At 37.1% G+C, this 115,343-nt stretch carries 118 protein-coding genes, 8 tRNA genes, 3 rRNA genes and 2 riboswitches (2 of these 131 only partly in view); of the genes, 99 read left to right on the top strand and 30 right to left on the bottom strand.

Annotated features, from left to right (window positions below; genetic code table 11):
- From NX902_RS00915 to NX902_RS00935, 5 genes are all read left to right on the top strand, one after another.
- Positions 1-83, top strand: partial view of a glycoside hydrolase family 1 protein gene (locus NX902_RS00915; protein ID WP_095333660.1) — the 3' portion only. It extends 1,327 nt beyond the left edge of the window; the window shows 83 of its 1,410 coding nt (coding positions 1,328-1,410); its start codon lies beyond the left edge, outside the window; the stop codon is at positions 81-83.
- A gap of 372 nt (positions 84-455) precedes the next feature.
- Entirely contained in the window at positions 456-1,874 is a 1,419-nt protein-coding gene (locus tag NX902_RS00920) for a PTS transporter subunit EIIC (RefSeq protein ID WP_171509187.1), read from the top strand.
- A gap of 86 nt (positions 1,875-1,960) precedes the next feature.
- The gene (locus tag NX902_RS00925; RefSeq protein ID WP_095333664.1) at positions 1,961-3,415 is read left to right on the top strand and encodes a M81 family metallopeptidase; all 1,455 of its coding nucleotides are present in this window, start codon (positions 1,961-1,963) and stop codon (positions 3,413-3,415) included.
- A 39-nt stretch (positions 3,416-3,454) separates the two neighbouring features.
- A complete protein-coding gene (locus tag NX902_RS00930; RefSeq protein WP_341123518.1) occupies positions 3,455-3,940 on the top strand; it encodes a PTS sugar transporter subunit IIA in 486 nt (161 codons plus the stop codon).
- A 120-nt stretch (positions 3,941-4,060) separates the two neighbouring features.
- Positions 4,061-5,467 carry a M24 family metallopeptidase gene (locus NX902_RS00935; RefSeq protein WP_123260141.1) on the top strand — a complete coding sequence of 469 codons (1,407 nt, stop codon included), beginning with the start codon at positions 4,061-4,063 and terminating at the stop codon, positions 5,465-5,467.
- A 132-nt stretch (positions 5,468-5,599) separates the two neighbouring features.
- Here the strand turns inward: NX902_RS00935 and NX902_RS00940 are convergent, their stop codons facing one another.
- Together NX902_RS00940 and NX902_RS00945 are read right to left on the bottom strand one after the other, a co-directional pair.
- Positions 5,600-6,385, bottom strand: a complete 786-nt coding sequence (locus tag NX902_RS00940; protein WP_095333669.1) for a MurR/RpiR family transcriptional regulator — start codon at positions 6,383-6,385, stop codon at positions 5,600-5,602.
- A 75-nt stretch (positions 6,386-6,460) separates the two neighbouring features.
- On the bottom strand, positions 6,461-6,616 hold the full coding sequence (locus NX902_RS00945) for a hypothetical protein (protein WP_341160492.1): 156 nt from the start codon (positions 6,614-6,616) through the stop codon (positions 6,461-6,463).
- A 399-nt stretch (positions 6,617-7,015) separates the two neighbouring features.
- Between NX902_RS00945 and NX902_RS00950 the strand changes: the two genes are divergently transcribed.
- Positions 7,016-7,939: a BtrH N-terminal domain-containing protein gene (locus tag NX902_RS00950; RefSeq protein WP_095333670.1), complete on the top strand. Its 924-nt coding sequence runs from the start codon at positions 7,016-7,018 to the stop codon at positions 7,937-7,939.
- A gap of 424 nt (positions 7,940-8,363) precedes the next feature.
- Here NX902_RS00950 and NX902_RS00955 read toward each other — a convergent pair whose 3' ends face one another.
- The gene (locus NX902_RS00955) at positions 8,364-8,699 is read right to left on the bottom strand and encodes a hypothetical protein (RefSeq protein ID WP_095333673.1); all 336 of its coding nucleotides are present in this window, start codon (positions 8,697-8,699) and stop codon (positions 8,364-8,366) included.
- A 370-nt stretch (positions 8,700-9,069) separates the two neighbouring features.
- Here NX902_RS00955 and NX902_RS00960 point away from each other — a divergent pair, with 370 nt between their 5' ends.
- From NX902_RS00960 to NX902_RS00980, 5 genes are all read left to right on the top strand, one after another.
- Entirely contained in the window at positions 9,070-9,564 is a 495-nt protein-coding gene (locus NX902_RS00960) for a PH domain-containing protein (protein ID WP_095333675.1), read from the top strand.
- Positions 9,564-11,066, top strand: coding sequence for a PH domain-containing protein (locus NX902_RS00965; RefSeq protein ID WP_095333677.1), 1,503 nt, complete (start codon positions 9,564-9,566; stop codon positions 11,064-11,066). Before NX902_RS00960 ends, NX902_RS00965 begins: the two co-directional genes overlap by 1 nt.
- 92 nt (positions 11,067-11,158) lie before the next feature.
- Entirely contained in the window at positions 11,159-11,599 is a 441-nt protein-coding gene (locus tag NX902_RS00970) for a DUF2521 family protein (protein WP_095333679.1), read from the top strand.
- A 121-nt stretch (positions 11,600-11,720) separates the two neighbouring features.
- Entirely contained in the window at positions 11,721-12,440 is a 720-nt protein-coding gene (gene cwlD / locus NX902_RS00975; RefSeq protein ID WP_095333686.1) for an N-acetylmuramoyl-L-alanine amidase CwlD, read from the top strand.
- Positions 12,441-12,587: 147 nt separating this feature from the next.
- The gene (locus tag NX902_RS00980; protein ID WP_095333681.1) at positions 12,588-13,643 is read left to right on the top strand and encodes an Mrp/NBP35 family ATP-binding protein; all 1,056 of its coding nucleotides are present in this window, start codon (positions 12,588-12,590) and stop codon (positions 13,641-13,643) included.
- 45 nt (positions 13,644-13,688) lie between these two features.
- Here NX902_RS00980 and gerD read toward each other — a convergent pair whose 3' ends face one another.
- Both gerD and pdaB read right to left on the bottom strand, forming a co-directional pair.
- Entirely contained in the window at positions 13,689-14,276 is a 588-nt protein-coding gene (gerD, locus tag NX902_RS00985; protein ID WP_341160493.1) for a spore germination lipoprotein GerD, read from the bottom strand.
- Positions 14,277-14,432: 156 nt separating this feature from the next.
- Positions 14,433-15,182 carry a polysaccharide deacetylase family sporulation protein PdaB gene (pdaB, locus tag NX902_RS00990; protein WP_095333683.1) on the bottom strand — a complete coding sequence of 250 codons (750 nt, stop codon included), beginning with the start codon at positions 15,180-15,182 and terminating at the stop codon, positions 14,433-14,435.
- Positions 15,183-15,323: 141 nt separating this feature from the next.
- Between pdaB and NX902_RS00995 the strand changes: the two genes are divergently transcribed.
- The 13 genes from NX902_RS00995 to rocF all read left to right on the top strand — a co-directional run bounded on the left by NX902_RS00995 (position 15,324) and on the right by rocF (position 22,901).
- Positions 15,324-15,557, top strand: coding sequence for a hypothetical protein (locus NX902_RS00995; RefSeq protein WP_095333685.1), 234 nt, complete (start codon positions 15,324-15,326; stop codon positions 15,555-15,557).
- Between the two features lie 268 nt (positions 15,558-15,825).
- Positions 15,826-17,373, top strand: a 16S ribosomal RNA gene (locus tag NX902_RS01000).
- 469 nt (positions 17,374-17,842) lie between these two features.
- A 23S ribosomal RNA gene (locus tag NX902_RS01005) occupies positions 17,843-20,778 on the top strand.
- 160 nt (positions 20,779-20,938) lie between these two features.
- Positions 20,939-21,055: ribosomal RNA gene (gene rrf, locus NX902_RS01010) — 5S ribosomal RNA — on the top strand.
- The 16S, 23S and 5S rRNA genes sit together here with 8 tRNA genes alongside, the layout of an rRNA operon.
- A gap of 10 nt (positions 21,056-21,065) precedes the next feature.
- Positions 21,066-21,140 (top strand) — tRNA-Asn (locus NX902_RS01015).
- Positions 21,141-21,168: 28 nt separating this feature from the next.
- A tRNA-Thr gene (locus NX902_RS01020) sits at positions 21,169-21,241 on the top strand.
- Positions 21,242-21,256: 15 nt separating this feature from the next.
- A tRNA-Glu gene (locus NX902_RS01025) sits at positions 21,257-21,331 on the top strand.
- Positions 21,332-21,334: 3 nt separating this feature from the next.
- A tRNA-Val gene (locus tag NX902_RS01030) sits at positions 21,335-21,410 on the top strand.
- A 28-nt stretch (positions 21,411-21,438) separates the two neighbouring features.
- Positions 21,439-21,514: transfer RNA gene (locus tag NX902_RS01035), tRNA-Thr, on the top strand.
- A gap of 29 nt (positions 21,515-21,543) precedes the next feature.
- Positions 21,544-21,627 (top strand) — tRNA-Tyr (locus NX902_RS01040).
- 43 nt (positions 21,628-21,670) lie between these two features.
- Positions 21,671-21,745, top strand: a tRNA-Gln gene (locus tag NX902_RS01045).
- Between the two features lie 2 nt (positions 21,746-21,747).
- Positions 21,748-21,820: transfer RNA gene (locus NX902_RS01050), tRNA-Lys, on the top strand.
- A gap of 184 nt (positions 21,821-22,004) precedes the next feature.
- Positions 22,005-22,901, top strand: coding sequence for an arginase (gene rocF / locus NX902_RS01055; protein ID WP_163185870.1), 897 nt, complete (start codon positions 22,005-22,007; stop codon positions 22,899-22,901).
- A gap of 94 nt (positions 22,902-22,995) precedes the next feature.
- On the opposite strand, the gene NX902_RS01060 is transcribed toward rocF, so the two are convergent.
- Positions 22,996-23,163: an aspartyl-phosphate phosphatase Spo0E family protein gene (locus NX902_RS01060; protein WP_095331404.1), complete on the bottom strand. Its 168-nt coding sequence runs from the start codon at positions 23,161-23,163 to the stop codon at positions 22,996-22,998.
- A 324-nt stretch (positions 23,164-23,487) separates the two neighbouring features.
- On the opposite strand from NX902_RS01060, the gene sigW reads away from it, so the two are divergent.
- The 6 genes from sigW (at position 23,488) to glmS (ending at position 30,937) form a co-directional block, all read left to right on the top strand.
- The gene (gene sigW, locus NX902_RS01065; RefSeq protein ID WP_047943945.1) at positions 23,488-24,051 is read left to right on the top strand and encodes an RNA polymerase sigma factor SigW; all 564 of its coding nucleotides are present in this window, start codon (positions 23,488-23,490) and stop codon (positions 24,049-24,051) included.
- Positions 24,044-24,721, top strand: a complete 678-nt coding sequence (locus NX902_RS01070; RefSeq protein ID WP_445668884.1) for a zf-HC2 domain-containing protein — start codon at positions 24,044-24,046, stop codon at positions 24,719-24,721. Before sigW ends, NX902_RS01070 begins: the two co-directional genes overlap by 8 nt.
- A 258-nt stretch (positions 24,722-24,979) precedes the next feature.
- On the top strand, positions 24,980-25,804 hold the full coding sequence (gene cdaA / locus NX902_RS01075; protein WP_095331402.1) for a diadenylate cyclase CdaA: 825 nt from the start codon (positions 24,980-24,982) through the stop codon (positions 25,802-25,804).
- Entirely contained in the window at positions 25,797-27,122 is a 1,326-nt protein-coding gene (locus NX902_RS01080; RefSeq protein WP_171509189.1) for a CdaR family protein, read from the top strand. Before cdaA ends, NX902_RS01080 begins: the two co-directional genes overlap by 8 nt.
- A 42-nt stretch (positions 27,123-27,164) precedes the next feature.
- A complete protein-coding gene (gene glmM / locus NX902_RS01085; RefSeq protein WP_171509190.1) occupies positions 27,165-28,517 on the top strand; it encodes a phosphoglucosamine mutase in 1,353 nt (450 codons plus the stop codon).
- A 617-nt stretch (positions 28,518-29,134) separates the two neighbouring features.
- On the top strand, positions 29,135-30,937 hold the full coding sequence (glmS, locus tag NX902_RS01090) for a glutamine--fructose-6-phosphate transaminase (isomerizing) (RefSeq protein ID WP_341160494.1): 1,803 nt from the start codon (positions 29,135-29,137) through the stop codon (positions 30,935-30,937).
- Positions 30,938-31,079: 142 nt separating this feature from the next.
- Here glmS and NX902_RS01095 read toward each other — a convergent pair whose 3' ends face one another.
- The 3 genes from NX902_RS01095 to NX902_RS25780 all read right to left on the bottom strand — a co-directional run bounded on the left by NX902_RS01095 (position 31,080) and on the right by NX902_RS25780 (position 32,672).
- Positions 31,080-31,208, bottom strand: coding sequence for a hypothetical protein (locus NX902_RS01095; protein WP_341160495.1), 129 nt, complete (start codon positions 31,206-31,208; stop codon positions 31,080-31,082).
- A gap of 613 nt (positions 31,209-31,821) precedes the next feature.
- Positions 31,822-32,334, bottom strand: coding sequence for an MmyB family transcriptional regulator (locus tag NX902_RS01100; RefSeq protein WP_204259845.1), 513 nt, complete (start codon positions 32,332-32,334; stop codon positions 31,822-31,824).
- Positions 32,274-32,672, bottom strand: coding sequence for a helix-turn-helix domain-containing protein (locus NX902_RS25780; protein ID WP_204259844.1), 399 nt, complete (start codon positions 32,670-32,672; stop codon positions 32,274-32,276). The genes NX902_RS01100 and NX902_RS25780 overlap by 61 nt, the downstream gene beginning before the upstream one ends.
- Before the next feature lie 146 nt (positions 32,673-32,818).
- Here NX902_RS25780 and NX902_RS01105 point away from each other — a divergent pair, with 146 nt between their 5' ends.
- Complete coding sequence (locus NX902_RS01105; RefSeq protein WP_341160496.1) at positions 32,819-33,613, top strand: SDR family NAD(P)-dependent oxidoreductase; 795 nt, start codon at positions 32,819-32,821, stop codon at positions 33,611-33,613.
- A gap of 405 nt (positions 33,614-34,018) precedes the next feature.
- Here NX902_RS01105 and NX902_RS01110 read toward each other — a convergent pair whose 3' ends face one another.
- Entirely contained in the window at positions 34,019-35,272 is a 1,254-nt protein-coding gene (locus tag NX902_RS01110) for a DUF5068 domain-containing protein (protein WP_163185840.1), read from the bottom strand.
- 273 nt (positions 35,273-35,545) lie between these two features.
- Here NX902_RS01110 and NX902_RS01115 point away from each other — a divergent pair, with 273 nt between their 5' ends.
- From NX902_RS01115 to NX902_RS01175, 13 genes are all read left to right on the top strand, one after another.
- The gene (locus tag NX902_RS01115; protein WP_164464002.1) at positions 35,546-35,695 is read left to right on the top strand and encodes a hypothetical protein; all 150 of its coding nucleotides are present in this window, start codon (positions 35,546-35,548) and stop codon (positions 35,693-35,695) included.
- Positions 35,682-36,374 carry a DUF1963 domain-containing protein gene (locus NX902_RS01120; RefSeq protein WP_123258707.1) on the top strand — a complete coding sequence of 231 codons (693 nt, stop codon included), beginning with the start codon at positions 35,682-35,684 and terminating at the stop codon, positions 36,372-36,374. Before NX902_RS01115 ends, NX902_RS01120 begins: the two co-directional genes overlap by 14 nt.
- 652 nt (positions 36,375-37,026) lie before the next feature.
- Positions 37,027-37,455: a MarR family winged helix-turn-helix transcriptional regulator gene (locus NX902_RS01125; protein ID WP_095331356.1), complete on the top strand. Its 429-nt coding sequence runs from the start codon at positions 37,027-37,029 to the stop codon at positions 37,453-37,455.
- A gap of 111 nt (positions 37,456-37,566) precedes the next feature.
- Entirely contained in the window at positions 37,567-37,863 is a 297-nt protein-coding gene (locus NX902_RS01130) for a putative quinol monooxygenase (protein WP_123258709.1), read from the top strand.
- A 214-nt stretch (positions 37,864-38,077) separates the two neighbouring features.
- Positions 38,078-38,266, top strand: a complete 189-nt coding sequence (locus NX902_RS01135) for a hypothetical protein (RefSeq protein ID WP_164464000.1) — start codon at positions 38,078-38,080, stop codon at positions 38,264-38,266.
- 75 nt (positions 38,267-38,341) lie between these two features.
- Positions 38,342-38,980: a nitroreductase family protein gene (locus NX902_RS01140; protein WP_095331352.1), complete on the top strand. Its 639-nt coding sequence runs from the start codon at positions 38,342-38,344 to the stop codon at positions 38,978-38,980.
- A gap of 41 nt (positions 38,981-39,021) precedes the next feature.
- Entirely contained in the window at positions 39,022-39,393 is a 372-nt protein-coding gene (locus tag NX902_RS01145) for a DUF1304 domain-containing protein (protein WP_172859494.1), read from the top strand.
- A 344-nt stretch (positions 39,394-39,737) separates the two neighbouring features.
- A complete protein-coding gene (locus NX902_RS01150) occupies positions 39,738-40,544 on the top strand; it encodes a hypothetical protein (RefSeq protein ID WP_341160497.1) in 807 nt (268 codons plus the stop codon).
- Positions 40,545-40,765: 221 nt separating this feature from the next.
- Positions 40,766-41,461, top strand: a complete 696-nt coding sequence (locus tag NX902_RS01155; protein ID WP_061800718.1) for a response regulator transcription factor — start codon at positions 40,766-40,768, stop codon at positions 41,459-41,461.
- Positions 41,462-41,472: 11 nt separating this feature from the next.
- A complete protein-coding gene (locus NX902_RS01160; protein WP_095257904.1) occupies positions 41,473-42,546 on the top strand; it encodes a sensor histidine kinase in 1,074 nt (357 codons plus the stop codon).
- Between the two features lie 226 nt (positions 42,547-42,772).
- Positions 42,773-43,429, top strand: coding sequence for an ABC transporter ATP-binding protein (locus NX902_RS01165; RefSeq protein WP_095257905.1), 657 nt, complete (start codon positions 42,773-42,775; stop codon positions 43,427-43,429).
- Between the two features lie 20 nt (positions 43,430-43,449).
- On the top strand, positions 43,450-43,809 hold the full coding sequence (locus NX902_RS01170) for a hypothetical protein (RefSeq protein WP_061800708.1): 360 nt from the start codon (positions 43,450-43,452) through the stop codon (positions 43,807-43,809).
- A gap of 190 nt (positions 43,810-43,999) precedes the next feature.
- Entirely contained in the window at positions 44,000-45,982 is a 1,983-nt protein-coding gene (locus NX902_RS01175) for a hypothetical protein (RefSeq protein ID WP_341160498.1), read from the top strand.
- 590 nt (positions 45,983-46,572) lie between these two features.
- Here NX902_RS01175 and NX902_RS01180 read toward each other — a convergent pair.
- Positions 46,573-47,535, bottom strand: a complete 963-nt coding sequence (locus tag NX902_RS01180) for a serine hydrolase (protein ID WP_163185824.1) — start codon at positions 47,533-47,535, stop codon at positions 46,573-46,575.
- A 615-nt stretch (positions 47,536-48,150) separates the two neighbouring features.
- On the opposite strand from NX902_RS01180, the gene NX902_RS01185 reads away from it, so the two are divergent.
- The 5 genes from NX902_RS01185 to NX902_RS01205 all read left to right on the top strand — a co-directional run bounded on the left by NX902_RS01185 (position 48,151) and on the right by NX902_RS01205 (position 52,667).
- Entirely contained in the window at positions 48,151-48,819 is a 669-nt protein-coding gene (locus tag NX902_RS01185; protein WP_341160499.1) for a response regulator transcription factor, read from the top strand.
- A complete protein-coding gene (locus tag NX902_RS01190) occupies positions 48,816-50,216 on the top strand; it encodes a HAMP domain-containing sensor histidine kinase (RefSeq protein ID WP_341160500.1) in 1,401 nt (466 codons plus the stop codon). The genes NX902_RS01185 and NX902_RS01190 overlap by 4 nt, the downstream gene beginning before the upstream one ends.
- Positions 50,217-50,313: 97 nt before the next feature.
- On the top strand, positions 50,314-51,225 hold the full coding sequence (locus NX902_RS01195; protein WP_095331346.1) for an ABC transporter ATP-binding protein: 912 nt from the start codon (positions 50,314-50,316) through the stop codon (positions 51,223-51,225).
- Positions 51,222-51,932 (top strand): ABC transporter permease, encoded by a 711-nt coding sequence (locus NX902_RS01200; protein ID WP_095331344.1) that lies wholly within the window; start codon positions 51,222-51,224, stop codon positions 51,930-51,932. Before NX902_RS01195 ends, NX902_RS01200 begins: the two co-directional genes overlap by 4 nt.
- Positions 51,933-51,935: 3 nt before the next feature.
- Complete coding sequence (locus NX902_RS01205; protein ID WP_123258712.1) at positions 51,936-52,667, top strand: ABC transporter permease; 732 nt, start codon at positions 51,936-51,938, stop codon at positions 52,665-52,667.
- A 181-nt stretch (positions 52,668-52,848) separates the two neighbouring features.
- On the opposite strand, the gene NX902_RS01210 is transcribed toward NX902_RS01205, so the two are convergent.
- Positions 52,849-53,208 carry a winged helix-turn-helix transcriptional regulator gene (locus tag NX902_RS01210; protein WP_047943959.1) on the bottom strand — a complete coding sequence of 120 codons (360 nt, stop codon included), beginning with the start codon at positions 53,206-53,208 and terminating at the stop codon, positions 52,849-52,851.
- 209 nt (positions 53,209-53,417) lie between these two features.
- Here NX902_RS01210 and NX902_RS01215 point away from each other — a divergent pair, with 209 nt between their 5' ends.
- Complete coding sequence (locus tag NX902_RS01215) at positions 53,418-54,437, top strand: zinc-binding alcohol dehydrogenase family protein (RefSeq protein WP_163185821.1); 1,020 nt, start codon at positions 53,418-53,420, stop codon at positions 54,435-54,437.
- 176 nt (positions 54,438-54,613) lie between these two features.
- On the opposite strand, the gene NX902_RS01220 is transcribed toward NX902_RS01215, so the two are convergent.
- A complete protein-coding gene (locus NX902_RS01220) occupies positions 54,614-55,459 on the bottom strand; it encodes an SDR family NAD(P)-dependent oxidoreductase (RefSeq protein WP_341160501.1) in 846 nt (281 codons plus the stop codon).
- A gap of 161 nt (positions 55,460-55,620) precedes the next feature.
- Between NX902_RS01220 and NX902_RS01225 the strand changes: the two genes are divergently transcribed.
- The 11 genes from NX902_RS01225 (at position 55,621) to NX902_RS01275 (ending at position 65,852) form a co-directional block, all read left to right on the top strand.
- A complete protein-coding gene (locus tag NX902_RS01225; RefSeq protein ID WP_095331338.1) occupies positions 55,621-56,166 on the top strand; it encodes a TetR/AcrR family transcriptional regulator in 546 nt (181 codons plus the stop codon).
- 64 nt (positions 56,167-56,230) lie between these two features.
- Positions 56,231-56,800, top strand: coding sequence for a helix-turn-helix domain-containing protein (locus tag NX902_RS01230; RefSeq protein ID WP_341160502.1), 570 nt, complete (start codon positions 56,231-56,233; stop codon positions 56,798-56,800).
- A 201-nt stretch (positions 56,801-57,001) separates the two neighbouring features.
- Positions 57,002-58,219: a CynX/NimT family MFS transporter gene (locus tag NX902_RS01235; RefSeq protein WP_123258714.1), complete on the top strand. Its 1,218-nt coding sequence runs from the start codon at positions 57,002-57,004 to the stop codon at positions 58,217-58,219.
- Between the two features lie 183 nt (positions 58,220-58,402).
- Entirely contained in the window at positions 58,403-58,714 is a 312-nt protein-coding gene (locus NX902_RS01240; RefSeq protein WP_171510277.1) for a DUF3243 domain-containing protein, read from the top strand.
- 302 nt (positions 58,715-59,016) lie between these two features.
- On the top strand, positions 59,017-60,066 hold the full coding sequence (locus NX902_RS01245) for an iron-siderophore ABC transporter substrate-binding protein (RefSeq protein ID WP_095331332.1): 1,050 nt from the start codon (positions 59,017-59,019) through the stop codon (positions 60,064-60,066).
- Positions 60,067-61,101, top strand: coding sequence for a FecCD family ABC transporter permease (locus NX902_RS01250; protein WP_171509206.1), 1,035 nt, complete (start codon positions 60,067-60,069; stop codon positions 61,099-61,101). It abuts the gene before it with no gap.
- A complete protein-coding gene (locus NX902_RS01255; RefSeq protein ID WP_095331330.1) occupies positions 61,098-62,129 on the top strand; it encodes a FecCD family ABC transporter permease in 1,032 nt (343 codons plus the stop codon). The genes NX902_RS01250 and NX902_RS01255 overlap by 4 nt, the downstream gene beginning before the upstream one ends.
- Entirely contained in the window at positions 62,129-62,932 is an 804-nt protein-coding gene (locus tag NX902_RS01260) for an ABC transporter ATP-binding protein (RefSeq protein ID WP_095331328.1), read from the top strand. The genes NX902_RS01255 and NX902_RS01260 overlap by 1 nt, the downstream gene beginning before the upstream one ends.
- 166 nt (positions 62,933-63,098) lie before the next feature.
- Positions 63,099-63,572, top strand: coding sequence for a hypothetical protein (locus NX902_RS01265; protein ID WP_095331326.1), 474 nt, complete (start codon positions 63,099-63,101; stop codon positions 63,570-63,572).
- Complete coding sequence (locus NX902_RS01270; RefSeq protein ID WP_095331324.1) at positions 63,569-64,072, top strand: hypothetical protein; 504 nt, start codon at positions 63,569-63,571, stop codon at positions 64,070-64,072. Before NX902_RS01265 ends, NX902_RS01270 begins: the two co-directional genes overlap by 4 nt.
- A 175-nt stretch (positions 64,073-64,247) precedes the next feature.
- Positions 64,248-64,396, top strand: a riboswitch (cyclic di-AMP (ydaO/yuaA leader).
- Between the two features lie 121 nt (positions 64,397-64,517).
- Positions 64,518-65,852 (top strand): TrkH family potassium uptake protein, encoded by a 1,335-nt coding sequence (locus NX902_RS01275; protein WP_095331322.1) that lies wholly within the window; start codon positions 64,518-64,520, stop codon positions 65,850-65,852.
- A 43-nt stretch (positions 65,853-65,895) separates the two neighbouring features.
- Here NX902_RS01275 and NX902_RS01280 read toward each other — a convergent pair whose 3' ends face one another.
- Together NX902_RS01280 and NX902_RS01285 are read right to left on the bottom strand one after the other, a co-directional pair.
- The gene (locus tag NX902_RS01280; RefSeq protein ID WP_095331320.1) at positions 65,896-66,276 is read right to left on the bottom strand and encodes a DUF1634 domain-containing protein; all 381 of its coding nucleotides are present in this window, start codon (positions 66,274-66,276) and stop codon (positions 65,896-65,898) included.
- Positions 66,276-67,118: a sulfite exporter TauE/SafE family protein gene (locus NX902_RS01285; RefSeq protein ID WP_249879447.1), complete on the bottom strand. Its 843-nt coding sequence runs from the start codon at positions 67,116-67,118 to the stop codon at positions 66,276-66,278. The genes NX902_RS01280 and NX902_RS01285 overlap by 1 nt, the downstream gene beginning before the upstream one ends.
- Positions 67,119-67,546: 428 nt before the next feature.
- Between NX902_RS01285 and NX902_RS01290 the strand changes: the two genes are divergently transcribed.
- Positions 67,547-68,182 (top strand): helix-turn-helix domain-containing protein, encoded by a 636-nt coding sequence (locus NX902_RS01290; RefSeq protein ID WP_249879446.1) that lies wholly within the window; start codon positions 67,547-67,549, stop codon positions 68,180-68,182.
- Positions 68,183-68,200: 18 nt separating this feature from the next.
- Positions 68,201-69,160: an LCP family protein gene (locus NX902_RS01295; RefSeq protein WP_341160503.1), complete on the top strand. Its 960-nt coding sequence runs from the start codon at positions 68,201-68,203 to the stop codon at positions 69,158-69,160.
- 174 nt (positions 69,161-69,334) lie between these two features.
- Here NX902_RS01295 and NX902_RS01300 read toward each other — a convergent pair whose 3' ends face one another.
- Positions 69,335-70,495 carry an IS110 family transposase gene (locus NX902_RS01300; RefSeq protein ID WP_341160504.1) on the bottom strand — a complete coding sequence of 387 codons (1,161 nt, stop codon included), beginning with the start codon at positions 70,493-70,495 and terminating at the stop codon, positions 69,335-69,337.
- Between the two features lie 874 nt (positions 70,496-71,369).
- Between NX902_RS01300 and NX902_RS01305 the strand changes: the two genes are divergently transcribed.
- Both NX902_RS01305 and NX902_RS01310 read left to right on the top strand, forming a co-directional pair.
- The gene (locus NX902_RS01305; RefSeq protein WP_341160505.1) at positions 71,370-72,944 is read left to right on the top strand and encodes a hypothetical protein; all 1,575 of its coding nucleotides are present in this window, start codon (positions 71,370-71,372) and stop codon (positions 72,942-72,944) included.
- Positions 72,945-73,069: 125 nt separating this feature from the next.
- Positions 73,070-73,939: an aminoglycoside 6-adenylyltransferase gene (locus NX902_RS01310; RefSeq protein WP_171509209.1), complete on the top strand. Its 870-nt coding sequence runs from the start codon at positions 73,070-73,072 to the stop codon at positions 73,937-73,939.
- Between the two features lie 55 nt (positions 73,940-73,994).
- Here the strand turns inward: NX902_RS01310 and NX902_RS01315 are convergent, their stop codons facing one another.
- Entirely contained in the window at positions 73,995-74,471 is a 477-nt protein-coding gene (locus tag NX902_RS01315; RefSeq protein WP_171509210.1) for a DsrE/DsrF/DrsH-like family protein, read from the bottom strand.
- 135 nt (positions 74,472-74,606) lie between these two features.
- Between NX902_RS01315 and NX902_RS01320 the strand changes: the two genes are divergently transcribed.
- The gene (locus tag NX902_RS01320) at positions 74,607-75,083 is read left to right on the top strand and encodes a GNAT family N-acetyltransferase (protein WP_095331311.1); all 477 of its coding nucleotides are present in this window, start codon (positions 74,607-74,609) and stop codon (positions 75,081-75,083) included.
- 106 nt (positions 75,084-75,189) lie between these two features.
- Positions 75,190-76,518 carry a branched-chain amino acid transport system II carrier protein gene (gene brnQ, locus NX902_RS01325; RefSeq protein WP_171509211.1) on the top strand — a complete coding sequence of 443 codons (1,329 nt, stop codon included), beginning with the start codon at positions 75,190-75,192 and terminating at the stop codon, positions 76,516-76,518.
- A gap of 95 nt (positions 76,519-76,613) precedes the next feature.
- Here the strand turns inward: brnQ and NX902_RS01330 are convergent, their stop codons facing one another.
- The 3 genes from NX902_RS01330 to NX902_RS01340 are packed head-to-tail and all read right to left on the bottom strand — an operon-like array spanning position 76,614 to position 78,507.
- Positions 76,614-76,874 carry a WYL domain-containing protein gene (locus tag NX902_RS01330; RefSeq protein WP_341160506.1) on the bottom strand — a complete coding sequence of 87 codons (261 nt, stop codon included), beginning with the start codon at positions 76,872-76,874 and terminating at the stop codon, positions 76,614-76,616.
- Between the two features lie 14 nt (positions 76,875-76,888).
- Positions 76,889-77,521, bottom strand: a complete 633-nt coding sequence (locus tag NX902_RS01335) for a helix-turn-helix transcriptional regulator (RefSeq protein WP_341160507.1) — start codon at positions 77,519-77,521, stop codon at positions 76,889-76,891.
- 53 nt (positions 77,522-77,574) lie between these two features.
- Complete coding sequence (locus NX902_RS01340; protein WP_016201423.1) at positions 77,575-78,507, bottom strand: RNA polymerase sigma factor; 933 nt, start codon at positions 78,505-78,507, stop codon at positions 77,575-77,577.
- A 198-nt stretch (positions 78,508-78,705) separates the two neighbouring features.
- Between NX902_RS01340 and NX902_RS01345 the strand changes: the two genes are divergently transcribed.
- Together NX902_RS01345 and hflX are read left to right on the top strand one after the other, a co-directional pair.
- Positions 78,706-79,263 carry a DNA-3-methyladenine glycosylase I gene (locus NX902_RS01345; RefSeq protein WP_095331368.1) on the top strand — a complete coding sequence of 186 codons (558 nt, stop codon included), beginning with the start codon at positions 78,706-78,708 and terminating at the stop codon, positions 79,261-79,263.
- Positions 79,264-79,791: 528 nt separating this feature from the next.
- Complete coding sequence (hflX, locus tag NX902_RS01350; RefSeq protein WP_095331366.1) at positions 79,792-81,048, top strand: GTPase HflX; 1,257 nt, start codon at positions 79,792-79,794, stop codon at positions 81,046-81,048.
- A gap of 64 nt (positions 81,049-81,112) precedes the next feature.
- Here the strand turns inward: hflX and NX902_RS01355 are convergent, their stop codons facing one another.
- Both NX902_RS01355 and NX902_RS01360 read right to left on the bottom strand, forming a co-directional pair.
- Positions 81,113-82,237, bottom strand: coding sequence for a hypothetical protein (locus NX902_RS01355; protein ID WP_171509213.1), 1,125 nt, complete (start codon positions 82,235-82,237; stop codon positions 81,113-81,115).
- Positions 82,221-82,754, bottom strand: coding sequence for a sigma-70 family RNA polymerase sigma factor (locus tag NX902_RS01360; protein ID WP_341160508.1), 534 nt, complete (start codon positions 82,752-82,754; stop codon positions 82,221-82,223). Before NX902_RS01360 ends, NX902_RS01355 begins: the two co-directional genes overlap by 17 nt.
- A gap of 140 nt (positions 82,755-82,894) precedes the next feature.
- On the opposite strand from NX902_RS01360, the gene NX902_RS01365 reads away from it, so the two are divergent.
- On the top strand, positions 82,895-83,800 hold the full coding sequence (locus NX902_RS01365; RefSeq protein WP_095331364.1) for an NAD(P)/FAD-dependent oxidoreductase: 906 nt from the start codon (positions 82,895-82,897) through the stop codon (positions 83,798-83,800).
- 73 nt (positions 83,801-83,873) lie between these two features.
- Here NX902_RS01365 and NX902_RS01370 read toward each other — a convergent pair whose 3' ends face one another.
- Positions 83,874-85,031 (bottom strand): SAM-dependent methyltransferase, encoded by a 1,158-nt coding sequence (locus NX902_RS01370; RefSeq protein ID WP_123260106.1) that lies wholly within the window; start codon positions 85,029-85,031, stop codon positions 83,874-83,876.
- A gap of 174 nt (positions 85,032-85,205) precedes the next feature.
- Between NX902_RS01370 and NX902_RS01375 the strand changes: the two genes are divergently transcribed.
- The 12 genes from NX902_RS01375 to NX902_RS01430 all read left to right on the top strand — a co-directional run bounded on the left by NX902_RS01375 (position 85,206) and on the right by NX902_RS01430 (position 91,999).
- Entirely contained in the window at positions 85,206-85,712 is a 507-nt protein-coding gene (locus NX902_RS01375; RefSeq protein ID WP_164463744.1) for a GNAT family N-acetyltransferase, read from the top strand.
- Positions 85,709-86,197, top strand: a complete 489-nt coding sequence (locus tag NX902_RS01380; RefSeq protein ID WP_123260104.1) for a GNAT family N-acetyltransferase — start codon at positions 85,709-85,711, stop codon at positions 86,195-86,197. Before NX902_RS01375 ends, NX902_RS01380 begins: the two co-directional genes overlap by 4 nt.
- A 16-nt stretch (positions 86,198-86,213) precedes the next feature.
- Complete coding sequence (locus tag NX902_RS01385) at positions 86,214-86,687, top strand: GNAT family N-acetyltransferase (protein WP_171509214.1); 474 nt, start codon at positions 86,214-86,216, stop codon at positions 86,685-86,687.
- A gap of 97 nt (positions 86,688-86,784) precedes the next feature.
- The gene (locus NX902_RS01390; protein ID WP_016201414.1) at positions 86,785-87,231 is read left to right on the top strand and encodes a MarR family winged helix-turn-helix transcriptional regulator; all 447 of its coding nucleotides are present in this window, start codon (positions 86,785-86,787) and stop codon (positions 87,229-87,231) included.
- An 83-nt stretch (positions 87,232-87,314) separates the two neighbouring features.
- Positions 87,315-88,181 (top strand): permease, encoded by an 867-nt coding sequence (locus NX902_RS01395; protein ID WP_095331294.1) that lies wholly within the window; start codon positions 87,315-87,317, stop codon positions 88,179-88,181.
- Positions 88,182-88,214: 33 nt separating this feature from the next.
- A complete protein-coding gene (locus NX902_RS01400) occupies positions 88,215-88,349 on the top strand; it encodes a hypothetical protein (protein ID WP_268877124.1) in 135 nt (44 codons plus the stop codon).
- Entirely contained in the window at positions 88,333-88,827 is a 495-nt protein-coding gene (locus NX902_RS01405) for a GNAT family N-acetyltransferase (RefSeq protein ID WP_123258730.1), read from the top strand. The genes NX902_RS01400 and NX902_RS01405 overlap by 17 nt, the downstream gene beginning before the upstream one ends.
- Before the next feature lie 173 nt (positions 88,828-89,000).
- Complete coding sequence (locus NX902_RS01410; protein WP_095331290.1) at positions 89,001-89,573, top strand: sigma-70 family RNA polymerase sigma factor; 573 nt, start codon at positions 89,001-89,003, stop codon at positions 89,571-89,573.
- Positions 89,566-90,390: a hypothetical protein gene (locus tag NX902_RS01415; protein WP_171509215.1), complete on the top strand. Its 825-nt coding sequence runs from the start codon at positions 89,566-89,568 to the stop codon at positions 90,388-90,390. The genes NX902_RS01410 and NX902_RS01415 overlap by 8 nt, the downstream gene beginning before the upstream one ends.
- A 32-nt stretch (positions 90,391-90,422) precedes the next feature.
- Entirely contained in the window at positions 90,423-91,343 is a 921-nt protein-coding gene (locus NX902_RS01420; protein WP_095331284.1) for an LCP family glycopolymer transferase, read from the top strand.
- Between the two features lies 1 nt (position 91,344).
- Positions 91,345-91,482: a hypothetical protein gene (locus NX902_RS01425; RefSeq protein WP_341160509.1), complete on the top strand. Its 138-nt coding sequence runs from the start codon at positions 91,345-91,347 to the stop codon at positions 91,480-91,482.
- Positions 91,483-91,633: 151 nt separating this feature from the next.
- Positions 91,634-91,999, top strand: coding sequence for a YybH family protein (locus NX902_RS01430; protein WP_171509216.1), 366 nt, complete (start codon positions 91,634-91,636; stop codon positions 91,997-91,999).
- A gap of 104 nt (positions 92,000-92,103) precedes the next feature.
- Here the strand turns inward: NX902_RS01430 and NX902_RS01435 are convergent, their stop codons facing one another.
- On the bottom strand, positions 92,104-92,565 hold the full coding sequence (locus tag NX902_RS01435) for a GNAT family N-acetyltransferase (protein ID WP_061800667.1): 462 nt from the start codon (positions 92,563-92,565) through the stop codon (positions 92,104-92,106).
- A 193-nt stretch (positions 92,566-92,758) separates the two neighbouring features.
- Between NX902_RS01435 and NX902_RS01440 the strand changes: the two genes are divergently transcribed.
- The 5 genes from NX902_RS01440 to NX902_RS01460 all read left to right on the top strand — a co-directional run bounded on the left by NX902_RS01440 (position 92,759) and on the right by NX902_RS01460 (position 95,984).
- On the top strand, positions 92,759-93,400 hold the full coding sequence (locus NX902_RS01440) for an FMN-dependent NADH-azoreductase (protein WP_061800665.1): 642 nt from the start codon (positions 92,759-92,761) through the stop codon (positions 93,398-93,400).
- Positions 93,401-93,576: 176 nt separating this feature from the next.
- Entirely contained in the window at positions 93,577-94,002 is a 426-nt protein-coding gene (locus NX902_RS01445; RefSeq protein ID WP_047943997.1) for a DMT family transporter, read from the top strand.
- A 12-nt stretch (positions 94,003-94,014) separates the two neighbouring features.
- Positions 94,015-94,728, top strand: coding sequence for a Crp/Fnr family transcriptional regulator (locus NX902_RS01450; RefSeq protein ID WP_095331280.1), 714 nt, complete (start codon positions 94,015-94,017; stop codon positions 94,726-94,728).
- Positions 94,729-94,733: 5 nt separating this feature from the next.
- Positions 94,734-95,207, top strand: coding sequence for a DMT family transporter (locus tag NX902_RS01455; protein ID WP_341160510.1), 474 nt, complete (start codon positions 94,734-94,736; stop codon positions 95,205-95,207).
- 15 nt (positions 95,208-95,222) lie between these two features.
- Positions 95,223-95,984, top strand: a complete 762-nt coding sequence (locus NX902_RS01460) for a YjjG family noncanonical pyrimidine nucleotidase (RefSeq protein ID WP_095331276.1) — start codon at positions 95,223-95,225, stop codon at positions 95,982-95,984.
- Here the strand turns inward: NX902_RS01460 and NX902_RS01465 are convergent.
- On the bottom strand, positions 95,981-96,466 hold the full coding sequence (locus NX902_RS01465; protein WP_341160511.1) for a CBO0543 family protein: 486 nt from the start codon (positions 96,464-96,466) through the stop codon (positions 95,981-95,983). The genes NX902_RS01460 and NX902_RS01465 overlap by 4 nt on opposite strands.
- 147 nt (positions 96,467-96,613) lie before the next feature.
- Positions 96,614-97,603, bottom strand: coding sequence for a LacI family DNA-binding transcriptional regulator (locus NX902_RS01470; protein WP_095331272.1), 990 nt, complete (start codon positions 97,601-97,603; stop codon positions 96,614-96,616).
- A 273-nt stretch (positions 97,604-97,876) separates the two neighbouring features.
- Here NX902_RS01470 and NX902_RS01475 point away from each other — a divergent pair, with 273 nt between their 5' ends.
- The 4 genes from NX902_RS01475 (at position 97,877) to NX902_RS01490 (ending at position 103,432) form a co-directional block, all read left to right on the top strand.
- Positions 97,877-99,145 (top strand): sugar ABC transporter substrate-binding protein, encoded by a 1,269-nt coding sequence (locus NX902_RS01475; RefSeq protein ID WP_163185768.1) that lies wholly within the window; start codon positions 97,877-97,879, stop codon positions 99,143-99,145.
- Between the two features lie 71 nt (positions 99,146-99,216).
- Positions 99,217-100,506 (top strand): sugar ABC transporter permease, encoded by a 1,290-nt coding sequence (locus tag NX902_RS01480; RefSeq protein ID WP_095331268.1) that lies wholly within the window; start codon positions 99,217-99,219, stop codon positions 100,504-100,506.
- Position 100,507: 1 nt separating this feature from the next.
- The gene (locus tag NX902_RS01485; RefSeq protein WP_047944009.1) at positions 100,508-101,368 is read left to right on the top strand and encodes a sugar ABC transporter permease; all 861 of its coding nucleotides are present in this window, start codon (positions 100,508-100,510) and stop codon (positions 101,366-101,368) included.
- 18 nt (positions 101,369-101,386) lie between these two features.
- On the top strand, positions 101,387-103,432 hold the full coding sequence (locus tag NX902_RS01490; RefSeq protein ID WP_341160512.1) for a beta-galactosidase: 2,046 nt from the start codon (positions 101,387-101,389) through the stop codon (positions 103,430-103,432).
- 48 nt (positions 103,433-103,480) lie between these two features.
- On the opposite strand, the gene NX902_RS01495 is transcribed toward NX902_RS01490, so the two are convergent.
- Both NX902_RS01495 and NX902_RS01500 read right to left on the bottom strand, forming a co-directional pair.
- On the bottom strand, positions 103,481-104,377 hold the full coding sequence (locus NX902_RS01495) for an SDR family oxidoreductase (protein ID WP_249928244.1): 897 nt from the start codon (positions 104,375-104,377) through the stop codon (positions 103,481-103,483).
- A gap of 34 nt (positions 104,378-104,411) precedes the next feature.
- A complete protein-coding gene (locus NX902_RS01500; RefSeq protein WP_095331262.1) occupies positions 104,412-105,032 on the bottom strand; it encodes a cupin domain-containing protein in 621 nt (206 codons plus the stop codon).
- A 423-nt stretch (positions 105,033-105,455) separates the two neighbouring features.
- On the opposite strand from NX902_RS01500, the gene NX902_RS01505 reads away from it, so the two are divergent.
- On the top strand, positions 105,456-105,638 hold the full coding sequence (locus NX902_RS01505; protein ID WP_341160513.1) for a hypothetical protein: 183 nt from the start codon (positions 105,456-105,458) through the stop codon (positions 105,636-105,638).
- 8 nt (positions 105,639-105,646) lie between these two features.
- Here NX902_RS01505 and cysI read toward each other — a convergent pair whose 3' ends face one another.
- Together cysI and NX902_RS01515 are read right to left on the bottom strand one after the other, a co-directional pair.
- Positions 105,647-107,371, bottom strand: a complete 1,725-nt coding sequence (cysI, locus tag NX902_RS01510) for an assimilatory sulfite reductase (NADPH) hemoprotein subunit (protein ID WP_095331258.1) — start codon at positions 107,369-107,371, stop codon at positions 105,647-105,649.
- Positions 107,372-107,400: 29 nt separating this feature from the next.
- Positions 107,401-109,218 (bottom strand): assimilatory sulfite reductase (NADPH) flavoprotein subunit, encoded by a 1,818-nt coding sequence (locus NX902_RS01515; protein ID WP_163185762.1) that lies wholly within the window; start codon positions 109,216-109,218, stop codon positions 107,401-107,403.
- A gap of 414 nt (positions 109,219-109,632) precedes the next feature.
- Here NX902_RS01515 and NX902_RS01520 point away from each other — a divergent pair, with 414 nt between their 5' ends.
- The 7 genes from NX902_RS01520 to cysC all read left to right on the top strand — a co-directional run.
- Positions 109,633-110,526, top strand: a complete 894-nt coding sequence (locus NX902_RS01520) for a LysR family transcriptional regulator (protein ID WP_163185759.1) — start codon at positions 109,633-109,635, stop codon at positions 110,524-110,526.
- 173 nt (positions 110,527-110,699) lie between these two features.
- Entirely contained in the window at positions 110,700-111,287 is a 588-nt protein-coding gene (locus NX902_RS01525; protein ID WP_095331253.1) for an ECF transporter S component, read from the top strand.
- A 208-nt stretch (positions 111,288-111,495) separates the two neighbouring features.
- Positions 111,496-111,602, top strand: a riboswitch (SAM riboswitch).
- A gap of 194 nt (positions 111,603-111,796) precedes the next feature.
- Positions 111,797-111,925, top strand: coding sequence for a YezD family protein (locus NX902_RS01530; protein ID WP_235973290.1), 129 nt, complete (start codon positions 111,797-111,799; stop codon positions 111,923-111,925).
- Between the two features lie 152 nt (positions 111,926-112,077).
- Entirely contained in the window at positions 112,078-112,794 is a 717-nt protein-coding gene (locus NX902_RS01535) for a phosphoadenylyl-sulfate reductase (protein ID WP_095331251.1), read from the top strand.
- 19 nt (positions 112,795-112,813) lie between these two features.
- Entirely contained in the window at positions 112,814-113,890 is a 1,077-nt protein-coding gene (locus tag NX902_RS01540) for an inorganic phosphate transporter (protein WP_095331249.1), read from the top strand.
- Positions 113,891-113,940: 50 nt separating this feature from the next.
- Positions 113,941-115,089, top strand: coding sequence for a sulfate adenylyltransferase (sat, locus tag NX902_RS01545; RefSeq protein WP_163185756.1), 1,149 nt, complete (start codon positions 113,941-113,943; stop codon positions 115,087-115,089).
- 14 nt (positions 115,090-115,103) lie between these two features.
- A protein-coding gene (gene cysC / locus NX902_RS01550; RefSeq protein WP_095331245.1) for an adenylyl-sulfate kinase crosses the window boundary here: on the top strand, positions 115,104-115,343 show its start. Its footprint extends 366 nt past the window's final position; the window shows 240 of its 606 coding nt (coding positions 1-240); the start codon lies at positions 115,104-115,106; its stop codon lies beyond the right edge, outside the window.

Raw genomic sequence — 115,343 nt, forward strand, 5'->3', positions numbered from 1 at the left:
ATTTTGAAAATAATCATAAGCGGATTCCAAAGGAAAGTTACTACTGGTTTAAAGACTTAATAGCAGCAAAAAGAAATATTTAAAATAATGTTTGTTCTAAGTAAAAGAATATAAAAAAAATTAATGTTTTACTATTTATAATCCAAACTGAACCTACAAGGTTTTATAAAGATTCATAAATACTTTTGATATCTTGTAGGTGGATTGTATTTTACAAAATTCCACTTAAAGTTCGGAAAGTAGTATAAGTTATTCGTTTCAATATATTTTGTTTTTGGAAATTAAAGCGATTTCTAATCCGATGATGTTCAATACTCTAAAATCGATTTACCTATGTAATTAGAAGTATTTCTTATTGAAGTATTTTTTTGCTAAAGAATCGATTTTATGATGTACATCCGTTAAGTAAAACAGCAAACACTTAATACAAAAAGAATTGAAATGGAGGGAAAATAATGAAATATGTTAACATGTCGAAACAAGTACTTGAACACATTGGTGGTGTCGATAACTTGAATCATGTTGAACACTGTGCAACTAGGCTTCGCTTACATTACAATAGTAAAAAGCTTGTAAATGAAGAAGCGTTAAAAGGAATTGAAAATGTTGTAGGCATTGTAAGCAAAGCTGGACAGGTTCAAGTCATTATTGGTCCGAATGTTAATGAAGCATATAATGATTTCTTAGAAGTATCAGGATGGAAAGAGGAACAGCACAGTGGTTCAGATTCAGCAGCAGAAGAACCTGAGGACAAGAAAGCAATGTATTATGTGAATAAATTTGGTAGTTTTATGGCAACGATCTTCATGCCGATTGTTCCGGCATTGATTACAGGAGGTATCATTCTAGCACTTAGGAATTTAATGATTAATTACTTTGGTGTTGATATGGAATCTGGAACGGCAGTAATTTTGAATGCCATATTTAGTGCTGCGTTTACTTTCCTGCCGGTTTACATTGGTTTCACAATGGCAAAACGATTAAAAATGGAACCAATTATGGGGGCATTCTTAGGAGCCCTTTTGGTTAGTTCCAATATTAGCGGTGTCGAGGGACTAGATTTCTTAGGAATCTCCATACCAGTGGTTGATTATGCAAGCAGTGTTTTACCCATTATGCTTGGTGTAGGACTTATGTATTTTGTTGATAAATTCTTCCAAAAATATATACCTGAAACAGTAAAATACTTCTTGAAACCTTTATTTACCATGATAGTTGTTGTTCCTATAACATTGATTGCTTTAGGTCCTATAGGAACAGTACTAAGTGATTATGTAGGGGTTGGAGTTACAAATATGATGGATACCATTGGTGGGATAGCCATGCCAATTCTTGCGGCATTTTACCCTTACATGGTTATGTTAGGGTTAGATAAAGCTATAATGCCAATAGGGTTTAACAGTGTTGCATCAATTGGATATGACCCAGTTGTTATGGTTATGGGATTCATCTCTAACTTGTGTATTGGTGGAACTGCCTTAGCCGTAGCTACTACAATTAAAAATGATAAAAGCAAGAAAGGCATGATTACTTCCTTTGGTGTGACGGCACTTTGTGGTGTTACAGAACCAGCATTTTATGGAGCGCTAATCATGAGACCGAAAGTATTGATCGGAACGGCAATTGGAGCTGTGAGCGCAGGATTAGTTGCTGGTATTTTCGGATTAGTAAGCTATGTTATGGGAGGGTGTCCAGGCTTACTGACTGCTTTGTTTTTTATGGATAATGATGGTGGATTTGGAAATCTATTTTTAGCTGCCATTGTGGCAATTGTGGCAATTGTTGTATCTTTTGTAGCAAGCAAGATCATTTTGTCTAAAACAGAAGCAAATAAGAATGCTAAGTTTGAACCAGAATTAGATAAAGTGCTTTGACTTTATAAAGGCCGATATAAATAGATACCTATGGAAATAAGCAGATAGGAAGAGTTTTCAGTTATTAAAAGTTAGAGGTGTAAAAAATGAAAATTATGATTGCACAATTTATTATTGAATCAAATGCTAACATCCCATATAAAAGCAACTTGGAAGATTTTAATCTTTTATTTGGAGAAGATTGTATTCAGGAGATGAAATGCAAAGATGTGTTTATAAGAGAGGGAATAGAAATTATCCCTTCCATTTATGCAAACGCAAATGCTGGTGGTGTTTTAGAGAAACCAGCATTTGACTACATTGAAAGGAGAATATTGGAAGATGTGAAAAAACATCTTCACGAAATTGATGGAATTTTTCTTCATCTCCATGGAGCAAGCGAAGTAGCAGAATTAGATGGAGGCTCAGGTGATCACCACATATTGAAGATGATTCGCCAATTAGTTGGACCTTATTTACCAATAGCGGTTGTTTGTGATCCACATGGCAACTTATCCAAAGAATATGTAGAAAGCACCACAATGATCCGCAGCTATCGACATTCCCCGCATACAGACATACAAGAAACAATAGAGTTTGTATGTGAAATGCTAGTTACATTCTTAAGAAATCGGCAAAATATTACACCGGTATATCGTAAACTGCCAATGATCTTGGGAGGCGAACAGAGTGTTTCAGCTGATGAACCTGTAAAATCCATCAATAAATATATGGATAAATTGGAGGAAGATCCGAATATCCTTAGCTGTTCGTGGCATGTAGGCTACCTGCGTCATGATACCGACGTTGCAGGGTGTGGTATTGTGGTCATCCCGGCAACAGGTGATGATCAGGAATATGCAAATGAAGTTGCAGATAAACTAGCAAAATATGTATGGGATAAACGTTATGAATTTCATTATACTGGATTAACTGCACAGCCTGAAGAGGCGATGAAAATGGCAATAGAGTATGAAGATAAACCTGTGTTTATTACTGATTCTGGTGATAATGTAACATCTGGCTCTGTGGGATGTAATACATTCATATTACGCCAAGTGTTAGAACTAAATCATACCAAATCTAAAGCAAAGAGGTTTTTGTTTGCTGGTATTAATGATTCAAAAACATTAAATGAGTTGATTAAATGTGAAGTAGGAGAGACACTATCTATTTCTTTAGGAATGAATTTGGATGAGTTATCTGCCAAAGTTGATTTAGATGTTATAGTCAGTGCTAAAGGATATCTGGCCGGTTATGCTTACACAAGTGAAGGAGATTTTGGAAATTGTATCACTGTTACTGTTAAAGGCAAACCAATTGATATCATCGTTTCAGGAAATAATCATCCTTTTGTGGAATTACATCAGTTTCATGCTGCTGGTATTGATTATAAAGACTATGACATTATTATTGTAAAACAAGGATATATTTTTCCTGAATTAAAAGCTGCGGGGAAATTAAATGTTATGTCATTAACAGGAGGAGCAACACTTCAGGATACAGCAAGGCTGCCATTTAAACGCATTATGCGTCCTATGTTTCCCATTGATAATATATAAAATAAGGAACTGATGATAATTATGTTTAAAAATATGTTTATGAAAAAAGTTGAATTTTCAAAAGCGATCGAATTAAAGGCATATGCAACAGGTAGTATAATGAAGCTAGAAGATATTCCTGATCCTGTTTTTGCAGAAAAAATGATGGGTGATGGCATTGCCATTGTGCCAGCTGAAGGAAATATAAGTTCTCCAGTAAATGGGGTTATCATGCATGTTTTTCCCACAAAACATGCCATTAGCATTAAAACTGCAAATGGTGCTGAAATCTTACTCCATATTGGATTGGAAACCGTTTCTATGAACGGGGAGGGATTTACTGTGCATGTTACAGAAGGAAAAAAGGTTAAAGTCGGAGATGCGCTTGTAACTGTTGATCTAGATATGGTGAAAAAACGAGCAAAAAATACTGTTATTCCAATAATTATTGTGAATACAAAGGAAATGCTGAAAATTGATAAGCTATTACTATCGGGAAATGTTACTATAGCCAAAGAGACAATCTTAGCAGTTACAGCAAAATAGTCATTATTAATAGTAAAAAATAAATGGTAGGTCAATGGCATGCAGCAGGGCATATGTAAAATGTATTATAGTAGAAACGTGCTGTTACTAATAACGTAGATGGAGAAAGGATATATATATATGAAGTATAATTCAAAAAATGTACAGTTGAGAGAAATGGAAGCACCAATGCCTGATTGTAGTAGAAAACCGTTATTAATTGATGATGAAACGATAAAGACTAGATATGAAAATGTACTACAAGAGATGAGAATGGATGGGCTTGATGCGTTATTGGTATATGCAGATCTTGAGCATGGCGGAAACTTTGAATATTTAGTGGGATTTGTTCCAAGATTTGAAGAAGCTATATTGGTTCTTCACTCTAAAGGCGATGCCTTTCTAATCTTAGGAAATGAAAACCTTAATAAGGCACAATACTCTAGAATACCAGCACAAGGAATACATTGTCCGCACTTTTCCTTACCCAATCAGCCTATGGAACCCGATACTCCATTTTCAAGCGTCTTTCTTAAAGCAGGAATCCGAGAATCGATGAAAATTGGTTTAGTGGGATGGAAGCACTTCACAAGTAAAGTTGAGAATAATCGAAATTTCTTTGATACTCCTTCTTTTATTGTGGATACGATCAGAGATATTGTTGGGAAGGAGGGTTCCCTAACCAATAGAACAGATATTTTCATTGCTGGAAACCGTGGAGTACGGAGAGTGAATAATGCAAATGAAATAGCACACTATGAGTTTGGAGCATCTCTTGCGTCGGATTGCATCTTGCGTACTATAAATAAATTAGATGTTGGTGTCTCTGAAATGGAACTAGGTAAAGAACTGAATGATTTAGGTCAAAGAAATAGTGTAGTTACGATAGCGTCCACAGGTAAAAGATTTGAAAAGGGAAATTTATACCCTATGTCTAAAAAGGTGACGAAAGGGGATGCCATTTCTTTAACTGTGGGATATAAAGGAGGATTATCCAGTAGAGCAGGATATGCTGTTATGGAACGCTCTGAGTTACCAGAAAGTAAAAAAAATTATGTAGAAGACTTAGCAGCTCCTTATTACACTGCTATTGTAGCATGGCTTGAGAATATTCGAATTGGGATGTCTGGTGGGGACATGTATAGCTTTATTAATTCTGTTCTTCCTAAAGAAGTGTTTCATTGGGAGCTATGCCCAGGACACTTGACGGCTGATGAAGAGTGGCTGGCATCTCCGATTTATGAGAATTCGGATGAAATTATTAAAAGTGGAATGATTTTTCAAACTGATATAATACCACGTGTCGCTGGATATGATGGAGTATCAGCTGAAAGTACAATTGCACTAGCTGACGATGCATTAAAAGAGGAGATAAGAAAAAATTATCCCGAACTTTGGATGAGGATCCAAAAAAGAAAAGAATATATCAATGATTTCCTTGGAATTAAATTGAGTAAGGATGTTTTACCATTATGCAGTACGGTTGCTTATTTACGACCATATCTATTAAATAAAAAGCTTGCATTTTGTTACAATCATAATGGCTGAGTTTTGGATTCCACGCATAGTAGTTTAAAAAGTTATGTAATGTAATCGAATATAGGATACTTATCACCTCCTTGTAGCCAATTTTCTTGTCAGAAAACTTATTACAAGGAGGTTTTACTATTTATAAATCAATTAAGCATATAAAAATAAATATTGCATAGAAATTAAATCTAAAATATAGGTAATACCATATTTTCCATAAATACTAAGATAGTCATTTGAAATACTATTTTTGCTTATATAAAAAATATTTTCATAAGCCAGTTTTATACTCTTGTCCTGATTCCCCGTTATTAAGAATTTATGTCCTCGTAAATTTTTAACAAAATCAAGTGATAATTCTGCAAATTTACCGGATGCTGACACAGTTATAATAATGTCTTCATCATTTAAATCATTTAAAACCTTATTATTAGTAAACGAGGTGGAAATAACATGAATAACCTTAGATGCAAACAGTAATTCTTGTTGAAATTTTATTATCGTTCCACTAGTATTATTTGCACATAAAAGTACAACCTTTACGTCCTTATGAATTAACTGACATAAATAATTGATGTTCTCAAAGTTTAATTGCTCATCAATATCTAATATCATGTCATCAATAAGATTTTTTATATGTGTTTGATAGCTAGAGTACTCTTTAATATCTCTAAATCTTAAATTGCTTGGAAATACCAATTTATTCACAGAACTTTTTAATTCGCTAAAATTAGCATATCCTAGTTGTTCACAGAATCTTCTGATTGCGGATCGTGAAGTGAAGCATTCGTCTGTTATCTCTAAAATACTAATACTTGATATTCTATATAGATTTTTTAAAATATATTCTGCTAATATATATTCGATATTAGCAGATTTCCCAGAGTTTATAATTGAAGATAACGAATTTAAGAGCCCTAGATTGTTAATTTTCATGCGCTGTTCCTCCCCTAGTAATTTATTTTATAACTAATAATATAATTCTTTTTTTATTTCTAATCATATTCCTTATTATAACTCAGCCATCGCTCCCATAGGGTGCTTGGAATTTGTAGGTGCATCTTGCAGGAAGTTAAAATGGTTTGTAATATAATGTGGTTTTTGATCATGTAATTCAATTGGTTTAATTCTTTGAACTTTATAAATAACTTTACAGATGGAAAGCATCAGCAGATTGCTGGTGCTTTTTTTTTGCATTAACCAGATAATAATTTTGTATGGTTTGAATATTTTTGTGTCCTAAACGTTTCGATACATATGTAATATCTATATCATGGGCAAATAGAAACATCACGTTTTGTATTTTGTGTTTTTAACGAAGTGTTATCAAAAGTAGAACTAATTAAATGGCTAACTATGGATGTATTGCTAGCAGTTCTCCATGTTGCATCCCGTTTCTCATACTGAAGTTTCCTTATTTTTATCGGAAAGTGATACAAGATTTGTATAAGTATGCAGCTCGAAGAAGTTTGACGAGAAGGCAAAATATATAGAAGAAATATTATAAAGTTTGATGTTGTTTTTCAATTTTCAAAATTGTAAGATCAACTTATCTACTCGGAGGTGATGTTAATGTATATAGGAAATGGCCATTACTGTTATTCAAATTCAACTGCAATGTTTCTTTCATCAATAGGAGAAAATGTATCTCCTCAACTTGTAGAAGTATTAACTGGTGTTGGATTAGGTGCCATGATAGAAAATGAAAAAAACCTTTTTTTTAGTATGAGAGATCCCGATGATGGTATCAATTATGCTCTAAACATCCTTGGATTTACTGCAGAAGAGCATCAGCAAGCTAGTGACTTAGATGACCCATTTACGTTGTTAAAAAAGCAAATCAAACAAAACCCTGTCATTCTAGGCCCTTTAGATATGGGGGAGCTAACATACCATCCGAATCATAAAAATTTACATGGTTCAGACCATTATGTGCTAGGTTATCAAATGGATGATGAAAATATTTATGTACAAGATCCAGCTGGCTTTCCATTTGTTCCATTATCACTGGACCAATTTAAGAAGGCTTGGATGGCGGAAGGGATTCCATATAGGAAAGGAATTAATAAATATTGGTCTACAGCAAAAAAGGTCGTCACATTAAACAATAACGAAATATATGAGAGAGCAATTGATTACTTTAAGAGAACTTATCGGGAATTCGAAAAAGCGGATATAGGGTTAATTGGAAGGGAAGCAATTTGTTTTTATGCGGATCAGTTATTAAATGCTCCTATTACAGCTGATACTATAGGGCATACAACATTCTTCCTTTTCCAATTAAGTGCAAGAAGAGCCAACGATTATGCAGTGTATTTTAAAGATAGGCATTCACGTCTATCAGAGTTGAAGATTGAACAGGCTAAGGTTCTTGGGATGTGTCATTCTATGTCTGTAAATAAAGATTGGAAAGGTATATCGGAGAAGTTAATGAGGCTAGCCGATTTAGAGGAGGAATTTAGATTAGAACTTTTAAAAGTCGGCAACTAATTATAATTATAGAGATTTCCACTTTAAAGGGTGCGTTGATATAAGAAGGGTTAACCTCCCTTTAAAGGGCAGCATTATTGCAAATTTATTAAATTAAAGTTAGTTTTAATACTTTCGGAATGCTAAATGCTAACACGCAACTTGCCAATTCGTATCTACTTTAATTACCGGGAAACAAGTAGACAGAACAGGGTTGCGTGTATGGGAATAGTGTATTCTATTATCAGTGGATTCTTTTAGAATTCAGTTTTAATTATTTTAATCAATTTTTCGACTTCTTCGTCATTACCAGGTTGAATAGAGATTTCCTTTGGATACTCAATAATGTTTTTCGTATATTCCTGCATAGGTTCTTTTATTTGTTCTGCACTCGGCCAATGGGAAGGAATATCATATTTATTGATGGTGCCATCCCCATTCCCTCTTATGTGATGGCACCATCAGCCATTGTTTTCCCTGATAACGATATAACGTCTTGCAGATATTGGACACTATCCGCATCATAAGGATTTACTGGTTTCTCCAGCTGAGATATGCTGAACGCGTAGTTCTGCAATATCCTGATTATTAACAATTTGTAACCAAACGCGAGCATACTCAATCTCTTTAGAAGAATAAGCAGATAATATACTATCCTTTTTTTCTTCTGCCTGAGTATTAGAACTATTATTTGAAGCTTTATCGTTAAACTTATTACTGTCGGCTTTATTCTCTTCTGATTCAGCTGTCGTATCATCTGGTTCACTTGCTTGGTTGTCATCCTCCTCTGAGTTATTCTGTTTTTCTTCTATAGAGCTATTTTCCTAGTTGCTCTTGATTTTACTTTTATCATTATCATTACTGCAGGCTATGAGAATAAATGACATTGTCGCAAGTATAGCTATAAGTTTTAAGTACTTTTTCATTTTCTTCTCTCCCTTTGAAAAAAAATACGAGGATGTTACGATAAGAAATTATGTGGCGGTAAGAAGATGAGACTCCTTCTCTTACAGAGGTATAAGCTTGGATGCGTGGTCATAGGTCAATATGATACAGAAATCTCCTTGAAAAAGGAGATTTTTTTGTCATTGGAGGAAACCTTTTTCATTAATGCAACGTAGATAAGTAGAATATTTAAGGAGCGTGTTTACATGTATTTTTCTATCCCTGAACCAACAAAAAAGGTATCTAAAGAGGCTGTGAAAGTATGGCGGATATCGGAGACGATATCTAATAGTACGATTCTTGTGGTATTGGGTGTTTGCTACTTCCTCTATTTTTATTTTTCATGGAAGGCGTGGATAGGTCCAATCATTGTAGGTCTTGGCGTATTAACAATCTTGGCGGCATTATGGGGAATTTTTATTGCACCGCCATTAAAACAGCGCTATTGGCGTTATGACGTCAGTGAAGAGTTTATTCAACTGAAATGGGGAGTAATGGTTGAGAATCATCAATTAATCCCGATGACAAAAGTACAGTCGGTTGAATTAACACAAGGACCACTGCAAAGGAAATATCAATTATATTCTATAACGGTCGGGACGATGGGGACCTCGCATGAGATTCCTGCCATTCCAAAGGAAGAGGCTTATCGTTTACGTGATCAAATTGCTCATTTTGCAAAGATTAAGGAAGTGGAGTAATGGAAGGTATCAGGAAGCGGCAGCATCCGATTAAAATAGTCTTTGATATAGCTGGATTTGTAAAAAGTAATTTTTTCTTATTTATTATTTTATTTGTGTCACATTTTGGATCCGAAAAAATGTATATGAAGATATTTCAAGTTCTCTTTCTTCTTTATGCTATTGTGCAGCTTCTTAGCATCGTACTGGATTGGTTTACACATACTTATTCAGTAGAAGAGGAAGCGCTACATATAAGGTCTGGGGTTTTTACAAAGTCGCATCGAGTAATCCCCTTTTATAAAATTCAAAATATTCACCGACACACCTCTGTTTTTCATAAAGGACTTCACCTAACTTCCTTAACATTGGAAACAGGAGAGACCGGAGATTCGAGTTCTATACCGTTAACAGTTATTCGCAAGAAAGAGGCAGATTGGTTAGAGTCTTATATCCATCAACCGGAAAATGTCTCAGCAGGCGACGGAGAAGAAGCTAAAACAGTTGCTGGAAGCGAAAGAACGGTTCATTTTCAGGTAACAAGAAGAGACTTAGTGAGGGCTTCTTTTTCTTCTTTGAGCTTTTTAGCGTTAATTCCATTATTAATATCTTTTTTCTCCAATATAGATTCAATCTTTCAAATGGAAGTGGAGACAAGTAAGGTTCTTACTTATCTATTGGATCATATCTGGATGATAGTCGGCGTATGCATTGCTCTTCTGATTATAGGGGTGCTATTTGGTCTTGGTGTGACTTTCTGGAAATATGGCCGTTTTCAAATAACCTCTGATAAGGATAAGATTTATATAAAAAAAGGATTAGTCTCAGAAACGTCCTTTTCCATTCAAAAGGAGAAAGTGCAGGCAGTGAAAGTGATCCAACTTCCAATGCAAAGACTTTTGAAAATAGCTGAGGTGAAATTAGTGAGTGCCGGGGATATCGGGGATGAAGATTTGGAGGTAAACTCCTTGTTCCCATATATGCCAGTGGACCAAGCATATGAAATTATAGAAAAGATTCTGCCGGCGTATCGGTTGAAAAAGCAAATGAAGAAGCTGCCTAAGAAAGCTCTATATGCCAGACTGCTTAGACCTAGTTATTTTGGGATAATCGTAGCAATTGGTCTTGTCTATTGGAAGCCAGAGATATGGTATATGGCGATATTATTGTTTATTTTGATTTATTTGTTGAGAGTATGGGATTACTTTAATAGCAGGTACATCCAACATGAAGAATTTATTCAAGTGAAGAAGGGGAGCCTGCAATCAACATTAATTTTGACAAAAAGAGCAAAGGTTATGGAAGTTAATGTGAAGAGATCCCGGTTACAGAGGAATTTGGGTCTTGCCACTATTGAATTCATTAATCGATCACAGCCGATTGAGCAAACGGATTTAACCGATGTTCCAGCGTCAGATGCTAGTGAATTTTATCATTGGTATAATAAGCGAATGAGTGACATACATGTAGAAGATTATGTAGAGAGCAACGAAGGTGAAAATGGTAAGAAAGCACTGAAATAGCAACTATTCTTTTAATTGGATGCTAAAAGGTTTGTTAGACTAGTATGGTCTCATCTTGTTGGTTGAAAAATAACAGCAAGAGGTGAAATCAATTGGCAGTCATTACAAGCTTTGATATAAGAAAACGCGAGAAACAAATAAAATATGAAAGAGCGGTTCTTAGGGAAATATCCCTTAAAGAATTAAAAGAAAAGGTAGCTCACTATTTTGGCTCTTCTAACCTAACTTCTAGTATCTTAATGAACAATGGAATCGAAGAGGCTTGTTATGATGTAGCAATAGAGGCCTTTCTTTTAGGAGCGAATTACAGTAAATTTAGTGAATATGGCGAAGAAGTTCAAGCTATAAAAAATAGATGCAAGGAAGAAGATGTTCATTTAAAAGAAACACTTTACCATTTTCTTCTTTATTGGGGCAGTGAGGAAAGCAATAAAAATGAATCCCTATACTATTTATGCGAACAATTTGTTGATGAATGGTGGCTGGAAGGTTATACGAAAGCGAATAAGAGAAGAAAGCTTCGCTTACATTGAAAGATGGCATGAAGATGCCATCTTTTTGTTATGGCCTGAAAGGAGGACTTGCTGTTCTAAAACCTCATATTCCTCCATATAGTATGAATAAGGACGGGCACAGGGGGGAATGAGGTTAACTGTGAATAAAAAGTGGAAAATAAGCATATATATCCTAGGACTAGCACTCCTTTTCTTTATTTTGCAATTTGATTTCTCAAATGATGATTCATGGGATGCCTGGAATTTGCCATTAACCGGAAAAGTAATCATTATTGATCCTGGACACGGCGGGCCTGATGGTGGTGCAGGGGATAAGGAGGTATTGGAAAAGGATATCGCCTTAAGCGTTTCCTTAAAGCTTCGAGATTATCTGCAAGAGCAAGGAGCGTTAGTCATCATGACAAGAGAAATAGATAAGGATTTGGCTAGTGAAAGTACGAAAGGCTATCGCAATCGAAAAGTTGAGGATTTAAAAGAAAGAATAAGCATTATCAATAAATCGGATGCGGATTTATTCTTGAGTATTCATTTAAATGCTATCCCTTCATCGAAATGGAGTGGAGCACAAACCTTCTATTCTTCTAAGCAAGAAGGAAATGATAGAGCTGCTAAGTTTATTCAAGACGAATTAATTGATAACTTAGAGAATACTACCCGGAAGGCAAAAACGCTGGAGAGTGTATACATACTTAAATATGCCGAGAGACCAGGAGTGCTAGTGGAGGTAGGTTTCTTATCGAATCCACAAGAAAAGGCAAATCTTATGAAGGAAGATTATCAGGAGAAAATTGCAGCATCTATTTATAAAGGGGTTAATCGCTTTTTTACAAATGAAGAGGAACTTGAAATTCAAGAATAGAGACTTATGATGTCTCTATTCTTATTTTTATCGATTTTATCTATTCCCGGGAAATAAATGCTAGTAATAACGTTTGAATCTTCAGAATGTAAACGATAACTATTTTTGTGCTATACTGATAGTAAAAATAGGAAAGGGGATTGCGTCATGATAACAAAAGAAGAAATCGAGAAGATAGTGGAGAATATGATCGATCCTTTTTTACATAAATCATTGCTTGAACTGAGCGCAGTGAAAGATGTCAAATGGAATGAAGAAAAAGGGCATGCCAGTTTAAAGGTGGCTGTAGCAAAGTTAGGCTCAGCCTATCAAATCGAGTTGCAAAATCAAATTGTCAGCGCGCTTAAAGAAAGAGGGGTAGAGAGTGTTGGGTTACGCTTTACCGAATTATCTAGTGCGCTTGTAGAGGAAATAATAAAGGAAACAGAATCTGAAGATAAGAAGCCAATTTATATTGCCATTGCTAGTGGGAAAGGTGGAGTAGGAAAATCAACGGTTTCCGTGAACTTAGCTGTCTCTTTAGCAAGGATGGGAAAAAAAGTTGGGTTATTAGATGCTGATATATATGGTTTTAGTGTCCCAGATATGATGGGAATCACGAATAGACCAGAAGTAATAAAGGAGCGTATTATTCCGGTTGAGCGTTTTGGGGTTAAAGTTATTTCGATGGGATTCTTTGTTGAAGATAATACCCCTATTATCTGGAGAGGTCCAATGCTTGGTAAAATGCTGACAAGCTTTATGGATGAAGTAGAATGGGGAGAACTTGATTATCTCCTATTAGATTTACCACCAGGAACAGGTGATGTGGCTTTAGATGTCCACTCTATGCTGCCAACAAGTAAAGAAATTATTGTAACAACACCTCATCCAACTGCTGCGTTTGTTGCAGCGCGTGCTGGGGCGATGGCATTAAGAACAGAACATGAGATATTAGGTGTCATAGAAAATATGTCTTATTTTGAAAGTCGTTTAACAGGGGAAAAGGAATATGTGTTTGGCAAGGGTGGAGGAACGAAATTAGCAAAGGATTTAGAGGTACCCTTACTCGGAGAACTGCCATTGGGGCAGCCAGATTGGAATGAAGAAGATTTTGCTCCATCCGTCTATAAAGAAACACATCCTATTGGTGAAAGATATAAGGAGATTGCTGAACAAATAGTAGAAGTCTTAGAGATGGCAGCGGATAGAGTAGAAAACTAACTTCTGATAGTAAAAAGAGGTACCTTCCTTTGAAGGCACCTCTTTTTATATTTTATTTTCTTCTGATAATAAAGAGGAAGAGGCTTCTTTCGCAGCTTTATCTAGTAATTCTTTAAATTTAGATTTGAATTCAGGTGTTTCCATTGTTTCTTGGAGGATTTGTTCCACATGCTCTCTATATTCTGTACTTTTTAAAATGTTCTTCATTTCTGATTCTAGTGAAGGATCTTGCAGCAACTCGACCATCATCTTCCGATATCCCGGGTCCTTCATCAGGTCTTTGATCAATTTTTCATTTTCGGATTTCATGCTTTTTGCCATTGTTTCAGCAAATTCAGGATCCTTGAATTTTTTTTGCCAGAATTCAGCTGCCTTGTCAGAAACGAGTGTTTTTTCTATTGTATTTGTTACTGCCTTTTCATTCATAACCAGGTTTTGCTTTATTTCTTCATCGTTCATTACTTCACGAATAGCTTTTTTCCCTTCGTCTGTTTTTAATATATCCACAACCATTTTCTTCGTTTGATCATAGTCCATTTGTTGAGAATTTTCACTTTCTGAGCATCCACTTAATAAAGAAATGACTAGCAGGAGGGTAATCCCTTTTTTTAGCATGATAATTACCTCTTTCATTAAAGATATCTATTAAGTAGAATGGATTCTTTTTGAATTTTTATTCCTGATGGTAAGCAAAAGATAATGGAATAAGAAAGAAAAAACTGGCCCTAAAAGAGTTTTTTCGATCTTTATTCAATCGATTACCTCTAATTAGGACACAGCTTTTTTGCTTTAATGTACTTCCTTCGATTTGGAATCAGCGTTGGAAATCATTTCTGAAACAGTAACAAACTTTAAGTTCTTTTTTTGTAATTTCCCTATAATTTCTGGTAGGGCTTTTGCAGTTTGTTTAGCAGAATCAGAAGCATGTAATAAAACGATGTCCCCCTTTTTAGCTGAAGTAGCTTTTTTGATGATTTGTTGTGATCCGGGATTGGTCCAATCCTTAGAGTCAATACTCCAGTGTACTAATGTGTAATCATATTGGTCTGCAATAGTCAAAGTAGATTGGCTGAAATGACCGGTTGGGGCTCTAGCTAATAAAATATTTTCTACTTTTAATTTTTGAAATGCCGTTTTTGCTTTAGATATATCTTGGCGAATTTTTTCTTCTTTTACTTCAGAATAGTCAACATAGTCATAACCTAGTATTCCAATTTCGTGACCTTCCTTTACCATTCTACTGACTAATTCAGGATGCCTTTCTGCCCAAGAACCAGCAAGAAAAAATGTTGCGTTCACTTTCTTTTCTTTCAAAATATCAAGAATTGGTTCTGCTCTTTTGTCGCCCCATCCAATATTAAAGGTGAGCGCAACTCCTTTCTCCCCTTTATAAACAGCCTTTGGTCCATCCTTAGAAGAAAATACAGGGATTTGAACAATGTTTTCCACATACAAAAACCAGGCTGTGAAGAAGGATACTACAACTATCAATGCCATTTGTTTTAAGGATTTACTGTTAAGAACATAGAAAAAATTCATCTGTTTGTCACCTCGTCCACTTTACTGCTCGTCTCATACTTATGTAGAAAAGAAAAAAATCATGACAAAAACTTTTATAAAAAAAGAAAAATTAGTACATAATACAGAGACCAAAATATGGATGCAGCAGGAGGATTAGTGATGATTGGATTATTATTAAATAAAAAGGAAATAAAAGAGATTGAATATCTAATTAAAAGGGAATTGGATGAAATATTATTGGATTTAGGAGATAAAAGAATTGATCTTGCTGTGAAGAAAGCGATGATTAAAAGGTATAAGAATTTATTTGTATTGCTTAAAAGAGTGGCTTCCCCTAAGGAATGTCTAGCATATATCCTGCCAGAAAGTAAGCTATTAGATGAAAAAATATAAAATGTGAAAAAACTGTTGACGAATAATAGTTATCTTGGTATATTAATAAACGTCACTTCGACAAAAGAAATCAACGAATAAGAAAATAAAAAAAGTAGTTGACTCTTAAGTTTGGATGTGTTAAATTAATAAAGTCGCTTATTGAGCGGCCAACCAATTGCTCTTTGAAAACTGAACAAACAAACGTCAACAATAATCGTTTTATAACTAGCGTTATAGAACAAAAAGTAACAAAAAGCTAGAGTTTAGCAATGAGCTAATCAACTCTTTATTGGAGAGTTTGATCCTGGCTCAGGACGAACGCTGGCGGCGTGCCTAATACATGCAAGTCGAGCGGACTTTAAAAGCTTGCTTTTAAAGTTAGCGGCGGACGGGTGAGTAACACGTGGGCAACCTGCCTGTAAGACTGGGATAACTTCGGGAAACCGGAGCTAATACCGGATAATCCTTTTCCTCTCATGAGGAAAAGCTGAAAGACGGTTTACGCTGTCACTTACAGATGGGCCCGCGGCGCATTAGCTAGTTGGTGAGGTAACGGCTCACCAAGGCGACGATGCGTAGCCGACCTGAGAGGGTGATCGGCCACACTGGGACTGAGACACGGCCCAGACTCCTACGGGAGGCAGCAGTAGGGAATCTTCCGCAATGGACGAAAGTCTGACGGAGCAACGCCGCGTGAGTGATGAAGGTTTTCGGATCGTAAAACTCTGTTGTTAGGGAAGAACAAGTACAAGAGTAACTGCTTGTACCTTGACGGTACCTAACCAGAAAGCCACGGCTAACTACGTGCCAGCAGCCGCGGTAATACGTAGGTGGCAAGCGTTGTCCGGAATTATTGGGCGTAAAGCGCGCGCAGGCGGTCCTTTAAGTCTGATGTGAAAGCCCACGGCTCAACCGTGGAGGGTCATTGGAAACTGGGGGACTTGAGTGCAGAAGAGAAGAGTGGAATTCCACGTGTAGCGGTGAAATGCGTAGAGATGTGGAGGAACACCAGTGGCGAAGGCGACTCTTTGGTCTGTAACTGACGCTGAGGCGCGAAAGCGTGGGGAGCAAACAGGATTAGATACCCTGGTAGTCCACGCCGTAAACGATGAGTGCTAAGTGTTAGAGGGTTTCCGCCCTTTAGTGCTGCAGCAAACGCATTAAGCACTCCGCCTGGGGAGTACGGCCGCAAGGCTGAAACTCAAAGGAATTGACGGGGGCCCGCACAAGCGGTGGAGCATGTGGTTTAATTCGAAGCAACGCGAAGAACCTTACCAGGTCTTGACATCCTCTGACACTCCTAGAGATAGGACGTTCCCCTTCGGGGGACAGAGTGACAGGTGGTGCATGGTTGTCGTCAGCTCGTGTCGTGAGATGTTGGGTTAAGTCCCGCAACGAGCGCAACCCTTGATCTTAGTTGCCAGCATTCAGTTGGGCACTCTAAGGTGACTGCCGGTGACAAACCGGAGGAAGGTGGGGATGACGTCAAATCATCATGCCCCTTATGACCTGGGCTACACACGTGCTACAATGGATGGTACAAAGGGCAGCAAAACCGCGAGGTCGAGCAAATCCCATAAAACCATTCTCAGTTCGGATTGTAGGCTGCAACTCGCCTACATGAAGCTGGAATCGCTAGTAATCGCGGATCAGCATGCCGCGGTGAATACGTTCCCGGGCCTTGTACACACCGCCCGTCACACCACGAGAGTTTGTAACACCCGAAGTCGGTGGGGTAACCTTTTGGAGCCAGCCGCCTAAGGTGGGATAGATGATTGGGGTGAAGTCGTAACAAGGTAGCCGTATCGGAAGGTGCGGCTGGATCACCTCCTTTCTAAGGAAAATGGAATTTATATTCCATCAAAGATTGTTGACGATTTGTTGTTCAGTTTTGAGGGAGCAATTCCTCAAAACAGTAATAAGTTTGAGGGTAAAGAGAAACAAGTAGATCAAGGAAGCGAATGCGCGAGCACCGGAGCGTACGACAGTACGTGAGGAGCAGAGCGGAGAAGCTGACGAAGAGATGCGAAGTTTATCTTTAGCCGAAATTGTTCCTTGAAAACTAGATTATGTAAGAACCAAGAAAGAAACCGAGTAATCGCCATCTTAGATTCTCTATTTTAGAGAATTACTTCTTTGGAAAGTAGTCGTATTAAACGAATACTCCTTCAAAGATTGGAGAGCAAAGAGAAGCAAGTAGGTCAAGGAAGCGACCGAACGAGCACCAGAGCGTACGACAGTACGTGAGGAGCAGAGTGAAGAAGCTGACGAAGAGATACGCCGCTTATCTTTGGTCGAAACTAAGTTAAGTTAGAAAGGGCGCACGGTGGATGCCTTGGCACTAGGAGCCGATGAAGGACGGGATTAACACCGATATGCTTTGGGGAGCTGTAAGTAAGCTTTGATCCAGAGATTTCCGAATGGGGAAACCCTCTATCCGTAATGGGATAGAATCTTTACCTGAATACATAGGGTACTGAAGGCAGACCCGGGGAACTGAAACATCTAAGTACCCGGAGGAAGAGAAAGCAAACGCGATTCCCTGAGTAGCGGCGAGCGAAACGGGATTAGCCCAAACCAAGAGGCTTGCCTCTTGGGGTTGTAGGACACTCTATATGGAGTTACAAAGGAACGGGGTAGACGAATCGATCTGGAAAGGTCAGTCGTAGAAGGTAAAAACCCTGTAGTCGAAACTTCGTTCCCTCTTGAGTGTATCCTGAGTACGGCGGGACACGAGAAATCCCGTCGGAAGCAGGGAGGACCATCTCCCAAGGCTAAATACTCCCTAGTGACCGATAGTGAACCAGTACCGTGAGGGAAAGGTGAAAAGCACCCCGGAAGGGGAGTGAAATAGATCCTGAAACCGTGTGCCTACAAGTAGTTAGAGCCCTTTTATGGGTGATAGCGTGCCTTTTGTAGAATGAACCGGCGAGTTACGATTACATGCGAGGTTAAGTTGAAGAGACGGAGCCGCAGCGAAAGCGAGTCTGAATAGGGCGAAATAGTATGTGGTTGTAGACCCGAAACCAGGTGATCTACCCATGTCCAGGGTGAAGTCCAGGTAACACTGGATGGAGGCCCGAACCCACGCACGTTGAAAAGTGCGGGGATGAGGTGTGGGTAGCGGAGAAATTCCAATCGAACTTGGAGATAGCTGGTTCTCTCCGAAATAGCTTTAGGGCTAGCCTCAAGATTTAGAGTATTGGAGGTAGAGCACTGTTTGGACTAGGGGCCCCCATCGGGTTACCGAATTCAGACAAACTCCGAATGCCAAATACTTATTCTTGGGAGTCAGACTACGAGTGATAAGATCCGTGGTCAAGAGGGAAACAGCCCAGACCACCAGCTAAGGTCCCAAAGTATACGTTAAGTGGAAAAGGATGTGGAGTTGCTTAGACAACCAGGATGTTGGCTTAGAAGCAGCCACCATTTAAAGAGTGCGTAATAGCTCACTGGTCGAGTGACTCTGCGCCGAAAATGTACCGGGGCTAAACGTATCACCGAAGCTGTGGATTGACATCTTTGATGTCAGTGGTAGGAGAGCGTTCTAAGGGCGTTGAAGCTAGACCGTAAGGACTGGTGGAGCGCTTAGAAGTGAGAATGCCGGTATGAGTAGCGAAAGATGAGTGAGAATCTCATCCACCGAATGCCTAAGGTTTCCTGAGGAAGGCTCGTCCGCTCAGGGTTAGTCGGGACCTAAGCCGAGGCTGAAAAGCGTAGGCGATGGACAACAGGTTGATATTCCTGTACCACCTTTAAATCGTTTGAGCAATGGGGGGACGCAGGAGGATAGGGTAAGCGTGCTGTTGGATTAGCACGTCCAAGCAGTTAGGCTGGTAATGAGGCAAATCCCATTACCACATAAGCGGAGCTGTGACGGCGAGGGAAATATAGTACCGAAGTTCCTGATTCCACACTGCCAAGAAAAGCCTCTAGCGAGATTTAGGGTGCCCGTACCGCAAACCGACACAGGTAGGCGAGGAGAGAATCCTAAGGTGAGCGAGAGAACTCTCGTTAAGGAACTCGGCAAAATGACCCCGTAACTTCGGGAGAAGGGGTGCTCTTGCGGGTGCAAGCCTGCGAGAGCCGCAGTGAATAGGCCCAGGCGACTGTTTAGCAAAAACACAGGTCTCTGCGAAGCCGCAAGGCGAAGTATAGGGGCTGACACCTGCCCGGTGCTGGAAGGTTAAGAGGAGGGGTTAGCACGTTAGTGCGAAGCTCTGAATTGAAGCCCCAGTAAACGGCGGCCGTAACTATAACGGTCCTAAGGTAGCGAAATTCCTTGTCGGGTAAGTTCCGACCCGCACGAAAGGTGTAACGATCTGGGCACTGTCTCAACGAGAGACTCGGTGAAATTATAGTACCTGTGAAGATGCAGGTTACCCGCGACAGGACGGAAAGACCCCGTGGAGCTTTACTGCAGCCTGATATTGAATTTTGGTACAGCTTGTACAGGATAGGTAGGAGCCTTGGAAGCCGGAGCGCTAGCTTCGGTGGAGGCATTGGTGGGATACTACCCTGGCTGTATTGACATTCTAACCCGCACCCCTGATCGGGGTGGGAGACAGTGTCAGGTGGGCAGTTTGACTGGGGCGGTCGCCTCCTAAAAAGTAACGGAGGCGCCCAAAGGTTCCCTCAGAATGGTTGGAAATCATTCGTAGAGTGTAAAGGCACAAGGGAGCTTGACTGCGAGACCTACAAGTCGAGCAGGGACGAAAGTCGGGCTTAGTGATCCGGTGGTTCCGCATGGAAGGGCCATCGCTCAACGGATAAAAGCTACCCCGGGGATAACAGGCTTATCTCCCCCAAGAGTCCACATCGACGGGGAGGTTTGGCACCTCGATGTCGGCTCATCGCATCCTGGGGCTGTAGTCGGTCCCAAGGGTTGGGCTGTTCGCCCATTAAAGCGGTACGCGAGCTGGGTTCAGAACGTCGTGAGACAGTTCGGTCCCTATCCGTCGTGGGCGTAGGAAATTTGAGAGGAGCTGTCCTTAGTACGAGAGGACCGGGATGGACGCACCGCTGGTGTACCAGTTGTCTTGCCAAAGGCATCGCTGGGTAGCTATGTGCGGAAGGGATAAGTGCTGAAAGCATCTAAGCATGAAGCCCCCCTCAAGATGAGATTTCCCATAGCGTAAGCTAGTAAGATCCCTGAAAGATGATCAGGTTGATAGGTCAGAGGTGGAAGCGTGGCGACATGTGGAGCTGACTGATACTAATAGATCGAGGACTTAACTAAAATGAAAAGCGGAAATGCCTGTTTATGGCGTTGGAGCTGGACAATATGATTACTCATTCTTTCTTTACTTCATAATCTAGTTTTCAGGGAATAATTTTTCGAAATTACACTTGAAAAAATATCTAAAACATGTATAATAATACATGTCTGATAAAATAAGTCTGGTGGCGATAGCGAGAAGGTCACACCCGTTCCCATGCCGAACACGGAAGTTAAGCTTCTCAGCGCCGATGGTAGTTGGGGGTTCTCCCCCTGTGAGAGTAGGACGTCGCCAGGCATACCATTATTCCGCAGTAGCTCAGTGGTAGAGCATTCGGCTGTTAACCGAACGGTCGTAGGTTCGAGTCCTACCTGCGGAGCCATTATTTTTAATTATATGTTAGCCAAAGTGCTTCCATAGCTCAGCAGGTAGAGCACTTCCATGGTAAGGAAGAGGTCACCGGTTCGAGCCCGGTTGGAAGCTTACGAAAATAAATACGGCCCATTGGTCAAGCGGTTAAGACACCGCCCTTTCACGGCGGTAACACGGGTTCGAATCCCGTATGGGTCACCATTTGGAGGATTAGCTCAGCTGGGAGAGCATCTGCCTTACAAGCAGAGGGTCGGCGGTTCGATCCCGTCATCCTCCACCATTAATTTTTAAAAGTTTATAAATTTATTGCCGGTTTAGCTCAATTGGTAGAGCAACTGACTTGTAATCAGTAGGTTGGGGGTTCAAGTCCTCTAGCCGGCACCACTTTTTTAATTGTCATTAGTTTGAATATCGGAGGGGTAGCGAAGTGGCTAAACGCGGCGGACTGTAAATCCGCTCCTTCGGGTTCGGCGGTTCGAATCCGTCCCCCTCCACCATTTATCATTGGACAATATTAATTATATGTCCTTTTTATATTTTTGGGCTATAGCCAAGCGGTAAGGCAACGGACTTTGACTCCGTCATTCGTTGGTTCGAATCCAGCTAGCCCAGCCAACGAGCCATTAGCTCAGTCGGTAGAGCATCTGACTTTTAATCAGAGGGTCGGAGGTTCGAATCCTCCATGGCTCATCTTTAAACCAAACACGATTGTGTTTGGTTTTTTTGTGCTTTTAAACATGGCATTCTTGTTATTTCCCCTTGAGGATTTATAGCATATTCGCATATATATACATAAAGATGTTGAGTTGAGTCATTGTTTCGGGAGAAGGTACAATAAAAGCAAAATATAGCTGGAGAGATGGGGAGGATTTTCATGAGAAAGCTGACTATTATTGGAATGCCGATGGATCTTGGACAAATGCGCAGAGGGGTAGATATGGGGCCAAGTGCAATCCGCTATGCAGGTGTTTTTGAAAGATTATCAAAGCTATTTTCTTCTATTGAAGATTGGGGAGATATATCAGTAGGAAGACCAGAAACCATAATAGATGTTCAAAGCAATCTTAGAAATCTTCACTTAATAGCAGAAAAAAGTCTAATGCTTGCAGAAATGGTTGATAAGATCATTCAATCAAAGTCATTTCCTCTTATATTAGGCGGAGACCATAGTATAGCAATTGGGACACTTGCTGGAGTATCTAAGCATTACACAAATTTAGGGGTCATTTGGTATGATGCACATGGAGATTTAAATACGGCAGAAACCTCTCCATCAGGGAATATTCATGGCATGCCACTGGCTGTAAGTTTAGGATATGGGCATGAGCTATTGACCAATATATTAGGAGCCTCTCCTAAAATAAAACCAGAGCATGTAGTTATAATAGGGGCTAGATCTTTGGATGAAGGTGAGCGCAGGCTTATAAAAGAATTAGGAATCAAGGTTTTTACTATGCATGAAATTGATCGACTAGGAATGACGAAGGTGATGGAGAGTACGATTGATTACTTAAAGGAAAAAACAGATGGGGTACACTTGTCTCTGGACTTAGATGGATTAGATCCAAATGATGCACCAGGAGTTGGAACACCAGTTCCTGGGGGAATAAGTTATAGGGAGAGTCATTTAGCTATGGAAATGTTAGCGGAATCAGGACTTATTACTTCCGCTGAATTTGTAGAAGTTAACCCGATATTAGATGAAAGAAACAAGACTGCCTCATTAGCTGTAGCATTAATGGGTTCCCTATTTGGAGAAAAATTACTATAAAATTAAAAAAGGTAACAAAGCTAAAAAGCAGGCATGGATGTGCACTGCTTTTCATATGATAATTGGATTGGAAGTCAGGACAAAACAATCCTTATTATTTTACAGATAGCTGACTACATATTTTTTCATATTTATTTAATAACAAATCTAATTTTGTACTTATGTCAACAACTTTTGGGTGCGAAAAAGAAGTGTTGTTTGCCAAATAGATCATCATTTCACGATGTTCTTCAATGTCTTTTAATAATTTTCTATCACTCATTTGCTTCACCCTCTATATGTTTTTATAATTTCTTCCTAATCTATATAGCCGTAGTAAATTCAAATGTTGCTTGTCTTGATTTTAGCATATTATTACTTTTTTTATAACCAATTCTAAAAATTTTAAACATTATGTGGCATTATTTGTTAAAATAAGAATGAGTATCCTAAAAAAGATAGATGTGCATAATAGGGAGATTTTTCACTACATATAAGTGAGAATATTATTTTTTTATACATAATAAAAAATTTTTAAAGAAAAAATGAAACCTTTCCTGCTGTCGATTCGTAAATCGATTAGCCGCACTAGAGCGGAGGTAAATAGATGGAAGCATTAGTAAAAAAAAGGATTCAACAAGTTTTAAAAGGGGATAAAAATGCATTTGGTGACATAATCGAACTATATAAAGATAAAGTGTTTCAAATTTGTTATCGGATGTTGGGGAATAGGCATGAAGCAGAGGATATAGCACAAGAGGCTTTTATTCGTGCATATGTGAATGTTCATCGCTATAATATGGAATATAAGTTTTCAACATGGCTATATCGTATTGCGACAAACCTATGCATTGACCGTATAAGAAAGAGGAAACCAGATTATTATCTTGATGCAGAGGTTCCAGGAACAGACGGCTTAAATATGTACTCACAAATTTCCTCGGATGGAAAATTGCCTGAGGAGGATGTAGAGAGTATGGAGCTACAAGCAATGATACAAAGGGAAATTTCGAAACTTCCTGAAAAGTATCGAGCAGTCATCGTTTTAAAATATATCGAAGAACTTTCTTTGAATGAGATAAGTGAAATTCTGGAGCTTCCTTTAGGAACAGTTAAAACGCGTATTCACAGGGGAAGAGAAGCGTTGAGAAAACAATTACGGTATGTCTGATAAAGAAGGTGAAAATAATATGACTTGTTCAACAAAGATTATTACCTATATGCATCAATATCTTGATGAAGAAATAGAAGAAGAGAATTTAAAAGAATTAAAAAAGCATTTAGATCAGTGTGAAGAATGTGCAACTCATTTTCATGAATTGAAAAAAACTATTGCGCTGGTCCAAAGTACGTCTCACATCCAAGCACCAATGAACTTTACAGAAAATATACTAGCTAAATTGCCGGAAGAAAAGAAGCAAGTAAGAGTGAAACGATGGCTTCGTCACCATCCTATGCTTGCTGCTGCTTCCCTTTTCCTTATATTAATGATATCGAGTCTAATGTCGTCATGGAATGAGGACCATCAGTTTTCTGTTTCGAAACAGCCTAATATAATAGTAGAAAATAATACCGCTATTGTGCCAGAGGGAGAGACAGTAAAAGGTGATGTGATCGTTCGTAATGGAGATATTAAAATAGAGGGACAAGTTGAAGGGAATGTAACAGTAATCAATGGTAAGAAGTATATGGCTTCTGCTAACCAAGTAACCGGTGATATTAAAGAGGTAAACGAAATATTTGATTGGTTATGGTACCATATAAAGAAAACTGTAACGGATATTACAGGGGTATTTAGTGATGAGGATAACACCCAAAAAAATAGCCTTCCTGCAATTTAATTTTAAATTGCAGGTTTTTTTATTTAGTTTTATATGTATTTTTCTTTCGAGTAAAAATAGGGCTTAAATACAATGGAGACACATATACTAGTGATATGGACAATCTAATTGTTTTCAAGATAGTTGGTTATGCTTTTCTTTGTATTAATTGGAATTGTGTTATAATATGATAATTGTAGGATTTCTCCTGACATATTTGAGTTAGGGAAAAATCTTCTAAAGCGTCACTTTTGAAATATATACTTTGGAGGAAGGAAAATGTCGTTTGCAGATTTCCCTTTTTTAAAATATTTAGCGAATACAGTAGACATTATCCTTGTTTGGTATGTCATTTATAAGATTATTACAATTATCCGCGGGACAAAAGCGGTACAATTGTTGAATGGAATATTTGTTATTTTAATTATTAAAATGTTAAGTGAATATTTCCAACTACAAACATTAAGCTGGATGATGCAGCAGGTAATACAGTGGGGTGCTTTAGCCCTTATTATTATTTTCCAGGGAGAATTAAGAAGAGCTCTCGAACAATTGGGGCGAGGGAAGTTTTTTTCACGATCCGTTGTTCAGGAACATGAACTCCAAGCCCAGTTAGTGGAATCGATTGTAAAAGCAGTAGACTATATGGCTAAACGAAGAATTGGTGCGTTAATCACAATTGAAAGAGAAACAGGAATGAGTGATTACATAGAAACAGGTATTGCGCTTGATTCAAAGATATCTGCAGAGCTATTAATTAATATTTTTATTCCGAATACTCCACTGCATGATGGAGCCGTTATTATACAAAAAACAAATATTGCCGCAGCCGCATGTTACCTTCCTCTATCGGAAAGTCCCTTTATTTCAAAAGAGCTGGGAACTAGACATAGAGCGGCACTGGGCATTAGTGAAGTAACAGACAGCTTAACCGTCGTTGTTTCAGAGGAAACGGGTGCAATCTCGATAACGAAAAACGGTGATTTGCACAGAGAATTAAAATTAGATGCATTTAGAGAAATGTTATCTAGTGCCTTGATAACACCTTCTACCAAACAAACCACGTCTAGTAAGTGGAGCTGGAAGGGGAAGAAAAATGAGTAAATTGTTTAATAATGTAATAGGTAAAAATTGGTTTACAAAAGTTTTATCCTTAGCTTTTGCTCTTTTACTTTTTTCCTATGCATATGATCCCAATGAAAGTTCAACAGATGTAAATGTTCCAGGTGATTCAGAAACTGTTATTTTAGAGGATATCCCGGTAACAGCCTATTATGATACTGAAAATGTAGTTGTTACAGGGATACCGAAAACTGTTACCGTTACTTTAAGAGGTCCAACGGTTCATATACAGCAGGCTAAATTGAAAAAGGATTTTGAGGTATATGTGAATTTAGCAAATGCTAATTTAGGAAGTAAGACCGTTCCCCTTCAAATAAAGGACTTATCTGATAAAATTAGGGCAACGATTGATCCCGAAACGATAAAAGTCACGGTAAAAGAAAAGGTTACTCAAGAATTTAATGTAGAAGCAGAATTTAGCAGTAACGCTCTTGCGAAAGGATACGCTGCTGGAACACCGAAAATTGAGCCGAAAACAGTTAAGGTTACAGGAGCAAAAGATGAGATTGAAAAAATTGCCTATGTAAAGGCAAATGTAAATCTTGATGGAAATACAAATGAGGCTGTAAGCCAACAGGCGAAGGTTTCTGTATTGGATGGTAGTTTAAATAAATTAAATGTGCAAGTGGAACCAGAAATAGTAGAAGTGAATATTCCTGTAAAAAGAACGAGTAAAACAGTACCTATAAAAATAGTGGAACAAGGTAAGCCAAAGGATGGTATAACCATTGATTCGATAACTTTGGATAAAAAGGAAGCAACTATCACTGGTCCAGAAGATGTTTTAAAAGATGTGGAAAGCACAAGAGTTGAAGTTGACCTAAGTAAAATAGAAAAAGATGAAGAATTAACATTACCTGTCATTATATCCAATGGGGTAACATCTGTTGATCCAGAGCTTGTAAAAGTTACAGTAAAGGTAACAGCCGCCCAGCAAGAGCAAGAACAAGAACAGAAAGAGGATGATGAGCAGGCGAATCAGGATTCAGAGGAAGCTGTGACGACAGAAAAAACAGAAACAAGAACATTAAGCAATGTACCTATTACTATTAAAGGTTTAAATAGCGATTTAGAGGCAACCATTGCTAAACCTAAAAGTAGTAGTACAAGTCTTCGGATTTCTGGGGAGCAAAATAGGGTAAGGGAATTGAGTGTCTCTGATTTTAATCTCTATATAGATTTAACAGGAATGGATGATGGGGAGCACGAAGTCCCTATTAAAGTAAATGGACCTGACAATATAGATTGGGAACTAGCTACAAATACGGCGAGTGTGTCTATTACAAATAAAGAGGCTTAACATAAAACGTGATCTATACTAGTTAGAAGGAGCGATATAGAAATGGGTAAATATTTCGGTACGGACGGAGTACGAGGTGTGGCAAATAGTGAACTAACACCAGAGATAGCGTTTAAGCTAGGAAGATATGGTGGTTTCGTCCTAACAAAAGACCACGACAGACCAAAGGTATTAATCGGACGAGATACTCGTATTTCCGGACATATGCTGGAAGGAGCGCTTGTAGCAGGATTGCTTTCCATTGGTGCAGAAGTAATGCGCTTAGGTGTTATCTCTACACCAGGTGTATCCTATTTAACAAAGGCATTAGGAGCACAGGCGGGAGTAATGATTTCTGCATCGCATAACCCGGTCGCAGATAATGGGATTAAATTTTTTGGTCCTGATGGTTTTAAACTATCGGATGAGCAAGAGTTAGAAATTGAAGCACTGATTGATCAAGCAGAAGATACGTTACCTAGACCAACGGGTTCAGATCTTGGTCAGGTTGATGACTATTTTGAAGGTGGTCAAAAGTATCTGCAGTTCTTAAAACAAACAGTGGATGAGGAATTTGCAGGCATTCATATTGCATTAGATTGTGCACATGGAGCAACTTCTTCCTTAGCAATGCATTTGTTTGCAGATTTAGATGCGGATATTTCTACAATGGGCGCATCACCGAATGGATTAAATATTAATGATGGCGTAGGTTCTACACACCCTGAGGCACTTTCTAAATTTGTCCTAGAAAAAGAAGCAGATGTTGGGTTAGCCTTTGACGGTGATGGTGATCGTTTGATTGCTATTGATGAAAATGGGGATATCGTGGACGGCGATCAAATTATGTATATATGTGCAAAATACTTAAAAGAAACAGGAAGACTCAAAAACAATACAGTTGTTTCTACTGTCATGAGTAATTTAGGCTTCTATAAAGCACTAGAACAACACGAAATTACGAGCATTCCAACTGCTGTTGGAGACCGTTATGTAGTCGAAGAAATGCGTAATAATGGCTATAACCTTGGTGGAGAACAGTCAGGACATATTATCTTCCTGGACTACAACACAACAGGTGACGGTCTTTTAACTGGGCTGCAATTAGTTAATATTATGAAAGTAACAAAGAAAAAGCTATCGGAACTGGCAGGAGAAATGAAGAAATTTCCGCAAAAATTAGTGAATATTAGAGTGACAGATAAATTTCATGTAACAGATAATGAAAAAGTAAAAGAAGTAATTGCAAAAGTGGAACAAGATATGAACGGAAATGGAAGGATTTTAGTTCGTCCTTCTGGAACAGAGCCACTTGTACGTGTGATGGCGGAGGCTCCAACAGAAGAATTATGTGAAGCTTATGTGAATGTTATTTCCGAAGTTGTTAAAGAGGAAATGGGTTTACCAGAAGAATAAACTTAAACACATAAGGGACTTATACTAATATCTATGCAATTTGGAACAAAATTAGCACGATAGAATACATTATTAGGGTGAAAGACATTTCCGAAGAAATGTTTTTTACCCTATTATTTTTTCCGCTTTTCGTGTCGGAATGTATCCTACCTCAGTTAATGAAATAAAAATTTACGATTTTGTCATAGGATTGTATTTGACGGAACGATTCTAGGTAGGGTATGATTAAATTGCTTTTTGAATAAAGCAAACCTGTTGATAAGGAGGATAGGGATTATTATAGGAAATTGAAGCGCCTGGACTAGTAATGGACGACACGAAACTAGTTGACGAGGAGGAGGTTTATCGATTTTTCGGCGGATGCCTCCCGGTTGTATTAGCCAATCGTAAGTCATACTTTAAAACATTAAGGTAACTTAATGCACAAAGAGTAGGGCAAGCTAATCATAAGCGTAATCTTTAAGTTGTATTATCTACAACCTTTGTCTTCATCTGTCTTTAGGCAGTACAAAAGATGCAGTATATTACAACTTATAACCCCAAAAAAACAGAGATAAGGGAGCAAGTTTGTTCCCTAAAAGTGACTTCTTGCTCCCTTAGAACGGAGGAAAAGAAGTATGTGCGGAATTGTTGGTTATATTGGAAACCAGGATGCGAAAGAGATTTTATTAAAAGGTTTAGAAAAACTAGAATATAGAGGCTATGACTCAGCTGGTATTGCATTAAGCAATGGAGAGGGAGTTCAAGTTTTTAAAGAAAAAGGACGAATTGCTGACCTACGCAGTATTGTGGACGAAGAAGTATTTGCACCTGCTGGAATTGGTCATACACGCTGGGCAACCCATGGTGTGCCAAGCAGATTAAATGCGCACCCACATAAAAGTGCATCAGAACGCTTTACAATTGTTCATAATGGTGTCATTGAGAACTATGACTTATTAAAGAAAGAATACCTTGCTGATGTTACTTTGAAAAGTGATACAGATACAGAAATCGTTGTTCAACTTATTGAACATTTTGTAGAAGCCGGAAGCGATGTAAAGGCAGCATTTGTTCAAACACTAAAATTATTAAAAGGGTCTTATGCGTTTGCCTTATTAGATGAGCAAAACAAAGACATGATATATGTAGCAAAAAATAAAAGCCCATTATTGATAGGCTTAGGGGAAAGCTTCAATGTTATCGCAAGTGATGCAATGGCTATGCTTCAAGTAACTGATCAATATGTGGAATTAGTAGATAAAGAAATTGTGATCGTGACAAAAGACGAGGTAACCATTGAAACATTAGAGGGAGAGATTATTTCCCGGGAAGCATATACGGCAGAACTAGATGCTAGTGATATTGAAAAAGGAACATATCCTCATTATATGCTAAAAGAAATTGACGAACAGCCAGTAGCTATTCGCAAAATTATTCAAGAATATCAAGACAAAGATGGAAAGTTGACAATTGATCCAGCGATCATTGAAGCGGTTAAAGCTGCCGATCGTTTGTACATTGTAGCTGCTGGTACATCTTATCACGCCGGTCTTCTTGGGAAGCAATTTATTGAGAAATTAGCAAAAATCCCTGTAGAGGTTCATGTGGCAAGTGAGTTCGGCTACAATATGCCGTTGCTTTCTGAAAAACCACTGTTCATTTTCATTACACAAAGTGGAGAAACAGCAGATAGTCGTGCTGTACTTGTGCAAGTGAAAGAAATGGGTTATCCAACTCTAACTATCACAAATGTACCAGGCTCCACATTGTCTCGTGAAGCTGACCACACCTTATTATTGTATGCTGGTCCGGAAATTGCAGTAGCTTCTACTAAAGCTTATACTTCGCAAATGGCTGTATTGTCTATCCTTGCAGAAGTAACAGCAAGAAGCAAAGGCTACCAGATAGATTTTGATCTTATTCATGAATTAGGTATCATTGCCAATGCCATGGAAGGCGTTTTTGAAGATAAAGAAGAGCTAGAGGCTATTGCTCGAGAATATCTGGAAACATCAAGAAATGCTTTCTATATCGGGCGCGGCATTGATTACTATGTTGGCCTTGAAGGTTCTTTAAAGCTAAAAGAAATTTCTTACATCCAAGCAGAAGGATTCGCAGGTGGAGAATTAAAGCATGGAACAATTGCTTTAATTGAAGATGGAACACCTATTATCGCATTAGCAACACAAGAGAGTGTTAACTTAAGCATACGTGGTAACGTGAAAGAGGTAGTAGCTCGCGGAGCAAACCCATGCATCATTTCGATGAAAGGCTTAGAAATGGATGGCGACCGCTACATTGTACCAGCTGTGCACGACCTGTTAACACCCCTTATCTCTGTAGTACCATTACAATTAATTGCTTACTATGCAGCCCTTCATAGAGGCTGCGACGTAGATAAACCACGTAACTTGGCTAAGAGTGTTACGGTGGAATAAGTTTGGTTTTAGCCTTTTCGGGTAATTGTCTATCCAAAACTCTCCCTTACAATTTATAACTAAGTCTTACAATATGTAACTTAGTTTTACAAAGAAGGGGAAGTAGAAGACAGCTATGTACTGAGTCTTTATGTAAAATCAATCAGAATCGGGAACGTACCAAAGGTACGCTTTCTCGGTTCTTTTTTTCTATCCCAAATTCAATCCGCTTCTGGCTTTTCCCCCGCTTTAACACTCCTGTTTTTCCTTTATCATTATCATCTTTTTTCATCCCTTATTCCTCACCCCTATTCCCCTTATCTCTTCTCTGGCTTGATTTTCGGGCTTTTTATCGGGCATTTGATCTGGCTTATTTTTTATCTTATTCTGGCTCTTCTCTCTGGCATTTAAGACCTTCGGTCTTTCGGTTACAGATTTAAGGAGGAAGGATGTTTGGCGGTGCAAAAGGGGGGAGAAAGGCATAAGTAAAAACATGAAAAATTCCTATCCTTTCTTCTTAACCCTTATCTCTATATTGTAAAACTTAGTTCCATTTTCAGATATTTTCAAGCGGTTATTTTACCTAATTTCTGTAAGAAATTGCAATTTTCTTTGTAAAACTTACTTCCATAGTAGAGGTAAAGATTAAGGGGTGAAAGAGGGCATGAAGGTATGTGCAAGAAGGGATTGAGGGGGATGGGGGGAGCTTTGTAAGGGAGAGTTCCAAAGACACAGTAATGTAGATTTATAAAAAATAACCTCTTCGGGTATGATATCCCGAAGAGGTTATATTTATTATAAAAGGTGGAATGAGAATGTTTCCTAAATATAATTCCCAGAAACATAGCCTATTAGAATCGATAGTTTGCTTTACTGATATTTTAGGGTTTTCTAGCTTAATGATGTTATCCCTTACTTCCTTTTGCAGGTGATCCCTTTGCCAAATATTTTTCTAGCTTTGATCTTGTTGCTGGTAGAGGCATGTAAATCATCACTCTCATATCAGGATCATTGGGGACTTGCAGGGTAATATGATCGAACTCAAGGTGTCCCATGTGGGGATGTTCCACTTCTTTAAATCCTTCAAGAGAGCCGGGCGTTTCATGCTGCAGCCATAGACGGCCAAATTCAGGACTTATTCGTTTAAGATCTTCTATTAACTCGGCAAACGACGAATCTTCAACGTATCGGGCTGATGCCGTGTGGAATTCCGCAATCATTCCCATAGCCTTTTGGTCGAAATTTTTGAAGTGTCCCCTCCATACCGGGTCCGTGAAAAACCGCCAGATTAAATTGAATTCATGAGGCGGTGTTCCCAAGGAAATAGAGAAAATTTCATTTGCAGCATCATTCCAGGCTACAAAATCCCAGCGCCTTCCCAGAATATATGCAGGATTCGGAGTAAGGTCATCCAGCATCCTTTGAAATGTTGCCCCGATACTTTCTTTATGAGGAGACAAATAAGGAGGAAGTGATTCTCCTGCAAGAAAAAAAGATGCCGTCGTTCATTGGGATTAAGCTTTAGAGCAGCAGCTAGGCTTTCTAACACTTGTACTGACGGACGGATATCACGTCCCTGCTCCAGCCACATATACCAGGATGTGCCGATATTTGATAGCTGTGCGACCTCTTCCCTGCGCAATCCTACTGTCCGCCGTCGGGACCCAGTCGGTAAACCCACATCCTCTGGAGAAAGCCTTGACCTCTGTTTACGCAAAAAATCCCCAAGAGCCGAACGGCGCTCGCTATCGTTCATCCAATCCCTCCTAACCTATTACTCGGAAACCTATGATTAAGCAACCTCTCGTTAAATGTGTATTATAAAATTATACTTAATTATAGAAATCGTTTCAACTCAGTTTGAAACGTTTCAAACCATTACTGACTATAAAGGAGATAGCCATGCAATCAATAACACAGCACAAAAATTACAATTCTCAGGGAATGCTTATCAATAAAGTAGCTCTGGTTACAGGGGCCAGCCGCGGCATCGGAGCAGCGGCTGCCAAACTATTCGCCGGAGAAGGAGCGGCGGTTACTCTCGTCGCAAGAACAGAGGCAGCTTTACGCTCTGGAGTTGAGGAAATTATCGCGAAAGGCGGTAAAGCCGATTATATTGTAGCTGATCTGGCCGATCCCCCCAGCATCGAACGGGCGGTTCAAACGACCGTTGAGCGTCGCGGTCGCCTGGATATAGCATTCAATAATGCTGGAATTGGATCTCCTCTTTCGCCCTTAACAGATGTCACAGAAGAGGATTTCGACCATCTTCAAGCTGTAAATTACAAAGGAATCTGGGCGGCAATGAAAGCGGAAATCAAGGCAATGCTTGATACTGCAGGTACTGGTGCCATTGTCAATAACAGCAGCGTGGGCAGCTTCAGAGGTAATCCTGTGTTGTCTGTCTACGGAGCCGCCAAACGGGCTGTTAATAGTCTGACCGAGACAGCTGCCATTGAATTCGGACCCTCGGGTATCCGCGTAAACGCTATTGCACCTGGCACCACTATGACCGAGATGATCGAGGGGTTAGTTGCACAAGTTCCAGATATAATCGAAAAAAGCAACTCTGTGACACCACTTAGGCGTCCTGCCGATCCTCATGAGATCGCACAAGCAGCTGCCTGGTTATTGAGCGATAGAGCCTCTTACGTAACAGGCGTAGTTCTGCCGGTGGACGGTGGAACAAGAGCGTAGTCCCAAACAGAGGGAGTATCCCAAAGGGTCCATAGCCAGGGATACTCCTTCGTATGTAATGGAAGAACAAAATTTTACGATCAAGCAAGTCGCCGAGTAAACCGGTATTTCCGAAGATACAATCCGCTATTGCGAAAAGAGGATGCATTTTATATTACACAAATGTTGTAGCATTCTTATAATAAAAGAAGAGAGGTCTTCTTTTAACACAAACGGGGCAGTTTTAAAAGGATTTCTTATATTTTTACAAAATATTATAAATGGACTTGAATTCGCATTTGCTAAGCCAAAATAACAAGCTAAAATCCCCATCATAAGTGATAAGTATTGTACATTTGGGAACTCATAATAAGTCCGAAAAAACCAGTGCCTTTTCTAACTGACACTGGTTTCTGTTTTTTTTATTTATCTTGGTAAGCTAAACGTAGCAGATTTTCCTTTGAATTGGTCTTTGCCATCTGTACCGACAAATGGACCAAATCTCATATCAAACTTCTTATATATTTCAAATTCATCTTTTCTAAGTAGGAAAACATGCAGTTTTTCACCTTTTTGTCCCGCAGCAATCTCCCTTTGTTCACGAGGTTCCACCATACCCTGACTTAACACTTTCGCACGATTGTCATCAATATTAAGAGTAGTTTTTAGATTCGATATGTCAACAGGTTCTGATGTTTGATTATCAACATTCAATTTGACAGTCACAGCCACAATCCCATTATCACCAAAATTTCTAAAGCGTTCTTTATTGGCTTCTGTTGGAATCACTTCAGTATATTGTACACCTTCAAGGGTAATTTTCACTTTATCTATCTCTTTGGTATCATTAATTCCAGATTTTTCAAAAATCATTTTTTTGTCAGCCATATTATCAGTCGTTAAACGATCTTGATAAAATTGGGGTTGTTCAGCTGTTTGTTTTGCTTGTTCATCGCTATAAATAAAATCATAAGCCGGCGATTGCTGCATGTTACTATTTTTAGCTTGGTCATTATCAGCTAAACCGCCTTCAATTATATATTTTGGTTTTACTGTTTTTAATTTTTCAAATTCAGCATCTGATAATCTGAAACTCATTAAGCCAGTTACCTTCTCGCCAGCTTCATATAAAGTAATCTTTTCTTTATTCTTTTTGATTTTATTAATCTGCTGATCTTCAGGTACAAGAGTTTTCCAGTCAGACGGAATATAATCATACTCATTGCTTAGCTGGATCTTATGATTATTATTATAATACATTGGTTTATCGGTTCCATTTTCAATGGTAACTTTAGTCGTTACTACGTATCCATTATTCTGGCCATCAAAACGCAACTTAGAATCTTCGTTCATGTCTGTTACTTTAACAATTTGGTATTCGTTAACGGATACTTTGAAACCATTAATATCATTTAAAAATCCAGGTTCTTTATTGGTATAAACAACTTCAACATTTCCTTCTGTTTCTTCTGCAATACTTGGATTCAATACCTCACCTGATTTAGTATCTGATTCTTCTGCTTTTTCATTTGTTTTCCCTTTATTACTTGTTTCCTCTGTTTTAGCCTTTGAATCATTCTCTTTTGGTGATTCAGAAGCTTTTTCTTCATTTCCGCAAGCCGCCAACAATAACATTGCTGCAGAAAGGATTGATACCGATAATACTTTCGTTTTTTTCACATTTACACCCCTTCTTTTTATGTAGACCATAATTATTATAAAGGAAAATAGATAAGAATTCCTTTAATATTACAAAAATGGTATATTTTATCTAGTTTTGAAGAAGACTTTATCCCTAATTTCAATAACTTTTGTAGTATGAAACTTTCTAAAAGATTATTGATAGAGAAATGGATGAATGAGCGACGAAAAGCAATTTAAAGCATAGGTTGGTCAACCTGCTTTCGCAAGAAACTGATAAAAAGAAGCTAGATTTCGATTTGGCCGTCTTTGATGAAAGAATCAGGAGCATATTTGAGCCGCGTATCGGCATCCATTATACTTGAGGAGATGGATGGAACTTATAGAAAGACTGCTATCCGTCTATCCAGTAGAAAGCTAACAGATATCGGGAGGAGAATTGCTTACCATGACACAATTTGAGGCATTTAGTTTACTTAGGGAAATAGCAAAAAAGCCAGTACTGGCGCAAATTGGCGGATTTCGTCCGGAGGAAGCGAGGATGAGTTGGTTTGGCGGGCATTTTTATATTGATAAGGAAGCGGGATGGCCTCATGACAAAGATGGTCCCATGATTCCCGTATTGCAAGCGTATGTGCCTGAAATACCTGGTGGGATCGATGGTGTGGGAGAGGCAAGTTTGATCCAGCTATTTCTTAACAGGAAACAGCTTCCAATCTATCCTGTTAAGAACGGAGAAGGCTGGCTACTCATCGAGCATCAGTCGGTGGAAGAGCTGCAATTAATGGAAACACCGGAAGAAGCAAGAGGTCTGAGGGAATTTCAGATTCGGTGGCACAAGGCTGATAGCGATGATTACCCATGCTGGGAAGAGGCTTGGGATTATGTTGACTTGACGGAAGTGAACGAGGATGAAGATGCGAGCGATCAGTTCTTCGATGAATTCGGCAGTTACCCGCAAACGAAAATAGGAGGATACGCATCCTATATCCAGTCACCGGTTTCCTTAGAAGATTGTCAGTATATCATGCAGATCGGAAGCGAGGAAAAGCCGAGATTTATGGTGGGTGACAACGGGACGATTTACTTGTTCAGGTCTCGTTCGACTGGTGAATGGCATATGCATTGGGATTGTTATTGAGACTTTGACGGTCAGATAAGATAAACGGGCGATAAAAAGCAGATTTTTTTACCCAATGGAATTAATTTTTTGTCATTATGGAGTGTCAAGAAATTGATCCCCATGTCTGGCAGCAATAACTTGAGCTGGTTCCGGATTTGCAAATGGTGAAATTATTTTAGGGCTAAGCCAGCGGTCAGTGGAGTCGTTTCGTCTTATCTCTGGGGCCTTTGACGCCTCGAGCAGTTTAAGCCGCGGGTTAGCTTAGCTTGCATACGACTGGCTTTGGTTAATACTTAAAATTAATGATATTTTTACCAGAAAAGGCAAAATAAAATGCAATTTCCTTAAGTTACTTTATTCTAAAGCTACAGGTGACATATCTGTATAGACAAATCTAAATAAGACAATATAAAACACCTACGAAAAGGTACACTTAAACAAAGTACTATTTCGGAGGTGATTTTGCATGGGAAAAACTATGTGATACTTATAATTCCAGGTAGTATGCGCTAAACTATTCATGTCCTTTATAAGGTACCCCTTTTTTTTGCGCGAGATAAAAAGGAAAAATAAAAATACTTGCATTTTAAATCCAATTGAGTTAAATTATTTGATGAGTCAATAATTGATGCATCAAATAATTTTTAAACTGTAAAAAGGAGGGAAGTTATTGACAAATTCTTGCTCTAAGGAAGCAATTATTTTATATAAATTATTTTTTATTAATAAAGAAATCAATTCGAAATTTGAAGGCTGCACAGGTGTTAGTCAGTCGCGCCTTGAACTTTTGCGCCATCTTTATCAAGCGGATGAAATGAGCCAAAAAGCACTTCAAAAAGAGATGAATATTGACAATGCTGCCATCACGCGGCATTTGAAACAACTCGAGGCAAACGGGTTGATTTTAAGACGAAAAAAAGCGAGTGACAACAGGATCACTCTTGTGACGCTAACTGATTATGGACGTCAAAAAATTAGTTGCTATCAAGAAGAAAAGAAACGTTTCGTCACTTCTATGCTAAAAGATATTAGTGAAGAGGAACGAGATTTGCTATTTGATATGCTAAATCGTATTCAAAATAGCATAAAAGAAATCTAAAACGTAAAACTTTAATGGAACGCCGTTCAAATATTGATATACGCACCGGAGTGTTCATAGATGTTTTAAATTTTCTTTAATATAAAAGGATTGAGAGAAGAGGAGAAGAAGATGATTATTATTCATGCTGAAATGCAAATAGACGCAACAAAACAACAAATTTTTTTAGAAGAGATAGAAACACTAATTCGTGCTTCTAGACAAGAAAGTGGAAATGTTTCTTACAATTTATATAAAGATATAGAAAAGAATCATACATTTACCATGGTTGAAGTATGGCAAGATGAAGCGGCGGTAGCAAGCCATAATACAAGTGAACATTTTACTTCTTTCGTGGCCAAAGCTAGTAACTTTTTAGTGGCACCACTTGCTATAAAAGCATATGATGGACAACCTTTGCAAAGTTAGATAGCTCTAGTGTAAAAATGAGTTACAAGTAGACATCATTTTTTAATTGATTGGCGATTTATAAATGGGAAGATTGTTTATTAGAAAATATTCTGGATAACAATGACATGTCGGAATCCCTTAAATTGTAAAGTTTACATTTTTAAGAGATTCTCCTGCATTGCCCTCAACTTAGTTATTATAACTTTGATAATCGAGAATTAATTAAAAGTAGATGGAACAAAAAATGATTAAGAAAAACCTTCAAAAAAGGATGATATCGATGGCGCAGCCGTTACAAGACACGTCAAGCAGATTGAAGCTAAAAGAAGAAGGTAATCCTGAGGACAGCCGTATTATCCTTGCTCGGTTGAGCGAACAAGGGCGAGACCAAGTCAAGGCTTCCTCGGAAATCTCAGCATAGAAGAAAGCACTGTGTTTAAGAAAGTGCTGTTTGCAGATAAGGAAAAATATTAAAATATACAGGAGTTGTTTGCACATGAAAACTACATTAAAAACAAACGATTTTATGAAAATAATGAAAGAGCGCCGATCCATTCGCAACTATGATCCAACAGTTAAAATCAGCAAAGAAGAGATGACGGAAATATTAGAGGAAGCGACTACAGCTCCATCTTCAGTCAACGCACAGCCATGGCGTTTTCTTATCATCGAAAGCCCAGAATCCAAAGAAAAACTTGCAGCGCTTGCTAAATTTAATCAGTCACAAGTCACCACTTCATCTGCCGTAATCGCAGTATTTGCAGATATGAACAATGCAGACTATTTAGAAGAAATTTATTCAAAAGCCGTTGACCTAGGGTACATGCCACAGGAGGTAAAAGACAGACAAATTGAGGCTTTGAAGGCACATTTTGAACAACTACCGGAGCAAGTAAATCGGGAAACGATCCTAGTTGACGCTGGTCTCGTCTCCATGCAGCTTATGTTGACAGCACGCGCGCACGGATATGAAACAAACCCAATAGGGGGCTATGAAAAAGAAAATATCGCTGAAGCTTTCGGATTGGAAAAGGAGCGCTATGTACCAGTCATGCTTCTGTCCATCGGAAAAGCAGCTGATGAAGGATATGCTTCATACCGTCTCCCTGTCGATAGAATTGCGCAATGGAAATAATATAAATTGATATTAGGAAACAGAAAAGGGGGGATTAGTGAGTGGAAGTACTTGCGGCCATTTTAGTTGGGATAGTAGCAATAGAACATTTATTTATTATGATCCTTGAAATGTTTTTTATTGATTCAAAATTGGCAAAACGAGCTTTCAATTTACCGAAGCACTTAGAAAGAGATCGAAATGTAGCCATCATGTTTGCAAATCAAGGTCTATATAATGGGTTTTTAGCAGCTGGTCTCATTTGGGGACTCATACTTGGACTTAATTCAATTGGCTATATGATTCAGTTGTTTTTCATAATTTGTGTGGTAGTGGCAGCCATTTTCGGAGGCTTTACATCCAACAAATCAATTATTGTGAAACAAGGGCTTCCGGCTATTTTAGCACTGATTACCCTTTTGTCTGTAATGTAGAACCGAAGCTTTTATATTTTATAAAAAAATCTAACAGAGTTATTAAAAGAAAATCCATTTTGAACAATCTTTCTTCAAAATGGATTTTTTGTATTCTTTGATAAATAAAGAGTCCATAAAATGTTTTAATTAATCTTTATTTGAAAGCTACTTTTGTATAAAGTTGCAACGTTTATCCCCCTTTAGTTCTAATAATTGGCAGGGGATTTTTTAGTGAAGGGAAGAGGTATGCATATTCAAATGGGAGAATGATTGAAGGGGAGTAGCGGGGAAATTTATGTCATAAAATAGTTTCCTGATAACAAATATAGTAAAATAAAGGAAAAAGAAAAGGCGGTTTTTGAATGCAGCGCAACTTTGGAAAGTATGATATACCAGCAAGCCTTCAAAAATTAATGGAATTAGAGAAGGAACTTGGCGATTGTGAATCTTTTTATAATGGGCTTCACTTTTATATTTCATTATCCGACTTTCGCTATTTTAACACACCAAGCGATGTTATTGTATTTGGCCATATTGGAGTAGATGGTATTCATTATGGATTTTTAACAGACTATGGATCGGTTTCTGACCTTGAAGAGGCGCCTATTGTCTGTATATGTCCAATGGAGTTTGAAAAGCCAACCCGTATAATCGCAAAAAATTTGCGTGGATTTTTACGTATCAATTGCACAGATAGTGATTTATTTTATAATTATTTCGCTGATGAAGACAGTTATTTAGTATTCAAGGAACGGGAAGTGGATGATGAACTTCATCCTCAGTCTGAACGACAATTATTAAAGTATATCGATAACTTTTTAGAAAAAAACATTCAAATGCCTATTATAGCTAATCCTTATCGCTATATTCAAACGCTTAGATTGCAGCGACAAAAAATGATAACTATTCAAACCCAGGATGGCATTGGTGTAATTGCTCCATTTCTTGCTAATGAAACGCACATTCCTTTTAAAATTAATAAAGACGTTGAACCAGACTTAGCAGCTTTAAAAGCATACTTATCTCGTGCACCAATACCATCACAATATGCTGTATTTCGAGATATACAACTTCATCATGTTCTATCTGATGAACCATTGTTAAAGAAAATTGTGCTGGAATCCATGTATAATATAGGACTTATCGATGAAGCGAATAGACTATCTTAAAATCTCTTACCAGGTCTAAAAAATAAGCCTGAAAATGTTTCTAAATGAAAGTGTTTGAAGACATATTAACCTAAGAAGTGCTGCAATATCAGCATTTTTTTGAATATAAAAACTAGTTAAAGGTCAAGAAAAGCATAGTTCGAAAGGTCACTTATCAAAAAAATCTTCTAAGTTAACTAAAAACGTCAATATATACGTAACCAAATAAGAGGAGGGAAAATGTGAACGAAAGTATACTTATTATAGAAGATGAAGTAGGATTAATTAAAATGTTGAAACGCTTATTGGACAAAGAAGGATTTCAACAAATCTATCAGGCTGAATCGGGGGATCAAGCATTAATAAAGGTCAAGGAACACAAGATTGATCTAATATTGCTCGATGTCATGCTGCCTGATATAAGCGGTTTTGAATTGTGTCAACAAATTAGAGAAATATCAGATGTTCCCATTATCTTTTTGACTGCTCGCACTACAGATATTGACAAATTAACCGGATTTTCTATGGGCGGTGATGATTATATAACGAAACCGTTCAATCCTCTTGAAGTCGTTGCTCGAATAAAGGCCATTCTATATCGTCAAAGAAAAAGACTGCCGGAAATGGTTAAGATGTTTCGCACAGAACGGTTTGCATTGTACTATGACCAAGCAAAATTAATTGTAGAGGAAAAAGAAATAAATTGCCCAGCTAAGGAGTTCCAATTACTAAAATTCATGTGCCAACATCCCAATCAGGTTTTTAGTGTAGAACAACTGTATGAAAAAATTTGGGGGGATTATAACATTTTTGGGAAAGAAAATACGGTTATGGTCCATATTAGTCGTCTACGTCAAAAAATTGAAAAAGATCCTAAACATCCGGAGTATTTAATAAATGTTAGGGGATTGGGTTATATGCTGAATCATGGAAACTAAAGGAGTTGCTAATGAAATTAGAATCTAGAATATCCTTGGCTTTGATAATCATTTTTTTAGCCATAGGTGCTATCTTTTTTATAACGGGCTTTTCAGTCCTTAACTTATTGAACATTCCTTTAAGAATTAACGGATTGGTTAATTATGTTTTATTCCCGTTATTATTCATTGGAATGCTTATTCTGCTTGGCCGTATTATTGACCGTCAAATCAGGAAGCCCCTTTTCTTTTTTATACGCTGGATTGATCAATTATCACTTGGTGTTTTTAAAATGCCTAATACAATAAAGAATTTCCCCTTAAATAAGATGAAGTTTGGTCCATTTGTGGAACTTAAATCAAAGCTCGATGGACTAACATATCAACTAAATGCAGCGGAGGAAGAGCGAAAGGAACTTGAAGATATAAGAAAGAACTGGAGCGCTGGAGTGACACATGATTTAAAAACACCGTTATCGTACATTAAAGGCTATGCAGCCATGCTTCGTTCAGAACATATATGGGACGAAGAAGAAATGAAGGAGTTTGCTAAAATCATTGAAGAAAAATCATTGTATATGGAGCAATTACTTGATGATTTAGGTGCTATTTATGAGTTTGATAAAATGCAAATTCCATTGAATTTACGTACTATGAATCTGGTCACTTTTGTACAAAATGTTTTGAAAGATATTCGTCAGTATCCGCTGGCTAATGATTATTACTTTTATTTAAGAGTCCAGGATGAGGGAGATATTTTCTTATCTTTTGATCAAGCATTATTAAAAAGAGCTTTAGAAAACTTTATTATGAACGCTATCTATCATAATCCCCGTGAAACAACTATTACTGTTTCCATAGAAACTATAGAAGGTTCAACTTTAATAGAAATTAAAGATAATGGCCGTGGAATGGATGATAAAACAATTAAACAGTTATTTAATCAATATTACCGAGGTACAACCACGGATAAACGCCATCTTGGGTCAGGTTTAGGAATGTCTATTGCTAAACAGTTTATTGAAAAACAAGGTGGGCAGATTAAAATTGAAAGTGAGCCGAATAAAGGGACGAAGATAAAAGTGTATTTCTTTGCCAAAAATTAAGGTCCTGTTAAGACACCATTTCAGTGGTGTTTATTTTTTTGCCCTATACTTTATTTAGCAATTAAGCGTTCCCGGTGATTCATTTCATTACGAAATAGGGAGGAATGAAATATATGAACAAAACTATCTATAGGCAAAAGGGAAAAGATTTGAATCAAGCTATCAAGATGATGTTCACTATAGTGGCATTATCTGTAACTAATGTAGAGTTTGGTGGGTGGTGCAAATGCTGATTGAAGCTCAAGACATTTCAGTAACAATCGGTGGACGGCTTGTACTAGATGGAGAGTCTGTTCGTTGTAACCCCGGTATAATGACAGCCCTCGTTGGTGCGAGTGGTTCTGGAAAAACCACACTCCTGCATTGCCTCGGAATGTTGCTGCCGGTTGATAAGGGGAAAATTCTGTCTGGAGGGAATGATGTCACGAGGTACAGCAATGCAGCGCGACGTCGCTTCTGGCATGATCATGCAGCGTTCATACTTCAGGATTACGGCATTATGGATGAAGAGTCGGTTGCCTTCAATGTTACGATGAAGGCAGGTATCCTTGGACGGCGTGTCCTGGGAGACAAAGAACGCTTGGTACAATCACTTGAACAGACAGGTCTTAAAGACCGGGAGAGTGAGTTAGCTGGACATTTGAGTGGAGGTGAAAAGCAAAGACTTGCCTTGGCTCGCGCTATCTATAAGAATGCAGATGTGCTTTTTGTTGATGAACCAACTGCTTCGCTTGATGCAGCGAACCGGCATAAGGTCATTGAATTGCTTGCGGACTTTGCCTCAAGTGGGCGAACAGTTATTATCTCAACACATGATTCCGAGATGATTGATGCATGCAGCGCCATTCATCAGGTCGGTTCAAAAGAACGTCACGTTAACTAAAGAATATAAGGAGGATATGCATGAAGCCGATTTCTAAGATTATTATCAGTTTCATTGTTGGTTTACTACTAGTAATGGGAGTCTTTGCGCTTCTAAACGGTTGGATAACGGGATCACCAAAAGATACCCACCCGCCATGCGACCGGCTGCCATCAGTTGCAGAAGCCAATGCTGCTTTGAACGATCATGCGAATTTAGCTAAGGAAATAGAAAAGTTGGGAGAGGGGATTAAAGTGGAGGTTGGTCAGCCTTGCTCAGATGATCTGAAACGGGGACTCATCTTGGTGAGCTATGATTCGAAATCAGATCGTGATGCTATAAATAATTTACTCTCTCATAGTGAAGGATTTGGGGTCCCGATTCATTTGGTGAAGCGCTGACACTGTCTTTTCAACTGTTTGCCTAAAATGTTGTTTCTGATACTTGTACACGGGTATTTCGTCTAGAACCCTCGAATATGACCCCTTTCATCTATGCTACAGAGTTTTTAATATAGCTTGTAGAGGGGAATGATAGGCAGTAATTCAAGGGATAAATAGTTTCATAAGGAAAGAGGAGTGGATAAGGGAGATGAATATTTATAAGCGTATCATAGTAGTTGTATCGGGTGCGTTGTTTATTTTACTTGTCCTGCTGGCTGCAATTATTACCGACCTGAATGATCGAGATTTCCCACAAGCTATTGGCAGCGAAAGCAGGCTTAACATTACCTTCAATGAATCGGCGTACTCTATTACTGAAGCATTTTCGAAGTTAGTAGAACTCGATACACGCTTGGATCTTGGACTGGTCAAGATTGCCCCTGATCTTGCGAGCGATGGAGATGGCAAGATCTTTGTTATGCTTAATGATGAGGAAGATTTGCCCGATGAAATTACTGGGTTTAACGGTGATAATAAAGTCGAAATCGTCGGCAAACATCGTCTTGCCAATTCTTATCCCGATGGGGTCTACCTCGTTACTGGCGATACTTCTCATTTGAATGAGTTTGTAGACACTTTGAAAGATGAAGGAGTAAAAGTTACCCGGAGGGATGTCTCTATCTTTGATAGTTTTATATTCGTGGTGCAAGAAAGAGGTTTTACAACCGTAATTTTTGCATCACTTGCACTGATCTCATCGCTTGCACTGTTCTGGTTGTTAGTGAGGGCAAGAGGGCGTGCACTTCGTGTTTTGGGAGGGTCTTCAATTGTACGGATTCAAATGCAGGACCTTACAGAGTTTTGTGTGGCGCTAATAGGCTCGGCAGGAACAGTAGCTATAATTGCGGCAAGCTATGTAGGGATTTTTCATGGCTGGATATATGTTAGTACCTTCCTAAAAATACTGATTAGTTTACAAGCAGTTGTTATTGCTATATCTATATTTGTGGCACTCATTATGTCAGCCTCTGCATGGCCGAGTGTTTTCATGCTAGCTACTAGACAGCCAGCTGTAAAAAGTCTCCGATCAGCAGCGATTGTAATCCAAGCGCTGACGTTTGTTTTAGTGGTGGCTACGGCTGCTCCTGCTTGGTCTGCCTATAAACAATCGTCTGCTAAGGAAGCTGAAATGACGCAGTGGAAGAAGCTTTCAGACCAAGCGTCAATTGTGTTCACAACAGATATTGACGAAATGGATCGGATGCAGCCGATGATAGGCAGGATGATAAAGGATTCAGAATTGATGGATGCAGTAGCGCTTTCTTATACTTATAAAAAGGAAATGTGGGCACCGCTTGATTTTGGCGAGTACTCCGGTGTCTCTTTTGTAAACCAACGTTGGCTTAACTTAGTCTCTAAAGGAGTGAAACAGCCGACTGTAACGAAAATTGCACTCGGCAGCATTTCAAATGATCTTGTTCACGCAATCCAGGAAGAGGTTGATATATTGTCGAGAGAAGAGCATTCCAAGTATCTATTCGAACAATTACAATTCTTCGAACCAGTCGAAGGATACCAACTTCCAGTAGCACAAGGGGGAGGGGGAGAAAGTCTCTATTTTGGAGATGATATCCTGCTTGTTGTCGTTCCCTCGCTGTATGACAGCTTTAATGACACGACTTTGACATCCATGGTCTCGAGTGGCAACATAGTGTTTACTGGTATAACTGCTACGCAGCAATTATTAGAACAACACAGCCTTAATGCCAAGGCGCTGCGCGATCGCGGCATCAGTGGGGAACTAAAAATTGTTTACATCGCAGAAGAGGGTATACTACAAGCTCAGTTCGCAGCATACCTTGTATGGCTGCAGAATCTTTCCATGTTTGCACTGATGATTGCTTTCAGTATTGCTACTGTAATCAGGTCATTAATTGCAGCAGCATCACAGGCAAAACGTGACTTCCCATTACGATTAGCAGGTCAGTCATGGATGAGAATCCCTCAGAACCGTGTGATAAAAGAATTGTTTGTAGGAACTATACTTGTAATCTTTGTTGTCATGTTACAAAGACCTAATGAAATTGAAATTATACTTATGACTGCTGCATATGGATTGCTTATTGGACCAATGTCCCATCTGTTTGCCGTACATTGGTGTTTTAATGGAGTTAGTAAACGCAGGATTTGATTAGATTAATGGAATAGCCAGAGATTTCTCGGCTTTTTAATTGATAAGAAAGGGTTGTAGAAAAACTAGAGAGAAAGTTTATTGATTTCCAACATGTGAATTCGGTAACTTAATCTAAAAAACACTTCATAATAATTTTAAATTTATATCTATACTAATTAATTTAGACGGGACAACAAAGGCTTTGGAGGGTATGGTAAAACTGCTGAACAAGAAGTCTTTTATGTTTATTATAATGTAAAAGAAAAACGCTATTATGAGTTAGCTCTAAAACCCTATACAGCTAACTTTATGCACTTATGTGAGGTTAATTACTGAAAAAAGCTAGAAGCAAACAACTTGTGTGATGGGATTAAGACTAATAGCATCACTCCAATGGTTTTAAGAAAACCACCTATCAAAAGAGAAGTTCTCGGTTATCTTGAGGAGTATCAGTGAAGCTGATACCACCCACAAAAAGAAAATGTCAAGGTTATAATTAAGTTGTTCAATGTCGAATACTTCTACTTACCCCCGTCCTGTTTTGGATGGGGGTGAAATAATAGTGTTTTTCAACACTTGTTCGCAGAAAACTTCACAATTTCTTGACTCTATTCGAACAATGGCATTATATACGTTCTAATCAATTCAATTCTATCCTTGGCACGTGGCATAAAACGAGAAGCAATAGTAATTACCATTTCCTGTTTAGGGTTTATATAAATTACATTGCCCCCATCGCCAAAAGCTGCATAGCAATAATCATCAACAACCCACCACAAGTATCCATATGAAAACTTTCCCCATCGACTGTTTTCCGTTGTGCTGTCCTCTATCCACTGGGAGGAGAGAATTTGATGACCGTTCCATACACCATTATTTAAAAATAACTGACCTATTTTTGCCATATCCCGAGGTGTTAAGGTAAGCCCCCAACCTGCAGTGTTTACACTTTTAGGATCTGCAATCCAACCAGTTACATGTTTATCCTTAAGGAAGGCAAAATATTCTTCTTTATTTAGTATAAATGCACTATTAGGAGCTTTAATATCAAGAGGTTTACACAAGTTCTCTGTCGCGAAATCAATTACACATTGACCAGTTGCATTAGTAAGTATACCTGATAAAATATGTGTGCCAACAGTAGAATATTTAAATTCTCCAATATCGCCTTTTCCCCCTAGCAAATCCAGTGTAGCTTTTACCCAGTCATCACTTGTATAAATCTTTGTATATGGCTCTGATTTGTATTTATATGGTGCAGTCATTGTCATCAAATTTTTTATTGTGATATTTTGTATTGTTTTTTCACCACGCTTAACTGTGTAATCTGGAAAAAATTCTAATACTTTCTGTTCTATATTTTTTATATATCCTTTATCTATTGCAATGCCAATAAGAACTGATATAACACTTTTTGTTACAGATGCAATATGCAATACATCCTCTTTGGTGTATCCATCAAAATATTTTTCATAAATCAAACTTTCTTTTTTTCTAATAACAATGCCTGCTATATTTGCATATTCTTTTTTTATTAAATTTTCAAATTTAGAAATGGGAGTATTATTCATTTCTATCTTTTCGAATAGACATATTGACGTCACATACATCCATTCCTTTCGTTAAATTCATTGATCAATAATGATGTAAGAATAATTTATTATAAAATTAATTTCAATGCATTTTTAAAAAGAAATGAAATGTGGAAAAAAAGTAGATTTGTTATGCAATTACTGTAATAAAAACGCCACTCTATTTGAAATGTATTATTTTCTATTCGGGTATATATTTATAATTAATATTGGAAATTACTCCACTAATTAGAATAATGATATAATTTTTAGGAAGGCACTTTTTATTAATTTATAGTCATATTTCTCTTTACTAATCAATTACATTAAGCGGGCAACATGTATGAATTCTTTTAGTAGATACGGCTATCCGTTTGAATACTATCAAAAATTAAAAGAGGTAAATCTTCTGTAGATTTAAACTAAAGTCGATATGTTTATAAAAGTTGCACCGCTTTACCCATTTGGATAATATTGTAAAAAAGGATGTTTTTTTAGATTTAGCAGTAGATGAAATAAGGCCAAGGGACAGGTTGGAACTAAGATCTTTTTTGATAGGTTGATATAGGTATGTTATATGTAAAAGAAAACAGCTATTTTAAAAAGGAGGAAGAAATGGTTCATGTATTGTATATAGAAGATCAAAGTGATATAGGCAACTGGGTGACAAAGGATCTAACGGAAAGAGGATATGAAGTAACATGGCTACAGTCAGGCGAAGGAGTGGAAGAGTATCTATTAACCGTAGATATCCTCATTTTGGACGTAATGTTACCAGGATTAGATGGTTTCTCTATCGGAAAGCGTATCAAAAAAGAAAATAGAGATTTGCCTATTTTAATGCTTTCCGCACGTACCTCAATTGAGGATAAAATAGAAGGTCTTTATTTTGCAGATGATTATTTAACAAAACCCTTTCATCCTGATGAGCTTGCAGCTCGTGTCGAAGTATTAATAAGAAGATATCAAAAGAATGACGATATATTAGAATTGCGACATTTAACTATTTATACAAAAGACATGAGATTAGTAAACAATGACACAGGAAGCGAAATTCAATTAACAGGAAAACAATATCATTTATTTCAATTCTTTATTCGACATTTGAACCAAATATTAACAAAGGAACAGCTATATGAAGGTGTTTGGGGCGAGCGATATATCGAAGGAGATAAGACTTTAATGGTTCATATTCGTTATTTACGAGAAAAAATTGAAAAGAATCCTTCAAATCCAACAATCATTGAAACGATTCGCGGCATCGGATATCGGGTGAAAATATGAGAAGGTTTTTCCAATCATTATTGGCGAAGTACATGATGATTATTTTAATAGCCATTTTTCTTGTTCAATTCGCCTTCCTAGTTGTCACAATATTTGTGTCTGGTGTTGCAGAAAACATGGAAAGTGGAAGTCAATCCCAATATAGGAATGATTTCAATGAAATAGAGACAAAGTGGCATGCTGAAGCAAACAATTTGAAAAACGTCACGCCTGAAACAATTGAACAGCATTTTTCCAAGTGGAAAAATCAATTTCACGATGCCTCTATGTTTTGGGTTGATGAAAATGGTAAGTTAGGAAAGCAAGTAAATGTAAGAGAACAATTTCCTTCCGAATGGTCATCTGTTTTTACAGCAAAATTTATCAAAGATCGTTATGAAGGGGACCCCTTTACGGTTATTGCCTTTGTTGGAAAGGAAGAATCTCGAGGCTTTATAGTTTTTGAGATTCCTAGAACTGCGTTAAAATCTCCGCTTGAAAAAGCAAATGATAATTATGGCACGATATTATTAGTCGGTGTTATCTGTATCATCTTCTTATTTATTATAGCTTCCTTTTTATTTTTTAGAGGCATCAGAAAACGATTATTACAATTACAAGATGCGATGGAGATACGGGATGTTGACGGTTTGCCAATCCAGATTAACGTAAAAAAGCAGGATGAAATTGGACAACTTGAAAAAACGTTTAATCAAATGGTATTTGAACTCAAGGAAAGTAAACAACGTGAACAGAAAGAAGAACAAATACGGCGGGAATTAATTGCTAATCTTTCTCATGACTTACGGACACCTTTAACTAAAATAAGAGCTCAAACCTATTCAATTGCTAAAGAAGATTTATCAGAAGAGGGTACAAAAGCAATAAAGGCGTTGGAAGCCTCGGTAGTGAATATTGATAGGTTAATGGAAAATTTGATGTCATATACTCTACTAATGGCTAGTAAATATAAAGTTGATTGGAAGGATATAGATGTTATTCGTTATGTGCGTGAATGTTTAGCTTTATGGTACCCGGCTTTTGAAAAAGAGGGATTTGAAATAGAAGTTAAATTACTCCCGTTTAAAAATAGTAAATGGACGGTTGATCCAATTTGGTTAGGACGTATATTAGATAATTTATTACAAAATGTATTGCGTCACGCTAAAAGTGGAAGATATATTTGTGTGAAAACGGAATCCACAGATCAATATGATGCTATAGTTGTTTCAGATAAAGGAAAAGGGATGAAGGGTATTTCAAATGAAGCAGGTGCAGGAATTGGTTTGTCTATTGTTGATATGATGGTGAAAGGTATGGAGTTATATTGGGAAATTAAGTCAAGTGAACATGGAACAACAATAAAAATAATAAAAAAAAGAGACTCAAGTAAAGATAGATTGGAAAAGGTCATTTAGCACCTTTTCCAATCTATCTTTTTTTAAACAAAATTTAACCTGTCAGCATACTCAGTTTTAACCTTCTTTTCCTAGGATAGAAGATGAGGTGAGAGAAATGGAATATGTAGTGCAGACGGAAAATTTATCTAAACGTTTTGGTAAAGAAGAGGCTGTTGCAGGCTTGAATATGAAGATTAAAAAAGGAGAAATATACGGATTTTTAGGGCCTAATGGTGCAGGGAAGACAACGACGATTCGTATGCTTTTGGGGTTGATGAAATCAACATCGGGTAGGATTCATATTTTTCAAAAGGATTTAAGGCTGGAAAGAAGAGACATATTAAAAAGAGTAGGTTCACTAGTAGAGAATCCATCCTATTATCCACATCTAACTGCTTATGAGAATTTAGAAGCATTGAGAAAGATTTTAGGGGTGCCGAAAACGAGAATTAACGAAGTATTAGAGATTGTTCGATTACAAGACGTGGCAAATAAAAAAGTAAAAGGCTTTTCATTAGGAATGAAGCAACGGTTAGGAATTGCTGCTTCTCTATTAAACAATCCCGAATTATTAATCTTGGATGAACCTACAAATGGACTAGACCCATCCGGAATTATTGAGATCCGAAATTTAATTAAACGATTGCCTGCTGAGACAGGAATGACTATATTGATTTCTAGTCATTTGTTGTCAGAGATTGATCAAATGGCGACAACGGTAGGGATCGTTACAAAAGGAAAAATGATTTTTCAGGATTCCATTGAAGCATTACGTATGTATGCGCAGCAAAGGATTTTATTAAAGGTTAGTGATAGTAAGCTAGCTTGGCGCTCCTTATTAGGAAAAGGGATAAATGCTGATTGGCAAGATGAGATCATTTTATTAACCGAGCATTCAAATGAGGGGGTAGCAAAAGCTGTACAGTCTCTTGTTCAAGAGGGATTTTCGATTTATCGTGTTGAAGAGGAAAAGAGATCATTGGAAGAAATATTCCTTCAAATGACTATGGAGGAGAAAGCAGTATGATTGGAAAACTTTTAAGGGCAGACTTTTTAAAAACTAAACGAAAAGGATTTTGGTTTCTAACCTTTTTAGGCCCCTTTGGTGTTGTCGCATTACAGATGGTTAACTATGGAGTGAGAAAGGATTATTTATTAAAACAGAGTGAGGATGATTGGGGATATTATTTATTGAATGTAAGTTCTTTTACACCACTTGCACTTGCATTAGGCATCGTCATTTTAACATCCTTTATGGCTAGTATTGAAAATGAAACGAATTCATGGAAGCAACTGATTTCGTTGCCTGTTTCCAAAATGAATGTTTATTTATCAAAATTTACAGTGCTTGCATTTTTTTTATTCCTATCATCCGTGCTATTGATGGTATTTACCATAGCTTTTGGAGTCTTTTTAGATTTGGGAGAGCAAACTCCATTTGTTGAAATAGTAAAATATAGTTTTTATCCGTATTTTGCCGCACTGCCTATATTGGCATTACAGCTTTGGATTGCCACTGTTAGTCAGAATCAAGGGATTCCGATTACCATAGGGATTTTAGGCGTGATTTTCGTTTATTCGGCCATGGTTTTACCAGATTGGATGATTTGGAAGTGGCCTTCATTAACGAACGAATGGAATGAGCCGATGATCAATGTCCTGCTTGGAATTGGAGTAGGTGTTTTATTATATATCGCTGGAATGATAGATTTTACAAGAAGGGATGTGAAATAATAAATGCTCTCTATTCTTCAATCAGAATGGTTTAAATTGCGAAAATCAAAAATCCTATTAATTATTTTTACCGGTCCACTCATTGGCCTTTTTACAGGGTTGACTGCTAAACCTTTCCATCTCGAAACGGAAATGAATGAATGGTATCTACCATTATTATCAATGAACTTGACATATGCTTTACTATTTTTACCTTTAGTCACAGGGGTGCTGGCGAGTGTGATATGCAGATATGAACATCAAGCTGGTGGTTGGAAGCAGCTGTTAGCACTGCCCGTAACAAGAGGACAAGTATTTACAGGGAAATACATATTGTTAATGCTCCTCGTATTGGTTATACAATTATTCTACCTTGGTGCCGTTTATGGAGTGGGAATGATGAAAGGTTTCACAGATCCATTTCCAATTGAAATTGTTTGGAAAAGTATTTTCGGAGGATGGGTTGCCACGTTTCCATTAGTAGCTTTTCAATTGTGGATGTCTATTCTATTCAAGAGTTTTGCTGCTCCTTTGGCTGTCAATGTGATCTTCACATTACCGTCAATATTAGCGGTGAATTCTGAGCGTTTTGGACCTTATTATCCATGGGCCCAGCCCTTTGCAATGATGTATATGAGTGATACTAGTGGTGATGTGTTTTCAGTTCCTTGGGACCAATTATTAATCGTAGTGGGAGGAAGTTTTATTTTATTTTTTCTTGGAGGGTATTTATACTTTCATAGGAAAACTGTATAGAACGGGTAAGCCTTATTCCAAATCAACTTACTTAATTGTTGTAAATTTATTTTTCCACATCACAACAAGAAAACCTTGGTATATTCAATTCTTGCTGTACCAAGGTTTTCTTTATAAAATATAAAGGAAGACTCTACAAAGGTGGAGAGACTATATCCGATCGATATATATGCTTATAAACCTATTTTAATTCCCGCTTATTTTCTTTTAAAAACTCTTTGTAATTTTCTCCCCATTCATTCATTAGAGAAATAATTGGTTCGAGCGTTCTTCCAAATTCCGTTAATGAGTATTCCACTTTAGGGGGGATTTCGGGATATACTTCTCGATGAACAATTCCGTCTTCTTCCAGTTCTCTTAATTGGAGAGATAACATTCGTTTGGTAATACCAGGCATTAATCTACTGAATTCATTAAATCTTTTCTTTCCATCTAATAAATAAAACAAAATAACGCCTTTCCATTTACCCCCAATCACATCAAGCGTTCCCTCAACCGGACATCCTTCGGGGCATCCATACCCTTTCTTTCGATTTCTCATCGGTATTCATACCTTTCTCATTTCTGCTTGTTCTTATTTTCTTAATTAGTAACATAGTTAATAGCAGATTACAAGAATGTCAGTTGCAGCTGCTTTCATTTCTCTCCTAATAGGTAACATGTGTGATACCGGATTACAAGAATGTGCGTACTTACTCTTAATATATTTCTTTTTTATAATAAACATGAATAAAAAAGGAGGGCTTTTAAATGAAAGCAGTTGGATTGTATAAATATTTACCGATAGAAGAGGAAGAAAGTTTGATAGATGTCCAAGTGGAAAAACCAACACCAACCAAAAGAGATATACTTGTTAAAATAAAAGCTGTTTCGGTTAATCCGGTTGATGTAAAGGTACGTGCTCCTAAAGATAAAGAAGAATCAGAACCAAGAATTTTAGGCTGGGATGCAAGTGGAGTGGTGGAAGAAGTTGGACCAGATTGTAGAATGTTTAAACCTGGAGACGAAGTGTTTTATTCTGGTGACCTAACTCGACCAGGGACGTATAGTGAATACCATTTAGTTGATGAAAGAATTGTCGGATTAAAGCCAAAGTCTTTAAATTTTGCACAATCAGCAGCTTTACCACTGACATCGATAACAGCATGGGAAAGTTTATTTGATCGATTAATGATAGATGTAAATAACTACGAAGAAAATCAAACTAAGAGCATTCTTATTATTGGTGGGGCTGGAGGAGTGGGCTCCATAGCGATTCAATTAGCTAAAATGGCAGGTTTACAAGTGATTGCCACAGCATCCAGAGAAGAGAGTAAGCAATGGGTGAATAAATTAGGTGCTGATTATATCATTAACCATCACGAAAACTTTCGAACTCAACTACAAGATCATGATATAAAGGGCGTTGAGTACATTTTATGTTTGAACGAAACAGAGCAGCATTGGCAAAATATGGCCGATATTATTTTCCCTCAAGGAAGGATTTGCTCGATTGTAGAAATGGCTAATCCTATCGACCTTACTGCTTTAAAAAATAAAAGTGTCACGTTTGTTTGGGAATTTATGTTTACAAGATCTATGTATGAAACTCCAGACATGATTAAACAACATGAACTTTTATCCAAACTAAGTAAACTAATAGACGGCGGGAAAGTAACAACAACCCTTACAGAAACTCTTAGACCAATTAATGCCGAAACGTTACGTAAAGCACATAAAATTGTAGAAACGGGAAGTATGATTGGTAAAATAGTAGTTGAGAATGAATAAATGCCTAATGGGATTGTCATCTTATCTAAAAAGTAGACTGTTTGGTTAACAATGACTTAGGATTAAAGATTATTAGTCTATTTAAAACTAAATTTTGGGGATTTGCCTTATAAAAGGGAGAGGAAAACCAGCGAAGCTGTTATCCTCTCCTTAAGAATAAATACTCATCACATCCTCTACTCCTCACTATTCAAAAATTCCCTTACATAAATTCTGTCTACTCCCTCTAAAACAAGGGAACTATATTCAGCAAAATTAACCTTTGTGCTTTTCCCCTTTACAATAAAGTCCCCAGAAACTGCTCTAGTCTTATCCATTGCGGCATCGTAGAGTAAAGTAGCCCCTTTCGTGGGTGGAGAAGAGAAAAACTTCATCAATGGTTTTATATAAAAGGGAATACCTGATTTTTTTTCTTTCCGTAACGTATTGTTACTCCCGGGGTCTACACTTAGAAACCGGAATCCATTGGCACTCTCTTTTTTTGCTATTTCTTTTGTCCATAAAGATAGAGCTAGCTTTGCTGTCGCATAGGGACCAAATAATCTTTTAAAGGAAGATGGATTTTCCAATGTGTCTGGATCAAACTGTTTCATATGAAGGATGACAGCTGAAGAGGTATTCACAATTGTCTTATCCTCTCCCTTTTCAAATAAAGGGGACAGTTCCTTAAAAATAATATAAGGCACTACTGTCTGAAGTTCATAATGTAGTTCGCGATTTTGCTTAGAAAATAACAGCGAAGGAAAGGTGCCGCCGGCATTATTGAAAAGGAAATCTATTTTCTTCTCCGCTACGTTTATTTCTTCCAGCGCTTTTTTTAGACTGTTAAAATCAGATAAATCGGCTTTATAAATTCGTAACTGTCCTGTTGTAATTTTTGATTGAATAAAGATGTCATCCTTCAAAAAAGAAGAACGTATTAATGCAATGACTTGACTCCCTTCTGCTAGGATTTTTTTTGTTAATTCTAGACCAATCCCATTATTTGCTCCAGTAATGACTACTACCTTTCCTGTTTCCAAAATAATTCCCTCCGATAGGATAAATAATTTTTGTTGGTAAATGAACAATTGACACTTAAGTTACAATTGTCACTTAGCTTGAAAGGATTGTATAATAAATTTAAGCAAAGAAAAAGCAAAGAATTTTTTTATGTGACACAGGAAAGGAAATTGGTGCATAAATGGATAAACGGGTTGAAAGAACACAAAAATTATTGCTGCAAAGTTTAATGATGTTTAATCTTAAGAATAAAAACTTTTATGAGATTTCCATCCGAGATTTATGCGAGCAAGCTGGAATTGCAAGGCAAACTTTTTATAGAAATTATTTAGTGAAAGAAGACATCATTATAAGACAGATATCCAACGTAATGAGTGATTTTAAGTCGGTTTTAAAGCAGCAATCTTTTAACGCTTCAGGCTTTATTCAACTACTAATTCAATTTTGGAAACAAAATCAAGAGACATTTGTATTAATTGAATGGGCTGGAATTAGTAATGAATTTATTCGTCAGTTAGCCAATTTTAATAAGCTTGTAATGGAGCAACATAAAGCATTCGGTAAGAATAGTGAATATATTGCAAACTATTATGCAGGCGCTACTTACATGTTTTTAAAGACATTTATGGAAAAGAACGATTTTAGCCAAGAGGCTTATGCCAAAGGAGCTGCGGTTTATAATCAGTTGACCAACCAATGCAAAGGTTTGTTTGAACCACTTAATTAGGAATGGAGTTAAGTTCATAACATAGGAATAACAATATTTCCCATAAAAGAAACGGAGGACGAATATGAATAGAGAGACAGATGATTCAAAACAGGTAGTTATTCAAGTTGGAACCGTGCTTAAAAAATTGCGAAAAGAGAGGCGGTTGAGTCTTGAAAATTTATCTGAGATATCAGGTGTAAGTAAGCTGACGCTGGGAAATATTGAGCGGGGAGAAACTAATCCAACAATTGGGGTATTGTGGAAGATTTCGCAAAGTTTATCGATCCCTCTGATGGCGTTATTTTCCTCAGGAAACAGTGTAAATGTATCGCGAGCTGGTAGCGGGATAAGAATTTTCGGAGATGATGGCAATTGGGCTGTAGAGCCGATTTTTCAAAATCAAAAGGATGAGATGGAAATGTGTCGAGCATATTTACAACCGCATAGTTCTTATTATCCAGAAAAGCATCACCCCAATACGACGGAAATAGCAACGGTGATGTCGGGAACCATCACCATTAATGTCAATAATGAGTCATATATCTTAAATGAATATGATTCGATTAGTTTTGATGCAAATGGAAACCATTCCTATATAAATCAAACCGATAACGTTGCTGTACTCTACATCTTATTGAGATACGGGAGATAGTGGTTAGGTTATACCATCCAGTAGCGGGGATATATTTTGTTCTAGAAAAAAGAATGGACAAACACCTGCTTGTTATATTATATTATTCATTATCACGGTGAAAATATATTATAATATACCGAATTGCTTGACTGACGACTTCTTATTAATGAGGAAGGACTCATTTCATAGTCATTTGGCTATTAGAATCAGGAGGAAACAATGACTAATCAACATATACAATCAAATCGAGCTGTTCATAAATCAGCCGTTTGGATGATTGTTATAGGAATAATCTTTATTGCTGCTAATTTAAGAGCTCCATTAACATCAGTGGGTCCAATAGTAGGATTTATTAGGGATGATCTTCATATTTCTAATACATTAGCAGGGATGATTACCACATTGCCATTATTATCTTTTGCGTTTTTTTCTCAGCTTGTACCTAAATTGGCTCGTAAATTTGGTGTGGAAATGATGATTCTGATGTCTATTATCTTTCTTACACTAGGCATTATTTTACGTTCATTATCTGGGGTGGCTGCTTTATATATTGGTACTGCTGTGCTAGGATTGGCGATTTCAATTTCTAATGTGCTATTACCAAGTCTGATTAAACAAGAGTTTCCAACTCGAATTGGATTAATGACAGGTGTATATTCTATTTCGATGAATTTATTGGCTGCTATTGCTTCGGGAATAAGCGTTCCAATTGCCATTGGACTTGGAATTGGCTGGAAGGGTGGATTGGGAATTTGGGCGATACTTAGCTTCCTATCCATTTTATTCTGGCTGCCTCAAGTAAAGCATCTCAACAAGGAAACACCAGCTGTTCGAAATAAAGTAGTAGATACTCAGGTGAACTTGTGGCGCTCTCCATTAGCTTGGCAGGTGACCTTATTTATGGGGTTACAATCGATGGTCTTTTACATTCTTATTGCATGGCTGCCTGAGATTTTACAACAACAAGGAATAAGTTCAGACCAATCTGGCTGGCTGCTTTCTGTGATGCAATTAGCATTACTTCCGTTTACCTTTATTGTGCCTATTATTGCAGGGCGTATGAAAAGTCAGCGTTCTTTAGTCACTATCATGAGCGTTTTGCTTTTAGCGGGGACACTTGGACTAATTTATGGAAGTGCAAAGTTAATTGTATGCTGGATTATCATGATAGGCATTGGGGGAGGTTGTGCCTTCAGTTTATCGATGATGTTTTTTGGCTTGCGAACGGAGAATGGCAGACAGGCTGCAGAACTATCTGGCATGGCTCAATCAGTTGGTTATTTACTCGCGGCTATTGGTCCTACGCTTTTCGGGTATTTACATGATGTAACGAATAGCTGGACTGTTCCGTTGTTCATTTTAGCTGCTGCTTCATTACTGCTCTTTGTATTTGGATTAGGAGCAGCTAGAGATAGGTATGTAAGCACAAGTAAATAGTTTATCTTAACGAAGGTTTTTCCTGGTGTGCCGCCGGAGAATCTTCGTTTTTTTGTGTGTGGGTTAAAAAAGACGAAGGAAGAATGAGATAGAAATGGAGATTATTGCTAAGTACATATAAAGTTTCACGGGGCTTTTCTGGGGAATAGTTAAGAGACTAAAACATTGGAGGGAATATTATTGATGAATAATTATAATGCAGATCCCAACAAGGCAGAAGAAACAGTGAAAGAAATGAATAGAAAAACAATCCAAGAGAAGCTAGAGAATTTTGATGAGTTTAAATCTTATTTAAGCAGTAAAATAGAAGTAGGCAAAAATCTTGGCATGGATGAAGAACAATTAGCGAAAAGCGCGGAGAAAGTCGCTGGCTATCTTGCTAGCAATGCAGAACCACAAAATCGAGAGGAGGCACTTCTTCAGGAACTGTGGAAAGTGGGAAATGAAGAGGAACGCCATAAATTAGCACATATGCTTGTGAAATTGGCAAATTAATATTAATTCGGGATTTCAATTATTTAGAGGATAAAGGAAATGATGGAAAGTTAATGAGAATTTAAAAAGGGCAATCGCTTTAGCGTTGCCCTTTAAATATGTCTAAAAGAGTTTAAATTTATTAGTAGTCTACTTGATTTTACCGCCTCATAGTTGGTGAAATGGAGAATTTTCATCAAAAGATGGCAAAATCACGTATAACTTACTATTTGTAATTGACAGAAAAATAGAAAACAAGTATTATAATTGAGAATGATAATCATTTATATTATAAAATTATATAGAAAAAGAGGGACATACATATGTTTAAAAAACGAAGAAAGCCATTTATTCCTATTTTTTTGTTCTCTATTGTAGCTATTCTTTTACTAGCGGGTTGTTCAAGTCAGTCATCTTCGAAGGCTGATAAAGAAAAATCGGCTGATTCCAATACAGATTCATCGTATCCAATAACGATTAAGCATGCGCTTGGAGAGACTGTAATTAAGGAAAAACCTGAACGCGTTGCGACGATTGCCTGGTCTAACCAAGATGTAGCACTTGCGCTTGGCGTTGTACCTGTTGGTTTCTCAGCAGCAAATTATGGTGTTCAAGATGATAGCGGAATGTTACCTTGGACTGCAAAAAAACTTGAAGAGCTAGGTGAAAAAAATCCGAATATTTATCAAGATACAGATGGCATAGACTTTGAGGCGATTTCTGATTCTAATCCAGATGTCATTCTTGCAGCGTACTCAGGACTTACACAGGAAGAGTATGATACTTTAAGTGAAATTGCTCCTGTTGTTGCATATCAAAAAAACCCTTGGGTTGCTTCTTGGCGTGAACAAGTAACGTATAATTCAATGGGGATGGGTATGGAAGAAGAAGGGAAGCAGCTTATTGCAGATACAGAAAAATTCATTGCAGATAAAGCAAGTGAGTTTCCTGAATTGAAAGGGAAAAAAGCAGCATTTGTAAGTGTTAATGGTGCTGACTTATCCAAGTTTTATATCTATTCACCAACAGATCCACGGGGGGAATTCCTTACAGAGTTAGGGATGGAATACCCGGAAAGTATTACCAGTCAAATTAAGGATCCAACTAGTTTCTATTTGGAAGTAAGTTCTGAAAATGCAGACATATTAAATGATGTAGATATTTTTGTATCGTATGGAAATGATAAAACACTTGCCGCTTTACAAAAAGATCCGATTTATGGAAAGATTCCAGCTGTACAGCGAGGGTCTGTTGTCATTATCGAGGATAATACGCCACTTGCAGCAGCCGGAACACCAAGTACACTTTCGATTGAATATACGCTCGACGAGTACCTAAAATTACTCTCAGAAGCTGTAAGTAAAGTGAAGTAAATGGAACAGACATCCGTTTTAAAAAATAAGCAGTTATTAATACCGAGAAAATTTATTAGCGTATTAGTAATTTCTATTATCTTAGTCGGTATAAGTATATTGGCGTCTCTTGCTTTTGGATCTCGCACTGTTGGCTGGAATGAAATACTGGATGGATTATTCCATCCGGAAGTACAGTCTCACGGAGCAAATGTTGTCCGCCAAAGAATTGCTAGAACTGTATTTAGTTTGTTGTGTGGTGCTGCATTGGGAGTTTCTGGTGCTCTTATGCAATCCGTCACTCGTAATCCGATTGCAGATCCTAGTATATTAGGAGTAAACACAGGTGCAGCTCTATTTGTTGTTTGTGGGATATCCTTTTTCCATATTGGCACTGCTGGTCAATACATTTGGTTTGCATTAGTAGGAGCAATCTTAACTGCCATTTTTGTATTCGGAATTGGTTCGATGGGGAGTGGCGGTGCCACCCCCCTTAAACTCGTTTTAGCGGGAGCAGCGACAAGTGCAGCTTTATCCTCTCTTGTAATGGCTATTATGATTCCGCGTTCCAATGTTATGGATCAATTTAGATTTTGGCAGGTGGGAAGTGTTGGTGCTGGAAATTGGGATTCTATCTCTATTTTCATTCCTTTTCTCCTTATAGGCATTCTAATCGCCTTGTTCTCTGCCCCGGGCTTAAATGCTTTGGCCTTAGGGGATGAAGCAGCAAAGGGATTGGGTGTGCGGACCGGCACACTTAGACTTGTTGCGGCATTTGGAGGGGTCTTATTGTGTGGGGCAGCAACAGCTCTAGCGGGCCCAATTGGTTTTATAGGTTTACTTGCAACCCATGTGATCCGTCTTATTATTGGTCCTGATTTGCGCTACATTATTCCAATGTCCGCTCTAGCAGGAGCGATTATACTAACGATTTCAGATGTGTGCGGCCGGATTATTGGCAGTCCCGGTGAACTGGAAGTGGGCGTAGTTACAGCCTTTATCGGGGCACCAATTTTAATCTTAATAACTATGAAAGCGAAAATGCGTACGTTATGATGAATGAATCAATGAATCTTATTATGGTAGGTAGAACAAGAAGACGTCGTCGTTTTATTATTGTGACTTGTTTGTTAGCAATCATTGCTTTTGCTTTATGCTGCATGATGCTTATGCTGGGAAATACGATTTATCCAGTTGGGGATGTAATTAGTGTTTTACTAGGCGAGCAAGTGAAAGGAGCCTCTTTTGCGGTCGGAACAATCCGTTTTCCAAGGATGGTGGCTGGTGTTTTTGCTGGTTTTGCTTTTGGTATTTCGGGACATGTGTTTCAAACAATGCTTCGTAATCCTCTAGCAAATCCAAATGTTATTGGAATAACAGCTGGCTCAAGTGCCGCTGCGGTATTTTGTATCATCGTTCTTCATGCAAGCAGTACTTTTGTCTCCATTGCTTCTATTATTGGTGGATTAGCTACAGTCCTGGTTATTTTTCTATTGTCGAAAGGAACTTCTTTTTCTATTGGCAGGTTAATATTGATAGGTATTGGCATACAGGCAATGCTAAATGCCGTAATATCCTATTTATTGCTAATTGGACAGCATCATGATGTTCCGACAGCGATGAGATGGTTAAGTGGTAGTTTAAATGGGGTGAAGATGGAAAATATTTACCCGCTTATGATTACTGTTCTTCTTTTGGCACCTATCATTATCTTACTTGGAAAGCGACTCGATATGTTAGAGCTTGGCGAACAAACTGCCGCATCACTAGGCATCAACACAGATAGAACAAGAGTTGTACTGGTTATTAGTTCGGTTCTAATCATTGCGTTAGCTACTGCTACCACTGGACCGATTGCATTTGTTGCATTCCTTTCGGGCCCTATCGCTAAACGATTAGTTGGAATAGGATTTTCTAGTGTTATTCCAGCAGGTCTGGTGGGAATCATTTTGGTTTTAGCATCTGACCTTATTGGACAGTTTGCATTTGTCGCTAGATACCCAGTAGGTGTGATCACTGGTATTCTAGGTGCACCATACTTAATCATGCTATTAATTCGAATGAATCGAAAGGAAGAATTGTAATGGATAAGATACATGAGTTTCGAGCGGAAATGTTAACAGCAGGCTATGAAGGCAAAACGATATTGCAAGATATTGAGCTTGAAATTCCGAGTAATAAAATTAGTGTGATTATCGGTGCAAATGGCTGCGGAAAATCAACGCTTTTAAAAACACTATCCAATCTTATTAAGTCTTCCTCTGGCAGTATTGCACTCGACGGAAAGGCAATTAGTAAATTTCCGCCAAAACAATTAGCACGCATTCTCGGTATTTTACCACAATCTCCTATTGTACCAGAAGGAATAACAGTAGCAGATCTAGTTGGGCGAGGGAGATTTCCTCATCAAAATTTCTTTAGTGGCTGGTCTAAGAAGGATTATGAAGCAGTTGCAGAAGCAATGGAAATTATGAAGATTACAGAATTTGCTAATCGAAATATTGATGAGCTCTCAGGTGGTCAGAGACAACGTGTCTGGATTGCAATGGCACTTGCTCAGCAAACAGATATTTTATTTCTTGATGAGCCAACCACTTTCTTAGATATCACCTATCAAGTGGAAATATTAGATTTACTGACAGATCTTAATCGAAAATACGGTACAACGATCGTAATGGTCCTGCATGATATTAATCTTTCGGCACGATATGCAGACTATATTTTTGCACTGGAAAAAGGCAAGCTTGTAGGAGAAGGGAAGCCAGCTGATATCATTACAAGTAAGTTGGTTAAAGATATCTTTGGACTTAATTGTACGGTGATTAATGATCCGGTCTCAGGAACTCCTTTAGTTGTGCCGAAGGGCCGATATCATGTTAATGCATAGGTTTATGATGAGAAAGCCTTCAAGTATATGAAAACTTGAAGGCTTTTTGTGTCTATATACCGGACGATCTTAACACTGGCAATAATACTTTATTTTGGAAATAATATTGTTTCTTTTGGGCATATTACATGTTATATGCCAAATCTTCTTTAAAGGATGATTATTTATGTCCATCGCTATTATGTCACTGTTAGCATGTATAGTATTGATTGTATTTGCTATTGTTCCTAAAGGTTTAATGCTTACGGAAATTGTTTTTTTGTACTTTATTATTGCAATTTTAACAATTACGATATTTACAATATTAGATGTTAATTTGCACTGGGTCCCTCTTACTCGCACGGTTGAAGGTTCATTTGCTATGTATATTTGTCGCTTTATTGTGATTCCATTTCAAATTCTCTTGTCAATTTGCATACTTTGCTCTTCTTGGAAAATAAAATGGCGATTACTATTTTCCGGGATTATTGTATTATTCTTATGTTTGGAGGATCGGATATATATATGGGCAGATCTTCTTGCTTTCGAGAATTGGAATCAGTTATATTCTGCTCTTTTGTATGTTATATCAATAGTCTTAGTATGGTGGATAGCCCGATGGTTTATTGGCCTAGATAAAGGAGAGTTGGAAGAAAAATGAAAGAATTACATTATGATTTTCATTTTAATTTAAATGAGTGGAGTATCCTTATCTCGATCTTTTTGGGATTTCTATTGGTGATATTGCTCCCAAGACGTTTTACTAAAAAGACGATGAGTATATACCTCATGTGTGGTGTTTTTTTTGGTTTCATTTTCGACCATACGTTAAGTATTTTACCAGTGCGGTATTATATAATAAATGACAGTTCTTCTTTTGAGATAATGGACTTCTTTTCCCATGTGATGTATGCCCCGATAAGCTACCTTTTCTTTTATCTATATGATCTCTTCAATATTAAACCCCATTTTACGCTGTTATACATTTTAGGCTGGGCCCTTGTGAGTGTCGCGATAGAAAGGGTTTGTGGCATGATAGGGATTTTTCATTATCAACATGGATATACGATTTATTATTCCTTTGTTATTTATTTATTAGTTATTAGTATTTGGGTTATCTTTTACAGATTGATTAAAGAACATGGGGAGAAACAATATTAGCCGAATTCCGTTTAGATTTTTCCTAATCGTTTGTATGAAAAAAGCGTAAATATGCGTCATGATTAGAAAAAGGAAGAAGAAGAACGAGAATAGGTTCTTACTGCTTATTATTGCGCTAATTTTGTCCGAAATGGCTCTTTACAAATCTATATACAGAGGAGTAAGATACAAAAAAATAAGTATATCGCTGAATCCTCAACTAGAGGAACGGGGGACCCAATTTTTTGTGATAAAACACTTGGGGTGAATCCTTTTTGTAAAAGGTAGGGTTATTCTTAGACCCGAATCCGACTGCTAACTTCGTAAGCGTTTAAAGAAGGAGAATCGATACTTGTGTTCATGGATGGAAGATTAATGAACCACAGGGGGATACCTCTGTGGTTTTTAGTATGCCGATATTTTAGAGTTGGTAAGACTATGGTAACGGAAGGAAGAAGGGGAAAAAATGAGGTTTCCTAAGAAAAAGGATATAATTGCTTTAAATCCACCTCAGATTCTTATTTTTGTTTTTTTAGCTTTTACTTTGCTAGGGACAATGCTTTTGAAGATGCCCTTAGCTACAACAGGAACCATAACATGGACGGATGCTCTGTTTACGTCGACTTCTGCGATGACGGTTACAGGTTTGGCTGTTATTGATACGGGTGGTTCATTTACTTTGTTTGGAGAAATTGTAATTTTATGCTTAATCCAAGTTGGTGGATTAGGAATCATGACGTTTGCTGTTTTAATTTTTATGACATTGGGAAGAAAAATTGGCTTTAAAGAGCGGCTGTTGATCCAACAGGCTCTCGGTCAAACATCCATTGGCGGAATTATAAAATTGGCAAAACAGTTGTTCTTATTTTCTATTACTCTGGAGACTATTGCGGCAGTTCTTCTAGCGATTAGATGGGTTCCAGAAATGGGGTGGCAAAAAGGGGTCTATGCTGCTATATTTCACTCTATTTCCTCTTTTAATAATGCTGGATTTTCGATTTGGCCAGATAACTTATCTAGATATGTAGCAGATCCAGTCGTAAATATCGTTATTTCGCTTCTATTTATTATAGGAGGAATAGGTTTTACTGTTATATTTGATCTTTGGAAAAAATCAGAGTTTAAAAAACTAACCCTTCATACTAAGATAATGGTAGTTGGAACAATTGTAATTAATGTTGTTGCTGTGCTGCTCGTATTTGGCTTTGAATATGATAACCCTCAAACATTAGGAGATCTATCTTGGAGTGGTAAGATTCAAGCTGCTTATTTTCAAGGAGTGGTTCCAAGAACGGCAGGCTTCAATACAGTTGATATTGGAGGACTAAATGAATCTACTTTGTTTTTTATGATTTTGCTTATGTTTATTGGAGCAGGAAGCGGGTCTACTGGAGGAGGGATTAAATTAACAACTTTCCTTGCAATGGTATTTTCTGTTCTATCGTTTTTAAGAAACAAAGAGGATATTGTCATCTTTAATCGATCAATAGATGATCGAACAGTTGTTAAATCTTTAGCCATTACTATTATTAGTCTGTTTGTAATTTTTGTTGCCATTTTTATTTTAGACATAACTGAGAAAGACGCAAGATTCCTTGCTATTGTATTTGAAGTAGTATCTGCTTTTGGAACATCAGGATTGTCGATGGGGTTAACATCAACGTTAACGATGGCAGGGAAGTTTGTCATTGTCCTTGTTATGTTTGTTGGGAAAATTGGCCCTTTAACCTTGGCCTTCTCGTTAGCAAAACCAAATAAATCAAAGATTCGTTTTCCGAAAGAGGATATTTTAACAGGATGAATAATAAAGGGGACTGTTTTCAGGAAGAAAACAAGCCCCTTTTTTAAGAAGTATAACCAATTAAGAAACTGATAAATAATATTATTAATACTATGGCTGTTATTCCAACATATAACCAGTCCTTTTCTTTATAGAAAGCATAACAGGATATTCCAACTCTTAATACAGGGGTTAGGATTAAACAAAAGAGACCTAGCATAATAATGGCAAATGGTTTAAAGGCAGCAACCCCAATAAAAATATCTTTAAAATTAGTAGGGAACGTTTCCTTATAACCAGAGTTATTTGTAATCAAATAAGTAATAATGCCTACTAAAATAATCAGTGCAGAGACAAGAACCCCGAATCTAAGTATTTTTCCGATTGTTTCCTCAATAATGACTAATTCTTCTTCAGAAGTTTGTTCTTTTTTTTGTGCTTCCATTAAAATTTCACCCCAAACCCTTCAAATATCATTTGAACACCGATATAGCATAAAAGTGGAATAAAGAGAATTCGGATCCATTTTGCTGGTAATATTTGCATTACTTTTGCTCCAATTGTGGATCCAATTAATACCCCAATAGCAACGGGAGCAGCAACTTCTGGTAAGATAGAGCCGTTGAAAAATAATACAGTTGCACTTGCAGCAGCAGTAACTCCCATCATTAGGTTGCTAGTTGCGCTAGAAGGCTTGAGTGGCATTTTCATAAAGGTATCCAATGCCATTACTTTAAAGGCACCACTGCCAATCCCTAGTAACCCACTAGCCAATCCTGCCCCAAACATCACACTAAATCCTGCTGGGACTTTTTCGACTTGATAATCAATTTGTGTCTTTAGGCTTTTATCATAATATGTATTATTTAGTTTTAGCCTGTCCGATAAATAGTCAGGTTGTGCCTTTTTTAATACTTTTTCTCCTGAACGGAGCTTTTGTACCATATTGATCGCTGAGTAAAGTAAGAAAGAACCAAATAAAATAAACATAAGAGTTGGCGAGAGAATGCCTACTAAAATTGCTCCTATGATCGCTCCAGCAGTAGTAGCGATCTCTAAAAACATGGCTACGCGAATATTGAGCATTCGATCCCTTAAGTATGCTACTGCTGAACCTGAACTTGTTGCAATAACTGATATTATACTTGCTCCAATCGCATGGTGGATATCAAACCCAAATCCTAGTGTTAGAACTGGAGTAAGAATAATCCCTCCGCCTATTCCGAGGATAGAGCCCAGAAGCCCGGCAAAAATACAAATAAAAAGAAGTAAAATGAAAGTTAGCATTACATAGCCTCCTAGTGAATAAGGTAATGTCTTAATCATAGTGATGAATCTCTACATAAAAGAATCAAATGAAAAACGATAAATAAGTCGTACTTAAGAATTAGAATGATAGTTTGAAAGAAAGAAAAAATTTGTTGTAGGTTATTTGAACCATACTATTACGTTGACGATATGTCAACATCTTTATTTGTTCTAATCAACTAATAATTAATAATTAATAAATAGACAAATTTATGACGCTTATGTGTTTATTTTAGACCATCGATTGCAAGAGTATAGGATAGAAATATTGATAGGGAATAGATAATAGAAAACGAATTGTTTGTTGACAAAAAAACAACAGTTCGTTATTTTAGTAATATATCATCTGTTAATACCACAAAGTCCATATATATATGAATAAGAAAAAGATAGGAGCTTAATCTAATATGAGTGACACCAATGAGATTGGATTATTATTAAAAAATCTTTTGAAGAAAAACGCTATTTCAATGAGAAAGCTAAGTGTGTTAACGAATATTGACACAGCTACAATCTCTCGAATAATTAACGGCAAAAGAAGACCAACCCCAGAACATATTCAAAAATTTGCAAAATTTTTTGATTATCCTGTAGATAAAATGTTTACAGCGGCCGGTTATTTACCTTCAGAAGCATCAACTCAATCAGAGGATATCTTCGATTCTATCGAATCCATTCAAAGTGAATTATTCTCTTCTAACCACTATAAGGAGACCTTTTCTATCAAAGAAGTGCAAGAGCAGCTTCAAAAATATAATCATTATGCATTGACTGATGAAGGAAAGGGATTAGTAGCCGATAAATTTGCAGAAAAAGTGCAAAAAGTAGAAGGGGTAGGACCATTCATACAACAACTAAAAGAGTATTATCAACGTTTTTCCAACAAAAAAGGAAATATTACGGAATTAGCTGTTATGGGAGCCGCTCTTATCTACTTTATAATTTCCGTTGATGTTATTCCGGATTACATTTTCCCAATCGGATATTTAGATGATGCGGTAGCAATTAAGATTTCGGCTAAGCTTTTGCCTGCAAAGGGTTAGAGAATAAGGAGATATAGAATGGAAAATAATATGAGAGTAAAAAGGAAAAAAGGAATAAGGTGGAAGAGGGTTTTTGGCTTTGCTATTCTTATTTTTGCTTTAGCCGTTTTTTATTCTGTTTATCAATATAATAAAGGCTTAAAACAAGCAACCCAAACAAAAGGGAATAATAAAATAGAAAGTAGTTTTAAAGACTTTGAGGGACCTGAGCCACAATATGGAGAAATTAATATTATGTTGTTAGGAAGTGATTCGCGAGGAGAGGAACATGCTAGAACGGATACACTAATGATTGTTCATTATAATCAAAATACACATAAAATGAAAATAGCCTCTATTATGAGGGACATATATGTAAATATTCCGGAAATAGGATATCAAAAAATGAATGCGGCATTTGCTTATGGTGGACCTGAATTAGTAAGAAAAACCTTAAAAGAGAACTTTGGTATTGATATTAATTATTATGCGATTGCAGATTTTGAAGGCTTTTCCAAAATCGTAGATATAGTAGCTCCTAAAGGAATTGAAGTTGATATTCCATATGAGATGTCATATGGGATTGGTATGACATTACATCCAGGGAAACAAGTATTACATGGCGATCAGTTATTAGGTTATGTCCGCTTTCGCCATGACCGATTAAGTGATTTTGGCAGGGTGGAGAGACAGCAGGAAGCAATAGAAAAGCTGAAAGAACAAGCAGTTAGTATGCACAGCGTAGTGAATTTACCAAAAATCCTAGGTACTGTTACGCCTTATATTCAAACAAACTTAGATACACCTACAATATTGTCGATAACAAAAGGGTTAAATAAATCAGACGATTTGGACCGTATTAGAATTCCAGTTCAGAACTCCTATGAAAATGATACGGTTAATGTGGGAGCAGTATTAAAAATAGACATGGATGAAAACGCAAGAGTATTAAATGAATTTTTAGATGATGGACTTGTAGAAGGAAAGGCAGGTAATTAATCAAATAAATCTTCCTTTGCTGATGGCTATGCTTTTCTATAGTCTTAGTTTAGTAACAAGAGACTAACTATATAAAGTCAAGCAGTAAATAGAACAAGTTAATCGTTTTTTAAAATAGAAATGTAGGCATGACAAAGAAGCCTTATAATGGCCTTATTTAAAAAATAGGGGTTATTATAAGGCTTCTTTATATGGTTCTTCTTTTCGAAGTAAATGAAAGATAACCCTTATTAGTTTCTTAGCTAAATGACTAATCACCACATTATAATGTTTTCCCTCTGCTTGCTTCTTTTTATAATATCTTTTAAATGTTGGGGAATAGATGGCAACCAATCGTGCTGCGTGATACATGGCCCACCGCAAATAGGGAGAGCCGCGTTTAACCATCTGTCCCTTCCCTTTCCCTTCTCCAGATTCATAAATGGATGGCTCCATTCCCGCAAAAGCCAATAACTGACTAGAGGTCTTAAAGTTATGTATATCTCCTATTTCTGCTAGGATAATACTACCGAGTTGATAAGATATTCCGGGAATGGTTACGATTGGCGAATCGAGTATATCCATTATTTCCTGAATACGTTTATCAACTTTTTTTATTTGTTTTTCATACAAGTATAGCTGTTCAATCGTCTGAATTAATTCTAATTCTGCCACTTCAGAATGGTATCCAATGCTTTCGTTTGCTAATTGTTGTAGTTTTGAGGCTGACAATTGACTATTATTTGCACCTAAAAGGGAAGAAAGTGTCTTTAAATGAGCTGCAGCTATTTTCTTTGGACTTGGGTATTTTTTTAATATCTTTATCATATAAGCGGAATGTCTCACTTGCCCATATGTCGCCAACTCGGGAAAACCTTTTTCCAATATCCGTGTATATTGGGTTTTCAGAAACGATTGATGTTTTCCCATTCTTCGCCTGTGCCGGGTTAATTCTTTCAGTTCCATAGAAGTTTGATTTTGCTTTTTTTCTCTTTTTTCCCAATCCACCATCAGCTTTTTGGCAATCATTAAAGCATCGATCTTATCGGTTTTGGTTTTTCTCAAGGTATGTACCTTAGAAAATTCTTTGATTAAGATAGGGTTATAACAATAAGTTAGATACCTATTCTTTCTTAAAAATTGTAGAAGAGGAAGAGAATAGTGGCCTGTATCTTCCAGTGCTACTTGGCATTCTTGCGCTGTCTCTGTTTGAATATGGCTAAGAATTTCATGAAGTTTTTGAAATCCTAAATAATTATTCTGTATGACCAAGTTGTCGCGATAAATTTCCCCTCCATCATCAAGAATGGCTATCTGATGTTTCTGTTTAGCTACATCAATCCCCACATAAATCATGAATAATTCCTTCTTTCTAAAATATATTACGCTGTGCTTTCAAGCCACGCACTCCTTGTTCTGTATCCTTGTACGAAATCAAACGTCTAGCGTTATCTAACTAATTAACAGATAAACAAAGAGCTGTGGTTAGAGTCTCTATAAAACCAGTTACTATAAAAGTACTGTAGGGTGAGTTACTAATCCACAGCGTTGCTTTTAGTATAAAAAACTATACTAAAAAAAGCACTAGAGGTAGCGAACCTCATGTGCTTAATATACAAGGGTGAGACATAAGTATTTCAATCCAATATAACCCCGAACAATTATACGTACATATTAGAAAATATTCGTATAATTATTTGAGGTTTTTATTTATTAAGAAAAAAGGTTTGTGATAATTACCCGCAGACTGAATACACTTCGCTTTCCATGGGGCGAGCGCCAAGCCTCCTCGTTCCTGCGGGGTCTTGGACTTTCTCGCAGCTCCCATAGGAGTCTACGTGTATTCAGTCTGCTCTGTTTTTTCCTAGTAATTTTAGTTTGCTTAAAAACTAAATAAGCTTTAAAAAAGAGTGAAATGGAACGAATTGATTTCATTTCATCACTGAATTAGAGATTGTTCGTCTTTATCCAATATATATTATGTTTTTTCCCACCCTCTTGTTTTAACTGATAATAAGTTTTACTAGAATAATATTTTTTGGTGGAACAAGAGATTTGAATGGTGAAACACTTTTTTTATGCTTGCAGATTTCCCTATATAGTTTGTGTACAACGAGAGTGAGAAAAGAAAATTAATAGAATTCCCTAGCATATTTTGTCAGAAAATATGCTATTATTATTTTATTCATAATACAAAGAGAACTTATTTAAAACACTATGGGGGAATAAGATGAAGACCTGGGTACTACAGAAATTATATTGGATCATACCAGGGGTGCTGATTTTATTAGGACTGTTTTTATTATTTGTTGAAAATTTTTCCAATGTGACGGCGCAACCAGATCCAGATTGGAGCAGAGGATTGTTAGTTGGACAATCTGAAGTAAGTAAACTGCCGGCAATCAAGGAAACGGAGGATGGGCATTACTTGTTCTCCTTCTTTCAGGAAAATAAATTAAAGACGGCTATCATGACCAATGATTTTCGGATTGAGGCAGAGAAATATTATGATATACCTGCAGACAAATGGACACAAATATATCAGGGAAAAGACGAGCTTATTTATTTTGATTATAAAAATATTTTTGACCAAGATAAAACACAATTAGTTGCGGATGTTGCGGAGTTTTTTCCGCTCGAGAAAATCATTCTTTATATAAAAGAAAATAAGCTTTTTCAATTAAATCCTGAAACCAAACAAACGTCGGAAATTATGGATATTGATCTAGAAAAGGAAAAGTTAGCGGTAGAGGAAAATGCGGATGGCGTTCACCTTCTGTTATTTGCAAAGAAGAAGGGCAATGTTGATCTTGCTTTATCTCGAGTCCAAGATGGGAAAGTTAACCACCTATATGAAACAAAGATAAAGGTTGATCCTGGGAAAATAGTAAATGGCATATCTTTTACGTTTGAAGATCAAAAACTGGCGTTATTGCTTCAAGAGGAATTAGAATTAACGCAAGGGAAACCAGAGTTTTTTAACTATTATGCAGAAATTGATATTACAAAAGGACAAGAGGCTGCGCAATATGAGTTAACGTTCCAAGACCCTGCAAGGGAGAATGGAGAGTTAACAGAAATTTCGGATGTTGCCTTTACCTTTAGGGATGGAAAGCCGCGTCTGCTATTTAAGGCGAATGGTTATACAGAAACGAAATATAATGAAAAGACTGGCTTCAATATTTATGAATCGGAAATAGGCGAAAACGGAAGTACCAAGACGGAGCGACGCAGCAATACAGCCGCGATATCGACGATTCCACAATGGTTAGATGAAGATATGATTGCATGGATGGATTTACATGGAGATGACAATAAAGTCTATGTTTCTTCTAATGAACTTACAAAAATAAACAAGCAAATAAAACATTCTTCTGAGGATTGGCTGCAGGCATTAGGCAAGACATTTGGAATGATTTCCACCTCTTTTTTCGCTTTTGCACTTTCCTTTATATGGTTATTGTGGCCAATAGCATTTGTTATCTTTATGTATCTATTTTTTAGTAGAAAGGTTGATTACAATCCACCTTGGATTTTCTATACTGGCATTGGAATCTATTTAATCGCAGCGGTTATATGGAAGGATCGTTTCTTTGTTCCGAATATACTTGCAACCGCACCTAAGTACCTAACATTTACGGGCAGTACTTATTTTTATCTGTTATTATTTGCGGTTATTTCCTATTTTTTATCCATATTAACAAAACGTATCAATGAATGGACAGGTACACCGAGGATTATCTATTTTGTGGGTGTACACATTATCTTGTTAACTGTATATTTTGGTCCGTATATTATTTATTAGAAAGGAGAGGTTTTTATGAACTTATTAGAGGGATTTTTATAACGAGATTACAGCAGGATTCGTGCCCCTCCAATTATAAATAGAAGAATAGAATCATATAAATAATTTATAATTGGAGGGATAGTATGAGAACAGAGAAGCAAATGTTAGATTTAGTGTTAAAAGTGGCAAATCAGGATAATAGAGTAAGAGCTGTTTGCATGAATGGCTCGAGAACAAATCCAACAGTACCAAAGGATGCTTTTCAGGATTTTGATATTGTTTATTTAGTAGATAATATGGAATCTTTTTTGAATGAGCCTAACTGGATTGATGTTTTTGGGGAACGAATCATTATGCAAACCCCAGAGGATTCCACGCTTTTTCCCGCAGAGCTAGGTGGAAGATTTTCTTATCTTATGCTATTTACGGATGGGAACCGCATAGACTTAACCCTTGTTCCGCTGGAGGAAAAGAACAAGTATTGTCAGGAGGATGGGTTGACGGTGATTCTATTAGATAAAGACAATAGTCTCCCTTATATGCCCCCTAGTACAGATAAAGATTATTGGGTGAAAAAGCCAGCTGCCGAACAATTTTCTGACTGCTGTAACGAATTTTGGTGGGTCTCGACCTATGTGGTTAAAGGGTTATGGAGGCAAGAAATTCTTTATGCGATTGACCATATGAATACCATAAGAGCGATGTTGTTAAAAATGTTGGAATGGAAGGTTGGCATGGAAACAGATTTTTCCCTTAGCATAGGAAAAAACAGTAAGTACTTAAAGCAGTATATCGATGATGATACGTGGGAAAGGCTCATGTATACTTATCCGAGTGGAGATTATAATCGAGTCTGGGAATCGTTATTTTCTATGACATCATTATTTGAGAAAATCGGATTAGAAGTTGGCAGAAAGATGGGATTTCTTTACCCTTTCGAAGAGGCGGAAAGGGTGAAAGCCTATTTACACCATGTTCGTCAATTGAATCCTAATGCAACAGAGGTATATTAAAGGTAATAGGCGGTTTTTATGCATCAGCAGAGACCGCCTTTTGATATGGGAAGCTTTAAATAAAAAGCTGAATATCTGATTTTAAAGCATCTTTAAGATAAACCTTGGCGTCGACAATTTCGACTTCAGGATAAAACTCTTCTTGCTTAAATCCAAGTATATCAACTGATAATTTGCAGGCAAGAAACTTAACGTGTTTTTTTCTTGCCCCTTTTAAGAAAGCTATAAGTGGTGGGGCCTCTTCCTCCTCAAGCATTTCCTTCATCATTATTTTACCTAGACCAGCATAATTCATTTTGGATAAAGGAAGCTGCTCTACGTCTTTAGGTTGGAAGGTAGTAAACATTTTTTCATAGAAGGACTTACCTTCCAAATCGATTTTTTCGGGGTCGCGAAGTAATAAAAGCCCCCAAAAAGTGAAAAACATGGTTACTTCCACATCTATTTCCCGGGCACTATTAGCTAGAATTAAACCAGCCATTGCTTTATCGTAGTCCCCGCTAAACATTAATACGTTTAACTTTTGTTCCATGGGAAAATTCCTTTCTTGTTTTAGAATATCTTTAGCTTTCATCAAATTGTTTTGGATATACGAATTTCACTATATTGTCATTTTTACGGAAGAGATTAGAAAAAAGCGAATATAATAGGAAGGTGATGAGCAGTCATGCTATTTCGAAAATTTACAGCAAATGATTTTGAGTTGTATTACCAATTAGTTTCTAATGAGCGAGTGATGGCCCAGATTACAGAAAGAGCTATTCCGTTAGAAGAGGCAAAGATTGACTTTGAAAAACTATTAATCCGCAATGACAAGAATCAGCTCTTTGGATCCTATGCTTTTTTTCAACCAGACTCAGAAGTATTTATCGGGCTTGGCCATGTGACTTTAACGGAGCAAGAGCTTGCTGAAGCAGAGCTTGGCTATATGCTTTTGCCAGAACATTGGGGGAAGGGATATGGCGGTATGGTTGCGGATAGATTAATGTCATTAGTGAAACAAACAGATCTAAAGGTAATAAAGGCAATTATAGATCCTGCTAATATAGCCTCGAGAAAAATATTAGTGAGTAAAGGATTTACTTCGGCATGGATTGGAGAAATAGAAGGCCTGCCAGGAGAGATTTTGAAGAAAGTTCTCTAATAGTCTAGAAGGTATTATGTGAAAATTCATTTAAAAAGTTGTTGTGTACTTTTAAACGTTCCCGTATTATCTAATTTATATGTATTTATAAAGGAGTATTAGATTTATGCAATCAAGAATTTCTTTTTCAACTTATGCTCTAATTGGGACGATGCTTTTTGGTATGTTTTTTGGAGCGGGAAATTTAATTTTTCCTATTCAGCTTGGACAGCTTGCGGGAACAAACTTTTGGCTTGCGCTAGCAGGCTTTTTAGTAACGGCGATTGGGCTTCCTTTTCTCGGTATATTAGCAATTGGATTATCAGGAAGCAATGGTCTGCGCGAGCTTTCAAGTCGCGTTCATCCAGTATTCGGATTTCTCTTTTCGTTATTTCTATATTTAACGATTGGTCCATTCTTTGCTATTCCACGTACAGCGACAGTTCCATTTGCAATAGGGATTGAGCCGTTTGTCACGAATAGCCATATTGCTTTATTTTTAGCTATTTTTAGTTTTCTTTTCTTTTTACTGGTTTACTATTTTTCCTTAAATCCGGCAAAGATTATGGATGTGATCGGGAAATATCTGACTCCTGCTTTTCTGCTGTTTTTATTTTTATTAATAATAGTAAGTATTGTTCGCCCGATGGGGAGCTTTCAAGAGCCACAGGGAGCATATCTAAATAATGCTTTTATGACAGGGTTTAAAGAAGGATATAACACCATGGATGCTCTAGCATCTCTTGCCTTTGGGATAGTGGTGATTAATGCTATCAAAGGGAAGGGAATTATGGACGTAAAGAGTATTGCAAAAACGACATGGAAATCAGGAATATTTGCCATGCTGCTAATGATGCTTATCTACGGATTTATCACTTATATGGGTTCTTCTAGTGTACAAGCTGTAGGAACTTTTGAAAATGGCGGACTTATCTTTGCTGCAGTAGCTAAGCATTATTTTGGTCCTTTTGGCGGCATTTTGCTTGCGGTTATCATTGTGCTTGCCTGTTTAAAAACAAGTATTGGATTAATAACGTCTTGTAGTGAATTTTTTCATGAAGTATTTCCGAAGATTGGCTATAAGACTTTTGTGCTTAGTCTATGTGTTGTTTCTTTCTTATTTGCCAATTTAGGCTTAAATAAAATTATACTATTTGCAGTACCTGTGCTCATGTTCTTATACCCTTTAGCAATTGTGCTTATCATACTTGCTCTTTTTTCGCGATTATTCAAAGGCAAGCAAAGTGTGTACCTAACGGCAATGGTGCTAACATTCTTTGTGAGTATATTGGATGGCTATCAAGCACTTGTAAAAAGCATCCCAGAAGCTAAGCTTGGCTTTTTTGAGGAGATTGGGCATTTTTACGAGAATATTCTCCCCTTTTACGAAATAGGGTTAGGCTGGATTTTACCTGCCCTTATTGGTGCGGTGATTGGATATCTCATTCGTAAATAGTACGCAGAGGGCGGTTCTCCTGCATTCCTTAGAGGAAGCGGGAGAATCGTCTTTTTTGTTTAGTAGTCAATAAATCAAAGAAATTAATGGCAAAGTCAATATTGATTTATCATCTGCTGAATTCTCCTTTTTATTTCCTTTCTTATGTCTGTAGGTTCGATTACTTCTAAATAATTTCCATAGGATAATAGGTAGCTGTATAACCATTCCCCTTTTATATGAGAGGTGGAAATGATATGATAACCATCCTTTTCTTTGGAAATATCCTTTTCCTCAAATTCAACATAAATCCGATAACTGGCTCTGGAACTAATTCTGAGCACTAAGTCTGCCCATTCTAAATAATCCCCATCCAAAGAATCATTTAAAATTAATTCTTCCGTTTTTTTATGTTGTCATAAATTTCATTAGTTAAAGTTATATTAGACATACGATTTATTTTAAAAGTTCTATTCGCCGATTTTTCTAGGCAAAAACCTTCTAAATACCAGGCTTTATCCTTAAACAATAATTTTTCCGCAAGAATTCGCCGTAAGCTCTTTTCCCCATTCGAATTGATATAGTGAAAAGAGAGGACATGACGCTCTAGAATGGCTTGTCTAAAAAGAGAGAAGTATTCCTTTCTTTTTGTATCACTGCCCCATGATGAAAAATCTACCTCAATCCACTTAGTTTCGCTTTTTTGAAATAGATGACTTAGTTTCGCTAAAATATCGCTTGTATCTGGATAATTAGTGGCAGATAGACTTTGCAGGGAAAATAGTATTTCATCCTGCTCTTTGTCTAAAAGGAGTGATTTGTTGAGTACAAACTGATCCATCAAGGTAATTCCGCCTCCTTTACCTTGCATTGTATAAATAGGAATGCCAGACTCCGTAAGGACTTCAATATCGCGGTATATAGTTCGCACAGAAACTTCAAGTTTATCGGCTAGTTCGTTAGCCGTGATCATTTTTCTTTCTAGCAAAATATAGATAATTTGAAACAGTCTACTTATTTTCATGGAAAGCCTCCTTATTTGAGGAATATAAGAGAAACAGAAGAACTGTCCCTCTGTCACCATTTTAATGGTGGTTTATCTAATTGAGCTTCTATTCCTAATTCTTCGGCTGCTGCTAAAATAAATTCTTTGCGGAAGAAGTAGCTTTGGTGGCTGACGATTTTGCCATTCTCGATTTCTTGTATTTGAATATCGTGAATTTTTAATTGCCCATCGATTTCTGCTAATACAATAATAACAGGTTTTCCCCATAAGATTTTTGACATTGCTGTATGTCCGGGTAATCCGTAGATGAGAGAGCCGTTACGCATTTCGTCTTTGGAATACTCTTGGAAGCCAAGGAAAGCTTCATTTTGAGCATAATCACTATAAAGACGTAACATCTTATCTAAATTTCCTTCATTGAATGCCTGCAGGTAAGCTTGAATAGTTTCTTTTTGTGCAAAATTAGCTTCTGTATATGTTTCAGAATTAGAAAAGTCTAAGGATTTAATTTTTTTTCGAGCGCGTTGAACGGAAGAATAGACCCCGCCTGGAGTACTTTTTACAATTCCTGCAACTTCTTCGGCGCTAAAATGAAAAACATCTAGAAGAAGAAAAGCAGCTGTTTGTTTAGGCGTTAAATTTGATTCCAAAGAAAGTAGAATCTCTTCTAAGAGTAGATGATCTGTAAAAGCAACGGAAGGGGTTGGAATATCTTCTAAGATTCCAATCTCTCTTTTCCTTTTTCTACACTGATCAATCCAAGTATTTGTCGCGATTCGAAAAAGATAGTTCTTTTTATCTGTAATCTCATGCCACCTTTGTGGAACCATTCCAAATGATTTAATAATTGTATCTTGAAATAAATCTTCTCCATCCCAAGGGGAACCTGTAACATATTTACAATAGTTCCATAAGGATTCGGAGTAGGATGAAATCATTTCTTCCAATTCATTTAATAATTTTCTTGATTCCTCTGTAAAATGCTTAGTGAACATTTTTTTCATTATTTTACCTCCTAAAGTCTTTTCCTATATATAACGGCTAGGTAGAATAAAATTATACGGGTAAATCTATTTTTTTAGTTAAGTGTATCATCCAAAGAAAAGAGAAGCGAGAAGTGGTATCAAAATATGACATACTGTTGTCAGGTTAATTGGATTATACTAAAGAATAAGAATAATTTATTTAAAGAGGATGGTTTGATGGAAACTAGATGTGCCTGGGCAAATTCCAGTGATTTAATGCGAGAATATCATGATAAAGAGTGGTGTATTCCAAGTCATAATGATCGATATTTGTTTGAAATGCTTGTACTAGAGGGAGCACAAGCTGGATTGTCTTGGTCAATCATTTTAAAAAAGCGAGAAGCATACAAAAAGGCCTTTCATGATTTCGATTTAGAATACTGTGCAAACCTAACAGAAACAGAGTTGGAAAATATCCGAATTAATACAGAGGTTGTGAAACATCCGTTAAAGATTAAATCAGTTAAAAGCAATGCCTTAGCAATGATAGAAATACAGAAAGAATACGGAAGTTTTGCTGAATTTTTATGGTCTTATGTAGATGGAAAACCAATCATATCAAATTGGCAGTATGACAACGAAATACCAGCGCAAACTGACCTATCAAAGAAGGTCAGCAAAGATTTGAAAAAAAGAGGGTTTAAGTTTGTAGGACCTATAACTATCTATTCCTATCTACAAGCAGTCGGAATAGTCAACGACCACATAACTAGCTGTGCTTTTCATAAAGAATAAAGGAAATCGAGGAAGTTCTCCTGTTTCTGAAAGTATTTCAAGCTTTTAAACAAACTGGATAGGGATCTTACAAAAAGTATATAGGGAAGCTTGACTAAACCAGCGCTTTTCTTTTAGGAAAAATATTCAGCAGAAAACAGAAGAATTGCCCCTCTACTTCCCATTTATGGTATAATAATGTTAATTAGATGAATGGAGGGTTGCTTTAAGATGTGGAATTCTATCTCGATTGTATACTTTATGTAACTAATTTTATAGTACTTAAAGGCTCTGCCTGTGTGTAGAGTAATCGGGATTAGTTTGCCTATTTTTAAAAGCAACCTTTCATTAACGTTATTTATAATGATGTGGTGTAAAAGGGGAGAATTATGCTCTCTTTTTATTAAAATGGAATAATATTTTCTTTAGAAACCCATTTTAGGCTTAGGGTTTACTTTAAATAAATACTATTCCTCTTTCTTATTCCGATTGCTTTACACACAGGTGACCACCTGTGTGTTTTTTTATGAACAGAATGGAGGAACAGGAATGGAAGGAAAACAAAAAGCGATAGTAGTAGGCGTTCATTATGATCAGAAAGAAGACTTTGCTAATTCAATGGAAGAGCTAATTCAATTGGCAGAAGCTTGTGATATAGAAGTAGTGGGAGAGATAACGCAGAAGTTGGATCGGGTTCATTCTGCACACTATATTGGGAAAGGGAAACTGCAGGAGTTAACTGCATTGCTTGCGGAGAAGGACGTACAGGCTGTTCTTTTCAATGATGAGCTGTCTCCTTCCCAAGTTCGTAATTTAGAAGAAGCAACAGATTGCCGAATCATTGACAGGACAGTATTGATTTTAGATATATTTGCTCAAAGAGCGAAGACAAAAGAAGCGATGCTCCAAGTTGAAATCGCAAAATTGCAATATATGCTGCCTCGATTAGCTGGTTTAGGAGAATCACTAGGTCGTCAGGGAGGAGGATCTGGCCTTATAAATAGAGGGTCAGGGGAAACGAAGCTTGAATTGGATCGAAGACGGATTGAAGACAGAATTAGTCGCTTGCATAAAGAATTAGATACGCTTGTGGTCCAACGTAAAAACCAGCGAAAGATGCGAAAAAAGAAAGAGTTGCCAAGTATTGCACTCGTTGGCTATACGAATGCTGGGAAGTCGACTTTAATGAATGTGCTGCTTGAAAAATATCATGCTGCAACAGAGAAAATGGTGTTTGAAAAGAATATGCTCTTTGCAACCCTTGAAACATCAGTGCGCAATATTACATTACCAAATAATAAATCCTTTTTATTAACAGATACAGTTGGGTTTATTAGTAAATTACCGCACCAATTAGTAAAAGCATTCAGGTCGACCTTGGAGGAAGTGGCGGAAGCTGATTTGCTTATTCATGTCGTTGACTACTCTAATCCAAATTATCAAGAGCAAATCAATGTGACTAATAAGACTTTAAAAGAACTTAACGCGGAAAATATCCCAGCTATCTATGCTTTTAATAAGATAGATTTAGCAGCAGGAGATACATCGATGGCAGGAACAGATGGAGTTTACCTTTCTGCTAAAAAGCAAATAGGAATAAATGAACTAGTGGAAGCTATTTCTAAAAATGTCTTTAAGCAGTATATTTCCTGTGAAATGACTATCCCGTATGATAAAGGGAATGTACTATCCTATTTGACGGAAAAGGCAAATATCCTTTCAACAGAATATAAGGAAGAAGGCATATTCCTATCCATCGAATGCAAAGAAGAAGACTATAATCGTTATCGAGAATATGTAATATAAAATACGCAGAGGAACGTTCTACGCTTCTATTTTGAAAAAGAAAGCGCAAGAGCCGTCCCTCTGCTCATTCTACATCCTGCAAGTACATAGAAAAATCTGCTGCCTCTCCGTTTACTATTAAGGATCCATCATCGGTGAAACGGGGCATGAGTAGGCGTTCTTTTATATTATTAAATATGGGTAGTTCCTTTAAATTTTCCGTTTCTAATTGATATAGTTTAACTGTATCTGTATTTTTTTCCACTACACTTAATGCAACGTAATTTTTATAGACAGCATAAGTAGTAAAGGGTGGTGTGGGGATTTCATGAAATACTCCATTAGTGAGATCGATATACCCTAAAATAGATGGGCTCTCATCCTCATTTGAAAAAGCTGCATATATTTTATTATTTATTAAAGTAACGTTTTCCGCTGCTTTATAGGGAACGCTATAATTCCCAACTTGTTTTAGGTTGGTTAGATTATAGACAAAAAACTCCGTTTTATTTCTGTTATTTGATTTAAACTGCTCAGGAATAACAAGTAAATTACGATCTAAATCAGCTTTGCTGTTTCTGGCAATTCCCGTGAAACCATGAATGCTAGTTTCCTTAAATGTTGATAAATTTAACTGCTTATATCCAGAAGTATCATCATAAATTAATGTATTTCCTTTCAATTGAACATCTCCTATAATGTCCTTTTTATATTCTTTCTGTGAGAGTGTTTTTCGATTTTTAATAAAAAGCTTATTATTTTTTTCTCCCCACACAAGCCAATGCGCATTTGCTGTCAGTGCATATATATCAATGTTTGCACCAGATTCGACAAGTACTTGCTGTGAGTGCGATGTGAGGGAATAAGAATAAATGCTTTTTTTATCAGCATAAATCAATTCGTTCGTTTCCTTTATATAGAAAGAATGGATTAAAGATGAATAATCAACATTTGGTATAGTTACTTTTTCCATCGGTGTATGAAAAGAAGAGTGTGTTGAAAGCCGGTTTACTAGAGAAGGACTAATTAAAATAAGGAGAAGACTAATAATGGCAACTACACTGCATATTGGACGGAATATTCGTTTTCTCTGACTAATGTTTTGCATTTGCTGGTTTGCATTTCGTAAAATCCTTTGTTTGTTTTCTTCGGAAAGGGTGATATCCGCTGGGATTATTTCATCAAATAATTGTTTAATGTTCTTCGGCACGATTTATCTCCTCCTCACTCATTGTTAGTTGTGCTTTCTTCCGTCCTCTCGCTAGTCTAGTTTTAACCGTATTGCTGGAACAGTTTAATATCTCGCTGATTTCCTGTGTAGATAATTCACCATAGTAATATAACCATAAGACTTCCTTATACTTTATTGGTAGTTTATTAAGTAAGTCGGCAAGATAATTTTTACTTTCCTGTTTTAAATAGGCTTCTTCGGGTGTTTCTTTATGGATCAGAAAAGTGTTCTTAATCTTCGAAACTTCGACTTTTCGAAAAGCCCAGCTTTTAAAGTAGTTTCGGCATTCATTTACCGTTATACGATATAAATATGTTTTCACACTAGATCGACCTTCAAATTGATCAAGCTGCAAATAATAACGAATAAACACATCCTGCACAATGTCCTCTGCTTTTTCCCTATCTTTCACAAGGGCGTAGGCAAGTCGGGATAAATAATGACCATATGTATCCATCGCGTTTGTAAGCAATTTATCTCTTTCTTGCTTCTCCACAGTCCCCTCTCCTTTCTACCTACAGATTAGACAAAACAAACAGACGAACGGTTTCTCTTTTTTACAAATTTATTCTAGCACTACGAAGGCAACGTCGTTCATATACTTAAAATAGAAGGAAAAAGGGGGAATCTATGGAGATGAATATTCTTGATTGTATAGTTATTGGTGGTGGTCCAGCTGGAATGAGTGCTGCGCTGACACTAGGGAGAGCGAGAAGAAGTGTGGCTATCTTTGATGATGGAACGAATAGAAATAGAGTAAGTCATGAATCACATGGCTTTCTAACAAGAGATGGAATAAGTCCACAGATGTTTAAGGAATTAGGGATGAATGATTTAATGAACTATCCGAGCATTTTTCCCTATAAGGATACGGTAACGGAAATAGAAAAGTTAAGAGGGGCAGAAGTGTTTCTGGTTAAAACGAAAAAACATAAAGAATATTTAGCAGAGAAAATTATTTTAGCGACTGGTGTACAAGAGATTATTCCGATTCCAAATGCGAGACAATATTATGGGAAAAGCCTTTTTAGCTGCCCATACTGCGATGGCTGGGAGCTAAGAGATCAAGCTCTTCTTATTATTGCTTACACGGAAGCACAAGCATTACATATGGGAAGGTTAGTTTATAATTGGTCGAAGGATTTAGTGATAGCAACAAATGGTGCAGCGATTTCTCCAACTACAAAAGAAATATTCCTCAAGCGGAATGTTCCAATCGTTACCGAACCAATAAAGAGCTTAATAGGCGAAAATGGGTATCTTCAGCAAGTTGTGTTTACATCAGGAAGGCAGATTGCTAGAACGGGGGGCTTCGTTTCTCCTTCTTATTATCGCTCCAATCAGTTTGTGGAGCAGCTAAGATTAGATGTCTATGAAAATGGAGTGTTAGTAACAGATGGATCAGGGAGAACATCCAAAAAAAATGTTTATGTTGCCGGAGAAACCGAAAAGGAAGGGGCATCATCCTTACTGTTTGCTGCTGCGGATGGAAGCAAAGTAGCTATAGCTGTAAATACAGATCTTATGCTGGAAAGATTTTAAAGGAATCAAAGGGCTGGTTCTTATGCTTCTGTTGTTTAAAAAAGGGAAGTGTAATAACCTTCCCCCTGATTCTTTATCCTCTCGTCATTGGTAACGAATTACTGCTTTTCTTAACCAATAAATATTGAATAACATCAATGTTGCTGGCTTTAAAGGAAGCGGCACAAGCCTGCAAATACAAGTCCCACATGCGGATAAAGCGTTCATCCTTTGTTTTCCTGATTTCCTCTAGGTTAGCGATAAAGTTAGCATGCCATATTTCTAATGTTTTTTGATAATGGCGACGAAGGCTTTCTAAGTCTACTAATTGGAGATTTTCAGCTGTCATATGGCTGACTAGCTCTGCGACTCCAGGGATATAGCCTCCAGGAAAAATATATTTATTGATCCAAGCATTAGTTGCGCCACCTTGTTGACGTGAAATTCCATGAATTAAGGCTGCCCCATCGTCTTTTAGCAATTGATGTACCTGGTGGAAATAGGCTTGAAGATTTTCCTTACCTACATGTTCAAACATCCCTACACTAGTGATGCGGTCAAAGTTCCTATCCTTTAAATCACGATAATCCATTAAATAGACGGTTATGCTTTCCGATAATCCTTTTTCCTTAGCTAGTTGGGTCACATAATCATACTGTTCTTGGCTCAAAGTAATGCCGGTTGCCTTCACCTGATAATCTTTAACCGCAGTAAAAATAAGATTCCCCCATCCACAGCCAATGTCTAAGAGATGCTGGCCCGGAGATAGATTTAATTTTTTTAAAATATGATCCACCTTATTTTGCTGTGCGGTTTCTAATGTGTCTTCTGGATTTTTGAAATAGGCACAGGAATAAGTCATGGAACGGTCTAGCCATAGTTTATAAAAGTCATTGCCGATATCGTAATGATTTTGGATATCTTCTTTACTTCGCGCTTTCGTATGAGATTGTTTGGGAACAAATTTCCTAAACTTATTATTTTGCATAAAGCTAGATGCATTTTCATAGGCAGACGCAATTAAATCCTCGATACTTCCTTTTATTTCAATCTTCCCGTTCATGTATGCTTCTCCTAAAGCTAATGATGCGTTATTATGAATGTCTTTAATACGAATAGGCTTTCTAAAAATAAGCTCTATGGCAGGATCGCCGTTACCATAAACAGCTGATTTTCCATCCCAATAAGTAACCTTCACTGGAATGGTGAAGGAATTGCTTAGAATAGTTTTATATATAGATTTCTCGAACACACCATTCACCTCTTACTCTTATGTTATATGTATAATTTTACCTCTATTCCATGAAATATGTGTTCGATATGCTCAAACGAGAAAATGGACATTTATAAGGGAAATTATCCCCATATAAGAGTGAAAATGGTAAAATAGAGACGAGCATCATGATAGGAAAGAGGTGGAATGAAATTGCGATTTATAACGGCAAGAGCCAATATGCTAGAAGAAGTTAATGATATATATATCAAATGCAGAGAAAATCTAATTAAGCATGATATTTTCCAATGGGATGATCATTATCCTAATAGAGGTTATTTCCAGGACTGCATGGAAAACAAGATGCTATTCGTTTTATTAGAAGAGGATAAGATAGTGGGACATGTGGTATTAAATGAATGGCAAACAGAGGAATGGCAGTCCATTCCATGGAATGGAAATAATCCTTTGATTATTCACTCTCTCATGCTTAATCCCCGTTACCAAGGAAAAGGCATAGGAGCAATCATGGTCCAGCATATGGAGGAATATGCTCTTGCCAAAGGATATGATAGCATCCGATTAGATGTATTTTCAGGAAACCCTCAAGCTTTAAAGTTATATAAAAAGCATGGTTATATAGAAAAAGGAGAGGTTTTCTTTGCCTCTAAGCCTATTGGGCATCAAAAATATCTTTGTATGGAGAAGGAACTGAGATGAATATTACTGCGATTACTGAAACCAACCGTGAAAAAGTAAAATTATTTTTCCAATCTCATTGGGGAAGCCCCGAAATGGTCCTTTCTACAGGCATCTATGATTGCAGTGCTTTAGATGGATTTATTGCCTTGAATAAAGAAGGGGAAATGATTGGTTTAATAACCTACATTTTAAGAGATACGGAGTGTGAAATTATCTCTTTAGACAGTATCGAAGAAGGAAGGGGCGTTGGAACAAAGCTTTTACAAACTGTTGAACGAACAGCCAAACAAGCCCCATGTGATCAGGTCAAAATAATTACAACAAATGATAATTTATTAGCCTTAAAGTTTTACCAAAAAAGGGGCTATTGTTTAGCAGAATTGCTTAAAGACGCAGTAAAAGAAGCTAGAAAGATTAAACCAGAAATCCCTTTCCTCGGAAACGATGGTATTCCTATTAGAGATGAAGTGGTGCTAGTGAAAAATCTATCAACAACAAAGTAAATGGAAGGTGAAGATAGTGCCTATATCATTGGAATTTTATGAAGAAAAATATAAGCGGCAATTAGAAGAATATCTTTTATCGGATGAACAGCTATATTATACAAGTACGCCGCTTGATGCTTTAGAGAAATGTTTAACGGAAGAGGATCGTCATCCTATTGTTATCTTAAATGATGGGATGGTTGCGGGTTTTTTTGTCCTTCATGGATGGGAGGGAGTAAAATCGTATAGTGACAATAAAGAAGCTATTCTTATGCGAGCTTATTCTATTCAGCATTCGTTTCAGGGGCAAGGGATAGGCGGGAAATCAATGGAACAATTAGTTCCCTTTGTGAAAAAGCATTTTCCTGCGAAAAAGGAAGTAATCTTGGCTGTGAATGTAAAAAATACTAGAGCACAATATGTTTATCAGAAAGCAGGATTTGCTGAGACAGGAAGAAGAGTAATGGGACCAAAAGGAGAACAAATTATTCTCAGCAGAAAAGTGTAAGTAGGACTGTTTAAAAAAACAGTCTGAATTAAATAGTTGCAAAATGCAAATAATAGGATATAATAAAAGTAACTTCATAAAGAAAAGGGGAAAAGGGATGGAAAATATCCGTGAGATTTTACAAATTACGATGAGAAGATTTGGTGTACTTGATAAAAATTGTTGTTCTGTTGGAAAAACAGAAATATCGCTTGTCCAAAGTCATATTTTATATGAAATTGATAAGAGAAGTAATCCGTCAATGCAAGAAATAGCGGAGCTTATTGGAATGGATATTACCACCTTTAGCCGGCAAATTCAATCTTTAGTAAAAATGGAATTAGTGAATAAGCAACAATCAATGAACGACAAGAGAGTATACGTACTCCAATTAACAATGCAAGGAAAAGCGATTGCGACTTCTATTGATACCCAAATGAATCAATATTTAGAAGAAGTTCTCTCCTTTATGTCAGACTTTGAAAGAGAAACGGTAATACGGTCGTTAAAGTTATTAAATAGTTCCATGGCAAAAAGCAATATGTGTTGTCACCCGGTTAAGTGATGGAAAAAAGCTATGTTAGATTTCCTTCTTAATATAGCTCTGATATAATACTTGTATTTTGCAAATAATAGGAGGCTTTTAAGATGTGGTATGAAGTGTTGAAAAATTTCGCATGGTTAGTAATCGAATTAACTGTTCTGTTTGTGGTTGTATCTTTCATTGTTAACCTGCTGCAAGGATTTATTCGCTATAACAAAGTGGAGATGTGGATGAAGGAGGCTCCACCTATTGTTAGTGCGCTGATTGCAGTAGTCTTTGCTTTTATTACCCCTTTTTGTTCCTGTTCTACCATACCGGTTGTGGTGAATTTATTAAAAAATAAAATCCGGTTTAGCACCGTTATGATTTTTTTATTTACTTCTCCCGTTCTTGATCCAACTATTTTAACTGTAATGGCTGTTCTAATGGGATGGAAAGTAGCTCTCACATATACGGCAATTACAACGATACTTTCAGTTATACTTGGCTTTGTATTAGAGAAATGGGGGTTTGAAAAAGAAGTAAAAAATGTCATCATCAAAAATGCGTCTCAAGCAGAGAAGGGATTTAGCTTGAAAAATACAGTTTCTGAAATTTTAACATTAATGAAAACTGTTTACCCTTTTTTGTTAATAGGAGCAGGTATTGGAGCAGTGATAGGAGGAATCGTGCCAACAGAGTTTGTAGCAACCTACTTAGGCGGAGAGAAGTGGTGGTTGATTCCAATCGCAGCCATTATTGGTATTCCTTTATATATTCGGTTATCATCTATGATTCCGATTTCCCAGATTCTTATTGCGAAGGGGATGGCGCTCGGACCAGTCATGGCAATGATGATCAGCTCAGCAGGAGCAAGTCTCCCAGAGCTAAGCTTATTAAATAGCATCTTTAAGCGGAAATTAGTGTTCGCGTTTATTTTATCGGTTATTTCGATGTCCACGATTTCAGGATTTTTGTTTTATTTTATCTAAAAGGAAAACAATTAGCAGGAGGAATGATTTATTATGAATATTTTAAAAAAAATAATGAAAAAAGAGCAGAAAAATGATTGTTGTACCATTATGATAGAAGAAGTAGGAAAGAAAAAAGATGGCTGTTGTGTCGTGAAGGAGGAGAAGGAGGATGAGCGTAAAGGTTGAGAAGATTTCGGAGAAATACTGGGAAGCAATCGCAGCTATTTATAGATTAGGGATACAATCAAGACAAGCAACATTTGAGACAGATGTTCCCACTTGGGAAAAATGGAGCAATAATAAAGATTTAACTGCTAGCCTAGTCCTATTAGATAAAGAAACGCATAGAGTGATTGGTTGGGCTGCTATCAGCAAAGTATCGAACCGTTGTGTATATCAAGGGGTTGGGGAGCACAGTGTGTATATACATCCAGCTTATCATCGCAAAGGATATGGGAAACTTTTATTAGAAAAATTAATTGAACATTCTGAACAAAGTGGTTATTGGACACTGCAATCAGGCATATTTCCAGAAAATAAAGCAAGCATCTATCTTCATAAGAGCTGTGGCTTTAGAGAAGTCGGCATTCGAGAGAAAATTGGCAAGCTAGATGGTGAGTGGAGAGATATAGTATTGGTGGAAAGAAGAAGTAGGAAATTCTAATTGTAATCCGAGAAAGTGATAGATGCTTTCTTGGATTTTTTTAGTTGGGTAGTAAATACAATAAATCTCTAAAGAAAGTCTCTTACCATATTAAAAGAAAATATGGAGAAAAAACAGAACCTAAAAGAGGTTTGTGTCGTCTAAACGTAATAGGAAAAAGGAGGAGGTTTTAGATGCTTGAGAAAAAGCACAATATGCATCAGAGAGAGCAAATGAGCTCTACCGATCCTCTTGAAAAGGAAGAACGCCTTATTTGGTTAATGGATGAGTACGGAAAAAGTGTTGTCCGATTAGCATATACCTATGTTCGCCATAAACAAACAGCAGAGGATATTGCTCAGGATGTATTTATAAAATGTTATGAAAATATCGATAATTTTCGAAACGAGGCATCCTATAAGACTTGGGTATACCGTATCACGGTAAATCGCTGTAAAGATGTATTAAAAAGCTGGTCTTATAAAAATATCCTTTTTGCAGACTTTCTTTCTTTTAAAAGAGATACTAAGGAGCAATCGGTGGAGAAACAAATTCTTTTAAATGAAGAGAATCGCTTTATTTCCGAACAAGTCATTTCTTTGTCTGTTCCCCTTCGAGAAGTTATTATTCTCTACTACTATGAAGGTCTTTCTCAACATGAAATAGCAGAATTACTAGAATTGAATGAGAATACGGTAAAGTCCAGAATGCATCGTGCACGTCAGAAGCTAAAAAAACTGCTTGATGGAGGAGATGGCAATGGATGAAAAACTAAAAAATTTAGATGAGAAAATGAACGGAACGATATTAAAGGAAATAAATTTTTCGGAAGAACAGAAGCAAAAGGTATTGAAGCAGATTAATTATTCTGGAAAGAAAAGAAAAAGCCCATGGTTTGTTCATAAATATATTCCGGCAATCATTAGTGTAGTCATGATTATCCTTTTTTTTATTGGTATGAAAAGTCTTATGATAAATCAGAGTGTTTCAGCACAATACCGAGATAAAAAGGAAATTGTTGAAAGATTATCCCAAACATTTAAACCTGTGCATACTGTTGTTGGCCAATTCGAGAATAGAATGAGTGATGGAGATAAAGCTAATACTATAACTTTTACATTAAATCTAGACAAAGAACTATATAAATCCAGCGAGAAAGTATGGACCGATGATGGTTATCAAACAATAAATATATTATGGAAAGATGGAAAGCTAATCTATAAAAATTCCACAATAGGCATTTCTGAAGAAAAAAATTTAACAAAACAGGAATTTATAGAATCAGGATATTTAGGTTCCATTTTCGAAGGCAGAAAGTATATTTCACTTCTTGAAAATTATAATAATTGGAAATACAAGGAAGTAGAGCGGTTTGGGAGAGTGCTCTATCAGATTGAAGGTAAGCAGCCGGATAATACTCATTTTCCCAAGAAAGATGCTTTTGCTCTGACAGTAGATAAGGAAACAGGTATTATTTTGTATTTAGCTTTATATGATCAAAATGGCATGAGCAAAGTAATAATAGATACAATTGATATATGGATAAATAAGGAAGTTCCGGATGATATATTCCAACTTTTTTAAATAAGGAGTAATAAAAAGAAAGAGAGATAACCATGAAAAAACATAAGAAAATTACTATAAGTATATTATCTATTATTTTTATTAGCATATGTAGTTTTGTATTTTACTTGTATAAAACGATAGATAATACAGTAGATAAGGTTTATGAACCTATTGATGGAGAAACAAAAACGGAAAGTAAGCTAAGAAGTGAAAATGTCAAAGATAAAAAGCCTATCTCCATTTTATTAATGGGAGTGGATGAGCGGAAGAACGATGTGGGGAGAACTGATGCCTTGATTGTTATGACGTTAAATCCGGTGAAGGAAAAATTACAAATGATAAGTATACCGAGAGATACAAGAGCAGAAATAGTCGGAAACGGGGCGATTACTAGAATTAACTCTGCTTATGCGTTAGGGGGAGTGAAGATGGTATTAGATACAGTGGAGGGATTTACTGGCCAAAAATTGGACTATTATATAAAAATTAATATGGAAGCACTAAGTGGGATGGTCGATGCTTTAGGTGGCATAACTGTAGATAATGAAATTGAATGGCTTGATGAAGGGTACTACAAGAAAGGATATCATTATCAATTAGGAAATATAGATTTAGATGGGGAGCAGGCATTAGGTTATGCGAGAATGAGAAAACTGGACCCTAGAGGAGATTTTGGCAGGAATGAAAGACAAAGAAAGGTGATAGCAGCGATTATTGATAAAGGAACTAGTATCTCCTCAGTTACTAAATTTAAGGATATATTAGAGACTTTAGGTGAAAATGTTAAAACTAATATTCCCTTGAATGAGATGATATCTATTGAAAAAGGCTATAAGAATACTAGAAATAGAATGGAACAATATGAGGTAAAAGGTGAGGATGCTTATATAGATGGTAAGTATTTCTTCGTGGTAAATGAAGAGGAAAGAAATCATATTAAGGAAATGCTTGCGAATAATCTTTTAGATTGAGATGGTAAGAATTAAATATGCGTTGGACTGTGAAAATAAAGTAAGTATCCATCTATATTATGATTTTGGTGGCAAAGTAGGAAGATTGATTCCGCTCTTAATGGACGGTAGGACTGCAACTACTAGCTATCCAGAATGATAGAATGATAGAATGATAGTAGGCATCTCAAGATCCAGTAAAAGCCAAAAGAAAACGACTAGCCATTATTTTTATCAAATCTATTCTCGTTCTATGCAAACATATTATAATAAGGTAAATCTAAATAAAATAGGGAAGAAGGTTACTTTATATGAGCCCAATTAATCTATTAGAGCAATATATTGATGCGACAAATACGCATGACTTCGAAAATGTAGAACGGCTGCTACACCCACAAGCGATATATTGGTTCTCAGACCAAACATGCAGAAGTAAAGAGGAGATAAAAAATTATTTTGAGAATGCGTGGAACACTATTAAGGAAGAAAAGTATTCAGCTACAGACATACAGTGGCTAGGTATGGGAAATGACACAGCAACATGCGTCTATCATTATCATTATGAAGGATATTATAAAGGCGAATTTATAAAAGGCAGTGGACGAGCAACGAATGTGTTCGTAAAAGATTCAGATGGAAATTGGAAAATCATTCATGAGCATTTGAGTAGCTTGTAATACCGATTACAAGGAAGATAAGGGGCCAGTCCGTTTCCAATTATTCATTGTGAATCAGTGGAAACGGACTGGCCTGCAGTTATAATCGAATGATCTTTAAAATCTTATTTTTCTAATGCTAACGTCATAAAAACACTATTTGGATCTTCGGTATAATCCGAAAATGGGCCGCAATACTCAAATCCTAAGCTTTCGTATAGTTTTTTTGCTGGTAGAAAAGCATCCATGGAACCTGTCTCTAAACTTAATCGGCTATAGCCACGATTTTTGGCTTCTGCGATAATATGGAGGAGTAGTTTTCTTGCTACTCCTTTTCGTAGATGATGAGGGGAGGTTTTCATAGACTTTATTTCTCCATGCTTGTTATCTAGCTCTTTTAATGCGCCGCAGCCAGTTAGCTCTCCATCCTCCCATGCACTCCAAAAGGTTACATCTGGTTTTCTTAATCCTTCCACATCTAATGCATGAATGCTCTCAGGAGGGGAGTGAAGGGTCATGCTATGTAAATGATCCTCTAATAAAGCAATGATTTCTTTTGATGTAACAGGGTCGATTATAATGTGCATCCTCATCATCCTTTTCATTATTTTACCTACTATTCTACTAATTTCCTCATTCCAATGGAATAGCTTATTTGCATTTTGATTGGAAATATTTAATTAAATATCTTTAATTAAAAATATTTGCCTTTGAACCATTTTTTTTGTTATGATATTCACATAGGTTTAAATTTGTATGAGGGAAAGGAAAATGAAATAAATGAATGTATTAGTAGTAAAAGCAAACAATCGTCCAGCAGCTGAAGCTGTATCAAGCAAAATGTATGAAACGTTTATGGAATCTGTTAAGGGTGCTGAAAACCTTAATGTGAATGTATATGATGTCTATGCAGAAGATACTCCTTATTTTGGTCAAGAATTATTTGATGCTTTCGGTAAAGTGCAAAGCGGAGAAGAATTAACAGATATAGAGCAACGCTTATTAGCTGCAAAGCAAAAAGCGATGGATGCTTTAACAGCTGCTGATGTAGTAGTGTTCGCATTCCCGCTTTGGAACTTAACTATTCCAGCTAAATTACAAACATTTATTGATTATGTATATGCTGCAGGCTTTGCCTTTAAATTTGATGCAGAAGGTAACATGATTCAATTAATGACAGATAAGAAAGCAATCCTTTTAAATGCTCGTGGCGGCGTTTATTCTACTCCAGAAGCTGCTTCTTCTGAAATGGCTGTTAACTATATGCGTGCTGTATTTGGTGGCGTATTTGGTATGGAAATCATTGATGAAGTTATTATCGAAGGCCATAACGCAATGCCTGATAAAGCTGCTTCTATCATTGAAGAAGGATTACAAAAAGTTGCTGCTGCTGGAAAGAAATTAGCAGCACAAACTGTTTAATAGGTATTTAACTAGTTAAATAGATAAACTCCGTTTGAAATTAAGTTTTCAGACGGAGTTTTTTTATGGAAAAAAGATTATACTAGGAGAAGGAGTATTTAGGACATATGTCCTTTTCCTATTTTTAGAAATCGATTATTTTTAAAAAGGAAATCAAACAACAAGGGGTCGAACAAATGAGAGGTATTTTATTTGCACTAATGGGTGGGGCATTCATTACCCTTCAAGGAGTGGCAAATGCAAAAATTAGTCAGGATATTGGTTCTTGGCAGGCAGCTACCATTACACAATTTACTGGTTTTGTACTTGCATTTCTAATCTTGTTAATCGTAAAGGAAGAAGCATTTTCAAAATATAAACAAGTAAAGCCATTATATTTGGCGGGAGGATCTTTTGCTTCGGTTGTTATTTTCAGTACGATTACTGCCATGCATTTAGTGGGAGCAACGTTAACAATCTCAACAGCTTTGATTGCCCAGTTATTTATAACTTTTCTAATAGATAGCAATGGCTGGTTTGGACTGGAAAAGCAGCAAATGAGAGCTCCGCAGTTTATTGGAATTGGTATGATGATAATAGGTGTTCTTTTATTAAAAATGTAAGGAGAACCATCCGTGAAAGAAATGGGAAATCTAGAGCAGATAGAAAAATATATTCGCAAGTTTCAATTAGAAGCAATCTTTCCGAAAAAGTTGAAAGACCATTTACATCTTTATGCTTTTAATCAAGGGGAATTTATTTGTACGCAAGGACAGGCAGCGGAATATCTTTACATTTTGGTAGATGGCAAGGTGAAAATATATACGACAACAGCAGAAGGAAAAACGTTAATTCTATCCTTTAAAACACCAATCGAAATGGTTGGGGACGTTGAATATGTAAGGAATACAGATATTTTGAACACGGTGGAAGCTATCACAGATGGGGTGGTCATTGGTGTACACAAACGATATTTAAAGCAATATGCGAATGATTATGCCCCTTTCTTGCAGTTTTTATTGGATATTATTACGAAAAAATTCTATATAAAATCTAGTTCGATGCGTTTCAATTTATTTTACCCAGTGGAAGTGAGACTGGCTAGTTATTTAGTATCTGTTTCTTTTGATAAGGAGGATCCTTTATACAATACGGATGGTAAGGAAATTAATCTTAAGGATACAGCCAATCTAATTGGCACTAGCTATCGTCATTTAAATAGGGTAATACAGCAATTCTGTCAGGATGGATTGATTGAACGGAAAAAGGGGTTTATTATCGTGAAAAACCGCGATGGTTTATTGAATTTAGCTGGTAAAAGTATTTACGAAGAAGGGGCAGGTGAATAAAAAACATGATATATGGATTACTGATTGCCTTTATTAGCGGGAGTCTCGTTGGGGTGCAGAATATATTCAATAATCGAGTAAATCAGAAGGCTGGTCTTTGGGCAACGACGACTCTAGTGTTAGCGTTAGGCTTTATTGCCTCCTTTACTTTGGGTATTATTTCAGAAGGTACAGGCCTTTTTCACTTAGAAAATATGCACACATGGTATTGGTTCAGCGGAATTATTGGTGTCGGTGTTGTTGTATGCATGACAAAGGGGATTAAGCATTTGGGAGCAACATATGCTGTGTCGATTTCTTTGTCTTCTCAGCTTGTTTTTGCCTTGCTATTTGATTCCTTTGGTTTATTGGGATTAGATCAGGTTCCGTTTACTTTAAAGCAATTAATAGGAGTATTAGTTATTATCGGTGGAATTCTCGTGTTCAAAATGGGTGGTGCATCAGAGAAGAAACATCCAGTGAAAGAAATGCTGAAATAATAGGAGTGAGTTTACATGCAAGGATTACTGAATAATAAGGAAGAGACCACTAGCAAAAACGCTGGGAGCGTAAAGTGTTATCAAACATTGCTTTTTGATGTGGATGATACTTTACTAGATTTTACAGCTGCAGAAGATCACGCCTTTCGATTATTGCTGCAAGAGCAAGGAGTTTCCTACAGAGACGAATGGAAACAGCAATATCAAGAGCTCAATAAGGGCCTTTGGAAAGCCTTTGAAGAAGGAAAAATAACGCGCGATGAGGTCGTCAATACAAGATTTACCCTTTTCTTTGACACATTGGGCATAAAAGTAGACGGTGTTTTATTACAACAAAGCTATCGCGATTATTTAGGAGAAGGAAATCAGCTGTTAGATGGAGCATTTGATTTAATTCAAAGGATTTCCAATCGATTTGATTTATATATTGTGACCAATGGAATATCAAAAATCCAAGAGAAGCGGTTAAAATCCTCAGGTCTTTACCCATTCTTTAAAGCTGTATTTGTCTCAGAAGAGACTGGCTATCAAAAGCCAATGAAGGAGTTCTTTGATTATTGCTTTGAACGAATCCCGCAAATCAACAAAGAGACAACTTTAATTATTGGCGATTCGCTAAGCGCCGATATACAAGGCGGATGCAATGCAGGAATTGATACATGCTGGTTTAATCCATTAAAAAAGAAAAAAGAATTAGAAGTCCAGCCAACATATGAAATAGCAAAACTAGAAGAATTGCTTGTGCTTCTTGACCAAGAAAAACAATCGAACCCTTAATGGATCGATTGTTTTTTATCTTCTTTGTCCAATTTACGGATAATCCCAATACACATTCTGGAAATTAAGAAGGTACAAGTTTCGGTTAACAATGTATCATACCAATTCCAGCCTTTCTTATAGGAGATTAACTTTGTGTATTTTTCGAACAGAAATTCTACAATCGTCATCGGGATACTAAAACAAAGTGCTTTGAGAATAATTCCAGGTAGTTTGGAATGATAGCTTATTTGATTATAAACAACACAGGTGATCGGGAATAGTAAATAATCAAATAACACATTAATTCTAAAATGCTTTGGTAAAAATCGAACAGGGAAACTAAGGCGTTTTTTCGAAGTAACAATACCGTCAATAAAACTAGACATATACCCTTTTAAAAAGAAAACAAGAAACCAATCCTTTGCTTGTTTTTTTCTAAAGATAATTGGTAAAAGTCCAATTCCTAAAATTAGGAGGATTCTTAATATTTTCCTTTCCACTAAATAATCACCCGTCTAGTTACGATTATCCTTTCTCTAAGTTATCATAGGATTTTTTTATATTCCCCCAATACGAAAAAAGTATGAAAAAAAAAGCATCTGTTTGGATGCTTTTTTTGTGACAATGAAACCCTGTTGCCTTTTTGATCATGTGCTTTTTCGTTTAATTAATTCTGACTGCAGTAAAACAGTCTTTGGAATTTTTCTTTGATCTAGAATTTGTTCGAGAAGTAAAGAAACACCCGTCTTGCATAGTTCGGGTATATCAATATGAAAGGTTGTTAAGGGAGGTGATACATATTTCGCCACACTTATATTATTGACGCTTATAATACTGACTCTATTTGGAATCGAAATATTATATTCATTAAAAGCTTGAAGACTTCCGACTGCAATTGGATCAGAGGCAATAAAGAAGGCAGTCGGCAATTCTTCTTTTAAGCAGTCAATTGCTTTCTTTGTAACAGTATAGCCATCATTTACGGAAAAATGCCTTTCGCCAAATATATATCTTTCATCGAGCAATCCTATATTCTGCATATGTGCACGAAACGTGATTTCGCGAATATCCATTTCATCTTCATTTGTATCCGGATTATGATAAGTTCCACCAATAAACCCAATTTTTTGATGCCCATTTTCAATGAAGTAATCAATTGCCTTTTTGGTGATTCTTACAGTATCCGGTAATACAGCATCATATAGGTCAGGAACAGGGTTAGCATCAATGAAAACCCCCTTTTTTGTTTTCTTTCTTAGCTTTTGAATTTCGTCCATCGAAAAGGCTCCCACTGCAATAAAGCCAGAAATATCATGGGGGATACTATTTATACCGTCTTCATGTTTGTATAGATGCAATTCAATATTATGGTTAATAGCGTTTTTTTCCAGTTCTAATCGCATTTGTTTAAAATAAACATCCTCTAGCTCTTCTTTATCCGTAATCCAGTATAGAAGTGCCACCTTTTCAATAAGTGGTTGAATACTTTTTCTTTCATATCCTAATTCAAATGCTGTATCTAAAATTCTCTTTTTGGTTTCTGGAGAAATAGAGAGTGTTGAATCATTATTTAATAATCTCGAAACGGTAGATGGTGAAAAACCTGCCTTTTTTGCAATATCTTTTATGGTGACCATGTAAACCTCCTAAAAGCACTGTTCTCAATACATACATTATAAGCGATTTGTTTATAAATTAGTAATGTTTTTTAGTAAATTATTTTCCTTTTGTTGTTTTTAATAAGTAAATGTTTTTATTTGTATTTATTATATTATTAAATTTATTAAGTGTTGTATTTTTCTATGTTAATAAAATATATTACTAAATATATTTACAAAAAAATCTTTGTATAGTATTCTTTTGTTAGAAAACGTTTTCAGAAAATAAAAAAAGCAAAGGGTGGAAAAAAGATGAAAAAGAGGCTTACCGCAATACTTTTGAGTAGTTCTTTAGCTTTAGCGTTAGCAGGTTGTGGACCATCAGATGAAGCAAGTAGCGATACATCTTCAAAGAAAAATAACAATGGCTATGATCTCCTTGTATGGGAAGATCAAAGCAAGTCGGAAGGAATTGCAGATGCAATTAAAAAATTTGAAGAAGAAAATAAGGTGAAAATTAAAGTTGAAGAGAAAGCTTATGCAGATCAATTAGAAGATTTGCGATTAGATGGGCCAGCAGGTACAGGAGCTGATGTTATCACAATTCCCGCAGATCAGATTGGAACGGCTGTAACAGAGGGGATTTTAAAGGAAATCACAGTTAATGATACGCAAAAGGCAATGTATACAGAGGCAGCGATGGAATCCCAAATGGTTGATGGCAAAGTATATGGGCTTCCTAAAGCCGTGGAAACGACCATTTTATATTATAACAAGGACTTAGTAAGTGAAGACCAATTGCCGAAAACAACAGAGGAATGGTATGAGTTCTCTAAAGGGGTAACCAAGGATGGAAATTATGGCTTATTGGCTTTATGGGATCAAATATACTATGCAAATGGCGTTCTAAGTGGATATGGAGGTTATGTATTCGGGCAGGACAGTTCTGGAGCATACAATCCAGAGGATATTGGTTTAGCAAATGAAGGAGCCATTGAAGGAGCAGAGTATATTTCCAAATTTTATAAAGATGGATTGTTCCCATCCGGAATTATTGGCGAGCAAGGGATAAATGTTCTGGATTCTCTATTTACAGAAGGGAAAGCCGCTGCAGTTATTTCTGGACCGTGGAATTTAGAGCCGTATGCGAAAGCAGGCGTCAATTATGGAGTAGCAGAGCTCCCGATGTTAGCAAATGGAGAACATATGGGATCCTTCATAGGGGTGAAAAGCTATAACGTAAGCACTTATAGTAAAAATGCAGAACTAGCAGAAAAATTAGTTGAATTTTTAGCAAATGAAAAGAATTCTAAAACACGTTATGAAATTACGAAAGAAGTTCCAGCAGTAAAGGCGTTAGCAGAAGATCCAGCTGTGAAAGAAAGTGAAAATGCAAAGGCAGTAGCGAATCAATCTCAATATTCACAATTAACACCAGGCATTACAGCAATGGATGCAGTGTGGCAGCCAATTGACTCAGCACTTCAAACGATTGCAACAGGAAAAGCGAAGCCAAAAGAGGCCCTGTCAACAGCAGTCGAGACAATTAAAGGTTCCATTGCTGCTAATAGTGGAAACTAACTAGGAATAAGAGGGGAACAGTATCCAAAAAATACTGGTCCCTTTTAAAAGGAGAGAGGTGAAGTTTAAGTATGAGCTTCCAAGCAAAGGCAGTTGATACAGATACAAAGACAGCGAAAAGAGCTGCATTATTATCAATCATTCCAGGTTTAGGACAGTTCTATAATAAACAATGGGGAAAGGGAGCATTCTTCCTTATCTTTTCTATCGCATTTATTGTTGTTTTTAAGGATTTATTTAATATGGGACTATGGGGGATTGTTACGCTTGGGGAACAAGTGCCCCGAGATAATTCCATCTTCTTGCTTGCAGAGGGCATTATCGCTGTAATTGTTATTTTCTTCGGATTAGCTTTTTATTACTTAAATATAAAAGATGCCTATGCGATTGGAAAGAGAAGAGAAGAAGGATTTGCTATTCCCTCCATAAAAGAGCAGTATCAGGTTCTTTTAGCAGAAGGATATCCATATATCATTACAAGTCCAGCCTTCCTTTTACTTATTTTCTCTGTTATTTTTCCGATCCTATTTTGTTTTGCACTTGCCTTTACTAATTATGACCTGTATCATTCCGCTCCAGCTAATTTAGTGGATTGGGTAGGACTTGAGACATTTAAAAAGATATTTACCGTCGATATATGGAGAGCTACTTTTTTTGATGTATTAGGATGGACTTTAATTTGGACACTGATTGCCTCAACGCTTCAAGTGGCAATCGGGATTTTTTTAGCGGTGGTTGTTCATCAGAAGGAATTACGCTTTAAAAAATTCTTTCGTACTATTTTAGTGCTACCGTGGGCTGTACCTGGATTTGTAACAATTTTAGTATTTGCAGGTATGTTCAATGATAGCTTTGGGGCGATTAATACTTCCATCTTAGCCTTTTTGGGGATCGATAGTATTCCTTGGCTGACAAGTCCAAACTGGACACGATTAGCGTTATTGCTTATACAAGGATGGCTCGGTTTTCCATATATATTCATTGTCACCACGGGGGTACTTCAATCGATTTCCGATGATCTTTACGAAGCAGCAACGATTGACGGAGCATCCCCCCTTCAAAAGTTCAAAAATATTACGCTGCCACTTATTTTATACTCAATGGCACCTATTATTATTACGCAATATACGTTTAATTTTAATAACTTTAATATTATCTATCTTTTTAATGCGGGAGGACCAGCTGTGCCAGGATCAACAGCCGGTGGTACAGATATTTTAGTTTCTTGGATTTATAAATTAACGATGCAGAACAGTCAATATGCACTTGCTGCTGCATTGACGATTTTACTAAGTATTTTTGTTATTAGTATTGCTCTTTGGCAATTCAGAAGAACGAATTCGTTTAAGGAGGTAAAATAAGATGGCCAAAAAAACGGTCAGTATCAAAAAACAGCGGACTATTCGGATGACACTTACTTACCTCCTCTTGCTTATTGTATGTACCCTTATTATTTATCCGTTAGTATGGACGATTGGTGCTAGCTTCAATCCAGGTAACAGTTTGGTAAGCACGAGTATTATCCCAGATAATCCAACAGTGGGTCATTACAAAGACCTTTTTCAACAGGAAGGCACTCTTTACTATGGAAAATGGTATATGAATTCCATGAAGATTAGTATTCTTACAATGGTGTTTTCGATACTATGTGTCTCTTATACGGCATATGCTTTCTCTCGTTTTCGGTTTAAAGGGAGAAAAAATGGTTTAATGCTATTCTTGCTATTACAAATGATTCCACAGTTTTCTGCTTTAATCGCAATCTTTGTTTTGGCGCAAATGCTTGGATTAATCAATAGTCATTGGCTCTTAATATTTATTTATGTTGGTGGCCAAATCCCAATGAATACCTATTTAATGAAGGGATATATTGATTCTATACCGCTTGACCTTGATGAAAGTGCGAAAATTGATGGAGCTAGCAACACCAGAATATTTTGGAGAATACTCATGCCCTTATCTAGACCAATGCTTGCGGTAGTTGCAATGAACGGATTCACTGCTCCGCTGGGAGATTTCGCGATATCATCGGTCATATTGAGAAATCCAGAATACTATACACTTCCGATAGGCTTGTATAAATTAGTCAGCGACAAAATGGGAGCAAGCTATACCACCTTTGCAGCTGGAGCTATTCTGATAAGTATTCCGGTTGCGATTGTATTTGTAGCTTTACAGAAGCATTTCGTATCTGGATTAACAGCAGGAGGAACAAAAGGATAGAAATCGGAGGACTTTAAGATGATAGATAAAACAGTAGCAGATAATCGCTTATTGCATGGTGGAGATTATAATCCAGATCAATGGCTCGATTATCCAGAAATATTGAAAGATGATTTACGATTGATGAAATTAGCAAAAGCAAATACGTTTACCTTAGGTGTATTTGCATGGAGTGCACTTGAACCAACAGAAGGGGAATTCCAGTTTGACTGGCTCGATGAAAGAATAGAGGCCATTTATCAAATGGGCGGGAGAGTCATCTTAGCTACTCCAAGTGGCGCTAGACCAGCATGGATGTCTAAGAAGTACCCAGAAGTCTTAAGAACCACCGAAAATCGCATGAAAATGTTACATGGGGGACGCCATAATCATTGTTTTTCTTCCCCTATCTATCGTGAAAAAGTAGCAATTATTAATAGAAAGCTAGCGGAGCGCTATGGAAATCATCCTGCGTTACTAATGTGGCATATTTCTAATGAGTATAGCGGCGATTGTCACTGTGAACTTTGCCAAGATAATTTCCGTAATTGGCTGAAAAAGAAGTATGGGACATTAGATAAACTAAATCATGCTTGGTGGGGGCCATTTTGGAGCCATACAATCACAGATTGGTTAGAAGTTGAATCTCCTTCTTCCATTGGAGAAAGTATGGTTCATGGATTGAATTTAGATTGGAAACGTTTTGTCACTGACCAAACAATTGATTTTTACAAGCATGAAATAGTGCCATTAAGGGAAATCTCTCCATCTATCCCTATTACAACAAACTTTATGGCAGACACGCATGATTTAATACCCTTTCAAAGTTTGAATTATAGTGAGTTTGCAAAGCATGTGGATATTGTTAGTTGGGATTGCTATCCTGCTTGGCACAATGATTGGGAGGAAACAAAGGACTTAGCTGCAAAAGTTGGTTTTATCAATGATTTGTATCGCTCTTTAAAACAACAGCCTTTTCTCATTATGGAAAGTACACCAAGTGGCGTCAACTGGCATGATGTGAATAAAACGAAGAGACCTGGTATGCATTTGCTATCCTCCATGCAATTTATCGCACATGGTTCAGACAGTGTTCTGTATTTTCAATGGAGAAAATCAAGAGGATCCTCCGAGAAATTTCATGGGGCAGTAGTGGATCATGATAATAGTGAAACGAATCGAGTCTTTCAAGAGGTTTCAGCAGTTGGTGGAGCTCTAGAGAAGATTGCTGAAGTAAAGGGAACACATAAACAAGCAAGAGTAGCAATTGTATATGATTGGGAAAATAACTGGGCTTTAAACGATGCACAAGGATTCTCCGATTCAACAAAGCAATATCCTCAAACGTTGCAAAAGCATTATCAAAGTTTTTGGAAAAAGGATATTAGTGTCGATATAGTTACATTAAATCAAGAGCTTGCTTCCTATGATTTAGTTATTGCTCCAATGCTCTACATGATGTCTCTTGATACAATTTCTAAATTAGAAAACTATGTTGCAAATGGAGGAACACTTGTAAGTTCATATATTAGCGGCCTTGTTAATGAAACGGATCTTGCCCATTTATCAGGTTGGCCTGCAATGCTAAAACGAATATTTGGCATTGATGTAAAAGAAACAGATACTCTTTATCCAAAAGATAGAAATACCCTTATCTATAACGGGAAGCAATATGAAATAAAAGGTTATTGCACCATTTTTGAAAGGAAAGAAGCGAATATTTTAGCGACGTATATGGAGGACTTTTATCAAGGGAATCCTGCTGTTGTAGAAAACTGCTACGGGAAAGGAAAAGCCTATTTTATAGGGGCAAGAACGGAACAGGCCTTTTTAGATGATTTTTATGAGGAATTGCAAAAAGAAGGTAATCTTGACAGCGAAAGGGAAATTCTGCATAAAGAAGGTGTTTCCGTCCAAAGAAGGGATTCGGCTGAGTGCTACTATTTATTTGTCATGAATTTTACAGAACAAAAGCAAACAGTAACGTTAAAAGAATCCTTTTTCGATTTACTTACACAAGAAATAAAGCAAGAACAGATAGAACTTTTGCCATATGAAGTAAGGGTGTTAAAAAGAGAAAAATAATGAGGAATAACAAAAGAGGACGACGGGATATCGTCCTTTTTTGCTGTTCTAAGTCGTAACCATAGCACCGCCATTTACATGAATCGTTTGTCCTGTCATATAAGAACCATCATCAGAAGCAAGCAACACATAGACTGGAGCAATTTCATACGGCTGCCCCGCCCGCTTCATTGGTACATCTGAGCCTAATGTAGCAATATTTTCAGCCGATTGTGAGGCAGGCTGGATGGGTGTCCAGAAAGGTCCAGGAGCAACAGCGTTCACACGGATACCTTTTTGCACAAGGTTGTTGGCTAGCGCTCTTGTATAACTAACAATCGCACCTTTCGTCGTCGTATAATCAATCAAGTGACTTACCCCAATATAGGCAACAAGAGAAGTCGTATTAACAATACTGGCTCCTTCTTTTAAATGGGGTAAGGCAGCCTTTGTTAAGTGAAAATAGGCATGGATATTTACATCAAACGTTAATTCCCATTGTTCGTCTGGTATGGAAGTTAAGTCTTCTCGCAAAAATTGTACAGCTGCATTATTAACCAAAATGTCAATTTTTCCAAATGTTTCTAATGTTTTTTGCACAATGAATTCACAATGTTCTCTTCTTCGCAAGTCTCCTGGAATGAGTAAGCAGGAGCGACCATATTGCTCGACAACTCGCTTTGTTGTTTCTGCATCTGTATGCTCGTCAAAATAAGAGATGACAATGTTTGCCCCTTCCTTCGCAAAGGCGACGGCAACGGCTCTGCCGATGCCGCTGTCTCCTCCAGTAATAATAGCTGTACGGTCCTTTAACTTGCCTGTTCCAATATATTTGGGGTTATCAAAAATAGGAAGTGGATCCATCAAATATTCAAACCCCGGCTGTCGTGTTTGCTGCTGAGGTGGAAACGTCCATTCAATTTCTTCACATTTTACTTCAGAACCATAATGTTGTTTCTTTGTCACAGTAATAACCTCCATACTTTCTTACTTTTCTTGGTTAATAAGCGTGGGGAGGAGAGGAAAGATTGAGATAAGGATGTATAGTAGGTGTAGGCTGAGTGGCATGGTATGGATAGTTTACGGCTCCTCCGATTTGGTCACATCCTGGTGGTGGCCCGAGAATAGTAGACTGGGTAATGGGGGCAATGGCATGTGCGTAGGCGGCTTCGTTTACACAATAAGCTCTGTTAGCAATTTCTTTTGGCAAAAAACGTAGAAAATCAGAACCAAACACGATATCAGGTTGCGGCTGGTCGAAAATAGTAAGAAAATGAGTATTGTTTCGCAATGCTACTATCCAATGGAACCAACCCTTTGGAAATTGGGAAGCTTGCCCGGGTTTTACATGATAAGTCATGATGCTTTGTGTAAAAGGGTTGAAGACAGAGGTCATAACTTCCCCACTAACGACAAAAACAAGTTCATTCACATTTGTGTGCCAGTGTGGCTGGACAATGAATCCTTGATTAAGATGGACATTGAATAACCCAGTATGTATTGCAGGCATTTGTTCAGAAAATAACTGTGTAATGTAATTATAAGAATCCCTTTTATAATTAACAGACTGGGTAGAATCCCCGAATAGTTGAAAGGCAGGGGAAGCTGGATTAACAGACATAATGTAGCCTCCTATTTTTCATATGGAAATATTTATATGGCTTACAACTTTAAATATATACAAAACTAGGTTGGCCTATGAATGGAAAAATCAGTTTGTTTATAGGGAAAGTCAAGCAATGGCTTGATGTGGATAGGGAAGGGCGGAAATCGAAGTGGGAGAATCGGCGAAATCTGGGGTATAACAGTTAAAGTAGTGGGGAAATCAGTAAAACTATGAGTATTATATTAGTCAAAATAGTAGGGGAATAGGTGAAATTATGAGTGTACCAGCCAAGAAGAAGGGGTAAATTGGGCAAAGTGGAGAGGGAATCAGCCAACCTCCGAAAATATCAGCCAAAGTAGAGGGGGAATCAGCCAACCTCCGAAAATATCAGCCAAAGTAGAGAGGGAATCAGCCAAAACTCTGGATAAATCAGCCAAAGTGGAGAGGGAATCAGCCAAACTCCTGAAATATCAGCCAAAGTGGAGAGGGAATCAGCCAACCTCCGAAAATATCAGCCAAAGTGGAGGAAGAATCAGCCAAACCTCCAACCTCAATCTCTACCGCCCAATTCCAACCACAAAAAAGCACCACTCAATCAAAACGATTAAAGTGGTGCAATGACTCATCTGTCAATCATGAAAGTTTGTGCCGTCGGTTACTTCTTTAACAATACCAGCGCGAATAACAAAGTCTCCAAAATGTTCATTTGCCGTTCTTTCTTTCGCATAGCGCGGGAGCAGTACGCGAAGTTCTGAAAGGATTTCTTCCTCGCCAACATTTTCGCGATAGAGTTTGCTTAAGCGGCTTCCATTAAAGGCGGCGCCTAGGTACATATTGTACTTTCCAGGTCCTTTTCCAATGAAGGCGATTTCCCCTAATGCATGGCGGGCACAGCCATTTGGACAGCCTGTCATACGGATGGTAATTTCTTCATCACGTAGCCCATTTTCGTCCACGATTTCTTCTATCTTATCGATTAAGACTGGTAAGTATCGTTCTGCTTCTGCCATCGCAAGCCCGCAGGTTGGCAGGGATACACAAGCAATAGAATTACGACGCAGTGCAGAGAAACGTTTTCCATCCATAATGCCATATTGCTCGATTAAATCAGCGATTTGCTTTTTATTGCGGCTGGAGACATTCGCAATGACTAGATTTTGATTGGCAGTTAATCGGAAATCGCCAGTATGTACTTTAGCGATTTCGCGTAAGCCTGTCATTAACGGATAATTTTCATAGTCTTTAATGCGGCCGCCTTCCACGAATAAAGTGAAGTGCCATTTTCCTTTAATGCCTTTTTCCCAGCCATAGCGGTCGCCGTTATGGTTAAAGTGAAATTCTCTCGCTTCTTGAAGTTTCCAGCCTAGGCGATTTTCTAGTTCTTCTACTACATTATCTAGACCAAGGCGATCCACGGTATATTTAAAACGAGCATTCTTTCGAACAGAGCGATTTCCATAATCGCGTTGAATCGTAATTACTTTTTCCGCCACATCAAGAATTTGCTCAGGTGTACAGAATCCAATTACTTTTGCGAGCTGTGGGTATGTTGCTTTATCTCCATGGGTCATTCCCATTCCCCCGCCGATGGCAACATTAAATCCAATTAGTTTTTCTTCTTCCGTAATGGCAATTAGCCCCAGGTCTTGGGAAAATACATCAATATCATTAGAAGGAGGAACGGCAATACCAATTTTAAATTTTCTAGGTAAATATAATTTTCCGTACATTGGCTCCACTTCTGTTTCCTCAACAGTTGGAGTGAAAGCTACCTTTTCCTTATCTAACCAGAGCTCATGATAAGCTTGTGTACGAGGTAGTAAATAATCACTTAATTTTTTGGACCATTCATACACTTCACTATGCAAAGCTGATTGATACGGATTAGGGTTGCACATCACATTTCTATTGACGTCGCCACAAGCAGCAATTGTATCAAGTAAGGATTGGTGTATATCTTGAATAGTCTGCTTCATATTCCATTTTAAAATGCCATGCATTTGGAAAGCTTGGCGTGTCGTTAATTTTAATGTATTATTTCCATACTTTTGTGCAAGATCATCCATTGTCAGCCATTGAGCCGGTGTAGCTACTCCACCCGGTGTTCGAACTCGGAGCATAAATTGGTAGGCTGGTTCTAATTTTTGCTTGGCACGTTCATTGCGTAAATCACGATCATCTTGCAGGTAACTTCCGTGGAATTTCATTAAGCGGTTATCATCGTCTGAAATACCAGCGCTTAATTCTTCCTCCATGGATTCCTTCAATGTGCCACGTAAATAATTACTTTCTTCTTTTATTCGTTCCACATCACTTGGTGGTCCATCTGGTGCTTTTAATATTTGTTTTGCCATTGTAGAAAAACTCCTTTCCTGCCAATTATTTAATAAACGTCACGCTGATAACGTTTGGTTTGAGTCATAGAAGCTATATATTCCTCAGCCTTTTCTAAAGACATTTGACCTTCTTTTTGGATAATAGTAAGGAGTGTTTGGTGAACATCATGCGCCATATGCTTTTCGTCTCCACAAACATAGAGAACAGCTCCTTCTTCCAGCCATTCAAATAGCTCTTTGCTATGCTCCAGCATGCGGTGCTGCACATATACCTTTTCCGCTTTATCCCGAGAAAAAGCAATACTCATTTTTGTTAACACACCATCTTTAAGCCAATTTTGCCATTCTGTTTGATAAAGAAAGTCTGTAACAAAATGTTGGTTTCCAAAGAATAGCCATGCTTTTCCTTCGGCACCGATTTCTTCTCTTTCCTGCAGGAAGGAACGGAAGGGTGCCACTCCTGTCCCTGGACCAACCATAATAATAGGGGTATCTGGGTTATCCGGAAGTTTGAAATTTTCATTGTTTTGTATATAGATAGGCAGTTTATCACCTGGCTGAATACGTTCCGCTATTTGAACGGAGCAAACACCATTGCGATCTCGGCCGTTTGCATGGTAACGAACGGCGCCAATCGTTAAATGTGCTTCATCAGGATTTGCTTTGTAGCTGCTGGCAATCGAATAAAGGCGGGTAGGCAGTTTACGAAGCAAGGATACAAATGTTTGCACATCTGCTTCAATTGGCCCATAGTCTCGAATAAGGTCTAATAAGTCACGCCCATTTATATATGCCTTTAATTTACCTTCGTTTCCCTTAGCAAGTAAGTCTTCTAAAGCTGGATTGGTTGTTATTTTTGCAAATTTCTCTACCAATGGTTTGGTTAAAACTGTAATTTCAAAATAGGTTAATAAAGCTTCTCGAAAAGCCAGAACTTCTCCTTGTTTATTGATTGTGACACTTTCTGTTGGAGAAAAACGTAACTCTTGTATTAAAAGATCAACTAATACTGGATCATTATGGGGAAAAATTCCAAGGCTGTCACCTGGTTCATAAGAGATTCCAGAATCCTCAAGCGAAAGCTCTACATGCAATGTTTCTTTATTGGAACCACGTCCATTTAAATTAATGACCTCCAGTACCTCCGCATAATACGGATTACTGCGAGAATAACCAGAATCTTGAAGAGACGGTGGTGTTATACTTATGGACTGAGCGGTTGATTCTGATTGAAGGCTCAAGCTGCTGACGATGCCTTCGAACCATTCACTAGCTGGTTCATCATAATCAAGATCACAATCCACACGTGGATAAAGTCTTGTTCCACCCAATTCTTCTAAACGTTTATCAAATTGCTTCCCTGTTTCGCAGAAGAATTCATACGAGCTGTCACCAAGCGCTAACACAGAATATTGGAAGTTCTCCAGCTTAGGCGCTCGTTTTCCATGTAAGAATTCATGGAAAGCTATTGCAGTATCTGGTGGGTCGCCTTCTCCATGAGTACTCACAATAACAAGAAGATTTTGTATTTTTTTTAGATTATTAGGTTTAAAGTCACCCATTGACTGTACAGTGACATTAAACCCTAATTCTTTTAAACGATTGCCATGATTTTTGGCAAGGCTTTGTGCATTTCCGGTTTGGGATCCAAAAAGAATCGTAATATCTTTTGTAATTGGTTCAGCTGCCTTTTGCTCCGTTAATTCAGTATTGGAGATAGGTTCTGCTGATGCTGTGACTGCAGTGGAAGCAGATAAATACCCACTTAGCCAAATTTTCTGTGATTCAGTTAAAGTTGGTAAAAGACGGTTTAATAATTCTGTTTGTTCTTGATTAAAAGGACTATTTATTACTTGAAGCTGCAACACTTTCACCTCGCATAGATAATGGTATTCTCTTTTGTAATTTGATTAGTGTGATAATTCTTGCAATTTATTTTATAAGGAAGAGGGAGGATTGTCACTCTGTTTTTTATTAATCCTATCAGACAAATCGGATTAGGAACACAAAAGAAGCTTGTTACTAATTGAAACAAGCAGGGGATATTGTTTTTCTAAATAGATCAGTATCTAATCAGATTAATTTAAACAGGTGACGAAAGCTTGGATAGGCGTTAAGGCATCCATACATGAAAGCAGCCGCCTAGAGCATCCTCGTATGACACGTATTCTAATTGTACTTTACTGGAAATGAAAGAATTAGTAAAATACATATAATTAATGGCAACTATTAGTAATCTTAATAATTAACTATTTAATTAGCGAAAAGGAGGAGAAAAAATGCAGTATGAAGCTCTAAAAACATTTGTGACGCTTGTTGAAGTAAAGAATTTTACAAAGACAGCAGAAATGCTGTTAATGAGTCAGCCGAGTGTAAGTCTACATATTAAGAATCTTGAAAAGGAGTTTCAAACAAAGCTATTGGAACGGTCACCAAAATATTTAAAAGTAACACCAACCGGTCAAATGCTTTATGATTGCGCCATTCAAATGATACGCTTATATGACCAGACGAGACAGCATATTTTAGAGCATCATCATGCAATTAAGGGTGAATTAAAAATAGGTGCTAGTTTTACGATCGGCGAATACATTCTTCCGGCATTACTGCTTGATCTGCAAAGAGAGCATTCCGAGTTGCAAATTCAAGCTACGATTGGAAATACAGAAGAAATTGTCCAAGCGGTAAGATTATATGAAGTAGATATCGGTTTAATTGAAGGACAAACAAATGATAAGGAATTGCAGGTGGTGCCTTTTATGGAGGATGAGTTATTTATTGTTGCATCTGTTCATCATCCACTTGCGACTCAGGAAAGCATTTCGATTTCTGAACTCCATGATCAGACATGGATTACAAGAGAGCTTGGATCTGGTACAAGAGAGTACTTAGATCATGTTATTCGATCCAATGGGTTAAGAGCTGAATCCTTTTTAACTATTAGCAGTAATCAAGGCATCAAGGAAACGCTTATTAATGGCAATGGCTTATCACTTTTATCCAAAAGTGTGATCGAAAGGGATGTGAAGAATGGAAACCTAAGTATTATCCCAATCACAAATGCGCGATTTACAAGACGATTATCTTATCTCTTTGCTCCCATTATGAAGGAGAAACAAAATGTTAACACCTTTATTGAAACACTTAAAAGGACTTTTCCTTATACCGAGTAATCCAATAATGTATAACAGCAAGTAATTAACCCCATCCTAAAGGGAAATGCAGAAAAATCCTTCTTATTATCATAGAAAAAATACTTGTTTTTGTAGTATGATAACAAAGGAATTTTATTAAATTGAGGGAAAAGTGGATAATGCTTTTTCCACATAAGGAGAACTACTTGCAGATGAAGAAAAAAAATAAAACTACTCGCTTGGTTCTACTAGGACTACTTACGGCTATTATTATTATTCAAACCTTTGTTCCGATATTAGGGTATATTCCGACTCCTGTACTTAGTATAACAATCATTCAGATCACAGTTATTATTGCAGCGATTGTTTTAGGACCATTAGAGGGAGCGATTATTGGAGGAGTATGGGGCATTATCACATTTATCCGTGCTTTCACTTATCCGACAAGTGTCCTTGCCCCGATTATTTTTACCAATCCGTTAATATCTGTTTTTCCAAGAGTAATGATTGGAGTAGTGGCAGGACTGTTATTTTATAAGGTGCTGAGAGACAAAATGAATGAGACAGTAGCAATGAGTATTTCTGGTGTGATAGGATCTCTAATCAATACAATCCTTGTGCTAGGATTTGTCTATTTATTTGTAAGAGAGCCTTATGCAAACGCAATTGGTGTGAATGTGGAAGATCTCTTGCCTGCGATACTAGCTATAGTTGGTACAAATGGGGTGCCAGAGGCAATTTTATCAGGTATTTTAACACCGATCATTGCAAAGCCGTTATTAAAGATACGAAAAAAATAAGGATGGAAAAATAGCTGATTTAGTCTAGTGCTAATCAGCTATTTTTGCCAACAATAGTAATGGGACATTCACTAATACTATATTTTCTTCTATAATAAAAAGAGTATTCACCCTAAAATACTAGGAAATAGATTGTTAATCCCGACTAAACAACTCGAAAAACTTATTGACAATTATGGCAATTATGATAAAATTTAGAAAATAACGATGCCTATCAAGAGAGATGGAGGGAATTGGCCGAAGAAAAGTCTGGCAACCTGCTGAATGCAAGGTGCTAAATCCAACAAAATGGATACCCATTTTGAAAGATAGGGGAAGGAATAAATACTCAACTCTTTCCAAATGGAAGGATTTTTTAAATCGTAAATGCATTTCACTTGCGATGGTCGAGCATTCCTTTGATAGGCGTTTTCGATTCAAAAATATGTCTGGCGTAAACGCTATTCAAATGGTTTAGTAAGATTTCACCTTTTTTAAGGAGGGATTTGTTGGTGGGGGAAACAAATCAGCTGGACAAAGTGAAAATTCAATTAGAGCAAATTCTAAACACAATGAAATTTGGATCGGTCACATTAGTCGTACAGGATGGAAAAATTATTCAAATTGAAAAAAATGAAAAGATACGCTTAGGGAAATAACAGGAGTTTCCTATTTAGGGCGTTTAATAAAGAAGCTGACTAGACAAACTAGAGGCAACTTTAACTGAGAAAGTGGGTTAAAGCTGCCTCTTTTTATATTTTGGGCACATAATCCACGAACAAAATACTATGATGAAATTGGAGGATTTTTAATGAGTCAGTTATTAACCTATGAAACTATTGATACGTATCCTCCTGTGGACTTTTCAAGCGAAACGGAAACAAAGGGAGCTTTAGAGGTTTTAAAGTGGGCTTATGATACGTACCGAGAGGATATTGTCTATGCTTGCAGTTTTGGAATTGAAGGAATTGTTCTTATCGATTTAATTTCAAAGATAAAAAAGGATGCTCGTATTGTTTTTTTAGATACAGATGTACATTTTGATGAAACCTATGAATTAATTGAGAAGGTGAAACAGCGGTATCCAGATTTGCAAATTGAAATGAAAAAACCAGCCATTACGTTAGAAGAACAGGCTGCACAATATGGAGAAGAACTTTGGTTATCTAATCCAAATAAATGCTGTGAGATTCGCAAGGTTGTTCCTTTACATGAAGTGCTGTCTGAACCGATTGCTTGGATTTCAGGACTTCGCAGAGAACAGTCAGAAACAAGAAAAAACACGCAATATCTAAATAAGGATAATAAATTTAAATCCATAAAGGTTTGTCCACTGATTCATTGGACATGGAAAGATGTTTGGAGATATGCCCATAAGAACTCTTTGGACTACAATATTCTTCACGATAAGGGGTATCCGAGCATTGGCTGCAGAACATGTACCCAGCCTGCTATTAATATGGATGATTTACGTTCTGGTAGATGGACGGGAAAAGGAAAAACAGAATGCGGGCTACACTTACAATAATGAGTAGAGGTACAAAGAGATGATCATTATTTTAGCAGGTATTATGTCATTGTTTTTTGCAATGAACATTGGCGCAAGTGGTGCAGCAGCAAGCCTTGGTGTTGCCTATGGATCAGGCGCCATACCAAAAAAGAGAGTTGCTCTGCTTATATGTGCGGTAGCGATTTTTCTAGGAGCGGTAATTGGCGGGAGTGAAGTAGTAAAAACAGTTGGGGAAGGATTAATTCCGAGTAGTATCCTTGATGCTAAAATTGTCTTAATCATTTTATCATCAGCTGCACTCTCTCTATTTATAGCTAATATAATGGGGATTCCATTATCAACAAGTGAAATTACAGTTGGCAGTGTAGTAGGAGTAGGTGTGGCTTTTAAAAGCTTATATATTGCGAATATATTATGGATTGTCTTCTTTTGGCTTCTTGTTCCAATCGTGTCTTTTTTCATCGCGCTAGGGGCTGGGAAATATGTAAGAAAGCTTGAGAATCAAAATGAATGGATTCGCAATCCAAGTAATGAAAAATACTTATCTATTTTTGTTATAATCGTGGGGTGCTTTGAAGCATTCTCTGCGGGAATGAATAATGTTGCAAACTCTATTGGACCATTAGTTGGCGCTGACATGATATCCATGCAAACAGGAGTAGTAGTGGGTGGATTTTTTATTGCAATCGGCGCTTTTCTGCTAGGGGGAAGAGTCTTGCAGACAAATGGAAAGAAAATTGTCCAATTCACGAAGCTGGAAGGAGGACTAATTTCTGGCACGGGCGCGACATTAGTGACAATAGCTTCTATATTTGGAATACCAGTTCCGTTAACGCAAGTAACTAGCTCTGCCATTATCGGAATAGGTGTCTCGAAGAATGGATATGAGATTCTGAAGAAGAAACTAGTGTTAAGAATTTTTAAGGTATGGATTGTTTCGCCAGTCCTATCATTAGTTATTTCTTACGGTTTAGTTCAATTATTTATTGAAGCAGATATCTATAATGTACTTATTATTCTTAGTGTATGTATTGCTACACTTGGAATTATAAGCCTAATGAAAACGATTCGTGAAGATAACAGTACTATTTATGAAGATGGTGGCGGAATTTAACGGAAATCATTTATAAGAAAAAGTCCGAAAAAAGAAAGGTGTGCTAAAAAATGTCATTAAGTCAACCACATGGTGGAAAATTAATTAATTTATACGATCCTAATTATGATATCTCTGAACTAAAGGTGGAGCTAGAAATTGATACTATTGCACTTAGTGATTTAGAACTGATTGGAAATGGAGCATATAGCCCGCTTACAGGATTTTTATCCCAAAAAGATTATGAAGCAGTGGTAGAGAATATGCGCTTAGCAACAGGTGAGGTTTGGAGCATCCCTATTACATTGCCCATTTCAAAGGAACAATCAGATACCATTGAACTTCAGGATACGGTAAAACTAGTCCATCAAAGTGAAGTATATGGTGTGCTGACAGTAGAGGATATTTATATTCCAGATAAAAGTAAAGAGGCTGTTTCTGTTTACCGTACAGATGATTTAGCACATCCAGGTGTAAAGAAAATGTTTGATCGCGGAAATATATATATTGGCGGCCCGATTAAACTCATAAAGAAAGTAGAGAAAACGGATTTTAGTAATTTTTACTTAGATCCGGCAGAAACGAGAGAAATATTTGCAGAAAAGGGATGGAAGACAGTAGTCGGATTCCAAACAAGAAATCCTGTTCATCGTGCACATGAATATATTCAAAAGTCAGCACTCGAAATTGTTGATGGTCTATTCTTAAATCCATTAGTAGGTGAAACGAAGGCGGATGATATTCCAGCAGATGTTCGGATGGAAAGCTACCAAGTGCTATTGAAAAATTACTATCCAAAAGAGCGTGTATTCCTAGCTGTATTCCCTGCTGCTATGCGTTATGCAGGACCAAGAGAAGCAATATTCCATGCGATGGTGAGAAAGAATTATGGCTGTACCCACTTTATCGTCGGTCGTGATCATGCTGGGGTAGGGAGCTACTATGGTACCTATGATGCTCAAAGAATTTTTGACCAATTTACACAAGAAGAGCTAGGTATTAATCTATTATTCTTTGAACATAGTTTCTATTGTAAGAAATGTGAGAACATGGCTTCTACAAAAACTTGTCCACATGGCAAGGAACATCATGAAATTTTATCTGGGACGAAGGTTCGCGAGCTTTTAAGAAATGGAGAGATTCCACCAAGTACATTTAGTCGTAAAGAAGTAGTGGAAGTGTTAATAAAAGGATTGCAAAAACAAGAAATCCATTCTTAAAGGAGAGAGAACTTTTGAGCCAAAGTACAAATATTACATGGCATGACCATGCAGTAACAAAGAAGGATAGAAGAGAAAAAAATAAGCATCATAGCTATGTTTTATGGTTTACAGGGTTATCTGGTTCGGGAAAATCAACGGTTGCAAATGCTGTTGCAAAAAGATTATATGAAGACCAGACAAATAGCTATGTCTTAGATGGAGATAATATACGTTTTGGAATTAATAAAGATTTGGGTTTTTCAGATGAGGAC

It is taken from the genome of Niallia sp. FSL W8-0954, from assembly GCF_038005605.1.
Classification (GTDB): domain Bacteria; phylum Bacillota; class Bacilli; order Bacillales; family Cytobacillaceae; genus Niallia; species Niallia circulans_A.

What these genes read in the sequence shown, in the direction of transcription:
- NX902_RS01060 (WP_095331404.1), bottom strand. Translation starts at nt 23,163, where the DNA reads ATGAGTGATAGAAAATTATTAAAAGACATTGAAGAACATCGTGAAATG.
- NX902_RS01485 (WP_047944009.1), top strand. Translation starts at nt 100,508, where the DNA reads ATGGCCAAAAAAACGGTCAGTATCAAAAAACAGCGGACTATTCGGATG.
- NX902_RS01525 (WP_095331253.1), top strand. Translation starts at nt 110,700, where the DNA reads ATGAAGAAAAAAAATAAAACTACTCGCTTGGTTCTACTAGGACTACTT.
- NX902_RS01190 (WP_341160500.1), top strand. Translation starts at nt 48,816, where the DNA reads ATGAGAAGGTTTTTCCAATCATTATTGGCGAAGTACATGATGATTATT.
- NX902_RS01410 (WP_095331290.1), top strand. Translation starts at nt 89,001, where the DNA reads ATGCTTGAGAAAAAGCACAATATGCATCAGAGAGAGCAAATGAGCTCT.
- NX902_RS00920 (WP_171509187.1), top strand. Translation starts at nt 456, where the DNA reads ATGAAATATGTTAACATGTCGAAACAAGTACTTGAACACATTGGTGGT.
- NX902_RS01105 (WP_341160496.1), top strand. Translation starts at nt 32,819, where the DNA reads ATGCAATCAATAACACAGCACAAAAATTACAATTCTCAGGGAATGCTT.
- NX902_RS01430 (WP_171509216.1), top strand. Translation starts at nt 91,634, where the DNA reads ATGAGCCCAATTAATCTATTAGAGCAATATATTGATGCGACAAATACG.
- NX902_RS01260 (WP_095331328.1), top strand. Translation starts at nt 62,129, where the DNA reads ATGGATAAGATACATGAGTTTCGAGCGGAAATGTTAACAGCAGGCTAT.
- NX902_RS00950 (WP_095333670.1), top strand. Translation starts at nt 7,016, where the DNA reads ATGTTAATGTATATAGGAAATGGCCATTACTGTTATTCAAATTCAACT.
- NX902_RS01405 (WP_123258730.1), top strand. Translation starts at nt 88,333, where the DNA reads ATGAGCGTAAAGGTTGAGAAGATTTCGGAGAAATACTGGGAAGCAATC.
- NX902_RS01535 (WP_095331251.1), top strand. Translation starts at nt 112,078, where the DNA reads ATGAGTCAGTTATTAACCTATGAAACTATTGATACGTATCCTCCTGTG.
- pdaB (WP_095333683.1), bottom strand. Translation starts at nt 15,182, where the DNA reads ATGAATTTTTTCTATGTTCTTAACAGTAAATCCTTAAAACAAATGGCA.
- NX902_RS01520 (WP_163185759.1), top strand. Translation starts at nt 109,633, where the DNA reads ATGCAGTATGAAGCTCTAAAAACATTTGTGACGCTTGTTGAAGTAAAG.
- NX902_RS01300 (WP_341160504.1), bottom strand. Translation starts at nt 70,495, where the DNA reads ATGATTTATGTGGGGATTGATGTAGCTAAACAGAAACATCAGATAGCC.
- cysI (WP_095331258.1), bottom strand. Translation starts at nt 107,371, where the DNA reads ATGGCAAAACAAATATTAAAAGCACCAGATGGACCACCAAGTGATGTG.
- NX902_RS01255 (WP_095331330.1), top strand. Translation starts at nt 61,098, where the DNA reads ATGATGAATGAATCAATGAATCTTATTATGGTAGGTAGAACAAGAAGA.
- NX902_RS01195 (WP_095331346.1), top strand. Translation starts at nt 50,314, where the DNA reads ATGGAATATGTAGTGCAGACGGAAAATTTATCTAAACGTTTTGGTAAA.
- NX902_RS01305 (WP_341160505.1), top strand. Translation starts at nt 71,370, where the DNA reads ATGAAGACCTGGGTACTACAGAAATTATATTGGATCATACCAGGGGTG.
- NX902_RS01380 (WP_123260104.1), top strand. Translation starts at nt 85,709, where the DNA reads ATGAATATTACTGCGATTACTGAAACCAACCGTGAAAAAGTAAAATTA.
- NX902_RS01320 (WP_095331311.1), top strand. Translation starts at nt 74,607, where the DNA reads ATGCTATTTCGAAAATTTACAGCAAATGATTTTGAGTTGTATTACCAA.
- NX902_RS01205 (WP_123258712.1), top strand. Translation starts at nt 51,936, where the DNA reads ATGCTCTCTATTCTTCAATCAGAATGGTTTAAATTGCGAAAATCAAAA.
- NX902_RS01420 (WP_095331284.1), top strand. Translation starts at nt 90,423, where the DNA reads ATGAAAAAACATAAGAAAATTACTATAAGTATATTATCTATTATTTTT.
- NX902_RS01180 (WP_163185824.1), bottom strand. Translation starts at nt 47,535, where the DNA reads ATGAATAATACTCCCATTTCTAAATTTGAAAATTTAATAAAAAAAGAA.
- glmM (WP_171509190.1), top strand. Translation starts at nt 27,165, where the DNA reads ATGGGTAAATATTTCGGTACGGACGGAGTACGAGGTGTGGCAAATAGT.
- NX902_RS00940 (WP_095333669.1), bottom strand. Translation starts at nt 6,385, where the DNA reads ATGAAAATTAACAATCTAGGGCTCTTAAATTCGTTATCTTCAATTATA.
- NX902_RS00960 (WP_095333675.1), top strand. Translation starts at nt 9,070, where the DNA reads ATGTATTTTTCTATCCCTGAACCAACAAAAAAGGTATCTAAAGAGGCT.
- NX902_RS01415 (WP_171509215.1), top strand. Translation starts at nt 89,566, where the DNA reads ATGGATGAAAAACTAAAAAATTTAGATGAGAAAATGAACGGAACGATA.
- NX902_RS01160 (WP_095257904.1), top strand. Translation starts at nt 41,473, where the DNA reads ATGAAATTAGAATCTAGAATATCCTTGGCTTTGATAATCATTTTTTTA.
- NX902_RS01235 (WP_123258714.1), top strand. Translation starts at nt 57,002, where the DNA reads ATGACTAATCAACATATACAATCAAATCGAGCTGTTCATAAATCAGCC.
- NX902_RS01285 (WP_249879447.1), bottom strand. Translation starts at nt 67,118, where the DNA reads ATGCTAACTTTCATTTTACTTCTTTTTATTTGTATTTTTGCCGGGCTT.
- NX902_RS01470 (WP_095331272.1), bottom strand. Translation starts at nt 97,603, where the DNA reads ATGGTCACCATAAAAGATATTGCAAAAAAGGCAGGTTTTTCACCATCT.
- NX902_RS01240 (WP_171510277.1), top strand. Translation starts at nt 58,403, where the DNA reads ATGAATAATTATAATGCAGATCCCAACAAGGCAGAAGAAACAGTGAAA.
- NX902_RS01395 (WP_095331294.1), top strand. Translation starts at nt 87,315, where the DNA reads ATGTGGTATGAAGTGTTGAAAAATTTCGCATGGTTAGTAATCGAATTA.
- NX902_RS01070 (WP_445668884.1), top strand. Translation starts at nt 24,044, where the DNA reads ATGTCTGATAAAGAAGGTGAAAATAATATGACTTGTTCAACAAAGATT.
- hflX (WP_095331366.1), top strand. Translation starts at nt 79,792, where the DNA reads ATGGAAGGAAAACAAAAAGCGATAGTAGTAGGCGTTCATTATGATCAG.
- NX902_RS01425 (WP_341160509.1), top strand. Translation starts at nt 91,345, where the DNA reads ATGGTAAGAATTAAATATGCGTTGGACTGTGAAAATAAAGTAAGTATC.
- NX902_RS01435 (WP_061800667.1), bottom strand. Translation starts at nt 92,565, where the DNA reads ATGCACATTATAATCGACCCTGTTACATCAAAAGAAATCATTGCTTTA.
- NX902_RS01210 (WP_047943959.1), bottom strand. Translation starts at nt 53,208, where the DNA reads ATGAGAAATCGAAAGAAAGGGTATGGATGCCCCGAAGGATGTCCGGTT.
- NX902_RS01130 (WP_123258709.1), top strand. Translation starts at nt 37,567, where the DNA reads ATGATTATTATTCATGCTGAAATGCAAATAGACGCAACAAAACAACAA.
- NX902_RS01200 (WP_095331344.1), top strand. Translation starts at nt 51,222, where the DNA reads ATGATTGGAAAACTTTTAAGGGCAGACTTTTTAAAAACTAAACGAAAA.
- NX902_RS01135 (WP_164464000.1), top strand. Translation starts at nt 38,078, where the DNA reads ATGGAACAAAAAATGATTAAGAAAAACCTTCAAAAAAGGATGATATCG.
- NX902_RS01335 (WP_341160507.1), bottom strand. Translation starts at nt 77,521, where the DNA reads ATGAAAATAAGTAGACTGTTTCAAATTATCTATATTTTGCTAGAAAGA.
- NX902_RS00980 (WP_095333681.1), top strand. Translation starts at nt 12,588, where the DNA reads ATGATAACAAAAGAAGAAATCGAGAAGATAGTGGAGAATATGATCGAT.
- NX902_RS00965 (WP_095333677.1), top strand. Translation starts at nt 9,564, where the DNA reads ATGGAAGGTATCAGGAAGCGGCAGCATCCGATTAAAATAGTCTTTGAT.
- NX902_RS01460 (WP_095331276.1), top strand. Translation starts at nt 95,223, where the DNA reads ATGCAAGGATTACTGAATAATAAGGAAGAGACCACTAGCAAAAACGCT.
- NX902_RS01290 (WP_249879446.1), top strand. Translation starts at nt 67,547, where the DNA reads ATGAGTGACACCAATGAGATTGGATTATTATTAAAAAATCTTTTGAAG.
- sigW (WP_047943945.1), top strand. Translation starts at nt 23,488, where the DNA reads ATGGAAGCATTAGTAAAAAAAAGGATTCAACAAGTTTTAAAAGGGGAT.
- rocF (WP_163185870.1), top strand. Translation starts at nt 22,005, where the DNA reads ATGAGAAAGCTGACTATTATTGGAATGCCGATGGATCTTGGACAAATG.
- NX902_RS01185 (WP_341160499.1), top strand. Translation starts at nt 48,151, where the DNA reads ATGGTTCATGTATTGTATATAGAAGATCAAAGTGATATAGGCAACTGG.
- NX902_RS00955 (WP_095333673.1), bottom strand. Translation starts at nt 8,699, where the DNA reads ATGACAACCAAGCAAGTGAACCAGATGATACGACAGCTGAATCAGAAG.
- NX902_RS01095 (WP_341160495.1), bottom strand. Translation starts at nt 31,208, where the DNA reads ATGAAAAAAGATGATAATGATAAAGGAAAAACAGGAGTGTTAAAGCGG.
- cdaA (WP_095331402.1), top strand. Translation starts at nt 24,980, where the DNA reads ATGTCGTTTGCAGATTTCCCTTTTTTAAAATATTTAGCGAATACAGTA.
- NX902_RS00925 (WP_095333664.1), top strand. Translation starts at nt 1,961, where the DNA reads ATGAAAATTATGATTGCACAATTTATTATTGAATCAAATGCTAACATC.
- NX902_RS01540 (WP_095331249.1), top strand. Translation starts at nt 112,814, where the DNA reads ATGATCATTATTTTAGCAGGTATTATGTCATTGTTTTTTGCAATGAAC.
- NX902_RS01280 (WP_095331320.1), bottom strand. Translation starts at nt 66,276, where the DNA reads ATGGAAGCACAAAAAAAAGAACAAACTTCTGAAGAAGAATTAGTCATT.
- NX902_RS01295 (WP_341160503.1), top strand. Translation starts at nt 68,201, where the DNA reads ATGGAAAATAATATGAGAGTAAAAAGGAAAAAAGGAATAAGGTGGAAG.
- NX902_RS01400 (WP_268877124.1), top strand. Translation starts at nt 88,215, where the DNA reads ATGAATATTTTAAAAAAAATAATGAAAAAAGAGCAGAAAAATGATTGT.
- NX902_RS01140 (WP_095331352.1), top strand. Translation starts at nt 38,342, where the DNA reads ATGAAAACTACATTAAAAACAAACGATTTTATGAAAATAATGAAAGAG.
- brnQ (WP_171509211.1), top strand. Translation starts at nt 75,190, where the DNA reads ATGCAATCAAGAATTTCTTTTTCAACTTATGCTCTAATTGGGACGATG.
- NX902_RS01455 (WP_341160510.1), top strand. Translation starts at nt 94,734, where the DNA reads ATGATATATGGATTACTGATTGCCTTTATTAGCGGGAGTCTCGTTGGG.
- sat (WP_163185756.1), top strand. Translation starts at nt 113,941, where the DNA reads ATGTCATTAAGTCAACCACATGGTGGAAAATTAATTAATTTATACGAT.
- NX902_RS01500 (WP_095331262.1), bottom strand. Translation starts at nt 105,032, where the DNA reads ATGTCTGTTAATCCAGCTTCCCCTGCCTTTCAACTATTCGGGGATTCT.
- NX902_RS01150 (WP_341160497.1), top strand. Translation starts at nt 39,738, where the DNA reads ATGCAGCGCAACTTTGGAAAGTATGATATACCAGCAAGCCTTCAAAAA.
- NX902_RS01100 (WP_204259845.1), bottom strand. Translation starts at nt 32,334, where the DNA reads ATGCTGGATGACCTTACTCCGAATCCTGCATATATTCTGGGAAGGCGC.
- glmS (WP_341160494.1), top strand. Translation starts at nt 29,135, where the DNA reads ATGTGCGGAATTGTTGGTTATATTGGAAACCAGGATGCGAAAGAGATT.
- NX902_RS01265 (WP_095331326.1), top strand. Translation starts at nt 63,099, where the DNA reads ATGTCCATCGCTATTATGTCACTGTTAGCATGTATAGTATTGATTGTA.
- NX902_RS01340 (WP_016201423.1), bottom strand. Translation starts at nt 78,507, where the DNA reads ATGAAAAAAATGTTCACTAAGCATTTTACAGAGGAATCAAGAAAATTA.
- NX902_RS01250 (WP_171509206.1), top strand. Translation starts at nt 60,067, where the DNA reads ATGGAACAGACATCCGTTTTAAAAAATAAGCAGTTATTAATACCGAGA.
- NX902_RS01310 (WP_171509209.1), top strand. Translation starts at nt 73,070, where the DNA reads ATGAGAACAGAGAAGCAAATGTTAGATTTAGTGTTAAAAGTGGCAAAT.
- NX902_RS01245 (WP_095331332.1), top strand. Translation starts at nt 59,017, where the DNA reads ATGTTTAAAAAACGAAGAAAGCCATTTATTCCTATTTTTTTGTTCTCT.
- NX902_RS01365 (WP_095331364.1), top strand. Translation starts at nt 82,895, where the DNA reads ATGAATATTCTTGATTGTATAGTTATTGGTGGTGGTCCAGCTGGAATG.
- gerD (WP_341160493.1), bottom strand. Translation starts at nt 14,276, where the DNA reads ATGAAAGAGGTAATTATCATGCTAAAAAAAGGGATTACCCTCCTGCTA.
- NX902_RS01230 (WP_341160502.1), top strand. Translation starts at nt 56,231, where the DNA reads ATGAATAGAGAGACAGATGATTCAAAACAGGTAGTTATTCAAGTTGGA.
- NX902_RS00930 (WP_341123518.1), top strand. Translation starts at nt 3,455, where the DNA reads ATGAAAAAAGTTGAATTTTCAAAAGCGATCGAATTAAAGGCATATGCA.
- NX902_RS01345 (WP_095331368.1), top strand. Translation starts at nt 78,706, where the DNA reads ATGGAAACTAGATGTGCCTGGGCAAATTCCAGTGATTTAATGCGAGAA.
- NX902_RS25780 (WP_204259844.1), bottom strand. Translation starts at nt 32,672, where the DNA reads ATGAACGATAGCGAGCGCCGTTCGGCTCTTGGGGATTTTTTGCGTAAA.
- NX902_RS01490 (WP_341160512.1), top strand. Translation starts at nt 101,387, where the DNA reads ATGATAGATAAAACAGTAGCAGATAATCGCTTATTGCATGGTGGAGAT.
- NX902_RS01440 (WP_061800665.1), top strand. Translation starts at nt 92,759, where the DNA reads ATGAATGTATTAGTAGTAAAAGCAAACAATCGTCCAGCAGCTGAAGCT.
- NX902_RS01215 (WP_163185821.1), top strand. Translation starts at nt 53,418, where the DNA reads ATGAAAGCAGTTGGATTGTATAAATATTTACCGATAGAAGAGGAAGAA.
- NX902_RS01445 (WP_047943997.1), top strand. Translation starts at nt 93,577, where the DNA reads ATGAGAGGTATTTTATTTGCACTAATGGGTGGGGCATTCATTACCCTT.
- NX902_RS01080 (WP_171509189.1), top strand. Translation starts at nt 25,797, where the DNA reads ATGAGTAAATTGTTTAATAATGTAATAGGTAAAAATTGGTTTACAAAA.
- NX902_RS01165 (WP_095257905.1), top strand. Translation starts at nt 42,773, where the DNA reads ATGCTGATTGAAGCTCAAGACATTTCAGTAACAATCGGTGGACGGCTT.
- NX902_RS01270 (WP_095331324.1), top strand. Translation starts at nt 63,569, where the DNA reads ATGAAAGAATTACATTATGATTTTCATTTTAATTTAAATGAGTGGAGT.
- NX902_RS00995 (WP_095333685.1), top strand. Translation starts at nt 15,324, where the DNA reads ATGATTGGATTATTATTAAATAAAAAGGAAATAAAAGAGATTGAATAT.
- NX902_RS01170 (WP_061800708.1), top strand. Translation starts at nt 43,450, where the DNA reads ATGAAGCCGATTTCTAAGATTATTATCAGTTTCATTGTTGGTTTACTA.
- NX902_RS01225 (WP_095331338.1), top strand. Translation starts at nt 55,621, where the DNA reads ATGGATAAACGGGTTGAAAGAACACAAAAATTATTGCTGCAAAGTTTA.
- NX902_RS01120 (WP_123258707.1), top strand. Translation starts at nt 35,682, where the DNA reads ATGACACAATTTGAGGCATTTAGTTTACTTAGGGAAATAGCAAAAAAG.
- NX902_RS01390 (WP_016201414.1), top strand. Translation starts at nt 86,785, where the DNA reads ATGGAAAATATCCGTGAGATTTTACAAATTACGATGAGAAGATTTGGT.
- NX902_RS01115 (WP_164464002.1), top strand. Translation starts at nt 35,546, where the DNA reads ATGAAAGAATCAGGAGCATATTTGAGCCGCGTATCGGCATCCATTATA.
- NX902_RS00935 (WP_123260141.1), top strand. Translation starts at nt 4,061, where the DNA reads ATGAAGTATAATTCAAAAAATGTACAGTTGAGAGAAATGGAAGCACCA.
- NX902_RS01275 (WP_095331322.1), top strand. Translation starts at nt 64,518, where the DNA reads ATGAGGTTTCCTAAGAAAAAGGATATAATTGCTTTAAATCCACCTCAG.
- NX902_RS00945 (WP_341160492.1), bottom strand. Translation starts at nt 6,616, where the DNA reads ATGCTTTCCATCTGTAAAGTTATTTATAAAGTTCAAAGAATTAAACCA.
- NX902_RS01475 (WP_163185768.1), top strand. Translation starts at nt 97,877, where the DNA reads ATGAAAAAGAGGCTTACCGCAATACTTTTGAGTAGTTCTTTAGCTTTA.
- NX902_RS01315 (WP_171509210.1), bottom strand. Translation starts at nt 74,471, where the DNA reads ATGGAACAAAAGTTAAACGTATTAATGTTTAGCGGGGACTACGATAAA.
- NX902_RS01480 (WP_095331268.1), top strand. Translation starts at nt 99,217, where the DNA reads ATGAGCTTCCAAGCAAAGGCAGTTGATACAGATACAAAGACAGCGAAA.
- NX902_RS01175 (WP_341160498.1), top strand. Translation starts at nt 44,000, where the DNA reads ATGAATATTTATAAGCGTATCATAGTAGTTGTATCGGGTGCGTTGTTT.